The sequence below is a fragment of the Streptomyces sp. NPDC050528 genome (genome assembly GCF_044457795.1).
Classification (GTDB): domain Bacteria; phylum Actinomycetota; class Actinomycetes; order Streptomycetales; family Streptomycetaceae; genus Streptomyces.
Genome location: NZ_JBITHH010000014.1, coordinates 113774 through 227464 on the forward strand (window position 1 = coordinate 113774; position 113691 = coordinate 227464).

The following is a 113691-nucleotide window of genomic DNA, read 5'->3' on the forward strand; positions in this document are numbered from 1 at the left end:
CAAGGAGGTCGGCGAGCGCTACGGCCTCACCCCGCGCGCGCGGATCGTCTCCGCGGCCGTCTCCGGCTCCGAGCCGACCATCATGCTCACCGGGCCCGCGCCCGCCACCCGCAAGGCACTCGCCAAGGCCGGCCTGACCATCGACGACATCGACCTCGTGGAGATCAACGAGGCCTTCGCCGCCGTAGTCCTGCGCTTCGTACGGGACATGGGTCTGTCCCTGGACAAGGTCAACGTCAACGGCGGCGCCATCGCACTGGGCCACCCGCTCGGCGCCACCGGCGCGATCATCCTCGGCACGCTCGTCGACGAACTGGAGCGCCAGGACAAGCGCTACGGCCTCGCCACGCTGTGCGTGGGCGGCGGCATGGGCATCGCCACCATCGTCGAGCGCGTCTGAACACCCCAGCGGCAGCAGAGACTTCTACGGAGAACCCCTCATGACCGAGAGCACCACCATCCGCTGGGAACAGGACGACACCGGGATCGTCACCCTCGTCCTCGACGACCCGGACCAGTCCGCGAACACCATGAATGCGGCCTTCCGTGCCTCCCTCACCGCCATTGCCGACCGCCTGGAGGCAGAGCAGGACTCCATCCGCGGCATCATCTTCACCTCCGCCAAGAAGACCTTCTTCGCCGGCGGCGACCTGCGCGACCTCATCCGCGTCACCCCGGACACCGCCCAGGAGTTCTTCGACGGCGGCCTCGCCATCAAGCGGAACCTGCGCCGCATCGAGACCCTCGGCAAGCCCGTCGTCGCCGCGATCAACGGCGCGGCCCTGGGCGGCGGTTACGAGATCGCCCTCGCCTGCCACCACCGGGTCGCCCTCGACGCACCCGGCTCCAAGATCGGCTGCCCGGAGGTCACCCTCGGCCTCCTCCCCGGCGGCGGCGGAGTCGTCCGTACCGTACGGCTGTTGGGCATCGCCGACGCCCTGCTGAAGGTGCTCCTCCAGGGCACCCAGTACAGCCCGCGGCGCGCCCAGGAGAACGGCCTCGTCCACGAAGTGGCCACCACTCAGGACGAGTTGATCGCCAAGGCCCGCGCCTTCATCGACGCCAACCCGCAGTCGCAGCAGCCCTGGGACAAGCCCGGCTACCGCATCCCGGGCGGCACCCCGGCCAACCCCAAGTTCGCGGCCAACCTGCCCGCCTTCCCGGCGACCCTGCGCAAGCAGACCAACGGCGCGCCCTACCCGGCGCCGCGCAACATCCTCGCCGCCGCCGTCGAGGGCGCCCAGGTCGACTTCGAGACCGCCCAGGTCATCGAGACCCGCTACTTCGTCGAGCTGGCGGTCGGCCAGACCTCGAAGAACATGATCCAGGCGTTCTTCTTCGACCTCCAGGCCGTCAACTCCGGCGCCAACCGCCCCCAGGGCATCCCCTCGCGCCCGGTCCGCAAGGTCGCCGTCCTCGGCGCCGGGATGATGGGCGCCGGCATCGCGTACTCGTGCGCCCGCGCGGGCATCGACGTCGTCCTCAAGGACGTCACTCCGGAGGCGGCGGCCAAGGGCAAGGCCTACTCCGAGAAGCTCTGCGCCAAGGCCGTCTCCCGCGGCCGTACGACACAGGAGAAGGCGGACGCGCTGCTCGCCCGCATCACCCCCACCGCCGACCCGCAGCAACTCGCGGGCTGCGACGCGGTGATCGAGGCCGTCTTCGAGGACACCTCGCTCAAGCACAAGGTCTTCCAGGAGATCCAGCACATCGTCGAGCCCGACGCGCTGCTCTGCTCCAACACCTCCACCCTCCCGATCACCGCCCTCGCCGAAGGCGTGGAGCGTCAAGTCGACTTCATCGGGCTGCACTTCTTCTCGCCGGTCGACAAGATGCCCCTCGTCGAGATCATCAAGGGCGAGCGCACCGGCGACGAGGCGCTCGCGCGCGCCTTCGACCTGGTCCGGCAGATCAAGAAGACACCGATCGTCGTCAACGACTCGCGCGGCTTCTTCACCTCACGGGTGATCGGCCAGTTCATCAACGAGGGCGTCGCGATGGTCGGCGAGGGCATCGAACCCGCGTCCATCGAACAGGCGGCGGCGCAGGCCGGTTATCCGGCCAAGGTCCTCTCCCTGATGGACGAGTTGACGCTCACGCTCCCGCGCAAGATCCGCAACGAGTCCAAGCGGGCGGTGGAAGAGGCGGGCGGCACCTGGCCCGGCCACCCCGCCGAGGCCGTCATCGACCGCATGGTCGACGAGTTCGGCCGCACCGGGCGCAGCGGCGGCGCGGGCTTCTACGACTACGACGAGAACGGCAGGCGCGCCGGGCTGTGGCCGGGCCTGCGCGAGCACTTCACGCACACGGGCGCCGAGAGCCCCTCCGAGACCGTGCCCTTCGAGGACATGCAGGAACGCATGCTGTTCTCCGAGGCGCTCGACACGGTCAAGCTCCTGGAGGAGGGCGTGCTGACGTCCGTCGCGGACGCCAACATCGGGTCCATCTTCGGCATCGGCTTCCCCGGCTGGACCGGCGGTGTCCTCCAGTACATCAACGGCTACGAGGGCGGCCTGCCCGGCTTCGTAGCACGCGCGCGTGCGCTCGCCGAGCGCTACGGGGAGCGGTTCACGCCGCCCGCGCTGCTCGTGGAGAAGGCGGAGAAGGGGGAGCGCTTCAGCGACGCGCGCTGAGGCACGTGCCGCGAGTGGCTCACCGGTCCCGGTCCTCCGGCGACTCCTTGAGCCACTCGCGGAGTTCCTCGCGCAGCGACCGCTGAAAGGTCGTCAGGAGGGCCTGCACGACCAGGGGTTGCATGTGCGCGGACAGCGACTTCACGTCCTGCGCGGCCCGTTGGGAGACCTCCCCGCGGAACACCTGCGACAACTCGTGGGCCGCCGCCCGGGAGTGCTCGATCAGGATGTTCCGGGACGCGAGGATCGCCTCCTGGGACACCGGGACGTCGAGGAGTCGTACGCCGAGGCGCAGCAGCCCGGAGTCGACGCGGAAGGTGCCGTCGTCGAAGGCGATCACGTCCATCGCCACCAGCCGCTCGACGTCCTCCTCGTCGAGCGCCCTGCCCGCCCGCCGCTCCAACTCCGCGCGGTCCAGGGACTCCACGGCGTCCGGCGCCCACGACGCCACCACCGCGCGGTGGATCGCGAGGTCGCGCGCGCTGAGATCCGGCGGCAGTTGACCCAGGTAGCGCTCGATCGCGGCCAGCGTCATGCCCTGCTGCTGCAACTCCTCGATCAACGCGAGCCGCGACAGGTGCTCCTGCCCGTAGTGCCCGACCCGCCGCGCCCCGATCACCGGCGGCGGGAGCAGCCCCTTGGTGCTGTAGAACCGGACCGTGCGGACCGTGGTACCCGCCCGCGCGGCCAGTTCGTCGATCGTGAGCGTCGGCTGCTCGGCGGCGGTGTCGGTCTCGGCATCGGTCGTCATGTACAGCAGTATCGCTGTCTCACCAATACTGTGAAACCACCGGAAGGCCGTTGTCAGTGGTGCCGTCTACGGTGGTCGGCATGGGGGAGATCAAGTACGTCCGGGGTGACGCGACCGTTCCGTCGGTCAAGGGCGTCAAGGTGATCGGGCATGTCTGCAACGACTTGGGCGGCTGGGGAAAGGGCTTCGTGCTGGCGCTGTCACGCCGCTGGCCGGAACCGGAGAAGGCGTACCGGTCCTGGCACCGGGACCGCGCGGCCAACGACTTCGGCCTGGGCGCCGTCCGACTCGTCCAGGTCGAGCGCCAGGTGTGGGTGGCCAACATGATCGGCCAGCACGGGACACGCACGGGCAGCAAGGGCGTCCCCGTGCGCTACGAGGCGATCGACACGGCGCTGGGTCTGCTGGCCGAGCGCGCGGCCGAGCTCGGCGCGTCCGTCCACATGCCCCGCATCGGGTGCGGCCTCGCCGGCGGCAAGTGGTCACGGGTCGAACCGCTGATCACCGAGCGGCTGGTGCGGCGGGGGATCGCGGTGACGGTGTACGACCACGGGGACTGATCCTCCGGCCCAACTTGCCCCGGGCTGAAAGGAGTTGCAGAATCTTGCGCAACCGCAGGAAGGGCCGTGAGCCATGAGTCGTGACATCGACGTCCTCGTCCTGGGCGGCGCCGGAGTGGACACCATCGTCCACGTCCCCGAGCTACCGCTCCCGTACGCCGACAGCTACATGATCGACCCCGGCATCCGCACCCGCGCCGGCCAGACCGGCGACTTCGTGGCCCTCGGCCTGAGCGCGCTGGGCCTGCGCATCCACCACCTCGACATGCTCGGCGCCGACCCCGAGGGCGATCTGGTCCGCGCCCTGCACCACGACCACGGCATCCCGCTCACCGAGGTTCCGCAGCCCGCCGGCACCAAGCGCGCGGTCAACCTCGTGGGCCCCGACGGCCGACGCCTCTCCCTCTACGACGCGACCCGCGCCCACCCCGACGACCGCCTCCCGGAATCCGTCGTCCGCGCCCTCGCCACGAGGAGCCGCCACGCTCACGTCTCCATCACCCAGCCCTGCGCCCACGCCCTCCCGCTGCTGCGCGAGTCCGGCACGACGATCTCGACGGACCTGCACAACTGGGACGGCGTGAACCCGTACCAGGAGGAGTTCGCCCTCGCGGCCGACATCGTCTTCCTGTCCACCACCGCGTTGACCGGCGACCCCGGGCGCACGATGCGCGCCATCGCCGAGCGGGGCCGGGCCGAGCTGGTCGTCGCCACGGCGGGCGCGGAGGGCGCGTATCTGCTGGCCGACGACGAGGTGACCCACATCCCGCCGGTCACCCCGCCCGCCCCACTGGTCGACTCGAACGGCGCGGGCGACGCCTTCGCCGCCGCCTTCCTCTACGGCTGGCTCAACCGCGAAACCCCACAACGCGCCGCCCTCTACGGCGCAATCGCGGGCGCCCACGCGTGCACAGTGCCGTCGACGCAGACGGGAGCGATAAGCCGCAGCGAACTCCTCACAGGGGCAGCGACAGCGCCCCGTTAGGGGCGCGGGGAACTGCGCGACCAGCCACAACGGACCCGCAGCCCCCACACCACAGAACCCGGCAGACGCTTAGTGCACGTCGTTAGTAGCCGCGATCTTCTTCCAAGACTTCGGCTGCACCGGAGCCACAGAGGTCTTCGCGATGGCCGCACTCCGCGCAGCCGGAGCCGCAGGCTTGGTCGGCTGGAACAACCACGTGTCGAACAGCGCGCCCAACGACTTCCCCGACACCTGCTCGGCGTAAGCCCGGAAGTCCGCCACAGACGCGTTGCCGTAAGCGTGTTCCTGCGGCCACCCCTTCAGAACAGCGAAGAACGCATCGTCACCGATCTCGTTCCGCAGCGCCTGGATGGCCAACGCCCCCCGGTCGTAGACCGGAAGCTCGAACTGGTTCTCCGGACCGGGGTCGCCCGGCGCGATCGTCCAGAACGCGTCGTCCGCCGGGTGCGAGGCGTAGACGTAGTCGGCGAGTTGCTGCGTCGTGCCCTCGCCCTCGTGCTCGGACCAGAGCCACTGCGCGTAGCGCGCGAAGCCCTCGTTGATCCAGATGTCCTTCCAGCCCTTCAGGGACACGTCGTCGCCGTACCATTGGTGGGCCAACTCATGCACCACGACAGAGGTGTTGGCGCCGTTCGCGAACTGCTTCTGGCTGTAGTAGACGCGGGTCTGGGTCTCCAGCGCGTACCCGGTGGTCGTGTTGGGGACGTACCCGCCGGCCGTGCTGAAGGGATACGGACCGAAGTAGCCGCTCAACCAGTCGACGATCTCGCCGGTGCGCTCGACGCTCGCCCGCGCGGAGCCGTCGTTGTCGCCGAGGTCCTTGCTGTAGGCGTTGATGACGGGGACACCGCCGTCGGAGGTGCTGGTCGTGATGTCGAACTTGCCGAGGGCGAGCGTGGCCAGGTAGGTGGCCTGCGGCTTGTTCTGGCGCCAGTTGTAGCGGGTCCAGCCGAGCTGTGAACTCGTCGACTGGAGCGTGCCGTTGGAGATCGCCTGGGTGCCGTTCGGCACCGCCACCGACACGTCGTAGGTCGCCTTGTCGCTCGGGTGGTCGTTGCTCGGGAACCACCACCACGCGGACTCGGGCTCGTCCGCGGCGACCGCGCCGTCCGGGGTGCGGTGCCAGGTGTTGAAGCCGTACGCGCTCTTCGTGGACGGCACCCCGCTGTAGCGGACCACGACCGTGATCGGCGTGCCCTTCGGCAGCGGGGTCTTCGGGGTGACCTCCAATTCGTGCTGCCCGGAGGTCGCGAAGGTCGCCGCCGCGCCGTTGACCCGGATCTCGCTGACGTCGAGGAGGAAGTCCAGGTTGAACCGCGACAGGTCCTGCGTGGTCTTCGCGAGGATCGTCGCCGTACCCGCCAACTCGTCGGTGGCGGGCTGGTATTGGAGCCGCAGGTCGTAGTGCGAGACGTCGTATCCGCCGTTGCCGTAGTACGGGTAATAGGGGTCGCCGATGCCCGGAGCGCCGGGGGAGTAGCTTGCCGCTGACGCCGGGATCGCCAGCATGAGCGAGGCCGCCGCGAGTGCGCCCGGCGCGATGATTCTGCGGTGCACGAGAACTCCAAGTCGTAGGGCTCCACGAGTAGTTCGGAGAGCCGTGGGGGTCCACGAAGGTCGAAGAGCCGTAGGGGTCGGTCCACGAAGTCTGTACGGAGCCTATTCACCCCCTGTGGCCCCGCGCCTGTCCACGGCCCCTCCTGTCACACGATCGCCATTCGGCCGTCATGACCCCCGGGCGACCCCGAGTGCCTCTTCCAGCACGGGAGTTGACCGATGTACCGTCCGCGCATGCCGAAACGCACGCGCTTCACGATCTGGAGATCGCTCGCGACCGCGGGGATCGCCGCCCTCCTGGCCGCCTTCCTCACCCCGACAGCGGCCCAGAGCGCCCCGCAGGAGAGCCAACCCGTCTACTCCTACGCGAACGCCATCCGCGAGGCCGTCTGGGTGGACACCGGCCTCGACGGCGACGGCGACGGAAAGACCGACCGGGTCGCCGTCGACATCGTCCGGCCGAGCGAACCGGCCCGCCAGGGCCGCAAAGTCCCCGTCATCATGGACGCCAGCCCCTACTACTCCTGCTGCGGACGCGGCAACGAGAGCCAGCTGAAGACGTACGACGCGAGCGGCAACGTTGTCCAGATGCCGCTCTTCTACGACAACTACTTCGTGCCCCGCGGCTACGCCTTCGTCGGCGTCGACCTCGCCGGCACCAACCGCTCCGACGGCTGCGTCGACGTCGGCGGCCGCTCCGACATCCAGTCCGCGAAGGCCGTCGTCGACTGGCTCAACGGCCGCGCCAAGGCGTACACCACCCGCACCGGAACCGTTCGCACACAGGCGAGTTGGACCAACGGCAGGACCGGAATGATCGGCAAGAGCTGGGACGGCACCATAGCCAACGGCGTCGCCGCCACCGGCGTCAAAGGCCTGAAGACGATCGTCCCGATCAGCGCCATCTCCTCCTGGTACGACTACTACTTCGCCAAGGGCGCCCCGCTCTACGACTCCGGCCCCGACTGGCTCTCCGGCTACGTCGAGAGCTCCGACGCGCAGGCCAAGTGCGCCGCCGTCCAGCAGAAGATCGTCGACGGAGCGCCACGCACCGGCGACTGGACGCCGTTCTGGACCGAGCGCGACTACGTGAAGGACGCGAGCAAGGTCAAGGCCAGCGTGTTCCTCGTGCACGGCATGCAGGACCTCAACGTCCGCACCAAGAACTTCGGTCAGTGGTGGGACGCCCTCGCAAAGAACGGCGTCGAGCGCAAGATCTGGCTCTCCCAGACCGGCCACGTCGACCCCTTCGACTACCGCCGCGCGGACTTCGTGGACACCCTGCACCGCTGGTTCGACCACGAACTCCTCGGCTACGACAACGGAATCGACCACGCGCCGATGGCCGACATCGAGCGGACCCCGGACCACTGGACCACGGACGCCGTCTGGCCGCCGAGCGGCACCGCGACGACCACCCTCCACCCGGCGCAGGGCACCCAGGCCGGAGTCGGCACGCTCGGCCTCCGCACCGCCACGGGCACCGAGACGTTCACCGACAACCCGCAGGAGAGCGAGACCGATTGGGCCGCCGCGATCGACAAGTCGACGGCGGACAAGGCCAGTTTCGTCACCGGGCCCCTCACGAAGGACCTGCGCCTGTCGGGCTCCTCGAAGGTGACGATCACCGCGACGCCCACCACCTCAACGGCCCATCTGTCGGCCGTACTTGTGGACATCGGCCCCGACATCATCCGGGACTACGCCGACTCGGCCGAGGGCATCAGCACGCTCGCGAACCGCACCTGCTGGGGCGAGAGCACGGCGGGCGACAGCGCCTGCTTCCTGGCAACTCAGGCCAAGACGAAGGCAGTTGACTACAACGTCTTCAGCCGCGGCTGGGCCGACCTCGGCAACTACGCCTCCGCCACCAAGGGCGTACCGCTCACCCCGGGCAAGGCGTACACCATCACCCTCGACCTGGCGGCGACCGACCACGTCGTACCGGCGGGTCACCGCCTCGCCCTGATCGTCGCGGGCACGGACAAGGACCTCATCGATCCGCCGTCCACCACCCCGACCCTCACCCTGAACCTGTCCGGCACCGCGGCCCAACTCCCGTTGGTCGGCGGCGCGTCGGCGTTCGCGAAGGCCACGGCGGGCGGCAAGTCCGTGACGTCGGACGCCGAGAACCTCGACGGCGTACGGACACCGCGTTCCGTACAGCGGGTACCGGGCAACTGATCACCGACTCCTAGTGGGGGCGGCGGCGCGAACGGGCTCCGCCGCCCCCACACCGGCTACTGGCATCTCGTCCAGGGCGCCGTCCGAAGAACACGCTGCCCCGGAGCCTGGTGGCTCAGCCCCGCCCCGCCTCCACCAACCCCGCAGCCTCCCGCGCGCACCCCCACGCCACCGTGATCCCCGCCCCACCGTGACCGTAGTTGTGCACCAACACCCTTCCGCCCCGCAGTACTTCACGCTCCAGCCGTACCGTGGGCCGCGTCGGCCGCAGCCCCACCCGGTGTTCCAGCACGCGTGCCTCCGCGATCTCCGGCCGGATCGCCGCGCAGCGGGCGACGATCGCCTCGGCCACCGCCGGATCGGGCGTCGTCGACCAGGCGTCCTCCTCGGCCGTACCGCCCAGGATCAGCCCGCCGGGCTGCGGGAAGAAGTACGTGGACGTGTCCGCCGAATGGTCGACCGACGTCAGCCAGGTGGTGATCCCCGGGTTCTCCACGACGACCAACTGCCCGCGCACCGGCCGCACCGAGGGATCGGGCACGAGGTCCAGGGAGGCCAGCCCCGTGCAGTTGACCACGACGGGAGCCGGCACCTCGCTGAGGTCCTTCACCGACCGCTCCTCGACGGTCCCGCCCAGTTCCAGGAACCGCCCCCGCAGCCACGGCAGATGGGCCGGCATGTCGATCAGCGGCAACCGCGCCCACAGCCCGCCGCCCGCGTACTCCTCGGCCCGCGCCGCCCGCAGCCCCGGCACCCGGGCCGCCCACGACCCCAGCTCGTCCAGCCGGGTCTCACCCTGTACGCCCTCGACCATGCGTACGCCCGTCTCCTCGGGCCGCGCCGCCAACTCCTCGTACACGACGAGCGATTGGAGCGCCCACTCACCGACGAGCTCCTCCGGCTCGATCCGGTAGGGCCACCACAGCGCGCCCGCGACCGCCGAGGTCGTCAGCTCGACCGGCTCCCGCGTCCACACCCGCACCCGGGCACCGCGCTCCGCCAGCACGACCGCCGTCGTCAGCCCGATGACACCCCCGCCGACCACGATCACATCGCCACTCATGCCGCTCTCCATGCGCGGACGTTAGCGGAATATGTCATGCCGTGCTCACCTCCCCACCAGTCTGGGGATACTCACAGCATGTCTGCCGAATACGCGGCCTTCGGCCTGGCACCGGCGATGCGAGCCGGTGAAGTCCTCGCGGACGGCGGCTACCAGGTGCACCGGGACTTCGTCGACTTCATCGTCGACGGACGCCCGCTGTTGTTCCAGCTCACCGACCTGGACGCCGTCTCCCCGCTCGCCTCCGACGTCCCACCCGCGATCTTCACCGCCCAGGTCCGCAGCCTCCTCCTGGAGACGGACCCACCCCTGAAGGGCGGCCGCTACGTCATCTACGGCTGCCCCGAGTGCGAGGACCTGGCGTGCGGTGCCGTCACCGCCGTCATCCAGCGCGACGGCGCCGACTTCATCTGGCGCGACTTCGCCTGGCAGACCGACGACCACGCCGACCTGGAGCGCAACGGCTACCACGGCATAGGGCCCTTCCGCTTCGCCGGAGCCGAGTACCGCACGGCCCTCGACTCCCTCATCGACGGCACCGAGCCCCCGGTCGCCAAACGCCGGGTCCTGCTGATCGGCGCCCGCGTCGCGATCCTCGCCAAGCTCGCCGCCGCCCTGCGCGCCATCGGCATCGGCGCCGACATCACCGGCGACGCGACCCACGTCCCCGCCGACGAACTCCGCGGCTACGGCGCCGTAGCGTTCGGCCGGGCCGTCACGGAGGAGCAACGGGCCGCCGTACGGGCCGAGTTCGACCGCGCCGGGGTCGACGTGGCGTACGTCGACGGCCTCGCCCCCATCGTCCCCCTCCTCGTCGCCCAGATCGAACACGCCCTGGACCGCCGCCCCGCCGAACAGCACCGGCTGACCCGGCTGGTCGCGGCCGACGGCGAGGCGGGCATCGAGGTCACCTCCTCCTGCCGGGTGCGCCTCACCGCGTACCGACTCGACCGCCTCTACCGCAGCCACACCCGGGAACTCTTCGACGGCGTCCTGGAACCCGGGCTTCACCGCATCGCCCTGGACGCGAATGCGGTGAAGGGCGAGTCCTTCGTCGTGGCCCGGACGACCGGGAGCGTGCTGGTGGAGGCGATGGCACGGTGAAAACCGCGGCGCGGGCGGGGGAGGAGACCGATTAGGATCGGCGGTCTGATGACTGCCACTCTCGTCGCCAAGAATCTCGCCGCCGGACACGGCGACCGCGCCCTGTTCACCGGGCTCGACCTCGTCGTCGCCCCCGGCGATGTGATCGGTCTGGTCGGTGCCAACGGCGCCGGCAAGTCCACCCTGCTCAGGATGCTCGCCGGCCTGCTCGCCCCCGAGGAGGGCGAACTGCGCCTCTCCCCGCCGGCGGCGACCGTAGGCCATCTCCCGCAGGAGCCGGAGCGGCGCCCGGGCGAGAGCGTGCGCGCATTCCTCGCGCGCCGCACCGGCGTCGCCGAGGCCCAGCGGACCATGGACGAGGCCACGCAGGCGCTGGTCGACGGCGCGCCCGGCGCCGACGACGCGTACTCGGCGAGCCTGGAGCGCTGGCTCGACCTCGGCGGCGCGGACCTCGACGAACGGGCCGAGGAGATCGCCGACTCACTGGGCCTGGCGATCGACCTGGACCAGCCGATGACGTCCCTTTCCGGCGGCCAGGCGGCAAGAGCGGGCCTGGCTTCGCTGTTGCTCTCCCGCTACGACGTCTTCCTGCTCGACGAGCCCACCAACGACCTGGACCTCGACGGCCTGGAGCGCCTCGAACGCTTCGTCTCCGGCCTGCGCGCGGGCACGGTCGTCGTCTCGCACGACCGCGAGTTCCTCACCCGCACGGTCACCAAGGTCCTCGAACTCGACCTGGCCCAGAACCAGATCAACCTCTACGGCGGCGGCTACGAGGCGTACCTGGAGGAGCGGGACGTGGCGCGTCGGCACGCTCGCGACGACTTCGAGGAGTACGCCGACAAGCGCTCCGCGCTCCAGGACCGGGCGCAGATGCAGCGCGGCTGGATGGACAAGGGCGTCAAGAACGCCCGGCGCAAGGCGAACAACGACAACGACAAGATCGGCCGCAAGTTCCGCAGCGAGGCGAGCGAGAAGCAGGCGGCGAAGGCGCGGCAGACGCAGCGGATGATCGAACGCCTCGATGTCGTCGAGGAGCCCCGCAAGGAGTGGGAGCTGCGGATGGAGATCGCGTCCGCGCCGCGCTCGGGTGCGGTCGTCGCGACGCTCCGGGACGCGGAGGTACGGCGGGGCGACTTCAGCTTCGGCCCGGTGTCCCTGCAGATCGACTGGGCGGACCGGGTCGCGGTGACCGGTGCGAACGGGGCGGGTAAGTCGACGCTGCTCGGTGCGTTGCTCGGGCGTATCCCGTTGGACGCGGGGCATGCGGCGCTCGGCTCGGGTGTTCTGGTGGGCGAGGTCGACCAGGCCCGCCAGCTGTTCCACGGTACGGAGTCCCTGCTCGACGCGTTCTGTGCGGCGGTACCGGACACCGAGCCCGCCGAAGTCCGCACGTTGCTGGCCAAGTTCGGCCTCAAGGCGCACCACGTGATGCGTCCGGCCGGGACCCTGTCCCCGGGGGAGCGGACCCGTTCCGCTCTGGCGTTGCTCCAGGGGCGCGGGGTGAATCTCCTGGTCCTGGACGAGCCGACGAACCACCTGGACCTGCCCGCCATCGAGCAACTGGAGTCAGCGCTCGACGCGTACGAGGGCACGCTGCTGTTGGTGACCCATGATCGCCGGATGCTGGACGCGGTTCAGGTGACTCGGCGGTTGGAGGTGGCGGACGGGAAGGTGACGGAGCAGCGGTGAGTAGCGGTGAGGTTCAGGCCGTTCGTTCACTGCGGGGCGGTGGGGGCTGGTCGCGCAGTTCCCCGCGCCCCTTGAGGGCCGCGGCCTGCTCCACCCGGCTCCGGTGCTCCGCCCACCAACTCGCGTCGCCCGGCGCCATGTTGGTGCCCCCGGCGCGCTGACCCACCGCCCCGTCGATGAGTTCCCGTACGACGTCGGCGTGGCCTGCGTGGCGGGATGTCTCGTAGGTCATGTGGACGAGGGTGCGGTGGAGGGTCAGTTCGGCGCCCCCATCACCGGGCATGCGGCCGACCGCGTCGAGGGGCAGCACCTCGATCGTCGCGTCCGAGTGGGTACAGATCCGCCGGTAGTCGCCGACGATCTGCTCGCGCGTCTCGTCCGGCGTCGCCCACAGATCCGCGTTCGGCTCGGCGTCCCCGGCGATCCACAACGCCGGCCCGTCGACCGGCCGCCCGAACACCGTCCCGAAGTAGAACGCCTCGGCCCCGGCCAGATGCTTGACCAGCCCCAGCAGATTGGTACCGGTCGGCGTCATCGGCCGCCGGATGTCGTACTCCGACAGCCCGTCGAGCTTCCACAGCAGCGCGTCACGGGAGTCCTGCAGAAAGACACGCAGATCGGCTTTGAAGTCCGGTGGGATCATGCCCCCAGTCTGTCGACGAGATGATCGACGTCCACCCATTTTCGCCGCCGAACGCTACCCACCCAGGGGCGCGGGGAACTGCGCGACCAGCCCCCACCGACCCGCAGCTCCCCACAACCTGACCGTCAATCCCGTCAGCGCTTCCCCTTCTTCCCCGGGTCCAACAACCCCGCCTTCCGCAAGGCATCAGCCATCGCACTGTTCCCCGGCGGCGGAGCCGCCTGTCGCGATCCGCCACCCTGGCCCTGGCCACCCTGCCGCTGCTGCTGGCGCTGCTGAGGAGGACGTCCTCCACCCCGCTGCCCGCGCTGGGCACCCCCACCCTGCTGCCCCCGCTCCCCGCCGGAGGCCACCGCCTCGTCGTCCAGCCGCAGCGTCAACGAGATCCGCTTCCGGGGGATGTCGACGTCAAGAACCTTCACCTTGACGATGTCCCCCGGCTTCACCACATCCCGCGGGTCCTTGACGAACGTCTTGGACAGGGCGGAGACGTGGGCGAGACCGTCCTGGTGGACACCGACATCGATGAACGCCCCGAACGCGGCGACGTTCGTGACGACACCCTCCAGAACCATCCCGGGCGCGAGGTCGGAGATCTTCTCGACGCCGTCCTTGAACGTGGCCGTCTTGAACGCGGGCCTAGGGTCGCGCCCCGGCTTCTCCAGCTCCTTGAGGATGTCGGTCACGGTCGGCAGACCGAACGTCTCGTCCACGAACTCGGTCGGCTTCAGCGAGCGCAGCACCGACGTGTTGCCGATGAGCGAGGCGACCTCGCTGCCCGCCGTCTTCACCATGCGCCGTACGACCGGATATGCCTCCGGGTGCACGCTGGACGCGTCGAGCGGGTCGTCGCCGCCCCGGATGCGCAGGAAGCCCGCGCACTGCTCGTACGCCTTCGGGCCGAGCCGCGCCACGTTCTTCAGCTGGGTGCGCGACTTGAACGGGCCGTTGGCATCGCGGTGCGACACGATGTTCTCGGCGAGACCGGACGTGATGCCGGAGACGCGCGAAAGGAGCGGCGCGGAAGCCGTGTTGACGTCGACACCGACGCCGTTCACACAGTCCTCGACCACCGCGTCCAGCGAACGCGACAGCTTCACCTCGGACAGGTCGTGCTGGTACTGGCCGACGCCGATCGACTTGGGATCGATCTTCACCAACTCCGCGAGCGGGTCCTGGAGTCGGCGCGCGATGGAGACGGCGCCGCGCAACGACACGTCCATGTCGGGCAGTTCCTGCGAGGCGAACGCGGACGCCGAGTACACGGACGCGCCGGCCTCGGACACCATCACCTTCGTGAGGTTCAACTCCGGGTGCTTGGTGATGAGTTCACCGGCGAGCTTGTCGGTCTCGCGGGACGCCGTGCCGTTGCCGATCGCGATCAGCTCGACCGAGTGCTGCGCGGAGAGGCGGGCCAGCTTGGCGAGGGCGTCGTCCCACTTGTTGGCCGGGACGTGCGGGTAGATCACGTCCGTGGCGACGACCTTGCCGGTCGCGTCGACGACGGCCACCTTCACGCCCGTACGGAACCCGGGGTCCAGGCCCAGCGTCGCGCGCGTGCCGGCCGGGGCGGCGAGCAGCAGGTCGCGCAGGTTCGAGGCGAAGACGTTGACCGCCTCGTCCTCGGCGGCCGTACGCAGCCGCAGCCGCAGGTCGATGCCGAGGTGCACGAGGATGCGGGTGCGCCAGGCCCAACGGACCGTGTCCTGCAGCCACTTGTCGCCGGGGCGGCCCCGGTCGAAGACCTGGAAGCGGTGGGCGACCATCCCCTCGTAGGAGGAAGGCCCCTCGGTGTCCTCCTCGGGTTCCAGGACGAGATCGAGGACGTCCTCCTTCTCGCCGCGCAGCATCGCGAGGATGCGGTGCGAGGGCAGCGCGGTGAACGGCTCCGAGAAGTCGAAGTAGTCGGCGAACTTGGCGCCCGCCTCCTCCTTGCCGTCCCGCACCTTCGCGGCGAGCCGCCCGCGCCCCCACATCCGCTCACGCAATTCGCCGATCAGGTCGGCGTCCTCCGAGAACCGCTCGGTGAGGATCGCCCGGGCGCCGTCGAGGGCGGCCTGCGGATCGGCGACCCCCTTGTCGGCGTCGACGAACGCGGCGGCCGCGGCCAGCGGTTCCACGCTCGGGTCGCCCAACAGCCCCTCCGCGAGCGGCTCCAGACCGGCCTCGCGCGCGATCTGCGCCTTGGTGCGCCGCTTGGGCTTGAAGGGGAGGTAGATGTCCTCAAGGCGCGCCTTCGTCTCGGCGGCGCGGATCTGCGCCTCCAACTCCTCGGTGAGCTTGCCCTGTTCGCGCACCGATTCGAGGATCGCCGTCCGCCGCTCCTCCAGCTCCCGCAGATAGCGCAGCCGCTCTTCGAGCGTGCGCAGCTGCGCGTCGTCGAGCATCTCGGTCGCTTCCTTGCGGTAGCGGGCGATGAAGGGCACCGTCGAACCGCCGTCGAGCAGCTCGACGGCGGCCTTCACCTGCCGCTCCCGTACGCCGAGCTCCTCGGCGATCCTGCCTTCGATGGACCCTACGAGGGGTGTCGTCACGCCCGTACCGCCTTCTCCACTGAGGTTGCGCGGCAATTGTGGCAGGTGACACCGACAACCGGGGATCAGGGCGCTGTCCTGCGGGTCCGTGCCCAGGGCCTGCCCGGCGGACCATGCCGCGGACGCGGGGCGCGGCACACGCATCTGCGACGATCGGTCACCGCCGATTTCCTGCGGCCCGCTCCGCCGGACGGGCTCTAGCTCTTGCCCAGCAGATCCCGCGGAAACGCCCCGGCGGCGAGCGCGCGCCGCGCGAACCCGGTCGCCAGTTCGGTCAGACGTACGACCCCCTCGGCGCCCAGATGCGCGTACGGCGCCCGGTCCAGTCGGTCGGTCTCCGCCTCGATCCCGGCGCGCAGCGCGATCCCCGCCTCCGTCAACTCGCCGTCCCCGTCGAGCAGTCCGCGCTCACGCAGTCGCCCCGACGCGGCGTCCCACTCCTCCTGGTTCCACCCGCGCGTGCCGAACACCCACTTCGGGGTCATGCCCTTGCCGGTCGCGGTGTGGGTCACCACGGCCTCCAGGCCGTCGAGTTCGGCGGACATCAGCGCGGCCAGGTGACCGTCGCCCCGGTGCTCGCGCAGCAGCGTGGCCGCGTGGAAGTAGGCGAGGTGCGGCTCCTCGGGGAGCGGCAGGTCGGCGTGGGCCGCGTACAGGGGCCGGGCGGGGCGCGAGCACGCCTCGGCGGCCCGCAGCGCCAGCCGCGCGGCCTCCGCCATCTCCTCCGACGCGACGACGTCCTCGCCGAGCAGACGCCGCAGGGTCGCGTCGACTGCACGCGCGCGTGCGTGGAGGCACTGCTCCGGGGAGGCGGTCTCCCACACGGCGGGGACGTGCCGGGCCACGAGGTCGTACTTGTAGTTGTAGAACGTCGCCGTCACCGTGCCGGGCCCGACCGGCCCCATCGCCGCCGCCCGGACGGCGAAGTTGACGGCCCCGGGGTGTGTGACCCCGAGCGCCCCGAACTCCTTCCCCAGGTCGGGCGAGAAGTAGAGCGTGGCGTGCAGGGAGTTCAGCGCGTTGTGGCAGCGGCGCCCGGCACGGGGATCTGCGGCGGCAGTAGTCATGACGGCCACGTTACCGACTGGTCGGTACGACGCGAAAGTGTCGGCACGGCAGGGCAGGAGGGGTGGTGTCCTTGCCATTGCGGCCGTCACCCGGTGCGCACCTCGCCGAGAAGCTCCGCGCGGCCGGCCGCTTCACCCTGGCGTAGGCCCCGACGTGGTCCACGTGAAGCGCGCCACCCGCCGCTCCAGAAACGCGGCGACGCCCTCCGCCGTGTCGCCACTCCCGCGCGCCTGCTCCGCCCAGTAACCGTCCCTGTCCGTACGCCCGTTGGCGAACTCCTTCGCCGACGCCTGCGTCAACTGCGAGCGGGACACCAGCACCCGGGTGAACTCCGCGACCCGCTTGGCGAGTTCGCCCTCGGGCAGCAGCTCGTCGACGAACCCGGTGCGCAGCGCCCGTTCCGCGTCGATCAACTCGCCCGAGAACAGAAGGTACTTGGCGGTCCCCGGACCCACCAACGCCACCAACCGCCGTGTCGCGGACGCCGGATACACGATCCCGAGCTTCGCCGGCGTCACCCCGAACAGCGCGCCCTCCTCCGCGAACCGCAGATCACAGGCCGCCGCCAACTGCGCCCCGCCGCCCACACAATGACCCCGGATCGCCGCCAACGTCGGCTTCGGGAACGCCGCGAGCGCCTCCTCCGCGAGCACCGCCAGCCCCTGCGCCTCACTCGCCGATTCCCGGAGCGTCGAGATGTCGGCCCCGGCACAGAACGTCCCGCCCTCACCGGTCAGCACAAGGGCCCGCACGGCCGGATCGGCGGCCAGCGTGTCGAGCAGCGGGGGCAGCGCCCGCCACATCTCGGCGGTCATCGCGTTGCGCTTGCCGGGGTGGTGGACGACGACGGTGGCGACCGAGTCGGTGACGTCGTGCGACAGGCGGGGCTCCATGCGCCGGATGCTACGTACAACCCGAAGAGTTCGCGAAGTCGGCACGAGAGGAACAGAGGCGGTCCCACAGTCGATCGGGCGATGCAGAAACGCTCAGAAAGCGTCCGATAACTGCTGACTTCTGTTCAGTCGTCCGGGGTGGCGCGGCTCGTTGCCAACACTCGTGGGGTGGTGACAATCGAGCGCAAGGGTGGCGACCGGACGATGGAGAACCACGGGCGTGGGTCAGGCCCACGCCCAGAAGGCGGCAGGGACGATCCCCCGGATCCCGCCCCCGCCCCTGCCCCACCGGATCCGCTGCCGTACGAGGGAGTCTGGCGGTTCACCGCCTCCGCCGTCGACGCCTCCGTCCCGCAGGCGCGGCACGCCGTACGGGACCTGCTGTTCCGGCAGGGCGTGCCCCTCTCGGACGAACTGCTGCAGGGGCTGTTGCTGATCGTCTCCGAGCTGGTCACCAACGTGGTCCGGCACGCGGTGCTGCTGTCGCCGACCCTCGCCGTGGAGATCGCCGTCGGCGCCGAGTGGGTGCGGGTGTCCGTCGAGGACAACCACCCCTACCGCCCGACCGCCCTGGTGGCGGACCACGACGAGACCGGCGGCCGGGGACTGCTCCTGGTGCGCGAGGTGACCCGGGAGGCGGGCGGTGTCTGCGACGTCGAACACACGGCGAGCGGCGGCAAGGTGATCTGGGCCGCCCTGCCGCTCACCCCCGCGCAGGTGCCGTAGCGCCGCTCACCAGCCCGCGGACGGGCCCGTCAGCTCCCTGACCGCCGGGCGGGCCGCGTCCAGCACCGTCATGAACCAGGACGAGAAGGTGTCCTTCGCGTGCCGCTCCGCCAGCTCGGCGGGGTCCACGAACGCGGTCGTGCCCACCTCCTCGGGGTCCGGCCGCAGCGGCGACTGCACCATGCCGACGAAGAGGTGGTTGTACTCCTGCTCCACCAGGCCCGAGTCCGGGTCCGGGTGGTTGTAGCGCACCGTGCCCGCCTCGGCGAGCAGCGACGGGGAGACCCCCAGCTCCTCGAACGTCCGCCGGGCCGCCGCCGCGAAGGGCGCCTCGCCGGGGTAGGGGTGGCCGCAGCAGGTGTTGGACCACACACCGGGGGAGTGGTACTTGCCGAGCGCCCGCTGCTGGAGCAGCAGCCGGCCCTGCTCGTCGAAGAGGAAGACGGAGAAGGCGCGGTGCAGCTGCCCCGGCGGCTGATGGGCGGTGAGCTTCTCGGCGGTGCCGATCGTCACGCCGCTCTCGTCGACCAGTTCGAGCAAGATCGCGTCAGCGGTGCCGTTCGACGAGTTGTGCGTCGCGGTGGCAGGTGTGGTCGGCATACCCATCCTTCACATCGGTCCTCAGGGCCAAGTCTGCCGTACGAATCCGGCACTCCTGGCAGTTCATCGTGCCCGGCGCGGCGACGGGGGAACCGTCCGGGGGTGGGGTCGCGGGAGTGTGGACACACCTGTGCGCCGGACGGTTGCGTTCCGTCCGGCGCGGTCGTTTTTCCTCGGATTCGGTCGGCTTCCGTCAGCCTTCAGTGACAGAGCTTCGCCTCGTGCTCCGCGTGTCCGCGGGGCTCCAGCTGGAAGGTGCAGTGCTCCACGTCGAAGTGGTCACCGAGGCAGCCCTGGAGTTCGTGGAGCATCTTCTCGTTGCCGATGGCGTTCAGCACGTCCGTGCGGACGACCACGTGCGCGGAGAGCACCGGCATGCCCGAGGTGATCGTCCACGCGTGCAGATCGTGGACGTCCTCGACCCCGTCCAGGGCCAGGATGTGGGCGCGCACGTCCTGCATGTCGACGTCCTTGGGAGCCGACTCCAGCAGCACGTCCAGGGTCTCGCGCAGCAGCTTCAGGGTGCGCGGCACGATCATCAGGCCGATGGCGAGCGAGGCGATCGGGTCGGCCGCCTGCCAGCCCGTGGTCAGGATCACCACGGCCGAGATGATCACCGCGAGGGAGCCCAGCGCGTCCGCGGCCACCTCCAGGAACGCGCCCCGCACGTTCAGGCTCTCCTTCTGGCCGCGCACCAGCAGCGTGAGGGAGATCATGTTCGCGACCAGGCCGATCAGGCCGAACACGATGGTCAGCCCGCCCTCGGTGTCGGCGGGCGTGACGAACCGCTGGACCGCCTCGTACAGGACGTACCCGCCGACGCCGAGCAGCAGCAGACAGTTGGCGAGCGCGGCGAGGATCTCCGCGCGGGCCAGGCCGAAGGTGCGGTTGCCGGTCGCCGGCCGGTTCGCGAAGTGGATCGCGAGCAGCGCCATGCCCAGGCCCAGCGCGTCCGTCGCCATGTGGGCCGCGTCCGCGATGAGCGCGAGGGAGTCCGCGAGCACCCCGCCGACGACCTCGACCACCATCACGGTGATCGTGATCCCCAGCGCCACCCGCAGCCTGCCCTGGTACGCGGCCGCCGCCGTACCGGTGACGGGAGCGCCGTGAGAATGCCCGTGGTCGTGCCCTGCCCCCATGAAAGGCCGCCCTCCTGATCGCTGCTCCGGATCACAGTGAACTACGGGTGGGGGGTATCGGGCAACGCGGCACTGAACACCGTTGTCATGTGCCCTGACCTGCGCAAACAAAGCGCAGGTCAGGGCAGCCTAAGTTCACCCGGCGTGGTGCGACCGCCACCCTCGCCACGCCGACTCCACCATCTCCCGCACCCCACGCCGAGCCGACCATCCCAGCTCCACGGCGGCCCGTTCGGCGGAGGCGACCGCGCGCGGGGCATCACCGGGACGCCGTGCCTCGACGACGGCCGGCCGCCGGTCCCCGGTGACCTCGCCGATCACCGTGACCAGCTCCCGCACCGAAACCCCTTGCCCCCGGCCGATGTTGACCGTCAGGTCGCCGCCCGCACCGGCGTCGGACAGTCGCCGGGCCGCCGCCAGATGGGCCTCGGCGAGATCGGCGACATGGATGTAGTCGCGGATACAGGTGCCGTCCGGCGTCGGATAGTCGGCGCCGAAGATCCGCGGGGCCTCGTCGCGGGTGAGGCGGTCGAAGACCATGGGGACGATGTTGAAGACGCCCGTGTCGGCCAGCTCGGGGGTGGCCGCGCCCGCCACGTTGAAGTAGCGCAGACACACCGTGTCGACGCCGTGCGCCGCGCCCGCCGCCCGGACCAGCCACTCACCGGTGAGCTTGGTCGCGCCGTACGGGTTCACCGGCGCGCACGGGGTGTCCTCGGTGATCAGGTCGACGCCCGGGTCGCCGTAGACCGCCGCCGAGGACGAGAACACGAACCGCCGGACGCCGGCCTCGGCGACCGCGTCCAGGAGGGTCGCCAGGCCGCCGACGTTCTCGCGGTAGTAGTACGTCGGCCGCGCCACCGACTCGGCGACCTGCTTGCGCGCCGCGAGATGCACGACCCCCGTCACCGCGTACTCGGCGAACACCCGCTTGAGGAGGTCGCCGTCCGCGGAGGAGCCGTGGACGAGCGGGACGGTCGCAGGAAGGCGGGCGGGGTTTCCCGCCGAGAGGTCGTCCAGGGCGACGACGCGCTCTCCGGCGTCCGTCATCGCCCGTGCCGCATGGGCCCCGATGTATCCGGCTCCGCCGGTGATCAGCCAGGTCATGGGCATTCACCCTATGTCGATACGGAGAGGGCCTCCGCTATGTCCCGCGATGCCCGGTCTGGTGGGTGCGGTTTGTCGGCCGGGCCCCGAATCCCCGATGATGATCTCGGCGGAGGCGCTGGCAGACCGTGTTGATCAGGCCATGAACGGCCGGTGAACACGGGCTTGAGAGCATCCGATAGCCTCTGCCGACATGCCGCCCGGGTGCCACCCGTAGGGCGCCACCACCATGCACATGACCGGCGCCCGAGCGTCGGACCCAGGGAGTGAGTTCGGTTGCCGACCGCCATCCTCACCGGTCAGCCGGTCCCCGGATCGTCGATCGAGGGCGATCTGCGGTCGCTCGGCTTCGACGTCCGCACCGCCGCCGACACCACCGAGGCGGAGACGCTCCTCGCGGCGGTCCCCGGTGACCAGCGCGTCGCCGTCGTGGACGCCCGCTTCGTGGGTCACGAGCACGCGCTGCGCCTCGGCCTCACCGACCCCCGCTTCCCGCTCGCCGCGGTACCGGGCGCCGTCACCGCGCAGCCGGCCGGCCGCCAGGCCCTGACCCGCGCGGTGGCCCGCGAGCACTCGGCCGGGGGCGGCACGACCCTCCTCGACGACCTCGCCGACCGCGTCGTCACCGCCCTCGACGCCGACGGCTGCGACGTGCACCGCCCCGAGCTGGGCAGCCTCGTCGCCACGGTCCCCACCGACCCGCAGGCCCGCAACGAGGCACGCCAGGCCGTCGCCGCCGTCGACGACGAGGCCGTACGCCTGAAGTCGGCCGTGAAGTCCCGCGACGGCTTCTTCACCACCCACTTCATCAGCCCGTACTCCCGCTACATCGCGCGCTGGTGCGCCCGCCACGGCCTCACCCCGAACCAGGTCACCACCGCGTCCCTGCTCACCGCGCTCATCGCGGCGGGCAGCGCGGCCACCGGCACCCGCGCCGGCTACGTCGTCGCGGGCGTGCTGCTCCTCTGCTCCTTCGTCCTCGACTGCGTCGACGGACAGATCGCCCGCTACGCCCTGAAGTACTCGACGCTCGGCGCCTGGCTCGACGCCACCTTCGACCGCGCCAAGGAGTACGCCTACTACGCCGGCCTCGCGCTCGGAGCGGCCCGGAGCGGCGACGACGTATGGGCGCTCGCCCTCGGCGCGATGATCCTGCAGACCTGCCGGCACGTCGTGGACTTCTCCTTCAACGAGGCCAACCACGACGCCACCGCCAACACCAGCCCCACCGCCGCCCTCTCCGACAAGCTCGACAGCGTCGGCTGGACGGTCTGGCTGCGCCGGATGATAGTCCTGCCCATCGGCGAACGATGGGCGATGATCGCCGTCCTCACGGCCGCGACGACCCCCCGCATCACCTTCTACGTCCTCCTCGTCGGCTGCGCCTTCGCGGCGACGTACACGACGGCGGGCCGGGTGCTGCGCTCGCTGACCCGCAAGGCGAAGCGCACGGACCGGGCGGCGCAGGCGCTGGCGGATCTGGCGGACAACGGCCCGCTCGCGTCCTTCGTGGGCCGCGTGAACCCGGGCAGCCCCGACGCACCGCTCCTGATCGCACTCGCCGGCACGGCGGTCCTCGCCGTGTCCCTCTTCTCCGGCTTCGCCTGGGCCCCCGTGGCGGGCGCCTTCGTCTACGCCGTCACCGCCGGTCAGGCCTTGTCCCGCCCCCTCAAGGGCTCCCTCGACTGGCTCGTCCCCCCGGTCTTCCGCGCGGCCGAATACGGCACCGTCCTGATCCTCGCGGCCAAAGCGGAGGTGAACGGAGCGCTTCCGGCGGCTTTCGGCCTGGTGGCCGCCGTCGCCTACCATCACTACGACACGGTGTACCGCATCCGCGGCAACGCCGGGGCGCCCCCGGCCTGGCTGGTGCGTGCCATCGGGGGGCACGAAGGGCGGACGCTGCTCGTCACCGTTCTCGCCGCCGCGCTCACCGCGTCGCAGTTCACGGTCGCGCTCACGGTGCTCGCCGTGGCCGTGGCCCTGCTGGTGCTCGTCGAGAGCATCCGCTTCTGGGTGTCCGCAGGGGCGCCCGCCGTACACGATGAAGGAGAACCCGCATGATCGGCCTCGTGCTGGCGGCCGGCGCCGGACGGCGTCTGCGCCCCTACACCGACAGCCTTCCCAAGGCTCTGGTGCCGGTGGGGCCCGCGGGCATAGAGGGCGAACCGACGGTCCTGGACCTCACCCTCGGCAACTTCGCCGAGATCGGTCTGACCGAGGTCGCGATCATCGTCGGCTACCGCAAGGAGGCCGTGTACGAGCGCAAGGCGGCCCTTGAGGCGAAGTACGGCCTCAAGCTCACCCTCATCGACAACGACAAGGCCGAGGAGTGGAACAACGCCTACTCCCTGTGGTGCGGACGCGACGCCCTCAAGGACGGCGTGATCCTCGCCAACGGCGACACCGTCCACCCGGTCTCCGTCGAGCGCACGCTGCTGGCCGCGCGCGGCGACGGCAAGAAGATCATCCTCGCGCTGGACACCGTCAAGTCCCTTGCGGACGAGGAGATGAAGGTCGTCGTCGACCCCGCGATGGGCATGACGAAGATCACCAAGCTGATGGACCCGGCCGAGGCGACCGGTGAGTACATCGGCGTCACCCTCATCGAGGGCGACGCCACCGCCGACCTGGCCGACGCGCTCAAGACCGTGTGGGAGACCGACCCGCAGCAGTTCTACGAGCACGGCTACCAGGAGCTCGTGAACCGCGGCTTCCGGATCGACGTGGCCCCGATCGGCGACGTCAAGTGGGTCGAGATCGACAACCACGACGATCTGGCCAAGGGGCGGGAGATCGCGTGCCTGTACTGACCCGGCTGATTCCCTCGCCCGTCGTCGTGGACATCCGCCCGGGTGCCCTCGACGACCTGGGCTGCGTCCTCGCCGACCAGCGCATCTCGCACTCCGGCCGGCTCGCGGTCGCCGTGAGCGGCGGCTCGGGTGCCCGGCTGCGCGCGCGCCTGGAACCGAGCCTGCCCGGCGCCACCTGGTACGAGGTCGGCGGCGGCACCCTCGACGACGCGATCCGGCTGGCCGGCGACATGAAGGCCGGTCACTACGACGCGGTCGTGGGCCTCGGCGGCGGCAAGATCATCGACTGTGCCAAGTTCGCCGCGGCGCGCATCGGCCTGCCGCTGGTCGCCGTACCGACGAACCTCGCCCACGACGGCCTGTGCTCGCCGGTCGCGACGCTCGACAACGACGCGGGCCGCGGCTCCTACGGCGTGCCGAACCCGATCGCGGTCGTCATCGACCTGGACGTGATCCGCGAGGCACCGGTCCGCTTCGTGCGGGCGGGCATCGGGGACGCGATCTCCAACATCTCCGCGATCGCGGACTGGGAGCTCGCGAACCGCGTCAAGGGCGAGAAGATCGACGGTCTCGCCGCGGCCATGGCCCGCCAGGCGGGCGAGGCCGTGCTGCGGCACCCGGGCGGGGTCGGCGACAACGCCTTCCTCCAGGTGCTCGCCGAGGCGCTCGTCCTCAGCGGTATCGCGATGTCGGTGTCGGGCGACTCCCGCCCGTCCTCCGGCGCCTGCCACGAGATCAACCACGCCTTCGACCTGCTCTTCCCCAAACGCGCGGCCGCCCACGGCGAGCAGTGCGGACTGGGCGCGGCCTTCGCGATGTACCTGCGCGGAGCCCACGAGGAATCGGCCTACATGGCCGAGGTGCTGCGCCGGCACGGACTGCCGGTGCTGCCGGAGGAGATCGGGTTCACGGTGGCCGAGTTCGTCCGCGCCGTGGAGTTCGCCCCCGAGACCCGCCCCGGCCGCTACACCATCCTCGAACACCTCGACCTGAAAACCGACCAGATCAAGGACATCTACGCCGACTATGTCAAGGCCATCGGTAGCTGAACTCCGTCCCGTCGTCCACCCCGCAGGGGTGAAGGACCGGCGCAGCGGTGAGCACTGGATGGGACGCCTCTACATGCGTGAGGTGTCTCTGCGGGTCGACCGCTACCTGGTGAACACCAGGGTCTCGCCCAACCAGCTCACGTACCTGATGACCGTCTTCGGCGTCCTTGCCGCCCCGGCGCTGCTGGTGCCGGGGATCACGGGCGCCGTACTCGGCGTGGTGTGCGTCCAGATGTATCTGCTGCTGGACTGCGTCGACGGCGAGATCGCCCGCTGGCGCAAGCAGTACTCGCTGGCCGGGGTCTACCTCGACCGCGTCGGCGCCTATCTGACCGACGCCGCCGTGCTCGTGGGCTTCGGGCTGCGCGCCGCCGACCTGTTCGGCAGCGGCCGTATCGACTGGCTGTGGGCCTTCCTCGGGACGCTGGCCGCCCTCGGCGCGATCCTGATCAAGGCCGAGACCGACCTGGTCGGGGTGGCCCGGCACCAGACCGGCAAGGCACCGGTCCAGGAGTCCGCGGCCGAGATGCGGTCCTCCGGGATGGCGCTGGCCCGCCGGGCCGCCGCCGCCTTCAAGTTCCACCGGTTGATCCTCGGCATCGAGGCGTCCCTGCTCATCCTGGTCCTCGCGATCGTGGACCAGATGCGCGGCGACCTGTTCTGGTCGCGGCTCGGCGTCGCCGTACTCGCCGGCATCGCGCTGCTCCAGACCCTGCTGCACCTGGTGTCGATCCTCGCGTCGAGCAGGCTGAAGTGAGCGGCATGAAGGTCGGTGCGGTGATCATCACCATGGGCAACCGCCCCGACGAACTACGGGCGTTGCTCGACTCGGTCGCCAAGCAGGACGGCGACCGGGTCGAGGCGGTCGTCGTCGGCAACGGCTCACCGGTCCCGGACGTCCCCGAGGGCGTCCGGACCATAGAACTGCCCGAGAACCTCGGCATCCCCGGCGGCCGCAACATCGGCCTGGAGGCCTTCGGGCCCGCCGGTCGTGATGTCGACATAGTGATGTTCCTCGACGACGACGGGCTGCTCGCCCAGCACGACACCGCCGAGCTGTGCCGGCAGGCCTTCGCCGCCGACCCCCGGCTCGGCATCATCAGCTTCCGCATCGCCGACCCGGACACCGGCGTCACCCAGCGCCGTCACGTCCCGCGGCTGCGGGCCTCCGACCCGATGCGCTCCTCCCGGGTCACCACCTTCCTCGGCGGCGCCAACGCCGTCCGCACGAAGGTCTTCGCCGAGGTCGGCGCCCTGCCGGACGAGTTCTTCTACGCCCACGAGGAGACCGACCTCGCCTGGCGGGCCCTCGACGCCGGCTGGATGATCGACTACCGGTCCGACATGGTCCTGTACCACCCGACCACAGCGCCCTCGCGGCACGCGGTCTACCACCGCATGGTCGCCCGCAACCGCGTCTGGCTGGCCCGCCGCAACCTCCCCGCCCCCCTCGTCCCCGTCTACCTCGGGGTATGGCTGCTGCTCACCCTCCTGCGCCGCCCCTCACGCCCGGCGCTGCAGGCCTGGTTCGGCGGGTTCAAGGAGGGCTGGACCACTCCGTGCGGCCCGCGCAGGCCGATGCGGTGGCGTACGGTGTGGCGCCTGACCCGGCTGGGCCGTCCCCCGGTGATCTGACAAGCTCGGGGTGCGCGTCCCGCGCGCGGGACGCGCGGCCGACCCCTCGATACGTATCCGGCGGCGGATACGTGTCAGTTCCTGTAGCACAATTCCGTAAGACGAACGCAAGACAGTCGTAAGACGCATCCGAAAATGAAGGCATCCACCCTTGAGTGAGACAACGCATGACGGCGGAGTCGCGGTGAGCCCGCGTCCGTCGCCCGACGAAGGCCTCACGGCGGCGCAACTGTCCGCCAAGTACGGGCTGACGGTGAGCGGTGCCCGCCCCGGACTCGCCGAGTACGTCCGCCAGCTCTGGGGACGCCGGCACTTCATCCTCGCCTTCTCCCAGGCGAAGCTGACGGCCCAGTACAGCCAGGCGAAGCTCGGTCAGCTCTGGCAGGTGGCCACACCGCTGCTGAACGCGGCCGTGTACTTCTTCATCTTCGGCGTCATCCTGAAGGCCAGCCGGGGCATGTCCCGGGACGTGTACATCCCGTTCCTGGTCACGGGCGTCTTCGTGTTCACCTTCACTCAGAGCTCGATCATGGCGGGCGTCCGCGCGATCTCCGGCAACCTCGGCCTGGTGCGCGCGCTGCACTTCCCGCGCGCCTCGCTGCCGATCTCCTTCGCGCTCCAGCAGCTCCAGCAGCTGCTGTTCTCGATGCTCGTCCTGTTCATCATCGTCGTCGGCTTCGGCAGCTACCCGAGCCTGTCGTGGCTGCTGATCTTCCCGGTGCTGCTGCTGCAGTTCCTCTTCAACACCGGGCTCGCGCTGATCGTGGCGAGGATGGGCGCCAAGACCCCGGACCTCGCGCAGCTGATGCCGTTCATCCTGCGCACCTGGATGTACACGTCCGGCGTCATGTTCTCCATCAGCAACATCCTGGAGGGCCGCTCCGAGCTGTTCATCCGCATCCTTCAGGTGAACCCGGCGGCCATCTACATGGACCTGATGCGCTTCGCGCTCATCGACGGCTACGGCTCGTCGAACCTGCCGCCGCACGTCTGGGCCATCGCCGCCTTCTGGGCCGTGGTCCTGTTCGCCGGCGGTTTCGTGTACTTCTGGCAGGCGGAGGAGAGGTACGGCCGTGGCTGAGCAGAACGTCGAGCGGACCCCCCAGGATCTGGTCCCCACCGTCATCGCGGACGAGCTGCACATCGTCTACCGCGTGCACGGCGCCAAGACCGGCAAGGGCAGCGCCACCTCCGCCCTCAGCCGCATAGTCAAGCGCGGCGAGGAGCGCGGGGTGCGCAAGGTGCACGCCGTCAAGGGCGTCTCCTTCGTCGCCTACCGCGGCGAGGCCGTCGGCCTGATCGGCTCGAACGGCTCCGGCAAGTCGACCCTGCTGCGCGCCATCGCGGGCCTGCTCCCGGCGGAGAAGGGCCGGGTCTACACCAACGGCCAGCCCTCGCTGCTGGGCGTGAACGCGGCTCTGATGAACGACCTCACCGGCGAGCGCAACGTCATCCTCGGCGGGCTCGCCATGGGCATGTCCCGCGAGCAGGTCAGGGAGCGCTACCAGGAGATCGTCGACTTCTCCGGCATCAACGAGAAGGGCGACTTCATCACCCTTCCGATGCGCACCTATTCCTCCGGAATGGCGGCCCGGCTGCGCTTCTCCATCGCGGCGGCGAAGGACCACGACGTCCTGATGATCGACGAGGCGCTGGCCACCGGCGACCGCAAGTTCCAGGTCCGTTCCGAGGAACGCATCCGCGAACTGCGCAAGTCCGCGGGCACGGTGTTTCTCGTCAGTCACAACAACAAGTCGATCCGCGACACCTGCGACCGCGTGCTGTGGCTGGAACGCGGCGAACTCCGGATGGACGGCCCGACCGACGAGGTCCTCAAGGAGTACGAGAAGTTCACGGGCAAGTAGTCCACTCGCATACGGGCGCAAAAGCCCAGAACGCTTCACAGAGCCCCGCCGGAACTGCTCCGGCGGGGCTCCGCGTCTGCAAAGGAAACGTCAACTCGGCCTCGCCCAAGGAATCTTGACGCCAATCGGTGTGTTGTTGTGATGTGCAGGACACCCCGAGGAAGCTCGCTGCGTTGTACAACGTAAGCTGTACCGGTGCCGAATAGCGGCAAGTGGGGCGATAATGCGCGACACCCTTCTCCGGGTATCCGTGCGGACGACTGCGCGGCGTGTCCGAAATAGTGCGTATTGGGTCGGCAGTGTAGAACGGGAGATGTGACGGCAATGGCTACGGAAACTCCCCAGCTCACCGAAGCATGCGCCGTCCCCGCCGCTGGCAGTGAACGGTGACGGGAACCGGCCCCGCCGGCACCGGTGATCCGGAGCGCGGCACACTCGACAAGGCCGCGGCTGAGAACTTCCCCGTGGCGCCCTTTTTCCTGCCCAAGGCCTGGCGCACCGATCTCATGGCGGTGTACGGATTCGCCCGTCTCGTCGACGACATCGGCGACGGTGACCTGGCCCCCGGCGGCGCCGACGCCCGCCTGCTGGGCGTGTCGCCCACGGACGCCGAGGACCGCCTGCTCCTCCTCGACGCCTTCGAGGCCGACCTGCACCGCGTCTTCGACGGCACCCCGAGCCACCCCCTGCTGCGCCGCCTCCAGCCCACCGTCCACCGCCGCGCGCTGACCCCCGAGCCCTTCCTCGGCCTGATCGCCGCGAACCGCCAGGACCAGCTCGTCACGCGCTACGAGACCTACGACGATCTCCTCGCCTACTGCGAACTGTCCGCAAACCCGGTCGGCCGCCTGGTTCTCGGCGTCACCGGCACCGAGACCCCCGAGCGGGTCCGGCTCTCCGACGCGATCTGCACCGCACTTCAGATCGTCGAACATCTGCAGGACGTCGCCGAGGATCTCGGCCGCGACCGCATCTACCTGCCCGCCCAGGACATGAAGCGCTTTCACGTCCAGGAAGCGGATCTCGCCACGCCCTCCGCGGGCGCATCGGTGCGCGCACTGGTTGCATACGAAGCAGAACGCGCCCGCGATCTCCTGAATGAAGGCGCCCCCCTGGTGGGTAGCGTCCACGGCAGATTGAAGCTGTTGCTCGCGGGGTTCGTGGCGGGGGGAAGGGCGGCGCTCCGAGCGATCGTCGCCGCTGAATACGACGTACTTCCCGGCCCACCCAAACCCGGCAGGATCCAGTTGCTGCGTGAGGTGGGCGTGACTCTGCGAGGAGAGGGGTGATCCGCAGCGTGGAGTCTGCACCGCACATGTCCGCACCGGTACTCGCGGCCTACAGCTACTGCGAGGCCGTCACCGGGCAGCAGGCACGTAACTTCGCGTACGGCATCAGACTGCTGCCGACGCCCAAGCGCCGCGCGATGTCGGCGCTGTACGCGTTCTCCCGGCGCGTCGACGACATCGGCGACGGCACACTGCCGACCGACGTGAAGTCGGCCCGCCTGGAGGACACCCGGGCGCTGCTCACCCGGGTCCGCGACGGCAAGGTCGAGGAGGACGACACCGACCCGGTCGCGGTCGCCCTCGCGCACACGGCCGAGGCCTTCCCGGTCCCGCTCGACGGCCTGGACGAGCTCATCGACGGCGTCATCCTGGACGTCCGCGGCGAGACCTACGAGACCTGGGACGACCTGAAGGTCTACTGCCGGTGCGTCGCGGGTGCGATCGGCCGCCTCTCGCTCGGCGTGTTCGGCACCGAGCCGGGCGCCCGCGGCGTCGAGCGTGCCTCGGAGTACGCCGACACCCTGGGGCTCGCGCTCCAGCTCACCAACATCCTCAGGGACGTCCGCGAGGACGCCGAGAACGGCCGGACCTATCTGCCCGCCGACGACCTCGCCAAGTTCGGCTGCTCGGCCGGCTTCGACGGGCCGACCCCGCCGGCGGGCTCCGACTTCGCGGGTCTCGTGCACTTCGAGGTACGACGGGCCCGCACCCTCTTCGCCGAGGGCTACCGGCTGCTCCCCATGCTCGACCGCCGCAGCGGCGCCTGTGTCGCCGCCATGGCCGGCATCTACCGCCGCCTGCTGGACCGCATCGAGCGCGAGCCGGAGGCCGTCCTGCGCGGCCGCGTCTCCCTCCCCGGCCGCGAGAAGGCCTACGTCGCGGTGCGCGGCCTCTCCGGCCTGGACGCCCGCAACGTCACGCGGCGGACCCTCAGGAGGCGCACCTGATGGACAAAGTGGGCCAAGGCGATGTCACCGGAGGAAAACGGCAGGCAACCCTCCGGTGCGAAGCGGCGTCCCTGACTGCAACGGTCCGCCGTGGCTGGTTCGAGTGCCTCGGTGGGCGCGCAGGGGGGAGTGCACGATGAGCGACGGGACGCGGGCCGACGGGCTGCCCGCCGAGCCGGCGACGGGACCTGCCGGACGGCATGCCGTCGTGATCGGCGGCGGGCTCGCCGGCATCACCACCGCGCTCGCACTCGCCGACGCCGGAGTCCGCGTCACCCTGCTCGAAGGCCGCCCGCGCCTGGGCGGACTCGCCTTCTCCTTCCAGCGCGGCGACCTCACCGTGGACAACGGCCAGCACGTGTATCTGCGCTGCTGCACCGCCTACCGCTGGTTCCTCGACCGCATCGAGGGCGCGGCGCTGGCTCCCTTGCAGGATCGTCTCGACGTGCCCGTTCTCGACGTGAACCGCCCCGAGGGACGCCGGCTCGGCAGACTGCGGCGCGACGCGCTGCCCGTGCCGCTGCATCTGGGGCGCAGCCTCGCGACCTACCCGCATCTCTCGCTCGCCGAGCGCGCCAAAGTGGGCCGTGCCGCGCTCGCGCTCAAAGGGCTCGATCTCGCCGATCCGGCCCTGGACGCGCAGAACTTCGGCAGTTGGCTGACCGCGCACGGTCAGTCGGCGCGTGCCGTCGAGGCACTGTGGGACCTGGTCGGGGTCGCCACCCTCAACGCGGTCGCGGGCGACTCCTCGCTCGCCCTGGCCGCGATGGTGTTCAAGACCGGTCTGCTCTCCGACCCGGGCGCGGCCGACATCGGCTGGGCACACGTCCCGCTGGGCGAACTGCACGACCGGCTCGCCCGCAAGGCGCTCGACTCCGCGGGCGTGCGCACCGAAGTCCGTACACGCGTCACCTCCATCTCTACTGACGAAAACGGGCGTTGGACCGTTCAGGTTCCCGGCGAGACCCTCGATGCCGACGCCGTCGTGCTCGCCGTACCGCAGCGCGAGGCCCACGACCTGCTGCCCGACGGAGCCCTCGACGACCCCGGGCGCCTGCTCGCCATCGAGACCGCGCCGATCCTGAACGTCCATGTCGTCTACGACCGCAAGGTGCTCGCCCGGCCGTTCTTCGCGGCGCTGGGCACGCCGGTGCAGTGGGTGTTCGACCGGACCGACGCGTCCGGGCTGAAGGACGGCCAGTACCTGGCGCTGTCCCAGTCCGCCGTGCACGACGAGATCGACGCGCCCGTGGCCGAGCTGCGGGAGCGCTACCTCCCCGAGCTGGAGCGGCTGCTGCCCGGCGCGCGCGGCGCCGAGGTGAAGGACTTCTTCGTGACCAGGGAGCGCACGGCGACGTTCGCTCCCGCCCCCGGCGTCGGACGGCTGCGGCCCGGCGCCCGCACCAAGGCCCCCGGCCTGTACCTGGCCGGAGCGTGGACCGCCACAGGGTGGCCCGCGACCATGGAGAGTGCGGTCCGCAGCGGAGTGAGCGCGGCGGACGCCGCCCTCGCCGCCCTGGGCCGGCCCCGCCCCCGCCACCTCTTCGAGTTCGAGGAGGCGGCGTGATGCTCGACCAGCATGCGGCAGGCCCCCACACCTCCGGTACCGCGACAAGAGGAGAGACTGTGCCCACTGTGCCCCCGGCCGAGACGGCTGCCGACGCGGTGGACGTGTCCGCGCTCCTGGAGCGCGGCCGGACCCTTGCCACACCGGTACTGCGGGCGGCCGTCGACCGCCTGGCTCCCCCCATGGACACCGTCGCCGCCTACCACTTCGGCTGGATCGACGCCGAGGGCAACCCGGCGGCCGGCGACGGTGGCAAGGCCGTACGCCCCGCGCTCGCCGTGCTCTCCGCCGAGGTCACCGGCGCAGCGCCCGAGGCCGGCATCCCCGGCGCCGTGGCCGTCGAACTGGTCCACAACTTCTCGCTGCTGCACGACGACCTGATGGACGGCGACGAGCAGCGCCGCCACCGCGACACCGTCTGGAAGGTGCACGGCCCCGCCCAGGCCATCCTCGTCGGCGACGCCCTCTTCGCGCTGGCCAACGAGGTCCTGCTGGAGCTCGGCACCGTCGAGGCCGGCCGCGCCACCCGCCGCCTCACCAGCGCGACCCGCGCCCTCATCGACGGCCAGGCGCAGGACATCTCCTACGAGCACCGCGACCGCGTCAGCGTCGAGGAGTGCCTGGAGATGGAGGGCAACAAGACCGGCGCCCTGCTCGCCTGCGCCTCCTCCATCGGGGCCGTGCTCGGCGGCGCGGACGACCGCACCGCCGACGTCCTGGAGAAGTACGGCCACCACCTCGGCCTGGCGTTCCAGGCCGTCGACGACCTCCTCGGCATCTGGGGCGACCCGGAGGCCACCGGGAAGCAGACCTGGAGCGATCTGCGCCAGCGCAAGAAGTCCCTGCCCGTGGTGGCGGCGCTCGCGGCGGGCGGACCCGCCTCCGAGCGGCTCGGCGAGATCCTCGCCGCCGACGCCAAGAGCAGCGACTTCGAGAACTTCTCCGAGGAGGAGTTCGCGGCCCGCGCCGCGCTCATCGAGGAGGCCGGCGGCCGCGAGTGGACCGCCGAAGAGGCACGCCGTCAGCACACCATCGCCATCGAGGTCCTCGACGCCATCGACATGCCCGACCGGGTTCGGGCGCAGTTCACGGCGCTCGCCGACTTCGTCGTCGTACGAAAGAGATGATCACTATCGGTCGAATAGCCCTCGCGTAGTCGCCGGCCGGTGCTGCGAACGAACGAGTACCGGCCGACGGCGGACCCACAGCAGAGACATGCCACTGCACGAAGGGGAAGCCATGACAGCGACGACCGACGGAAGCACCGGGGCCATGCCTCCCCGTGTTGCCGCGGCCAGCGAAACCGACATCAACACCCCCGTGGCGGCCGGGGTGCACGACGCCGCCGCACACGCCGTACAACGCGCCACCGACTTCCTCCTCTCGCAGCAGGACGCCCAGGGCTGGTGGAAGGGCGACCTGGAGACGAACGTCACCATGGACGCCGAGGATCTGCTGCTCCGTCAGTTCCTGGGCATCCGCGACGAGTCGACGACCCAGGCCGCCGCACTCTTCATCCGCGGCGAGCAGCGCGAGGACGGCACCTGGGCCAGCTTCTACGGCGGACCCGGTGAACTCTCCACCACCATCGAGGCGTACGTCGCCCTCCGCCTGGCCGGAGACGCGCCGGACGCCCCGCACATGGCGAAGGCGTCCGCGTGGGTCCGCGAGCGGGGCGGGATCGCCGCGGCCCGGGTCTTCACCCGGATCTGGCTCGCGCTGTTCGGCTGGTGGAAGTGGGACGACCTGCCCGAACTCCCGCCGGAACTCCTGTACTTCCCGACCTGGGTACCGCTCAACATCTACGACTTCGGATGCTGGGCCCGGCAGACTATCGTGCCGCTCACCGTCGTCTCCGCGAAGAGGCCGGTACGCCCCGCGCCCTTCCCGCTCGACGAACTGCACACCGACCCGGCCAACCCGAACCCGGTCAAGCCCCTTGCCCCGGTGGCCAGTTGGGACGGCGCCTTCCAGCGGATCGACAAGGCGCTGCACCTCTACCGCAAGGTGGCCCCGCGCAAGCTGCGCGGAGCGGCCATGAAATCGGCGGCGCGCTGGATCATCGAGCGGCAGGAGAACGACGGCTGCTGGGGCGGCATCCAGCCGCCCGCCGTGTACTCGGTGATCGCCCTGCACCTGCTCGGCTACGACCTCGAACACCCCGTGATGCGCGCGGGACTTGAGTCGCTGGACCGGTTCGCGGTCTGGCGCGAGGACGGGGCCCGGATGATCGAGGCCTGCCAGTCCCCGGTGTGGGACACCTGCCTCGCGACCATCGCGCTCGCCGACGCGGGCGTGCCGGCCGACCACCCCCAACTGGTCAAGGCCGCCGACTGGATGCTCGGCGAGGAGATCGTCCGCCCCGGCGACTGGGCGGTCAAGCGCCCCCAACTGCCGCCCGGCGGCTGGGCGTTCGAGTTCCACAACGACAACTACCCCGACATCGACGACACCGCCGAGGTCGTGCTCGCGCTGCGCCGGGTCAGACATCACGACCCGGAACGGCTCGACCGGGCCGCCGGACGCGCGGTCCGCTGGAACCTCGGAATGCAGTCCAAGAACGGCGGTTGGGGCGCCTTCGACGTCGACAACACCAGCCCGTTCCCCAACCGGCTGCCGTTCTGCGACTTCGGCGAGGTCATCGACCCGCCGTCGGCGGACGTCACCGCGCACGTCGTCGAGATGCTCGCCGTCGAGGGCCTCGCCCACGACCCGCGCACCCGGCGCGGCATCGAGTGGCTGCTCGCCGAACAGGAGCCGGACGGCTCGTGGTTCGGCCGCTGGGGCGTCAACTACGTATACGGCACAGGGTCGGTGGTGCCCGCCCTCGCCGCCGCCGGGATCCCCGGCTCGCACCCGGCGATCCGGCGCGCGGTCACCTGGCTGGAGACCGTCCAGAACGACGACGGCGGCTGGGGTGAGGACCTGCGCTCCTACAAGTACGCCAAGGAATGGAGCGGCCGGGGCGCCTCCACCGCCTCGCAGACGGCCTGGGCGCTGATGGCCCTGCTCGCGGCGGGGGAGCGCGACTCCAAGGCCGTAGAACGCGGCATCGAGTGGCTCGCGGCGACCCAGCGGGAGGACGGGTCCTGGGACGAGCCCTACTTCACCGGCACGGGCTTCCCGTGGGACTTCTCCATCAACTACCACCTCTACCGGCAGGTCTTCCCGCTCACCGCGCTCGGGCGCTTCGTGCACGGAGAACCGTTCTCCCAGCCGACGTTCTCCCCGGCCAAGGGGGGCTGATGAGCACCCAGCCCGCCGGACCGCCGCTGCTGATCGCCTGCGCGCTCGGCATCGAGCACCTCGCCCTGCGCGCGGGCGACCGCTCCGGCGCCGGCGGGCCGGTCACCTTCCTCAGGACGGGGATGGGGCCCCAGGCGGCCGAGGAGGCCGTGACCCGGCGCCTCGCCGACCCGGCGCTGGACGGGGCCGCCGTACTGGCCACGGGCTTCTGCGCCGGACTCGCCCCCGGTATGCACCCCGGCGACCTCGTGGTCGCCGAGGAGACCAGACAGGCGCGCGGAACCGTTCCGTGCGTCGGTACCGAGCTGCTCGTCAAGGAACTCGCCCGGGCGCTGCCCGGACGTACCGTCCACACCGGCCCCCTGACCGGCTCCGATCACGTCGTCCGCGGTCAGGAACGGTCGGATCTGCTCGCGACCGGCGCAATCGCGGTCGACATGGAGTCGGCGGTCACGCTGCTGAGCGCCGTGCGTACGGGCGCGCGCCCGGTTGCGGCCGTACGGGTGGTCGTGGACGCTCCTGAACATGAACTCGTCCGGATCGGCACGGTGCGCGGTGGAATATCGGCTTTCCGCGTTCTTCGATCCGTTCTTCCCGCTTTTTTCGAATGGCACCGTTCTTTGCTGCTCCCCCGGAGGTGAGCCAGATGGCCATGCCGCTGCGCCAGACAATCAAGGTCGCTACATACTTGGCTGAACAGAAGCTCCGCAAGAGGGACAAGTTCCCCCTGATCGTGGAGCTGGAACCTCTCTTCGCATGCAACCTGAAGTGCGAGGGCTGCGGCAAGATCCAGCACCCTGCGGGCGTGCTCAAGCAGCGCATGCCGGTGGCGCAGGCCGTCGGGGCGGTGCTCGAATCCGGTGCGCCGATGGTGTCCATCGCGGGCGGCGAGCCCCTGATGCACCCTCAGATCGACGAGATCGTGCGGCAGTTGGTGGCGAAGAAGAAATACGTCTTCCTCTGCACCAACGCGATGCTGCTGCGCAAGAAGCTGGACAAGTTCACGCCCTCGCCGTACTTCGCCTTCGCGGTGCACATCGACGGGCTGCGTGAGCGGCACGACGAGTCCGTCGCGAAGGAGGGGGTGTTCGACGAGGCGGTGGAGGCGATGAAGGAGGCCAAGAAGCGCGGCTTCCGGGTCACCACCAACTCGACCTTCTTCAACACGGACACCCCGCAGACCATCATCGAGGTCCTGAACTTCCTCAACGACGACATCAAGGTCGACGAGATGATGATCTCGCCCGCCTACGCCTACGAGAAGGCGCCCGACCAGGAGCACTTCCTGGGCGTCGCGCAGACCCACGAGCTGTTCAAGAAGGCCTTCGCGGGCGGCAACCGGCGCAAGTGGCGGCTCAACCACTCCCCGCTCTTCCTGGACTTCCTGGAGGGCAAGGTCGACTTCCCGTGCACGGCCTGGGCGATCCCGAACTACTCGCTCTTCGGCTGGCAGCGCCCCTGCTACCTGATGAGCGACGGGTACGTGCCCACGTACCGGGAGCTGATCGAGGAGACCGACTGGGACAAGTACGGCCGCGGCAAGGACCCGCGCTGCGCCAACTGCATGGCGCACTGCGGCTACGAGCCCACCGCCGTCCTCGCCACCATGGGCTCCCTCAAGGAGTCGCTGCGGGCCATGCGCGAGACCGTCGCCGGAAACCGCGACTGACGCCATGACCGCCGTAGCCCTGGGCGTCCCCGAGATGCCGGTCCGGCCGATCGCCGCGCGACGTGTGTCGCGGCAGATCCAGGTCGGGCCGGTGGCGGTCGGGGGCGGGGCCCCCGTCTCGGTTCAGTCGATGACGACGACGCGTACGTCGGACATCGGCGCCACCCTCCAGCAGATCGCCGAACTCACCGCGTCCGGCTGCCAGATCGTCCGCGTCGCCTGCCCCACGCAGGACGACGCGGACGCGCTGGCGACCATCGCGCGCAAGTCGCAGATCCCGGTGATCGCGGACATCCACTTCCAGCCGAAGTATGTCTTCGCCGCAATTGAGGCCGGCTGCGCGGCAGTTCGCGTGAACCCGGGCAACATCAAGCAGTTCGACGACAAGGTCAAAGAGATCGCGCGGGCCGCGAAGGACCACGGCACGCCGATCCGGATCGGGGTCAACGCCGGTTCCCTGGACCGGCGGTTGCTCCAGAAGTACGGCAAGGCGACGCCCGAGGCGCTCGTCGAGTCGGCCCTGTGGGAGGCGTCCCTCTTCGAGGAGCACGGCTTCCGCGACATCAAGATCTCGGTGAAGCACAATGACCCCGTCATCATGGTCAACGCCTACCGGCAGCTGGCCGCGCAGAGCGACTACCCGCTGCACCTCGGGGTCACCGAGGCGGGACCCGCCTTCCAGGGCACGATCAAGTCGGCGGTCGCCTTCGGGGCGCTGCTCAGCGAGGGCATCGGCGACACGATCCGGGTGTCGCTGTCCGCCCCGCCGGTGGAGGAGGTCAAGGTCGGTCTCCAGATCCTGGAGTCGCTGAACCTCAAGCCCCGTCGGCTGGAGATCGTCTCCTGCCCGTCCTGCGGGCGCGCTCAGGTGGACGTCTACAAGCTCGCCGACGAGGTCACGGCGGGCCTGGAGGGCATGGAGGTGCCGCTGCGCGTCGCGGTGATGGGCTGCGTCGTCAACGGCCCCGGCGAGGCGCGAGAGGCGGACCTGGGGGTCGCCTCCGGCAACGGCAAGGGCCAGATCTTCGTCAAGGGCGAGGTCGTCAAGACCGTCCCCGAGTCGAAGATCGTGGAGACCCTCATCGAGGAGGCGATGAAGATCGCCGAACAGATGGAACAGGACGGCGTCGCGGCGGGGGAGCCGGCCGTCACCGTGAGCTGAACCAGCACGGACCGAAGGGGGCCCGACGTGACGATCCTGGAGAACATCCGGCAACCACGCGACCTGAAGGCGCTGTCCGAGGCGGAACTCGGCGAACTGTCCGAAGAAATCAGGGAGTTCCTGGTCCACGCGGTGGCCAGGACCGGCGGACACCTCGGGCCCAACCTGGGCGTGGTGGAACTGACCATCGCGCTCCACCGGGTCTTCGAGTCCCCAACTGACCGCATCCTGTGGGACACCGGCCATCAGAGCTACGTACACAAGATGCTGACGGGGCGTCAGGACTTCTCGAAGCTGCGCAGCAAGGGCGGTCTGTCCGGCTACCCCTCGCGCGAGGAGTCCGAGCACGACGTCATCGAGAACAGCCACGCCTCGACCGCGCTCGGCTGGGCCGACGGCCTCGCCAAGGCCCGCCAGGTGCAGGGGGAGAAGGGCCATGTCGTCGCGGTCATCGGCGACGGCGCGCTCACCGGCGGCATGGCCTGGGAGGCGCTGAACAACATCGCCGCCGCCAAGGACCGGCCGCTGATCATCGTGGTCAACGACAACGAGCGCTCGTACTCGCCCACGATCGGCGGCCTCGCCAACCACCTGGCCACCCTGCGCACGACCGACAGCTACGAGCAGGTCCTCGCCTGGGGCAAGAGCGTCCTGCTGCGCACCCCGGTCGTGGGCAACACCGTCTACGAGTCGCTGCACGGCGCGAAGAAGGGCTTCAAGGACGCGTTCGCCCCGCAGGGCATGTTCGAGGACCTGGGCCTCAAGTACGTCGGCCCGATCGACGGACACGACATCGGCGCCGTCGAGTCCGCGCTGCGCCGCGCGAAACGCTTCCACGGCCCGGTCCTCGTCCACTGCCTCACGGAGAAGGGCCGCGGCTACGAACCCGCCCTCGCCCACGAGGAGGACCACTTCCACACCGTCGGCGTGATGGACCCGCTCACCTGCGCACCCCTCGCCCCCTCCAACGGCCCGTCCTGGACCAGCGTGTTCGGCGACGAGATCCTGCGCATCGGTGAGGAACGGGACGACGTCGTGGCCATCACGGCGGCCATGCTGCACCCGGTGGGCCTCGGCAAGTTCGCCGCGAAGTTCCCGGACCGGGTGTGGGACGTCGGCATCGCCGAACAGCACGCGGCCGTATCGGCGGCGGGCCTCGCGACCGGCGGGCTGCATCCCGTCGTCGCCGTCTACGCCACCTTCCTCAACCGGGCCTTCGACCAGCTCCTGATGGACGTGGCGTTGCACCGCTGCGGGGTGACGTTCGTCCTGGACCGCGCCGGGGTGACCGGAGTTGACGGGGCGTCACACAATGGCATGTGGGACATGTCCATCCTCCAGGTGGTGCCGGGACTTCGCATCGCCGCCCCGCGTGACGCCGACCAACTCCGGGCCCAGCTACGGGAAGCGGTCGCCGTCGACGACGCGCCGACCCTGGTCCGGTTCCCGAAGGAGTCGGTCGGGCCGGAGATCCCGGCGATCGAACGGGTGGGCGGCCTCGACGTGCTGCACCGCGCTTCGGAGAGCCCCGAGGTGCTGCTCGTCGCGGTGGGCGTGATGGCGCCCGTCTGCCTCCAGGCCGCCGAACTCCTCGAAGCGCGCGGCATCAACTGCACGGTCGTGGACCCCCGTTGGGTCAAACCCGTCGACCCGGCGCTGCCCGGCCTCGCCGCGCAGCACAGGCTGGTGGCCGTCGTAGAGGACAACAGCCGTGCCTCCGGCGTCGGCGCCGCCGTGGCGCTGGCCCTCGGGGACGCCGAAGTCGACGTCCCCGTACGGCGGTTCGGCATCCCGGAGCAGTTCCTCGCGCACGCCAAGCGTGGGGAGGTGCTCGCCGACATCGGCCTCACACCCGTCGAGGTCGCCGGACGGATCAGCGCAAGCCTGGCGGTCAAGGACACGAACGCCGGCACAGCCAAGGAGAAACCCGAATGACCAAGGAGTTCGACCTCAACGCGCTGCTGGCCGAGCGCGGAGCCGAGCGCTACGAGCTGCACGCCAAGTACCTCAACCACCAGCTCCCGCGCATGCTGCACACCATCGGCTTCGACAAGGTCTACGAGCGGGGCGAGGGCGCCTACTTCTGGGACGCGGACGGCAACGACTACCTGGACATGCTCGCCGGGTTCGGGGTGATGGGCCTGGGCCGCCACCACCCCGTCGTCCGCAAGGCGGTGCACGACGTCCTCGACGCCCAGCTCGCCGACCTCACCCGCTTCGACTGCCAGCCGCTGCCCGGTCTGCTCGCCGAGCAACTCCTCACCCACAGCCCGCACTTGGACCGGGTGTTCTTCGGCAACAGCGGTACGGAGGCGGTCGAGACCGCGCTCAAGTTCGCCCGCTACGCCACCGGGAAGCCGCGTGTCCTGTACTGCGACCACGCCTTCCACGGCCTGACCACCGGCTCGCTCTCGGTCAACGGCGAGGACGGCTTCCGGGACGGCTTCGCCCCGCTGCTGCCGGACACGGCCGTACCGCTCGGCGATCTCGACGCCCTGGCACGGGAGTTGAAGAAGGGCGACGTCGCCGCGCTCGTCGTCGAGCCGATCCAGGGCAAGGGCGTCCATGAGGCACCGCCCGGCTATCTGCGGGCCGCGCAGGAACTCCTGCACCAGCACAAGGCGTTGCTCATCGCCGACGAGGTACAGACCGGCCTCGGCCGCACCGGCGACTTCTACGCCTACCAGCACGAGGAGGGCGTGGAGCCGGACCTGGTCTGCGTGGCCAAGGCGTTGTCCGGCGGGTATGTGCCGGTCGGCGCGACCCTCGGCAAGGACTGGATCTTCAAGAAGGTCTACTCGTCCATGGACCGGGTGCTGGTCCACTCGGCGAGCTTCGGGTCCAACGCCCAGGCCATGGCGGCCGGTCTCGTCGTCCTGTCGGTCATGGAGAACGAGCAGGTTGTCGCCAACGCCCGTGCCACCGGGGAGCAGTTGAAGAACCGGCTCGCCGCGCTGGTCGACAAGTACGAGCTGCTCGCCGACGTCCGCGGCCGGGGCCTGATGATCGGCATCGAGTTCGGGAAGCCCAAGTCGCTGAAGCTGCGCAGCCGTTGGACCATGCTGCAGGCCGCGCGCAAGGGGCTGTTCGCGCAGATGGTGGTCGTGCCGTTGTTGCAGCGGCACCGGATCCTCACCCAGGTCTCCGGCGACCACCTGGAGGTCATCAAGCTGATCCCGCCGCTGATCATCGGCGAGCGTGAGGTGGACCGGTTCGTGGACGCGTTCACCGCTGTGATGGACGATGCGCACAGTGGCGGCGGGCTGATGTGGGACTTCAGCAAGACGCTCGTGAAGCAGGCGGTGGCGAACCGGTAGGGGCTTTTGCCTCTGAGGCAAGAGATTTGCCTCGGGGGCAAGCCTGCGGCTGAATGGAGAGCATGAGCTCTCCCGAGACCTCGCCGGAACCGCAGGCCCAGCCGGAACCGTCGGCCGGGCCGGTCGAAGACCTGCCGGCCACCGTCGCACCCCAGCTCCGCGCCCTGCGCCGCCGCGCCTCCCTGACCCTGGAGGTCGCCGCCCGCTCGGCCGGGCTCTCGCCCGCCCATCTCTCCCGGCTGGAGACCGGGCAGCGCCAGCCCTCGCTGCCGATGCTGCTCGCGCTCGCCCGCATCTACGGTACGACAGTCTCGGATCTGCTCGGCGAGACGGTCACCGACCGGGAGGCCGTCGTCCGCGCCGCCGACATGGAACCCACCCGCGCGGGCGGCTGGACCTACTGGCAGGCGGGCGCCCCCGGCCGCGGGATGCAGTCCCTGCGCGTGCGCATTCCGCACGGCTCCCAGGGCGACATCGTGCGCGTGCACCCCGGCGAGGAGTGGCTGTACGTCCTCACGGGCCGGCTGCGGCTGCGCCTCGGCGACACCGCGCACATCCTCGCGCCGGGCGACAGCGCGCACTTCGACTCGCTGACCCCGCACCGCCTCGCCGCCGCCGACGAGGACGGCGTCGAGGTCCTGTTCGTCCACACCCTGCTGCAGAGCCCCACGGCCACCCTGTGCCTGGGCCCGATCACCGGAGAGACGCCATGAGCGGCAACAACATCGAGGACAAGTTCCCCCGCGCCCTGTGGGTGCGGCTCATCATCTACATCGCCGTCGGCCACCTCTTCGCGGCCTTCATCTACCTGCTGTTCTCCGTGGGCGCCAAGTAGCCCGCGACGGCGGCCTGTTGAGCCGGGTCGGTCGCTTCGGCCGCTTCGGCCGCTTCAGTCGAGCAGGCGCTCGCGCAGCCGCTCCCGGATCTCCGGGGTGATCCCCAGTCCCTGTTCCAGGTAGGCGTCCACACTGCCCCAGGTCTCCTCGACGGTGTCGAAGGCCGCCGTCAGATACTCGGCGCGGGCGTCGAAGAGGGGGCTGAGGAGTTCCATCACCTCGGGGGAGTAGGCAGAGACGGCGGAGCCGCTGCGGCGCACCTTGTAGCGGCGGTGCTTCGCGTTCGACTCCAGGTAGTCGGTCAGGATCGCCTCGCGCTCCACGCCCACGGCGAGCAGCGTCACGGCTATCGACAGGCCCGCGCGGTCCTTGCCCGCCGCGCAGTGCATCAGCGCGGGAACGCTGTCCTCCGCGAGCGAGTGCAGCACCTGGGAGTGCTCGGCGGTGCGCTCCGTGACGATCGTGCGGTACGAGGCGATCATCCGGTTCGCGCCCTTGTCGCCGCCGAGGATCTCGCGCAGCTGGTCCATCTCGCCGTCGCGGACCATCTTCCAGAACTCGGAGCCGTCCGCCGGGTCGCTCAGCGGCAGATTCACATTGCGCACGCCGGGCAGCTCGACGTCGGGACCCTCCAGCTTCTGGTCCGACGCGTTGCGGAAGTCGAAGATCGTGTGCAGGCCCAGCGAGGTGAGGAACGCGGCGTCCTCCTCGGTCGCGTGCGCGAGATGACCGCTGCGGAACAGCACCCCGTGCCGCACCCGCCGTCCGTCCACCGTCGGAAGTCCGCCCACGTCCCGGAAATTGCGCACTCCGGACAACTCCGGCTCGGTCGACGGAATCTGCTGCGTCACGAGGACTCCTCCCACTCGGCCCGACGGCGCGGCTCACCGGCGGGCACGTTCTCGACGATACGACATGGGTTCCACCGGCAATGAGTTGTCCACAGGCGTTGCCTCACAGCCCCCCTGCCGTTGATGATGTTGGCGCTTGAGCGGACTTGTTCGAATCTGTGAGGGACCTGATGCTGGAGATCGCCGAGAACGGCCGTACGTGGGTGCTGTCGGGCCCCACGAGCAGTTACGCCGTCCATCTCACCGAGGCCGACGAGCTGCTCCACCTGCACTGGGGCCCCGCGATCGCACTCGCCGACGCCGAGGAACTCGCCGCCCGCCCGCTGCCCGGCGGCTCCTCCTTCGAGTCCCCGCTCGACGGCCGGGAGGAGTACCCCGTCGAGGGCGGCCCCCGCTTCGCCCGCCCCGCCCTCTCCGTGCGGACGCCCGAGCGGCGCGGTACGGAGTGGACCTTCGAGCGGTACGACACCGAGGGCGACGAGCTGCGGCTGCGCTTCCGCGACACCGGACTGGCGATCACGCTGCACTACCGGATGCGCGGCGACGTCGTAGAGCGCTGGACGAGTCTCGACAACGGTGGGGCCGAGGCGCTGGAGCTGTTGCGCGCCGACTCCGCGACCTGGACGCTGCCCGAGCGGGAGGGGTGGCAGCTGTCGCAGTTGCACGGGCGGTGGGCCGCCGAGTCACGGCTGGTGCGTTCCGGTCTCACCTACGGTGAGAAGGTCATCGGCAGCCGGCGCGGCCACACCGGGCACCCGCATCTGCCCTGGGTGGCCCTCGACACCGACGCGACCGAGGAGCGCGGCGAGGTCTACGGCTGTGCCCTCGGCTGGTCGGGGTCCTGGCGGATCGCCGTGGCCCAACTCCCGGACGCGCGCGTGCAGATCACCGGCGGCGCCGGTTACGACGAATCCGGGCTGCTGCTCCTGGAGGCGGGGGAGTCCTTCACGACCCCCGTCTTCGCCGGGCTGTGGAGCGACGCCGGCTTCGGCGGCGCCAGCCGCACCTGGCACGCGTACCAGCGGGCGTACGTCATCCCGGACGCGGACCAGGACCGGCCGGTGCTCTACAACTCCTGGGAGGCCACCCAGTTCGACATCTCCGAGGAGCAGCAGGAGGTGCTCGCGCAGCGTGCGGCGGCGGCCGGTGTCGAGCTCTTCGTGGTCGACGACGGGTGGTTCGGGAAGCGCACCAGCGACCGTGCCGGACTCGGCGACTGGACCCCCAACCCGGACCGCTTCCCCGCAGGACTCAAGCCCCTCGCCGACCGCGTCCACGCGCTGGGCATGCAGTTCGGCATCTGGGTCGAGCCCGAGATGGTCAACCCGGACAGCGACCTGTACCGCGCCCACCCCGACTGGGTGCAGTACCAAGAGGGGCGAAAGCGGACGGAGTTCCGCAATCAGCTCGTACTGAACCTCGCCCGCGAGGACGTCCAGGAGTACCTCTGGGAGCAGCTCGACACGCTGCTCTCCAGCGCCCCGATCGACTACGTGAAGTGGGACTTCAACCGCTGTTTCACGGACGCCGGGTGGCCCGGTGACGCCTATCCGCAGCGCCTCTGGGTCGACCATGTGCGGGCGCTGTACGGCCTGTTGGACCGGTTGCGGGCGGCCCACCCGGGGGTGGCCTTCGAGTCCTGCTCGGGTGGCGGCGGCCGCATCGACCTCGGCATCCTGAGCCGCACGGACCAGGTGTGGACCTCGGACAACACCGACCCGCTGGACCGGCTCGCGATCCAGCACGGGTTCAGCCAGATCCACCCCGCGCGCGTGATGGCCGCCTGGGTCACCGACAGCCCGAACACTCAGCTCAACGACCGGGTCAGCAGCCTGCGTTTCCGGTTCGTGAGCGCCATGGCCGGAGTGCTCGGCGTCGGCGGCGACCTCTCGGAGTGGACCGAGGAGGAACTCGTCGAGGCCCGCCGCTGGGTCGACCTCTACAAGGAGATCCGCCCGCTCGTGCAGCACGGCGACCTCTACCGCCTGCGCCCGCCGAGCGGCGGCCTGAGCGCCGTGCAGTACGTGCGCGGCGACGAGACCGTCGTCCTCGCCCTGCTCCAGTCGCAGAACTACGGCGAGCCGCTGCCGGCGCTCCGGCTGCGCGGGCTCGACCCGACGGCGTCGTACGAATGCCTCGAAACGGGCGAAGTCCACCGGGGTGCCGTCCTGTTGCACCACGGACTGCGGACCGGGCTGCGCGGTGACCTTGATGCGACGGTTCTCCGTCTGCGTCGCATCTGATCCTTCTGTCCCAATTGCAGCCTTCGTTCCAACTCGCTCTGGAATAAAGGAACCTGATGATTGCGTACGTGAGCAGCGTCATATTCGTGACCGTGAGTCGTTCGTCATGTTCACGTAATTGGCATGCTTTTACAGGGGAATTGAGGGGTTGAGTCCCGGGGGAATTCACGGAGGGTGACTGTGAATTCCCACAGGGGATCGCAAGGAACGCAAATCCGTGGAACCTCCTGCTTGTCCCTTTGCGTCTTCCTCGCTTACGTTCGCCACCAATCCGGACGGACGCCCAGTCCTGCCGCCGACCGGACTTCGCATCCACTCACCCGTATGCGGCAGGAGCGGGGGACCCACAGGTAAGACGCCTGTTCCGGTCTCCGGAACGGGCTTGGGGTTTAGCCGCGACCAGCGCGCGGCCGGGCATCTCCAGCCCGCACCCGACAGCTCACCTCGCAGGCGCCGGAGAGGAATTCGTCATGCCCGCGAAGGGTAAGCACCGCCGCCCGAAGTCCCAGCGCTTCTCCCGCTCGATGGCCGTAGCCGGAACCGGCGGTGCCGCGCTCGCCCTTCCGCTCATGGGAGCCGCCGGCGCCCATGCCGCGACCCCGACTTCTGCTCCGGAAAAGGCGGTTCAGTCCGTTCCGGCGACCGAGAAGGCCGTCGCGGAGAAGGCGACCGTCAAGGCCTCCGGCGTGAAGACGTATTCGGTGCGGTCGGGCGACTGGCTCGCGAAGATCGCCGAGGAGCAGGACGTCACCGGCGGCTGGAAGAAGCTCTACCAGGACAACCGCGAGGCGATCGGCAGCGACCCGTCGCTGATCCACCCGGGCCTGAAGCTCTCCCTCGGTGAGAAGGCCGCGACGAGCGGGACGGGCGGGGCGGACACGGCCAAGTCCTCCAAGTCGTCCGGTACTTCGTCGTCCTCGTCGTCTTCCTCTTCGAAGAGCACGTCGGCCACGCAGAGCGACACGAGCACCAGCACTTCCACCGGCTACGCCCTCCCCGTGACCGGCGCGACCATCGGTACCGGCTACCACGTCGCCGGCAGCATGTGGTCCAGCGGCTACCACACGGGCGTCGACTTCGTCGTCCCGACCGGCACCACCGTCAAGGCGATAGCCGCGGGCACGGTCGTCTCGGCGGCCTACGACGGCGCGTACGGCAACGAGGTCGTCATCCGGCACGCGGACGGCGAGTACTCGCAGTACGCCCACATGTCGCAGCTCTCCGTCTCGGCCGGCCAGACCGTGACCGAGGGTCAGCAGATAGGCCTCTCCGGTGCGACCGGCAACGTGACCGGCCCGCACCTCCACTTCGAGATCCGGACCACGCCGTACTACGGCTCGGACGTGGACCCGGTCGCCTACCTCCGCTCGCACGGCGTCACCGTCGGCTGACATCGGGCCCCGACGCCCCTGCCCCACGCCATCGAAGGCCGGACCCAGATCCTTGGGTCCGGCCTTCGGGCATGGCAGTTCCGGGGTCAACGCCCCTGATCAGAGGCTTATTCCGACTTTGGACAACCCTTTACAAGTGGCTTATCTCACCGCCCGTCAACCCCTAAATACGATCGCGTAGGTCACAGGTGAGGGTGAATTATGGTTGCCGTGGCTAACGATTCGAAGAGTGACAACAGATCAGTGATCGGGTCGTACGTGGCGGTGGGGGACAGCTTCACCGAGGGCGTCGGCGACCCAGGGCCCGACGGGGCGATGGTCGGCTGGGCCGACCGGTTCGCGGTACTGCTCGCGGATCGGCGGCCCGAGGGCGACTTCGAGTACACCAACCTGGCCGTGCGCGGGAAACTGCTCGACCAGATCGTCGAGGACCAGCTCACCCGGGCCAAGGAGATCGGGCCCGACCTGGTCTCGCTGGCAGCGGGCGGCAACGACATCATCCGTCCGGGCACCGACCCCGACGAGGTCGCCGAGCGCTTCGAACGCGCGGTCGCCGACCTCACCGCCGCCGTCGGCACCGTCATGGTGACGACCGGCTTCGACACCCGCGGCGTGCCCGTGCTCAAGCATCTGCGCGGCAAGATCGCCACCTACAACGGACATGTGCGGGCCATCGCCGACCGCTACGGCTGCCCGGTGCTCGACCTGTGGTCCCTCAAGACGGTCCAGGACCGGCGGGCCTGGGACGGCGACCGGCTCCACCTCTCTCCCGAGGGGCACACGCGCGTGGCGCTCCGCGCCGGCCAGGTCCTCGGCATCGAGGTCCCGGCCGACCCGGACCAGCCCTGGCCCCCGCTGCCGCCGCGCGGCACGCTCGACGTCCGGCGCGACGACGTGCACTGGGCGCGCGAGTACCTGGTGCCGTGGATCGGGCGCAGGCTCCGGGGCGAGTCCTCCGGAGACCATGTCGAGGCCAAGGGCGCGCTGTCGCCGGACGACATCAAGATGCGGATCGAACGGGTCGCCTGAAGCGGGGTGAGTGCGTTACGGAGCCGCAGAGTCATGGGTGTGGCTGCCGCGCCGGGGGGTTCTACGTCGTCGTACGCCCCGGCGCGGTCACGGGCACCACGGTCTGCGAACTGAACCGACTGTCTACAGGGCCGAACCGAGTCTCTACGCAGGGACGGTTCAGGGCGCGGTCAACGCCGCCCGCTCCAGGCCGAGTTCCCGTGCCAGCGCCTCGTCGACCCACTCCAGGGCGCGCGCCCGCGACACCGCTCCCGCGTAGGCCGTCATCTGTACGGCGAGGCCGTCCAGGAGGGCCGTGAGGCGCAGGGCGGTGGTGGCCGGGTCCGGGCAGTGGAACTCGCCCGCGGTCACTCCCTCGGCGACGACCTCGGCGAGGGCCTGCTTCCACTGCCGGTCGAGATCGCGGGTGACGTCCAGGAGGGCGGGTTCGCGCAGGGCCGCCGCCCAGCCCTCGATCCACAGCCGCCAGCCCTTGGCCTGCCCGGTCGGCGCGTACCACCGCACCGCCGCCCGCAGCCGCCGCAGCGCGGTCGTACGGCGGCCGAGCAGCTTGCGCAGATGCGCCAGGTCGTCCTCGGCGGCGAAGGCGAACGCGGCGGCGACCAGTTTCTCCTTGGTCGCGAAGTGATAGAGCACCAGCGCGTTGCTCACCCCGAGCGCCGAGGCGACGTCGGCGATCCTGACCGCCGCCACGCCCCGCGCCTCGATCTGCTCCACGGCGGCCCGCAGCAACTCGGCCCGCCGCTCCGCCACGCTCAACCGCACTCTCGCCACGTGATCACCCTAATCCGTTGCCCCAGGGGTGTTGTCCCGTACGTCAGCGGTATCAGTCGGTCACCGGTACCAGCACGTCACCGGTACCAGCCGAATCGTTCCGCGATGACCGGCAGCCGGTCCGCGACGATGGCGTGCGCGGCGGCGCGCGGTGTCGTGCCGTCGGCCTCCGCGCGGGCCAGCATCAGATCGATCAGGGCGCGCATGGAACGCCGGGTGTGCGCGAAGGCCTCGTCCGCGTCCGCGCCGATGTCGCCGAACAGGGTCCACCACCACCAGGCGTTCGTCCCGGAGTTCACGACCACGTCGGGCAGAACGGTGACCCCGCGCGCGGAGAGCAGTTCCTCCGCCTCGGGCAGGACGGGCATGTTGGCCGCCTCGACGATCCAACGGGCCGTGATTCCCCGCTGGTTCGTGGTGTCGATCGCGTACGACACCGCCGCCGGAACCAGCACCTCCGCCTCGACGGACAGCCAGTCCTCGCCGGGGAGTTCGAGATCACCGGGGCGCAGCACGGAGCGGTCCACGGTGCCGTACGCGTCCCGGGCCGCGAGCAGCGCGTCGACGTCCAGTCCGCCCGGGTTCGCGATCGTGCCCTTGATGTCGGCGACGGCGACAAGCGACAGCCCCGCGCGCGTGAGGAACCGCGCCGTGGCCCCGCCCATCGTGCCCAGCCCCTGCACGGCGACCCGCGTCCCCGCGTACGGCACGCCCGCCCGATCCAGCGCCGCGAGCACCGACTCGGCGACCCCGCAGCCGCCGACCAGCTCGTCGAGCCCGATGCCGTCCACCTCGACCGCGAAGGCGTCCGCGAGCCGCCGCCGCGCCTCCGTCTCGTCGTCGAGCAGCGGATACACGGCCTGGATCGACGACACGAGCCCCGCCTCCGCGGCGGCCCGGTCGACCAGGTCCTGGGTGAGCCCGAGGTCCTCACCCGTCGTCCAGAAGCTCTCGACGTACGGCCGCATGGCACGCAGATAGCGCACGAGGACGTCGTACGACGCCGGGTCCTGGGGGTCGCAGTCGATGCCGCCCTTGGCGCCGCCCAGGGGGATGTACCGGCCCTCCGGGTCGTAGTGCAGCGCTTCTTTCATGGTCATGCCCCGGGCCAGCCCCGTCACCTCGTCGAGCGTGCAGCCCGGCCGCATCCGCAGGCCACCGCTGGACACCCCGCGCACCAGCCGGTCGACGACCAGGAAACCCCGGCGGCCGGTGACGTGGTCGGTCCAGGTGAGCGACATCAAGGGGGCGGTCATGGGGCTCCTCGGGGCGCCGGCCGGCCGGCAGGACGAGTACGGAACAGGGAGTACCGGACAGCGGATACTGAACGGTGAGTCAGTATCGGAAGCGGTGTCGCGTCCTGTCAACGGACGGGCGGGTTCCGTGCCGCACGGTCGACCTCCGGCGCGGAACTTTGGTCTTTCCTGGGAAACCGGCCCCGGAGGCGCCGACGCGGCGGCGTTGTCAGAGGTGTCGACCATAATGGAAAGCCTGACCGACCCGACCTGGAGGCATCGTGACCGGATTCCGTACGCTGAGCTCCGGGCTCCGCGCGCTGCAGCCCGCTGCCTTCGGCGCGGAGCCGAGCGGCGAGCGCCTGGCGCGCATCCGCAGATCGCCCCACTTCAAGGACGGCGTGTTCCAGAACCCCGGGGGCAGGACGAACACCGGGCCCTCCGGCGGCACGATGCGCGCGATGGGCAAGTCCTACCTCGACAAGGAGGAGCGCGCCCGCCGCGCCCCCGACGGCACCCTGCCGGTGCACGCCACCACCCTCGCCGACCTGGCCAGGCCCGCCGCGACCGGCCTGCGGCTGACCTGGATGGGCCACTCCAGCGTGCTGGCGGAGATCGACGGCCACCGGGTCCTCTTCGACCCGGTCTGGGGCGAGCGCTGCTCCCCGTTCCCGTTCGCCGGACCCAAGCGGCTGCACCCGGTGCCCCTGCCGATCGCCGCGCTCGGCCCGGTCGACGTCGTGGTCATCTCGCACGACCACTACGACCACCTGGACATGCCCACGATCAAGGCGCTGGCCGACACGGACACCCTGTTCGCCGTGCCGCTGGGCGTCGGCGCGCACCTGGAGCACTGGGGTGTGTCCCCCGACCGGCTGCGCGAGCTGGACTGGCACGAGGAGACCAAGGTCGGCGGCCTCACGTTGACCGCGACTCCGGCCCGGCACTTCTGCGGGCGCGGGCTGCGCAACACCCAGCACACGCTCTGGGCCTCGTGGGTGGTCGCCGGTGACGAGCACCGGATCTACCACAGCGGCGACACAGGCTACTTCGAGGGCTTCAAGGACATCGGTGCCGCGCACGGCCCGTTCGACGCGACGATGATCCAGATCGGCGCGTACAGCGAGTTCTGGCCCGACATCCACATGACGCCCGAGGAGGGCATGCGCGCCCACCTCGACCTCCAGGGCGGGCAGCCGCACGGGGTGCTGCTGCCGATCCACTGGGGCACCTTCAATCTGGCGATGCACCCGTGGGCCGAGCCCGGCGAGTGGACCGTGGACGCGGCGGAGGCGGTGGGCCAGGCCGTGGCCACACCGACGCCGGGCGAGCCGTTCGAACCGGGCGGCGAGCTGACGACGGGCCCGTGGTGGCGGCCCTTCGGGGGGACGATCGCCCACCCCTGGCGGACCCCGAAGCCGGTGGAGACGGAACCGAAGCCGACGACCGCTCCGGCGGAGCTGGACCTCGCGAACGAGCGCTGACCGACACGCTGTGTGATGTTCAGGGGTGTGGCTGAGGGCGGCCGGGCTCCCGGAAAACCACCCCTGCGGCTCGGCCGAGGGTGGGTGAGAGATGAAAGTCAGGGGCCGGAGGGTATCGAACCCTCCGGCCCCCGACGCCTGTTCGTGACCGGTTCCGATCAGGCGCGATCGATTTATTGTCCTTCTTCGGCGTGCGGTCGAGGGGGTTATCGGTCTGTCGTACGAAGCCTCATACCAGAGCGGGACGCTCCCCGTGGGACTTTGTCAACTGCCCACCGCACCTGACGTATTGACGACTACTGTCAGTGTCCGTCGGGCGACGCGGGGCCGAATTCTTCGGCTCTCTCGACCGGCACCGTGATGGCGTATGCCCGATTCGCGCACCCCGCGCGAACGAACCGGCCCGACGCACCAGTACGAGGACGCCGATGTCTCAACTCCGTGCACCGGCCGCACGCGCAGACCGCCGTGAAGGCGGCCGGCACGGGCGACCGGCCGCCCGACCCGTGCCCGCACTGCCCGAGACGCACATACGCCCCCAGCTCCTGCGTCTCGCCGTGCTGCCGCCCATCGCGGTCGCGCTGAGCGCCAGCGCGGCCGTCCTGTTCACCGTCCGCTCCACCGGAGCGCGGACCAGCCTCACCCTCTGGGGCGTGCTCGCCGGAGCCACCTCGGTGACGCTCGCGGGCATCCTGATCGCCGCCGTCGCCGCGGGCCGCGCCGCGAGTTCCGTCAGCGACCGCATTGGCGCCCTGCGCCGCAGCAGCGCACGCGGCGAGGCCGATCTGCGCGACCTGGTCGAGGCGCTGCGCCGCGGCGAGGGCCCGCCCGCACGCAAGCCGCGCGCCAAGCCCCCGGGGGACGCCGACGACTTCGACCTGCTCGCCGCCGACCTGGCACACGCGCACGACGGCGCCGTCACCGCCGTCGTCGCGGCGTCCCAGCTCTCCAGCCAGGCGGGCAGTGAACAGAAGGTCGAGGTCTTCGTCAACCTCGCCCGGCGCCTGCAGTCCCTCGTGCACCGGGAGATCTCCATCCTCGACGAGCTGGAGAACGAGATCGAGGACCCCGACCTGCTCAAGGGCCTCTTCCACGTCGACCACCTCGCCACCCGCATCCGCCGCCACGCCGAGAATCTCGCCGTCCTCGGCGGCGCCGTCTCCCGCAGACAGTGGAGCAACCCGGTCTCCATGACCGAGGTCCTGCGCTCCGCCATCGCCGAGGTCGAGCAGTACTCCCGCGTCAAACTCGTGCCGCCGATCGACGGCACCCTGCGCGGCCACGCCGTCGCCGACGTGATCCACCTGCTGGCCGAACTCGTCGAGAACGCCACGGTGTTCTCCGCCCCGCACACCCAAGTGCTGCTCCGCGTCAACCTCGTCACCTCGGGCCTCGCCGTCGAGGTCGAGGACCGCGGACTCGGCATGCCCGCCGGCGAACAGAGCCGGATGAACGCCCTGCTCACCGACCCCGACCAGGTCAACGTCGCCAGCCTCCTCGCCGACGGCCGCATCGGCCTGTTCGTGGTCTCCCAACTGGCCCGCCGCCACGGCATCCACGTCCGCCTGCAGACCAACATCTACGGCGGGATGCAGGCCGTACTCGTCGTGCCACAGGCCCTGTTGGGCTCGGCGCCGGGCGCCCACGGGGCCGTAGGACAGCCGCAGGACACCTTGGGCGGGGGGCAACCGCTCGTGCCGCCGCAGCAGGCTCCGCAGGGGCGGGGTGGGAGCGAGGGGGGGCAACTCGCCGTAGGACAGGGGGCGTCGGGGCGGCACCAGCGCGGGGCGGGGGCGCCGGGGCGGCATCAACGGCGGGACTCCGCAGCGCCCGTCGCGAACGGCAGTGGGCCGGTGCCGCTGCCCGTGCGGGGTGCCCATGCGGAGCGGGCCAACCCCTTGGAGGCGGTGCCCGGGATCAGGGCCGACGAACGGGGGACCGTGGCGGAGAACGTGACCGGACCGCCCGTGCCGCGCGGCGGAGCGGTGCGCGGCACCATGGGCAAGCCGCCCCAACTGCCCCGGCGCCGCGCCCAGGAGCACATCGCACCCCAGCTCCGCGACGGCCCCGCTCCCCGCCAGGACTCCGAGGACCCCGCAGGCCACGACCCGGGTCTGATGGCGGCCTTCCAACGGGGGATCGGCCTCGCGGAGGCGCAGCAGCACATGGAGGCGGCCGAAGCCGCGGCGCCGGCGGATGGCGCCGAGGCCGCGTCACCGCACCTGGAGTCGGATCACACCGAGGCGGCCCCCACGGGGTTCGTGTCCACCGGTGAGGTCTACACCGGCGAGGTCCACACGGGCGGGGCTTACCTGAGCGGGGCCGACACCAACGGCGTCCACACCGGCGGTCTCTACGTGAACGCCCTCCACGCGGAACCGTCCGCACCGGAACCGTCCCCCGTAGAGCCGTCTTCCCTGGAGCAACCGCATGTCTCGGCAACGCACATGGGCTCCGGCTACATGGACACCGCACTGCACCGCTACACCGCTCAGCCCACGGCACCGGACACCACCCTCGCCCCCCGCCTGGACGCGGCGCCCATATCCGAGGCGCACGCGCATGTGCCCGGTCATGACCACGACCTCACCGCCCGGCACGACGGGAGCGCATCAGCCGGATGACCACGCACGCCCCCACCCCCACTGTCACCCCCACCAGCGCTCCCGCAGACCTTCGTACCCCAAGGAGTCGATCCACCATGGCGAGCGATGCGCCGACCGGCCAGGTATCCGATCTCGACTGGCTGATGAGCGGCCTCGTGCAGCGCGTGCCGCACACCACCAGCGCGGTCCTGCTCTCCTGCGACGGGCTTGTGAAGTCGGTTCACGGGCTCGACCCCGACAGCGCCGACCACATGGCGGCCCTGGCCTCCGGGCTGTACTCCCTCGGCCGGAGCGCGGGCGTCCGCTTCGGTGACGGTGGAGACGTCCGGCAGGTCGTCGTCGAACTCGACTCGACGCTGCTCTTCGTCACCACGGCCGGATCCGGCACCTGTCTCGCCGTACTCGCGGGCCGCGAGGCGGACGCGGCCGTCCTCGGCTACGAGATGGCGATGCTGGTCAAGAGCGTCCGCCCCTACCTCGTGACCGCGCCCCGGCAGCATGCCGTCGATTCCCCTGCGATGAGGCCTTGAGCGTGGCGACGGCCGGCGACGGGCCTTGGTTGGACGACGCGGCCGGACGTCTTGTGCGCCCCTTCACGGTCAGCAACGGCCGGACCCGGCCCTCCGTCGCGCTCGACCTCCTGTCGCAGGTGATGGCCACCGGAGCCACCCCCCTCGGCTACCTCGGACCCGAACACGCGCAGGCACTCGACCTGTGCCGCGCTCCCGTCTCGGTCGCCGAGGTCGCCGCCCACCTGAAGCTGCCGGCGGTGGTCACCAAGGTGCTGCTGTCGGACCTCGTCGACTGCGGGGCGCTGACCACCAAGCCACCCGAGTTCCACCACAACCCCACTGACCGGTCTCTTCTGGAGGCAGTGCTCGATGGACTACGACGACAGCTCTGACTACGAGAGCGGCCACGACCCCTTCCCCACCGCCCTGAAGATCCTGGTGGCGGGCGGCTTCGGCGTCGGCAAGACGACCTTCGTCGGCGCGGTGAGCGAGATCGCGCCGCTCAGCACGGAGGAGCTGCTCACCACGGTCAGTGCCGCGACCGACGATCTCGAAGGCATCGAGAACAAGGTCGAGACGACCGTGGCGATGGACTTCGGCCGGATCACCCTCGACCCGGAACACGTGCTCTATCTGTTCGGTACGCCCGGACAGGAGCGGTTCTGGTTCATGTGGGACGAGCTGTCCGAGGGCGCGCTCGGCGCGGTGATCCTCGCCGACACACGACGGCTGGAGGAGTGCTTCGCGGCCGTCGACTTCTTCGAGCAGCGCGGCCTCGGCTTCATCGTCGCGATCAACGAATTCGACGGCTCCTACCGCTACGACCCCGAGGAGGTGCGTGCCGCCATCGATCTCGACCCCGGGATCCCGGTCGTCCGCTGCGACGCCCGGATCTCCAGTTCCGGCGTCCAGACCCTGCTGACCCTCGTCCGCCACCTCATCGCCCACGCCCCGGCGCACGCGCCGAGCCACGGTGCCCACATGTGATTCCCGCACACCGCCACGGAGTTCCTCTATGCCATACGTCCACCTGGACGGAGTTCGCCCATGAGCTACGACCCGCCGCGTCCGGCCGGTCGGCTGCTGCTCACGCCCGAGGACAAGGAGGCCCCTCAACGGCGGCGCCGGCTACGCGGGTTGGGCCTGGGGTCGCACCCCGACCCGGCGCTCGACGCCTTCGCGGACCATCTCGCCGACCTGACCGGCGCGCCGTACGCCATGGTCAACTTCATCGACGAGAACCGGCAGTTCTTCGCCGGCCTGCACACTCCGGGCGGGGTCGGACTGCCCCGGCCCGTCACGGGAGGGGAGCACGCCAAGCCCGAGGTGGGACGGCAGTTGGCGCGTGATTATGGGTTCTGCCCCCATGTGGTGGTCAGACGTAAGGCGTTGGTGTTGGAGGACGTCTGCGACTATCCGCGGTTCGCGGGCAATCCGGTCGTCGACGAGTTCGGGATCCGTTCGTATCTGGGGGCGCCGCTGATCGACTCCACGGGGATGGTGCTGGGCACGGTGTGTGTCGTCGACACGGAGCCCCGGCCGTGGGGGAAGCCGGGCCTGGAGACGATCAAGTCGACGGCGGCGGAGCTGGTGGCCCGCCTCGAACTGCTCGGCGGGGGATAGCCGACCGGTCGTATAGTTGTCGTATGGGTAGGACCAGTGACGCAGGAGAGAAGATCCTCGCCGCCGGGCGGTCGCTCTTCGAGGCGCGCGGCTACTCGGCGCTGGGCGTGGCCGAGATCTGCAAGGCGGCCGGGGTGCCGAAGGGCAGCTTCTACTACTTCTACGCCTCGAAGGAGGCCCTCGCGCTGGCCGTCGTCGACGAACACTGGGCGGACCAGCGGCGGGAGTGGACACGCATCCTGAGCGGAGGCGGCGGCAACCCTCAACCCCTGGACCGGCTACGGCAGTTGTTCGAGGAGACGGAGGCCGGGCAGCACGCCGTGCAGCAGGGCTGCGGCACCGTGCTGGGCTGTCTGTTCGGCAACCTCAGCCTGGAGATGAGCAACCAGACCGAGGCCGTTCGCGCGCGGCTCCAGGAGATCTTCGACGCCCAGGTCGAGATGGTCGCCGGGGTCATCGGCGAGGCCCGCGACCGGGGGCAGGTCACCGTCAACGACCCCCGGGAGGCGGCGCGTTCCGTCGTCGCACAGCTGGAGGGCCAGGTGCTGTTCGCGAAGCTCTACAACAACACCGGGCGCATGAGCCCCCTTTGGGCCAACTGCCTGGCCCTGCTCGGGGCCCGTACCGCCTGATCAACGACCGGCGGTCCGTACGTCCCGGGCGGGCGCGGAGAGTCGTAGCGCCACCGCTCGACGGCGCGGGAAGCCGGTCCGCAGGACGGCGGCCGTGATGGCCGCGGCGAGGACCACCGCGGCGGCCAGGAGGAGGGCCGGGCGGTAGCCGTCGTGCAGGAGCGGGGCCACGGCGAGGGGGCCGAGGATCTGGCCGACGGAGTAGCCGGCGGTCAACAGGGCGACGGAGCGCGGGAATTGCAGCTCCGCCCCGGTTGCCAGGGCCAGCGTGCTGACCCCGATGAAGGTCGCGCCGAACAGCACCGCCGAGACCAGGGCCGCCGCCACCCCGCCGACCAGCGCGGGCAGCGCGATGCCGACCGCCTGGATCACCAGCGCCACGCAGAGCAGCCCGGGCCGCGACCAACGGCGCCCGAGCCGCGCCCAGAGGGCGGAGGACGGTACGGCGGCCAGGCCCACGAGCACCCATGCGCCGCTGCCGATCCAGCCCGGGGAGCTCTGCCCGATCGCGGCGACCAGGAAGGTCCCGGCGACGATGTAACCGACGCCCTCCAGGGTGTAGCTGACGAACAGCGCGCCGAACCAAGGGTCAACCACCTTGTCGGGGGCGCCGGTTGAGGGTGCGGGCGGGATCTCGGGCCGTAGATTCCACGCGGCCGCCGCGAGTGCTGCGGCGAGCGCGGCCGAGGACCACCACGCGACCTGCCAGTCCGCGACGGAGCGCAGGGCGAGGACCAGCAGGCCGGAGAGCGCGATGCCCGCGCCCACGCCGCCGAAGCCCCAACCGGGCAGGTGCGGAGGGTGGTTGCGCAGGTGACCGAGGAGCGAGTTGACGGCGACCACGAAGATCAGCGCGCTTGCCAGCCCTGCCAGCAGGCGGAGGGCGATCCATGCCGTCGTGCTGTGGGTGGCGGGCATCGCGGCCAGCGTGCCGATCAGCAGGGCGAGGGAGGCGCGCAGGACCGCGCGGGAGCGGACCAGGGCGGGGAGGAGGGTGCCCGCTAGGGCGCCGAGGAGGTAGCCGACGTAGTTGGCGGTGGCCAGGTGGGCGCCCGCTGCGATGGAGAGTCCCGCCTGCGTGTGCATCAGCGGGAGGATCGGGGTGTAGACGAAGCGGCCGACGCCCATGCCCGCCGCGAGGGCGGCGGCGACCCGCACGACGTGGGTCCAGGGGGACGGGAGGGAGCCCTCCGCCCGGGGTGCGGGGACCGGGGCGTAGGGGCTCATGGGGGTGAAATCCCTTGCGGGCAGGGTGAGTTACTCCGCATGGCCCGGGTCGTTCGGGTGCGGTTCCAGCGGGGTGACGGCGAAGGTCATCCACGCGTGCAGGGGCAGCGTGCCGAGCACCTTCGCGTGGAGTTCCTCCTCGTCGGCGGCGCGCCAGACGCCGATGCTGCGCAGCTCGCCGACCGGGCGCCACAGTCGGCCCAGATGGCCGGTCGCGGCCAGTTCGCGGGAGCGGACGGCCTCGGCGGCGCGGCGCCGGTCGACCTCCTCCTGGGGGGCGCCCTCGGGGATCGTGGTGGTGATCTCGACCAGGAACTCTCGCAGCATGATCTCGCTCCGTTCGGGCCCGCACGGCGGGGTGCCGGGTCTCTGTGCCTTCATCGTGGCCCGTGACCGGCCCGCGCGCCACGACAGGCTCGCTCCCTGCTGAGAGGCCCGGCCTCCCAGCCCGCGTAGCATGACGGACGTGGAGCTGCGCCAACTGAGGTACTTCGTCGCCGTCGCCGAGGAGCTGAACTTCGGCCGGGCCGCCGACCGCCTCCTGATCGCCGGTCCCTCCCTCTCCCAGCAGATCAAGGCCCTCGAACGCGACCTGGGCGTACGGCTCTTCGACCGCGACCGCCGCTCGGTCTCCCTCACCCCGGCCGGGGCCGCCCTGCTCCCGCACACCCGGGCCCTGCTGGAACGCGCCGACGACCTCCAACGCCGGGCCGGCCGGCTCGCGGGCTCGGAGGCGGTCCGGCTCGGTTACGTCAACTGGCTTCCCGCCGACCTGACTTCGCGCACCGCCGGGGTCGCCCAGGTGCATGTCGACGCGTGGGTCGCGCCCTCGCACACGCAGGCGGCCCGGGTCGCGGACGGCAGCCTGGACCTCGCGGTGTGCTGGGTACGGGACGAGGACCTGAAGCGGCACGGGCTGCGGGCCCGGCTGCTCGGCGCGGACCGGCTGTACGCGGTGTCCCCGGGCACCGACACCGGTGACGTGTGGGCCCGGGACACCACCGTGCTCCTCGACGACGACACCAATTCCTGGTCGTCGTGGAATGTCTACGCCGAGCAGCTCGCGCAGGACACCGGGGCGCAGGTCGTGCCCATCTCCGACGGTGGGATCACCGGCCCGGCGTTCTTCGACCACGTCCGCCGCAGCCGCCGCCCGGTCGTCAACTCGCCCAAGGGGCAGACCACTTCACTCCCGTCCGACCTGGTGCGCCGCGAGATCGTCGGGCCGAGCGTCCACTGGACCTGGTCGCTGGTGTGGCGCGAGGGCGAGACGCGGACCGGGGTGCTCGCGGCCGTGGACGCGCTCTGCGAAGGCGTCGGGGTCGGCGACCTCGGGCTCCACGCTTCCGATGCCTGGCTGCCCGAGGGCGACCCGCACCGCTGACGTGCACTGGGAGGACAGGCCTCCCAGCAGCGAGGATTCCGGTCCTGGGAAAACCCTGTCTGACCTTTGCTTTCCCCGCTCCCGGACGCATACCTTCACGAATAGGCGACCGGTCGGCTAGTAGAAATCGACCGGGACCGCCTCATCCACTGCTTCCACTTCGGAGAAGGTCGTCATGAGCTCTCAGACCCAGAAGGTCGCGATCGTCACCGGTGCCTCGCAGGGCATCGGAGCCGGCGTCGTCGAGGCCTACCGCAAGCTCGGTTACGCCGTCGTCGCCACCTCGCGCACCATCGCCCCGGCCGACGACGCGGACGTGCTGACCGTCCAGGGCGACATCGCGGACCCGGCGACCGCCGAGCGGGTCGTCGCCGCCGCGATCGAGCGGTTCGGCCGCGTCGACACGCTGGTCAACAACGCGGGCGTGTTCGTCGCCAAGCCGTTCACCGACTACACGGACGACGACTACGCGACCGTGCTCGGCATCAACCTGACCGGGTTCTTCCGGATCACCCAACTGGCCATCGGGCACATGCTCGCCCAGGGCGGCGGCCACATCGTCAACGTCACCACCAGCCTGGTCGACAACGCCGACGCCCGCGTCCCCTCCGCCCTGGCCTCGCTGACCAAGGGCGGGCTGCAGTCCGCGACCAAGTCCCTCGCCATCGAGTACGCCACGCGCGGCATCCGCGCCAACGCCGTGTCGCCGGGCACCATCCGCACCCCGATGCACCCGGAGGAGACCCACGCGGGCCTCGCCGCGCTGCACCCGGTGGGCCGGATGGGCGAGGTGAGCGACATCGTCGACGCCGTGGTGTTCTTGGAGAACGCCCCCTTCGTCACCGGCGAGATCCTGCATGTCGACGGCGGTATGAGCGCCGGTCACTGAGAAAGGTCGACGGAGATGAACAGCTCGAACGACGACGAACTCGTCCTGCGCGGTGTCCTGGACCCCTGGAAGGCGGCCGTGGACGCGCATGAACCGGAGGAGGTGGCCCGGCTCTTCACCGAGGACGCGATCTTCCAGGGGCTGCACCCCTACAGCGTCGGCCGGCAGGGAATCGCCGAGTACTACGACTCCCAACCCCTGGGAATGAAGGCCGAGTTCGAGATCGTCGAGACCCGGCGATACGCCGAGGACCTCGTACTCGGTTATCTGGACACGGAGTTCACGTTCACGGACCGGTCGCCGGTCGACGTGAAGCTCGCGGTGCTGGTGAAGCGCGGAGCGGAGGGATGGTCCATCGCCCACTACCAGGTGTCACGGCTCTGACAGCTGTGAAGCAAAGCTGCGGCACGGCTTAAGAAAACCTCGATGGACCCGGGCGCCCCGGTGGGGCAGATTGCTAGCGGAATCCACCCCACCCCCGGAACGGGCTCGTTCGGCGTGCCCGCGCCCGGGACCTCACCCTCAGGAGCCGTTGCGTTGAAGGCGCTGGTCAAGGACAAGGCGGAGCCCGGGCTGTGGCTCGCGGACGTGCCGGAGCCCGCCGTCGGAACCGGCGACGTACTGATCAAGGTCCTGCGGACCGGGATCTGCGGCACCGATCTGCACATCCGGAACTGGGACGGCTGGGCGCGGCAGACGATCCGTACGCCGCTGGTGCTCGGCCACGAGTTCGTGGGTGAGGTCGTGGAGACGGGCCGGGACGTCGCCGACATCGCCGTCGGTGAACTGGTCAGCGGCGAGGGCCACTTGGTGTGCGGCAAGTGCCGCAACTGTCTCGCCGGGCGCCGTCACCTGTGCCGGGCCACGGTCGGGCTCGGCGTCGGACGGGACGGGGCGTTCGCGGAGTACGTCGCGTTGCCGGCCGCCAATGTGTGGGTGCACCGCGTCCCCGTCGACCTCGATGTCGCCGCGATCTTCGACCCGTTCGGCAACGCCGTGCACACCGCGTTGTCCTTCCCGCTCGTCGGCGAGGACGTGTTGATCACCGGTGCGGGCCCCATTGGCTTGATGGCGGCGGCAGTTGCCCGGCACGCCGGTGCGCGGAACGTCGTAGTGACCGATGTGAGCGAGGAACGGCTCGCCCTGGCCCGCAAGATCGGCGTGAGTCTGGCGTTGAACGTGACGGAGGCTCAGATCGCCGACGGTCAGCGGGAGTTGGGACTCCGTGAGGGCTTCGACATCGGCCTGGAGATGTCAGGGCGCCCCGAGGCCATGCGCGACATGATCGCCAACATGACGCACGGCGGCCGTATCGCCATGCTGGGCCTGCCCGCCGAGGAGTTCCCGGTCGACTGGTCCCGCGTCGTCACCTCGATGCTCACCATCAAGGGCATCTACGGCCGTGAGATGTTCGAGACGTGGTACGCGATGTCGGTCCTGTTGGAGGGCGGTCTGGACCTCGCGCCGGTGATCACCGGCCGGTACGGGCACCGTGACTTCGAGGCGGCGTTCGCGGACGCGGCGAGCGGCAAGGGCGGCAAGGTCATCCTGGACTGGACCGTGTAATTCCCTGCCGGCCCCTGCCGGCCCGCGTATCTCCCTGCTGAGCCGCGTAACTCCCTTTCGGCGAAGGAACTTTAGGAGCTTTCCCCATGTTCGACTCCGTGCGCGACGACCTCCGCACCACCCTCGACGAGATCCGCGCCGCCGGGCTCCACAAGCCCGAGCGCGTGATCGGCTCGCCGCAGTCCGCGACGGTGAACGTCACCGCGGGCGGCCGTCCCGGCGAGGTCCTCAACTTCTGCGCCAACAACTACCTCGGCCTCGCCGACCACCCCGAGGTCGTCGCCGCGGCCCACGCCGCCCTCGACCGATGGGGCTACGGCATGGCGTCCGTACGCTTCATCTGCGGCACGCAGGAGGTCCACAAGGAGCTGGAGGCACGCCTCTCCACGTTCCTCGGCCAGGAGGACACGATCCTCTACTCCTCCTGCTTCGACGCCAACGGCGGTGTCTTCGAAACCCTGTTGGGCCCGGAGGACGCGGTCATCTCCGACGCCCTCAACCACGCCTCGATCATCGACGGCATCCGTCTCTCCAAGGCCCGCCGGCTGCGGTACGCGAACCGTGACATGGCCGATCTGGAAGGGCAGTTGAAGGAGGCGTCGGGTGCGCGCAGGAAGCTGATCGTCACCGACGGCGTCTTCTCCATGGACGGTTACGTCGCCCCGCTGCGCGACATCTGCGACCTCGCCGACCGTTACGGCGCGATGGTCATGGTCGACGACTCCCATGCCGTCGGTTTCGTCGGCCCCGGCGGCCGGGGCACCCCCGAACTGCACGGCGTCATGGACCGCGTCGACATCATCACCGGCACGCTCGGCAAGGCCCTGGGCGGCGCCTCCGGCGGTTACGTCGCCGCCCGCGCGGAGATCGTGGCGCTCCTTCGCCAGCGCTCCCGACCGTACCTGTTCTCGAACACCCTGGCTCCGGTGATCGCCGCGGCCTCCCTCAAGGTGCTCGACCTGCTGGAGTCCGCGGACGACCTGCGGGTCCAACTCGCCGAGAACACCGCCTTGTTCCGCCGCCGGATGACCGAGGAGGGCTTCGACATCCTTCCCGGTGACCATGCGATCGCCCCCGTGATGATCGGCGACGCGGCGGTGGCCGGACGGATGGCGGAGCTGCTGCTGGAGCGGGGCGTGTACGTGATCGGCTTCTCGTATCCGGTGGTGCCGCAGGGTGCGGCCCGGATTCGGGTCCAGCTGTCCGCCGCGCACTCTACGGAGGATGTGGATCGGGCGGTGGAGGCGTTTGTCGCTGCGCGGGCTGAGCTGGAGGGGTGAGGGGCGGTTGATGGTGAGGGCGGAGCCGGTGGGCCGAACTGGAGGGCCTGATTCGGTCGACCCGGACCCGGCCTCGGCCCCTAGACCCCGCCCCGCACCCAAGACCGCCCCGCGTTCGTCCGCACCCTCGGACATATTGCGATAATCGGTCCCATGATCGAAGCGCGGCGGCTCCATATTCTCCGTGCGGTGGCCGACCACCGCACCGTGACGGCGGCGGCCGCCGCGTTGTATCTCACGCCGTCGGCGGTCTCGCAGCAGTTGGCCGCGCTGGAGCAGGAGACCGGGCATCGGCTGGTCGAGCGGGGTGCGAAGGGGGTACGGCTGACGCCGGCCGGTGAGATCCTGCTCAGCCATACCAATGTGGTCCTGGCCCAGCTGGAGCGGGCCGAGGCGGAGCTCGCCGCGTACGGTTCGGGCGCGGCCGGCACGGTCACCGTCGCCGCGTTCGCGACCGGTATCGCACAGGTCGTAGCACCCGCGGTGACCCGTCTCTCACGCCTCGCGCCCGGTATCCGTATCCGCGTCCAGGACGCCGAGGGCGACGCCAGCCTGCCGATGGTGCTGGACCGGCAGGTGGACGTCGCGGTCGCCGTCGAGTATCGCGGGGCGCCGCCCGCCGACGACCCGCGTCTGATCCATGTCCCGCTCTACGCCGAGCCGTTCGACGCGGTCGTCCCGGTCACCCACCGCCTCGCCGACGCCGACGAGGTCCCCCTCGCCGACCTGGCCAAGGACCCCTGGATCGGCCCCTACCCCGGCAACCCCTGCCACGAGGTCGTCGTCCTGGCCTGCGAGAACGCGGGTTTCCAGCCCCGTCTGGAACACTCCTCCGACGACTTCCGCGCCGTGGTCGCCCTCGCCTCGGCCGACGCGGGCGTGGCCCTCGTCCCGCGCTCGGCCCTGCGCGGCATGGACCTGACGGGCGTCGTGGTCCGCCCCGTCGACGGAGTGGCCCCGACCCGCCGCGTCTTCGCCGCCGTCCGACGCGGCACGGAGGAACACCCGCTGATCCGTCCGGTCCTGGACGCCCTGGAAGAAGTGGCCCGGACGTAACCTCGTCGTCTCATATTCGGGATACCGTCCCGGATGTGAGATCAGAAGAAACAGTGGCGACCCTCGACCCGGTGGACGTCCGACTCGGCGTCCGGCTCGCCGAGCTGCGTGCCCAACACGGCTGGTCCCTGGGGGAGTTGGCGGAGCGGAGCGGGGTGAGCCGTTCGACCCTGTCCCGTGCCGAACGCGCCGAGATCAGCCCCACCGCCTCCCTCCTCAACCGCCTGTGCGGCGTCTACGGCCGCACCATGTCCCAGCTCCTCAGCGAGGTGGAGGCCGAGCCCGCCCTCCTGGTCCGCGCCGCCGAGCAACCGGTGTGGGAGGACCGCACCTCCGGTTTCGTACGACGATCCGTGTCGCCCCCGCACACCGGCCTGCGCGGCGAACTCGTCGAGGGCCGGCTCCGCGCGGGCGCCGACCTCGCCTACGACCGGCCGCCCGTGCCCGGCCTGGAACAGCACATCTGGGTCCTGGAGGGCGCCCTCGACGTGACGGCCCAGGACGTCGAGCACCATCTCGACGCCGGTGACTGTCTGCGGTTGCGGGTGTGGGGGCCGACGCGGTTCCGGTGCGCGGGTCCTGACGACGTGCGTTACGTCTTGGCGGTGGTGTTGCCGTGAACACGGATGTGACGGTGACTGTGCGGGTCCTGGACGTGCCTCAACTGCTCGCCGCCGTCGATGAGTTGGCCGACCTGCTGACCGACACCGTGGACGACGGCGCCTCGATCGGCTTCCTCGCACCGCTCGGCCGGGCCGCGGCCGTCGACTGGTGGCGGGAGCGTGCCGACGGTGTCGCCGCCGGGCAGCTCGCCGTGTGGGCGGCGCTGAGCGGCGACCGGGTCGTCGGCACGGTGAGCCTGGCCTTCCCCGACAAACCCAACAGCCGCCACCGCGCCGAACTGGTCAAGCTGATGGTCCACCGGGAGGCCAGGGGGCAGGGCCTCGGCCGTCGGCTCCTCACCGTCGCCGAGGACGCGGCCGTCGCCGCCGGCATCACCCTCCTCCACCTCGACACCGAGACCGACAGTCCCGCCGAGCACCTGTACCGCTCGACCGGCTGGACCCGGGCCGGCGTGATCCCGGACTACGCGGCGAGCCCGGCCGGAGTGCTGCGGCCTACGACGCTCTACTACAAGCGCGTGGGGGAGGGCGGCGGGGCAGCGGGTGCCGGTGCGAGTGCGAGTACGGGGGTGAGCGTGGGCGTGGGCGTGGGGGCGGGGGCGGATGTGAGGACGGGCGGCGAGGCGGACTTGGGGGCAGGCACTCCCACCAGGTGATTGTCAGTGGCAGCCGCTATCTTGCGAGTCATGCCGGATGCTGAAGACGTACGCCGTATCGCCCTCTCCCTCCCGGACACGACGGAGAAGGTCGCCTGGAACATGCCCACGTTCCGGGTCGCCGGGAAGATGTTCGTCACCGTGCCCGAGGAGGAGACCTCCATCGCGGTGCGCTGCCCCAAGGAGGAGCGCGACGAACTGGTCCTGGCCGAACCGGAGAAGTTCTGGATCGCCGACCACGAGGCGGGCTTCGCCTGGGTCCGGGCCCGCCTCGCCGCGCTGGACAGCGAGGAGGAGCTCCGTGACATCCTCGCCGACTCCTGGCGCCAGGCGGCCCCGCCCCGACTCCTCGACACCTACCCCGAGTTGGGCCTCCCGGCCGGGTCCGGGGACTGAAATTCCCTCGGGCGTTGTCAGTGGTGCGTGGCATCATCCGACAGCGGGAGTGGGAGCCGGGACGGAGGGGGATCCGGCTCCCACAGCAACGATTTCGAGTGGGATGTCATGAACACCGGCGGGGCGCTTCGGGGGCGGCGGTCGGAGGAGGGAGCGGAGGGGGATGACTACCGGGATGCCGTCGGATCCGGCGCGGGAGGGGACCGGGCGCGGGGCGGAGTTGGAGCCGGTCGGGTCGGAGTCGGTCGGATCCACACCGGTGGGATCGAAATCGGTCGGATCGAAATCGGGATCGGCCGGGGCGGTCGGCGGAGCCGAGGGTGACGGCGATGACATCGTTGCCGGAGAAGTGGCCCGAGGAGGTGCCGGCGCGGTTGCGAGGCCGGTGAAGCGTGGCCGTGGGGGTGGCGAACGGCCCGTCTGGTCACGGGACTTCGCGCTGTTCTTCGTGGCCCGCGCCGTCGCCCGCCTCGGCGACACCATGCTGCCGGTCGCCCTCGCCGCCGGTCTCCTGGAACACGGGTACGGCGCGGGCGCGGTCGGCCTCGCCATGGCCTCAACGGCCGCCGCGTTCGCGGGTCTTGTCGTCTTCGGCGGCGTGATCGCGGACCGGTTCAGCACCCGCAAACTGATGATCGGCGCCGACCTGGTGCGCCTGGGCACCCAGTCCCTCGCCGCCGCACTCTTCTTCACCGGCCATGTCGTGCTCTGGGAGATCTGCGCGATCGGCTTCGTCAACGGCGTTGCCGGCGCGGTGTTCCAGCCCGGCGTGGCGAGCACGGTGCCGAGACTCGCCTCCGACATCCAGGGCGCGAACGGCGCGATACGCATCGCCGAGTCCGCCGCCCAACTCGCGGGCCCGGCCGTCGCGGGTCTCCTCGTCGGATTCACCTCGCCCGGCGGCGTGTTCGCGGCCCACGCCGCCACCTACGCGGTCAGCGCCCTCTGCCTCCTGCTGCTCCGGCTGCCCCCGCTCGCGCCCGGCAGCCGCGAACCCGGGCACGGCTCGGGCGCCTTCAAGGCCGATCTGGTCGAGGGCTGGCGGGAGTTCAGAGCACGCACCTGGCTCTGGGGAGTCATCGCCGTCTGGTGCCTCTACATGATCGCCGTCTGGGGCCCGACCGTCCCCCTCGTGGCGACCCAGGTCGTACAACAGCACGGCCCGCGCGCCTACGGCCTGATCAACTCCGCCCTCGGCGCGGGCACCGTCCTGGGCGGACTCCTCGCCCTGCGGCTGCGCCCCCGCCGTATGCTCCGGGCCGGGGCGATCGCCCTCTTCGCCTTCGCCGGTTTCCCGGCGACGGTCGGGGCGGGGCTCGGCGTACCGGCCATGGCGGCCGGCGCCGCCGTCGCCGGGGTGGGGATGTCCTTCTGGGGCGTGATGTGGGCGACCACCGTCCAGACCCAGGTCCCCCCGGACGTCCTCAACCGCATCCACGCGTACGACGTGGCGGGCTCCCTCGCGATGATGCCCGTCGGCCAGGCTCTGGCGGGCCCCGCCGCCGCGGCACTCGGCACCGACCAGGTGCTCCTCGTCTCGGCCGCGACGAGCTTCATGGTGCCGACCGCTCTGCTCCTGGTACCGGCCATACGCGGGTTGATACGCGCCGACGCGATACCGGCGGCCCTGAGTACCCCGGGTGCTCCGAGCGACGCGGCGATACGTGAACGGGCCTGCCCGCAGGAGAGTTGACGGCGACTACTACGGCTGCCGGTGTCGGGCGTTGTCGTAGGCCCGGGCCCTCAGCCCTGCACCGCCACCCGGCCGTCGCCTGCTCCTCGTACAAAGCCGCCGATCCGTTCGCGCAGCGTCCGCGCGTCGAGGCCGTGGGCGGCCAGGTGCTCGGCGATGGTGCCGTAGCGCCGGAGTTCGGCGCATCCGACGCCCAGGCCGAGCACACGGTGGGGGACGTCGGCGAGCGCGTCATTCGCGGCCGTTGTCGAGGTGCCCGCCAGATACGGCTCGACGAGGACGACGTCCGTCCCGGCCTGCCGTGTGGCGGCGCGCAGCGCGTCCGCGTCGAAGGGGCGGACGGTCGTGGCGTACAGGACGGTGACGTCGAGGCCCTCCGTCGCGGCGAGTACGGTGTCGAGCATCGGCCCGACGGCGACGACCACACCGGAGCGGCCCTCTCGGACGGTGAGGAAGCGCGCGCCGTCGACCGGGAGTGCCTCGGCGTTCGCCTGGACGGACAGCCGTACGTAGACCTTGTCGTCGCCCGCGGCGACCGCGTGCCGTAGCAGGGTCTCGGCCTCGTCCGGGTGGCCCGGGACGTGCACGGTCCAGCCGTCCAGGGTGTCGAGGAGGGCCACATCGCCCGGAGCCATGTGCGTGAACCCGCCGGCGGGCCAGTCGAAGGAGGCCGCGGCGCTCACCAGGACCGCGCCGACGTCCTGGTGCCCGAGGTCCAACTTGACCTGCTCGAAGGGCCGCTCGACGAGGAAGCTCGCGAAGGTGTGCACAACCGGCCGCATCCCGGTCAGGGCGAGTCCCGCGCCCGCTCCGATGAGGAGCTGCTCGCGGATGCCGACGTTGATCACCCGCTCTGGATGCCGGAGTTGGGCGTCCGCGAAGCCGTCCTTGCCGATCTCGGCGAGGACGACCGCGACCCGCGGGTCCTCGTCGAGCAGCCGGGAGACGACCGGGGCGAAACGGTCACGCATGGTGTCCATGGAGAGCCTTTCTCGGTGTGATGGTGATGGTGACGGTGATGGGGAGGGGCGATCAGGCGGACTTCGGCTCCACCCGGGCCACGACCACATGCGGTCGGCCGGGGTGCGGCGCGGTGAACGCGGCGTACAGCGCTTCGTGGTCACGGCCGTCGACCGTCACCGCGGACCAGCCCGCGGCCTCGAAGCGGGCGGCGATACCGCCGGGCCGGGCGTGGCTCGCGGAGGAGTTGTCGATGACGACGGTGTGCAGGCGTTCCAGTCCGGCGGGCCCGGCGAAGGCGATGGCCTCGTGGTTGCTGCCCTCGTCCAGCTCGGCGTCCCCGACCAGCACCCAGACGCGCGGCTCGGTACGCCCCTGGGCGCGCAGCCCCAGTGCCGTCCCGACGGCGATCGGCAGCCCGTGCCCCAGCGACCCGCTGCCGATCTCGGCGCCGGGCACCAGGACCCGGTCGGGATGGTGGCCGAGCGGCGAGTCGTAGGAGCCGAAGTCGGGGAGCCACTCCACCGGTACGAATCCCTTGGCGGCCAGCACGGCGTAGTACGCCATCGGCCCGTGCCCCTTGGACAGCAGGAACCGGTCCCGCTCCGGGTCGTCCAGCCGCTCCGGGGTGACCCTCAGCACCCGGTCGTAGAGGACCCACAGCGCGTCCAGCGTCGAGGTCGCCGCCGGACCGTGCTTCTCGTCGCCGGTCATCACCCCCATGAGCTGGGGCAGGTCGTCGTGCGTGTACGGGCGGCTGTGTCGCGTGGTTGTCGTCGTCATGCGGACGATCGTGCAACCTCAACCAAACTTCAGGTCAAGCGGCACGGGCGGAGCCGTCCGGAAGCCCAGCGGGCCGAGGGCTGAGCCGGCCGAGGGCCGAGCCCTGGCCCCGAATAAAGGCGTGCGCGATCACCGACGTGAGTGCGGTATTGTTTCCATGCGCGTTCAACCAGGGGAAACCCCAGGTCAGACGGGCAGCGGGACGTGGCGCAGCTTGGTAGCGCACTTGACTGGGGGTCAAGGGGTCGCAGGTTCAAATCCTGTCGTCCCGACTCGACAGAGTCGCAGATGAGGGGCGGTTCCGGAGGAATCCGGAACCGCCCCTCGATCGTTTCCGGGGACCGGTCGGCCTTGAGCATGTGGCTTCCCCGTGTGCCGGGGCCGGCTGTGCGGCCGGTCCCGGCACCGGGACGGTCACGGCTTGCGCGCGACCGCTCCGTACATCGCGATGTCCTCGTCGCGGATGTTCTGCTCGCCCGTGCCGTCCGGATGCCACTTGTGGACCTGGACGATGCCGGGTTCGACCAGCTCAAGACCGTCGAAGAACTCGTGGGCCTCGTCGATGGTGCGCAGCCGCATCGGCATGTCGCGGGCCGCGTACTCGCGGGCGACGCGGCCCACCTCCTGCGGCGCGAACTCGGCGGTGCCGATCGACATCGCGAGGTAACTGCCGGAGGGGAGCGGCTCGAGCAGGCGCCGTACGACGCCCACCGCGTCGTCCGCGTCGAGCATGAAGTGCACGATGGCGATCACCGTCAGCGCCACCGGCCGGGAGAGGTCCAGGGTCTCGCGCAGCTCCGGCGCGTCGAGGATCGTGGCCGGGTCACGGAAGTCGGCCTCGATGTACGACGTCCTGCCCTCGGCCGTGCTGGAGAGCAGACCCTGGGAGAGGGTGAGGACGATGGGGTCGTTGTCGACGTAGACCACCCGTGACTCGGGAGCCACCTGCTGGGCGATCTCGTGCAGGTTCGGGGAGGTGGGGATGCCGGTGCCGACGTCCAGGAACTGGCGTACGCCCGCTTCCTCGGCGAGCCAGCGCACGGCCCGGTTCATCCAGTCCCGGTTGGCGACCATGTGGATCGGGAGCGCGGGCCACTCCCGGGACATGGCGTCGCCCGCCTCCTTGTCGGCGGGGTAGTAGTCCTTCCCGCCCATGATGTAGTCGTAGATCCGCGCGGAGTGCGCGTGCTCGGTGTCGATGCGGTCGGCCGGCCATCCGTTGTCGGGCAACGCCGTGTCTCCCATGCGAGTCGTGGAGTTTCGGGATCAACGCTCAGTAAAACAAGGGGTGTTCAGAGGAGGAAGTCGGCGTCCCCCGCCTTCACGCCCGTGACGAAGCTCGTCATTTCGCGGGGGGTGAAAACCAGCGCCGGGCCGTCGGGGTCGGTCGACTGACGTACGGCGACGCGTCCGTCGGCGAGCTTCTTCACTTCCACGCAGGCGCCCCCCGCGTCGTCGCTCCACGGCTTGGTCCAGCCGCGTGCGCCCAGGTTCCGGGACGGTATGCCGTTGCGTATGGGGTGGTGCACGTCAGAGCTCCTTGCGAATCGCACCGAGGAGGGCCTCGGTCTTGCGGGCGGGTGCCGCCTGGGCACCCAGCCGGTCCAGGGCCTCGCGATACACCACGACGTCGTCGCCCTTGTCCAGATAGACAGCGCCCACCAGGCCGTTGAGATAGACGACGTCGGGCAGTTCGGCCGCCCGGAACCGGAAGAGGTGGAACGCACCGGCTCGCATGGCCGGGTGCGGGCCGTTGGCGAACGGCATGATCTGCAGCGTCACATGGGGCAGCCGGTTGACCTCGATCAAGTGGTCGACCTGGGCGCGCATCACCGCGGCACCCCCGACCGGCCACCGCAGCACCGTCTCGTCCATCACGACCCACACGCGCGGCGGCGCCTCGCGGGTCAGCAGTTCCTGGCGGCGCATGCGCAGGGCGACCCGGCGCTCCGTGGCCTCGGTGGGGGCGTGCGGGTTGCCCGCGCCGAGCAGGGCCCGTGCGTACTCCTCGGTCTGCAGCAGCCCGTGGACGAACTCGTTCTCGTAGGCGCGTACTTGGAGCGCCGCCTGCTCCAGGCTCAGATACGCGGCGAACCAGTCCGGCATGACGTCGCGGTACGTGTGCCACCAGCCGCGCTTGCTGGCCTCGCGGACCGACTTCAGGAAGGTGTCGATCTCCTGACGGTCCGTCACCCCATAGACCTGCAGCAGCTTTTCCGCGTCCGCCAGGCGCAGCCGGGCCACCTTGGCGGCCTCCATCCGGCGGATCGTGGAGTGGCTGACCCCGATGGCGTCGCCCGCCTGCTCGTACGTGAGTCCCGCCCGCGTCCGCAGTTCCTCCAGCTGGCGGCCGAGGATCATGCGCAGGACGGAGGGGACTCCGCCCCAGTCGGTCTCTGCGGTCACGGTCTACCTCCCTTGCGCCTCCAGCTCCGGGCGGCAGTCTGGCAGGGTTTCGCTCTTCGCCGACTCTTTCGATCACTTCCTGGCGGAAGCAGCATGCACTTCGCGAGATGCAATTTTCAACTTGCCGGTTGCGATGGGTTGTTGGCAGGTGTCACAGTAAGCACGTCGTCACAGCTCGTCGAAGAGCGAGACGGCGCAGCCCAGTTGGGGGAAAAGGGTTGCGACCTGCGTCGGCCCGGCCGGGTCGCCATCCGCGCCTCGTGCGCGGCCGGCCGGTGCGACACCGGCACCGCCCAGGGTGCGAAGGCACACGAAAGGCGTACGGCGATGGTTCCGCCCTCTTTCCCCCAGCCGTTGGACCGACCTCCCGGAGGCGGGCGTCCTGGCCGACTCCCTGGGCCCCGAGGCCCCGGCCGGCTCGTCTCCGGGAACCAACTCTCGCGCCACAGCCATCTGTTCGGCCTGCCGGCGACCCCGGCGTCAGTCGGTCTGGCGCGCAGAACCGTCGAGGAACTGCTCATCGCGTGGGGCGTCCGCGAAGTCGTCCTGGACAACGCTGTCGTCGTGACCTCCGAACTCGTCACCAACGCGCTCACCCACTCCGCGAGTGACTGGATCGTCTGTGAGGTGCGGATCACCGACGGATCCGTCCGGATCGAGGTCGAGGACCAGAACCGCGGTCCCACGCTCCCGGTACCCGGTCGGCCCGGCCCCGACGACCAGGGCGGGCGCGGTCTCCTGCTCGTCACGGAGCTCAGCAGCGACTGGGGAACGGCGGACGTCCCGCACCGGTCCGGTCGCATCGTCTGGGCCGAACTGGCCATGGACGCCGACGAACCCGCCCCGCCCTGACGCCCGCCTGGCCGGCCCCGGCTCCCCGCCCGGCCCAACCCCCACTCGGCCGAAGGGTCCCCCCATGTACCGATCACGCAGCCACGACCCGATCCCGTCCTCCTCCGAGCCGTCGGCTCACGACTTCGCCCCGTCCCCGCATCCCGCCGAGCCGCCATCGCACGACCGCATCCGGTCCGGACGCCTGGTGATCCCCGCGCCGTTACGCGCGAGCCTCGGATACGACGCCGTGGGCATGCCCCGGGAACACGGGGAACGCATCCTGGACCATCTGCAGCGTGTCGGCTGCGTCTTCGCCGACGCCCGGCGCTGGTGGTGGATCGTGCCGGCCGGTTCACACCTCGGCGTCATCTGGCCGCCGTCCATCAGCTACGCGATCGGCGCCCAGGTGGCCGACCCCTCCTGGACCAGCACCCGCCCGAAACCGGGCCTGGAGCATCCCCGTCTGATCCATTCCCCCGAGACCGGACAGCCCTACACGCCGCCGATACCCCTGTACTTCCTCACCTGCCGCGTCGCCGGCAGCACTCCGCTCTGGTCACTGGACGCGCCGAACTGACCAGCCGCGACAGGAACCGGTGTCGGGGAGTCGGACGGCGAGCGCGGTGAGGGTGCCGTCGTAGGGCACCCGTTTCCGCCGCGCCGCGCCCCGAGGCCGGCCGAGTGAAGCAGGGCTTGAAGCAGGGCTTTCCGGTGGGGTGAAGCGGGACTTGCTTCCTCGTTCACGGGTCGGTCGGCACAGTGGGGTCTATCCCACCACTTGCCCGTCCTGCCCAGGAGTCGTCATGCCCAAGCAGCCCGCCGCGTCGGCAGCCCTGCTCGTTCTGAGTGCCGTTCTGTGCGCGGTGGCCACCGGGTGCGGCGGCGGGAGGGCGGCCACAGAGCCCGCGGCGACAACCCGGGCCAAGGGCGACTCCTCCGCTGCCGCCGCCGACTCGGCGGCTTCGGGCGGGAGTTCAGGGAACGCCTGGACGCTGACCGCACCGGCGTCCGTAGCCGGTCTGGCGCGGTTCCAGCCGTCCGCCGCCAAGGTCGCGAAGCTGACCCAGGCACTCGACCGGACCGCCGAGGAACTCGGCATCACCGGCAGCACGGTCGAGGCGGTCTACGACGATCCCGGCCAGGGCGGCTACCTCGTCTTCGCCGGCTTCAACGGCTCCGGATACGACCCGTCGGCGCTGAAGCGGATGGCCCAGGTGCCGGCCACCCGCGAGGACGGGACCGACGACCGGATCACCCAGGACTGGCAGCCGACCGCAGCGGGCGACCACGGCGGACAGGCCGGGTGCCAGGAGACCATGGTCCAGTCCGGCGGCCTGGCGGTCCTGTCCTCGTCCTGCCTGTGGCTGACCCCGACCACGTTCGGCCTGGTCACGTACTACCCGAACCCCAGCAGCGACCACTTTCTGACCAACACCCCGGCCGGCGTGGTCGCCCCGCTGATGCGGAAGGTCAGGGACGCCGTCGAACAGCCCGCAGGCTCGTGATGAACTGTCCTCGGCCGACCGACCGCCGCCGAGGGAGCGCAGATGGACGTGGACCCCAGGCGGCTCGTGGTGCTGCACACCGTGCACCAAGCCGGCGGGATCGCCGCCGCCGCACGCCTGCTCGGCATCAGCGCCTCGGCCGTCTCCCAGACGGTACGCCGACTGGAGCAGGAGACCGGGGTCCCCCTGCTGGACCGGGCCGACGGCCGGGCCGAACTCACCCGCACCGGCCTGGCACTCGCCGCGTACGGCGGCCGGATCGCCGATGAACTGTCCGCCGCCGAGCGGGAGTTGACCGGTACGGGCCCGGCGGACATCGAGGGCCCGGTGGTGATCGGATCGGTGCTGGCCGTCCTCACCACCCTGGTCGCCCGCGTGACCGCGTCGCTCGTCGAGCACCATCCGGGCCTGCGGCCGGAGTTGCGCGAGACGTCCGCCCCGGACGGCCTGAGGGCGCTGCGCCAGGGTGCCCTGGACGTGCTCCTGATCACCGGCGATCAGGAGCACCGGCCGGACCCGCCGCCGGGCTGCGGTCTGAAGGTCCTCGCGCAGGAGCAGTACCGGGTCGGTGTGCCCGCCGCCTGGGGCGAGCCCCCGACCGAGGCGGCCGAACTGGCGGCCGTGCCCTGGATCGGGGCTCCGGAGGGGAGCGCGCGGGCCTGGGCCCACGCCCGGCTGGTCACCGAACTCGGGCTGCCGGACCGGCCGACCGCCCACCGGGCGACCAACTGGTCCGCGGCGGCGGCGATGGTGCGCGCCGGTCTCGGCGCGGTCGTGCTGCCCAGCTCGGTCGCCTCGCGCACCCCCGGGCTGACCCTGCTCCCGCTGCCGGTACCGGGCACGTTCGAGACCCTGGTCCTGCACCGCCTGACCGCCCCCGGCCGGATCGCCGCACCGGTGGCCGCCGTACTGACCCGCCTGGCGGAGGTGACCCTCGACGTGGCCGAGGAACTGTCGCGGGCCGGGCTGCTGGAGCGCGAACCCGTGGTCAGAACGGTCCTCGTCTGACCACAGGGGCGCCCCTTGATCGTGCTTGAGGACCGGTGACGGGAGAGCGCCGGCCCTCACTCACACCTGCGGTCTACGCCCCTTCTCCTGCCGGGGGAAGGCCTGGTCCGCGCCGGGCAGGGTGGGGGCCGGCAACGTCGCCACCTCCTCCTTCGCCTTTCTCAGCTGCTCCGCCGTGTCCTGCGGCAGCCTCGGTGGGCGCGGGCGGGCGTCGCGGAAGCGGAACGCGGAGGTGAGGTCGCCGAAGGTGTCCCGGCGCCAGTCGCTGATGTTCGGCTCCTCCACCCCCGTCCAGCGCTCCAGGAACTGGAGGACCGAGGTGTGGTCGAAGGTCTCACTGGCCACCCAACCCCCCACCGTCCAGGGCGAGATGAGAATCGCCGGGACACGGAACCCGGCACCGATCGGCAGCCCGCCGACGTACTCCCTCGCCGTGCCCGCGGGCGCGGTCGGCGGCACGACGTGGTCGAACAGGCCGTCGTTCTCGTCGTAGTTGAGGATGAAGGCCGTCTTCTTCCACAACTTCGGGTTCGAGGCCACGGCTTCGATCTTCGACGCGACCCACTCCGCGCCCGCCGCCGGCAGATAGTCCGGGTGCTCGGACGTCAGGCTCGTCGGGATGATCCAAGACACCGCCGGGAGACGGTCGTTGCGGGCGTCGTCCTCGAACGTGCCCGCGGGCATGGGGCGCACGGCGCGCTCGTACAGGTCCGAGCCCGGCTCGGCGTCCGCGAACGCCTGGAACTGCACGAGGACGTTGCAGCCGAACGCGTCGTCCGCCTCGTGGTACGACTTCCAGCTGATCCCGGCCGCCTGGAGCCGTTCCGCGTACGTCGTCCAGCGGAACGGCGTCGGCGGCACCGTGTTGCTGGTGACGGGGCCGCCCTGCGTACCGCCCGGGTCGATGGTGCCCGTCATCCACATCATCCGGTTGGGCCAGGTCGGGCCGAGCACCGAGCAGTGGTACGCGTCGCAGATGGTGAAGGCGTCGGCGAGGGCGAACTGGAAGGGGATGTCCCGCCGGTCGTAATAGCCCATCACATAGGGGCCGTTGACGCCGTCGGCGGCACGGTGGGCCGGCAGCCAGTTGTCCATCCTGCCGTTGTTCCAGGCGGAGTGCTGCACGTCCCAGGCATGGCTGGTGGACGGGATGGCCTGCGCGCTGGAGGTGTGGGTGTCGAGGTGGAAGGGGAGCAGATACCCCTTCGGGTTCACCGTGTCCGGCTGGTAGAACACGGACCTGCCGGAGTCGAGCCTGAGCGCGTCCGGGTCGGCGAAGCCGCGCACACCGGACAGTGTGCCGAAGTAGTGGTCGAACGACCGGTTTTCCTGCATCAGCAGGACGACGTGCTCGATGTCGTCGAGCGAACCCTTCACCGGCCCGGCCGCGACGGCCTGTTGGATGCTCGGCGGGAGGACGGAGAGTGCCGCGGCGCCGCCCAGCGCGCCAGCGGCCGAACCCAGGAGTCTACGGCGCGTTAACTCGGCCATGAATGCCCCTTCTTGAGGATGCGTCAGTTCGCGGCGGGGAATTTTCTGTGCCACTTCTGTGAGCCGCGCCTCGGCAGTGAGCCGTGGCGGTCGCGGTGGCAGACCCGGTCCGCGTGATCATCCTCCTTGGCCGGCAAGCGAGTTGGCAGAGGACCTGTGGTGAACAAGTGCTCAAAGCTCGGGCAGGGGTTGGCCAAGCCGTGACCGGTGTTGCGTGGCCGTTGCTCCGCTGTTGCCGGAGCTTGGTGCGGGGTCGGAGCGGTAATACGGGGCGACCTCCCCGTAAACGGAGGTCCAACCACCTCTTTGCGGACATAAACGCGACGGGGGCCCGTGCGCGCGATATCGACCGCACGAGCCGCCACCCTCCCGTACAGCAGTGATCACGCAGCGCGACAATTTATTACGTACGGCTGACTCTCCGAATCCCTCAAGTCCTCGCCAAGAAAAACTCACGCATCGTCCATTGGTGAGGTCTTTGCATTACATAAACAATCGTCGGACATATTTAAGTTAGTCAAGCTTCACTTGAACGTCACCGATCCGTACGGTGGTGAAGCGTTACGGAACGTGTTGCGCTCCGAGGAGAGGTAATGACGTATCGTCGTGCAATCCTGCTCTGCGCCGGTCGCGGTACCCGGGCCCGGGACATAACCGAAGGGCAGCCGAAGTGTTTGATCCGGATCAACGGGGAGACGCTGATCTCCCGGTTACTGAACCAACTCGCTCGGAACGGCGTGACCGATGTTCATGTCATCGTCGGCCATGAAGCCGACAAAATAGCCCGAGAAGTCGGTGACCGTGCGACTCTGCATTACTACCCGGACTTCGAACGCACCAATAACCTCTGGACACTCGCGACCCACGCCCATCTGCTGCGCGACCACGAATGCGCCGTGCTGTTCGGCGATGTCATCGTGTCCGATCAGGCCGTGGCGGATCTCTGGGACGGGCTGTCCGGAATCAATCTGCTCGTCGACCTCTCCACGCGGCTGACCGGAACCATGCGGGTGCGCCGAGCGGTCGACGGAGGTGTGGACATGGGAAACCACATCGCGCCGGCCGACGCGGACGGGAACTATGTCGGATTCCTGAGCGCGACGAGTACGGCGGCTGCTCTGCTTGCCGATGCCATCGTCGTGGAAATGGCCGCCGGCCGAGGCGCGGACGCCTACTTCACATCGGTCATGGCTGATGTCAGTAAGGCCGTCCCGGTCTCCTTCGTTGATGTCAAGAGCGACGAATGGGCCGAGATAGACGACGGGGACGACTATCTGCTCGCGAAGGAACGTTTCGAGTAGCAGGACTGCACCGAGGAAAGGGAGAGGGCGACCATGTGTGGTGTGGCGGGCGTTTTCCAGACCGACGGACGGAATTTCGAGCACACCGACCTGCTCAAGATGATGACGGACTGTCTGGTCCATCGCGGGCCCGACGAGAGCGGCTTACACATCGACGGACCGATCGGGTTGGGGTTTCAGCGGCTGAGCGTCATCGACGTACCGCACGGACACCAGCCGATGACGGACGAGCACAGCGGAGTGTCCCTCGTCTTCAACGGCGAGATCTACAACTATCGCGAGCTGCGCACCCGGCTGGAAGGACTCGGCCGGCGCTTTCGCACCACGAGCGACACCGAGTCCATCCTCCAGGGATATCTGCAATGGGGCGAGCGGGTCGTGGACGAACTCGTGGGAATGTTCGCGTTCGGGATCCATGATCCGCGCTCCGGAACGCTGACCCTCGCGCGGGACCGCCTGGGTATCAAACCGCTCTACTGGGCACAGGTCGGCTCACAGTTCCTGTTCGGCTCGGAGATGAAGTCCATCTTCGCGCACCCCGATTTCCGCCGGACGCCCAGCCTGGACGGGATATCGAGCTATCTGACCTTTCGGCAGCCCGTCTGGGGCGTCAGTTATTTCGAGGGCATCGAAAAGGTCCTGCCCGGTCACGTGCTCACCGTCAAGGGCAGCGAGATCAAGGTCCGTCAGTACTGGAGTCTTCCGGTCCCGGACATCGACGGGTCCACGTCCGAGGCGGACTGGCTGGACCGCGCCGACCACCTGCTGGAGCAGTCGATCCGCCGGTGCATGGTGTCCGAAGTGCCTCTGGGCGCCTACCTCAGCGGCGGTCTCGACTCCAGCCTGATCGTGGCCATGATGGCCAGGATGAGCGACCGTCCCATCAAGACGTTCTCGGTGGGGTACGGCGACGGCGCGTACGACGAAGGCCGGTTCGCCGAGGCCGTCGCCAGGGAGGTCGGCGCCGAGCATCAGCATCTCGTCGTCGGTCACGAGGACTACCGCAAGGGTCTGGTACCGCTCATCCGGCACCGGGACGCACCGCTGAGCATTCCGCAGGAAATCGCCGTCCTGGAGCTGTCCAAGCTCATGAAACACGACGTCACCGTGGCCCTTTCCGGCGACGGCGCGGACGAACTCTTCGGCGGTTATGGACGCGTCATGCGATCACCGTTGGACTGGAAGAAAATCAGCACCCTGCGGAAAATACTTCCCGCCGACACGGTCGACCGGATAGTATCCGGACGCGGTCCGAGTCAGACCTCCGTACTGGCGAATCTCGATGTGCGGAGCCACCTCGATCATTTCTACCGCGTCTACAACTGGGTGCCGTTCGAGGAGAAGAACGAACTCTTCACCGCGGAATCCCGTGCGATTCTCAACAGTGACCGGGCGACTCGGGATCCTTTCGAGATGTCCTTCGGCCGTACGCGAAAGGGCAACCCCTACGACTCGGTGCTGCATGCTTTCCAGCATCTGCACATCGGTGCGATTCTCGACAAGGTCGACACCATCGGCATGGCGGCCAGTCTCGAAGGGCGGGTTCCCTTCGTGGACGCCGAGTTGATCGAGACGTTCGTCCGGATGCCGGTCAAGTACAAGATGCGCTGGAACAGCCGCTGGTCCCAGTTCCGGTCCGTCGCCACACCCGCCTTCGCCGCGTCCGAAAGCCTGGACACGACGAAGACCCTGCTGCGGAAGCTCGCCGAGCGCTACCTGCCCCGCGAACTGACCCAGCGCAAGAAAATGGGATTTCCGACACCGCTGGACGACTGGATGCGGGCCGGAATGCTCGACGAGGCCAAGGACATCCTCCTCGACCCGATCGCGACCCGGCGCGGGATATTCGATCCGCGCCGCATGGAACAGTTCCTGTCGAATCCACAGCACCTGGATCACGACTTCTACGGAAAGAAGATCTGGATGTACATGAACGTCGAACTCTGGCTGCAGAACGTGGTGGACGCATGACCCAGCAGAACACCCAGGCCAAGATCGCCGAGCCGACCAAACCCGCCGAGCCAACTCAACAGGCCGAACCAGCCGGCCAAGCCAACCCGACGATCCTCTCCTTATTGGCGGACTGGGCGAACCTCTGCACCATCGCCGGCGTCGTGAGCGGCCTGCTCGGCATCTACTTCGCCGCACAGGGCCGGCTTCAATTGTCCGCCGCGATGGGGGTGATCGCCGTCATCCTGGACTGCTTCGACGGCCCCATCGCCCGCAGCACCAAGAACCGGCCCGCCCACATGTCCGTGCTGGGACTCCAGCTGGACTCCTTGGCGGACGCGATCTGCAGCGGAGTCGGACCGGCCGTACTGGTCCTCGCGGTGGGAAACTGGAATTCCTTCCTGCTGATCCCGGCCGCCCTCATCGTCGTCGCCGGCGTCACACGGCTCGCCTATTTCAACGTCTACGGACTCTCCGGCGGGAAATTCTCGGGGATGCCCATCTTCTACAACCCGGTGGTGGTCGCCCTCGTGCTGCTCGTGCTCTGGGCAGTGGCACCGGGAACAGCCGTAAGGGGCGCAGCAGCAGCCGGATTCGCCGTCGCGATTCTGAATGTCGCGCCTTTCACGGTGCCCAAACTCCGCGGGCGCTATCTCAAGGGATTCCTGGTCCTCTGCTTCGCGCTGACCGCCGTCCTGTTCGGCTACGCGGCCCAGGGCATCGGATCATGACCCAGGTGGCGACGGACGTCGCGCTCCGCACCCTGGAACAACTCGCCGCGCACAGCTTCGACTTCGCCACAGGAGTGCCCTGCTCCCTCCTGAACGGGCTGTTCCGGCATCTCGAATCCCCGGACACCACACGGGAGTTGGGCCTCACCTACGTCCCCGCGCCGCGTGAGGACACCGCCGTCGGCATCGCGGTGGGCGCCCGGCTCGGCGGCCGGAACCCGGTCGTCCTGATGCAGAACTCCGGACTCGGCTACAGCCTGAACTCCTTCACCTCGCTCACCCAGATCTACGGCATCAACCCACTGGTGCTGATGAGTTGGCGCGGCTTCGACCACACCGACGCCGTCGAGCACGACATCATCGGCCGCGAACTGCTCCGTGTCCTGGACGCCGTAGGAATCGGGCATGTGGTCCTGGACCCGGAGGATCCCGCCCGCGCGATCGACGCGGCGGTGGACCTCCACGACGACGGCGGCCGCGCGGTGGCCGTCCTGATCACCTCGGGGGTCTGATGCAGTACGAGGACATGTTCCGCTCGGTGTTGACGGCGTTCCCCACCGCCGCGGTGATCTCGACCTGCGGGCACATCTCGCGCGACCTGTTCAACTACCAGGACCGCGAAGGGAATTTCTATCTCGTCGGCTCCATGGGGATGGCCGCTCCCGTCGGGGTCGGAGTCGCCCTGGCCGATCCCGGCCGGCCGGTCGTCGTCCTCGACGGTGACGGCTCGCTGGCGATGAACACCGGCGGCATGCTGAGCGTCGGGGCGACCGGCGCCCGACTGCTGCACGTCGCGCTCGACAACGGTGTCCACGGCAGCACCGGCGGCCAGCGCACGGTGCCGTTCGAGGATCCCGTCGCCGCCGCCCTCGCCTTCGGCTATCGCCGGGCCCTGTCCGTGGACACACCGGACGTCGACTGGGCGTCGATCGACGCCTTCCCCGCCTTCGTCCACGCGAAGGTCCGGCCGCGCGACGTGCCCGTCGGCCGCCGCGTCGTGCACACCCCCGACGAGCTGCGTGAGCGCTTCACCCGCTTCCTGTCGGCCAGGTAGCCACAGCGCGTCAAGCAGCCGCTGCTCGTCACCCAGCACAGCTCGGTCACCCAGCCACCGCCGGTCGAGAAAACACCGCCCGGTGACGTGATCACCCCTCGGCCGGGCGACCACCGCCCGGTCACGCCATCACCGCAAGGAGAACCTCCATGGCACCCGTAAAAACCCTGCGCGCCCTGCTGCACGACGCCGACCTCGCCAAGGCGGCCGGCGCCCACAACCCGCTGACCGCCCAACTCGTCGAACAGGCGGGCTTCGACGTGGTCTGGGCGAGCGGGCTGGAGATCGCCGCCTCGCTCGGCGTCCCCGACGCCAACATCCTCAGCATGAACGAATGCCTCGCCGTGGCCCGGGCGATGGTCGAGAAGGTGTCCGTCCCGGTCCTCGCGGACTGCGACTCCGGATTCGGCGGCATCGGCAACGTCGTCCACATGGTGCGCAGTTACGAGGCCGCCGGGGTCCAGGGCGTCTGCATCGAGGACAAGACCTTCCCCAAGCTCAACAGTTTCGTCGCCGGCAACCAGGCCCTCGTCCCCATCGAGGACTTCGCCGGCAAGATCGCCGCCGCGGTGGCGACACGTGTCAACGAGGACTTCGTCGTCATCGCCCGCATCGAGGCGTTCATCTCCGGCTACGGCCTCGACGAGGCGCTGCGCCGGGCCGAGGCCTATGAACTCGCGGGCGCGGACGCCCTGTTGATCCATTCCAAGCTGAAGACACCGAACGAGATCTACTCGTTCTGTGCCGCGTACGACGGTGATCTGCCGATCGTGGTCGTCCCGACGACGTACAACAGTGTGACGATGGAGGAGCTGAGGGCCGGCGGAGCCTCGCTCGCGATCTACGCCAACCAGGGCCTGCGCGGCGCCATCACGTCGATTCGGCAGATATTCGGCTCCATCCTCGCCGAGGGCACGGCGGCGCCCGTGGAGAACCAACTCGCCCCGCTGGGCGATGTGTTCGGCTATCAGGACGTGGCCGCGCTGCTGTCGGCCGAGGACCGGTTCGAGTCGATCGGGCAGGGCGTGGCCAAGCAGATCCTGAACGGCGCCGGGGAAGAGCGGAGGAACGCCGATGTCGTTGAGCGTTGATGTGCGAGCCGCTCGCATCCACGTGGGCGCACACCTCGTCGGTGGCCAACACGTCCAGGGCGACGCCCTGTTGGAGAAAGTGAACCCCGCCCGCCCGGGCACCTCCTTAGGCAGGATTCCCGTCGCGGACGGGGGAGTTGTCGACAGCGCCGTCAGGACGGCGCACGAACAGCTCGCCGCGTGGCGGAGGTTGGGCTCCATCGCCCGCGCGGACCTGGTCCACCGCCTGGCCGGCCTGATGGAGCGGGACCGTACCGAACTGGCCCTGCTGATCAGAGAGGAGCACGGCAAGACCCGGGCGGAGGCGGACTCGGAGGTCGCCCGGTCGATCGAGATCGTCCGGTTCGCGGCCGGTCTTGGCCGACGGCTCGGCGGGCGGACGCTGCCCTCCGACAGCCCGGACACCTGGAGCTCCACCACACGCCACCCGATCGGCGTCGTCGGGCTCATCACGCCGTGGAACTTTCCGCTGGCCATCCCGGTGTGGAAGCTCGCCCCGGCCCTGGTCGCCGGCTGCACGGTGGTGCTGAAGCCGTCACCGCTGGCCCCGTTCACCGCACAGCGGCTGGTAACTCTGGCCCACGAGGCGGGAATTCCGGCCGGCGCGGTCAACCTCGTGCACGGCGACGGCACGACCGGTGCCGCCCTCGTCGAACACCCGTTGGTCAAAGGGGTGTCCTTCACCGGAAGCGTCGACGTCGGCCGCCGGGTCCAGGCGGCGGCCGCCGCCTCGTTCACCAGGACCCAGCTCGAAATGGGCGGCAAGAACGCGGCCGTCGTCCTCGCGGACGCCGACCTGGAGAAGGCGGTCGACGCCGTCGCGTACGGCGCCTTCGGCCAGGCCGGTCAACGCTGTTCCGCGACCAGCCGGGCCATCGTCCAGGAGGACGTCTTCGACGAGTTCGTCGCCCGCCTGGCGGCCCGGGCCGGCGCGCTGCGGGTGGGCCCACCGGACGACCCGAGGACCGATCTCGGCCCGCTGATCGACGGCGCCAGCCTCGAACGCTGCCTCGACGCCGTCTCCACGGCCGTACGCGACGGCGCCCAACTCGTCACCGGGGGAGCCGCGGTGGTCTCCGACGGCGGCGGCTACTTCATGGCCCCGACGGTGCTCACCGGAATCGCCGCGGACGCACCGCTGGCCAACACCGAGGTGTTCGGCCCGATCCTGGTCGTCCTGCGCTGCCGTGACTTCGACGAGGCGATGGCGATCAACAACTCCGTCCGGTACGGCATGTCGGCCACCTTGTTCACGGCCCGTCTGCCGCTGATCGCCCGGTTCCTCGCCGAGGCCGAAGCCGGCATGCTGCACGTCAACCGCCCGGGCGTCGGCGCCTTTCCCCACATGCCGCACATCGGGACCAAGGAGTCCCAGGTCGGCCCGGCGGAGTGTGCCGACGACGCGATCGAGTTCTTCACCGAACTCAGAACGGCGACGATCGGCGTCGGCTGACCACTCCGCCGGACCTTGCCGCTCAGCGCCTGCGGCCGGTGCCGTACTGGAAGTACGTCTCGCTCTCCCGCACTTCCAGATCGATGCCGAACTCACCTGCGGCGGCGGCGAGTTCGGCGGCCGGATAGAAGTTCTTGACGATGGTCGCGCTCTCCCCGCTGTTGAGCCGGCGCGTCATGGTCTGCCCCGCCGCGCCGTCCACATGCGGTTCGGTGGTCGCGAGCGGCAGGTCGTCGACGAAGAACAGCCGGCCGCCGGGCCGCAGCCAACGTCCCAGCGAACGGAAGAAAGGACGGAGTCGCTCGCGCGGGACATGCGAGATCCAGAACGTGAAGACGATCGTGTCGAACCGCTCGTCGGTCTCCCAGGTGAACAGGTCCGCGATCTCGGTCCGGACCTGTTCCTCCTTGGCCGCCGGATTGTGCGCGAGCATCTCGGCGGAACCGTCGACCAGCAGGAGGTTTTGGGCGCGCGGGGCGAGGTGGACGCTCCACGTGCCCGTGCCGGGGGCGAGTTCGAGCACGTCGTCGCCGAGATCGATCGCGTGCAGAACGGAACGCACGAGTTCCGCCTCACGGAACCAGACCTCGTTCGCGGCCTCGCCCTTGTCGAACGTTCCTCGCCGTAGCCACCAGTCGTCGTATTCCCCCGCACGACTTGAGTAGTACGCCAACTGCTCGGACAACTGCTCCTCGGTGACGGGCTGGAACTCTTCCTCGGCCGACCGACCGGACTGCGTCGTCATGCGGTGTTTCACCTCTCGGTTAGTGCCGTCAACTCGCCCAGAACTCACGATACGAACTCCAGGAGAATCGAGAATGTGCGGTACTGTCGGGCTTTTCACAGGATGCGCGGCTGCCGCATTCTGCCCAATCAGCCAGTTAACACGCAATCAGGCGCGGACCGACGACGCGTCGGCGAAACTTGACGATTCATTGGCCGAACTCCCGGACTACCGCACCCCGTTCGCGAACTGGGACCGCCGCGCCTCCGTACGCTCCAGTCCACGCCGGACCCTTTCCGACGACACCGGCGATCTCTTCCCCGCGGATCTGATACCGGTCGCGAAGCACGAACTCGTCAACGGCCTCCGCCCCGAACTGTTCCGCGAGCTGCTCACCCAACAGCTCTACCGCTACCTCCACTTCACCTCGAAACTGGAGTTCATGGTGGTCAACTACGTCGTCCTCGGTATCTCGCAGGGCGACATACAGGTGCCGATCCCGGATCAAATGCGCTTCGACGCCCTGAAGATCTACTGCGACGAGGCCTATCACGGCTATTTCTCCGTCGACCTGATGCGACAAGTGCAGGAACGCACGGGCATCGAGCCCAGAATCGACGAAGTGCCCTACTTCCTGCGCCGGTTGGCGGCACTCAAGGAGAAGCACGATCCGGCCAAGTCCGGCTTCATCGACCTGCTGTTCACCATCGTCTCGGAAACCCTCATCACCGCTTCACTGACCGAGATATCGAAATCCCGCGAGGTCTCGGGAGCCGTGGTCGACACCTTGCACGACCACGCGGTGGACGAGGGCCGGCACCACGCCTACTTCGCCTCTTACCTGACCTACCTATGGGCCTCCCTGAACCGCACGGAACGCGCCTTCGCCGCACGGCTCTTCCCCGAACTCATCGACGTCTTCCTCCGTCCCGACGTACCGTCCATCGGAACCGAACTCGGCGGATACGGACTCCGGCGCGACGAGGTGCGCCAGGTGCTCGCCGAGACCTTCAGCGAGCGGACCCAGGCCGAATACAACCGCGCGACCGCCTCGAAACTCCTCGGATACCTCCGGGAGATCGAGGCGTTCGACGAGCCCGGCGCCCGGTACGAGGCTCAGAGCCGCGGCCTGCTGCCCGGCTGACGCTCCGTCAATTGACCGATGGTGGAGGCGACTTCACCGGTCCACCCGAGCAGCCGCAGGTCCGAGTGACGGCGACCCACGAGCTGGAGCCCGAGGGGCAACTCCCCGACGCCTCGCGGCAAGGGGATCGTCACACACGGCAGACCGAAGTGACTCCAGGGCAGACTCATCACCGGACTGCCGGTGGACGACAGGCCGAGCGGCGCCACATCGGTCGCGGCCGGCGCCACGACAAGGTCGACGCCCTCCTGCTCCATCCTGGCGTCGAACGCGGCGCGCTGGTCGGCCAGTTCATCGACGGCGGTCGCGTACGCGCGCTCCGAAATACCGAGGCCCCGGCGAATCACCTCCACGGTCCCCGCGCCAAGAATGTCGGCATGCCTACGGAAACGGTCCTCATGGGCCCGGGCGAACTCGGCATCGAAGACGACCGACTGGGTCCTGGTGAGAACGGCTATATCGGCCGCGAGGTCCGAGTCCACGATGTCGAGGCCGGAGTCGGCGAGTTCACGCACCGTGGTGCCGAACACCTCGTTCGTCGTTTCGGTGGCGAGCGCCAGATACTCGCGCGCGGGGACCGCGACGACCGGATTCCGGCCAACCGGCTGCTCTTCCCCGAAGAACACCGAAGCGCCGAGCGCAAGGCCGGAAACTGACGTGGCGAAGAGCCCGAACGAGTCGTAACTCTTGGCGCACGGAATGACACCGTCCAAAGGGACGCTGCCCTGGGTCGCCTTGAAACCCGCGACACCGCAGTAGGACGCCGGCCGTATCACCGAGCCGATCGTCTGCGTTCCCGTCGCCAGGGTTACGGCCCCGGTCGCCACGGCTGCGGCGGAACCGCTGCTGGAGCCGCCCGGTGTGCGCCGTAGATCGTGCGGATTGCGGGTCGTGGGCGGATGCACGCAGGCGAACTCCGCGGTCTTCGTTTTTCCTACGACCGTCGCGCCGGACTGCCGCAGCAGCGTGACCGTCGATGCCTCGGGGCCCGCGAATTCGGCCGGGTCGAGCGCCGAACCGCCTCTAGTGGGAAGGCCATCGACGGCGAAAATGTCCTTGACGCCCAGAGTGGCCCCGCGCAACGGCCCGGAATTCTCTACGGGTATCCCGGCCAGCCGTGATTCCCTGTCCGGTTCCTCTTCGAACGCCTCGACCGCGGTATCCGTTTCGGCGATTCTTCGCAGAGAGGTCCGGATGTTCTGGGCCACCTGCGCGTGTGGCCCGGTTTCAGAAACGAGTTCACGACCGAACACCATATCCATGGCCCGATCCTATTCGTTTCTCTTCGCTGTTCAAGGGCGCGATCAGGGGCCGCACTTGGCGTCGGAACACGAACAGTGCCACGGGGGCCAGCACGAGACTGACGGCGGCGACGACAGCCAGGATGCTCCGGGGGTCCCAACTGCCGCCCGCCGTGGCCAGGATGACTCCGGCCAGCGGTGCCGAAGCCAGGATCATGGAGGAGAACACCCCGAGTGTGGCGCCGAGTTGCTCCGCCGGGATCACCCGGATCCGCCAGGTGCGCATCCAGATCGTGAACACGGTCACGCCGGCGCTCCAGCAGCCGTAGCCGATGCCCATGACCACGACGTCGCCGGCGAGGATCATGCACAGGGCGCCGGTCGCGAGGAGGAGGGCGACGGGCCAGAGGAAGATGTCGACCTCTCGTCTCTTGGCGATCGGGGCGGTCAGCAGGGCGGCGAGGAAGCTGACCACGGTCGCTGTCGCCGCCAACAGGCCTACGGTGGGCTCGGATTGGCCGAGGTCTCCGATGATGATCGCGGGCAGCGAGGCCAGGACCAGGCTCGCGGTGAGGTTGACGCCGAGGGTGACCGCGATCAGGGAGAGGATCGGGCGGCTGCCGAAGACCGTCGAGAATCCGGTGCGCAGTCGTCGTAGGAGTTTCTCGCCGCCTGTTTCGACCACCACTCGGTCCAGGGCGTGGAAGCACAGGCCCGTCCACACCCCGGCGACCAGGAAGATCGCGGCGATGACGGTCAGCCCGGCGTCGACCGGCAGGACGCCGAGCAGCATGCCGCCGAGGGCGGGGCCCGCGACCGTCACGAGTTGCTGTGCGGCCTGGAATCTCGCCTGGGTCTGGGGGTAGCGGTCCCGGGCGACCTGGCGGCCGAGGATGCTCTCGACCGCGATCGTGGAGTGGCCGTTGAGCAGCGTGGCCGCGCCACCGGCGACCACCAGCAACGGCAGCGAACCGGTGACGGCGGCCAGCGCGAGCATCGCGACCCGGGCGAGGTCGACCACCACGAGCTGCTGCCGGGCGCGGAAGCGGTCGACGTAGGCGCCTGAGACCGGCATCGACAGGATGCGCGGCAGCCACTGCACCAGGAACGCGATGCCGGATGACGTGACTTGTTGGGTCGCGCCGTAGACCGCGATCGGGACGAAGAACGTGACCGTCTGGTCGCCGAGGATCGCCAGTGCGCGGGCGGCGATGAAGCCGAGGATCGTCGTGTCGCGGTGCAAGGCAGGGGTGGCCGTCGTCATCGGTCGGCCTCTGTCGACGGTTCCCGGATGATCAGGGCCGAACTCAGTGCGGCTACGGCGGAGTTGAGGTCACGGACGACGTCTGCCTGAGCGGCGCCCACCGAGACGAACGACGCCATCGCGGACGTACTCGATGTGGACCGTTCCAACACGTCACCCGGACTGATCTTCGACTCGAACAGCCTTATCGATGCGGGGAGTTCGACCTTGCCGAGCGACTCGACGACACCCGGGCGCGGGGGCACGAGTGCGTATCCGGTCTGGCGGACGGGCTCGGGGGGAAGTGCTCGGTGGCGTGGGTTGCCGAGGTAGGCGCGGGCGAACCACTCGATGGGGTCGACGTCGAAGCCGTACTCCAGTTGATCGCGGATCTTGGCTCCGCCGACCCGGCATCCGACCTCGTTGAACACGAAGCCGTCCGGCGAGCCGAAGATCTCCGCGTGGAACAGTGCGGTCTCCTCGATGCCGAGGGCCTTGATCGCGCGAACTGTCATGTCCTGCAAGGCCGGTAGCCGGGGATCGTCGGCGTCGAGGAACGTGCTGAGACAGACCGCGCCCTGGGCGATCTCCAGGCAGGAGGTGGTCTGTTCGGACGGCCAGCAGATCTTCACGTCACCGGCGTCGACGATTCCGTCGATGTGGAACAGCGCGTGGGAGACAAAGGATTCGGCCATGAGGTGGGCCGGCGCGTCTCCGACGGAGAGTGGATTGCGGGTGAGGAAAGTGTCCAGATCTGTTTGGTTCTCCAGGACGGTCACGCCCACCGAGGCGGCGCCCAGCCTGGGTTTCACCACGAGGGGGAAACCGAGTTCGCGGACCGCGAGAAGTAGTTCGGTGACATCGTCGACGGCCCGGTATCCGGTGATCCTTACACCGGATTCGGCCAGCGCTCCTTTCATGCGTATTTTGTCGCGGAACAATAACGCCTCTGCCTCGGACTGACCGGGAACGGCCCACGCGTCTCGGAGTCGGCCGGCCCGGAGGAGATCGAACTCCGACATGGCCAGCAGTTTGCCGAAGGAATGCTCGCTGTGCAGTTGGTGTGCGAGGTATTCCGGCAGGGCCGAGTCGGCGTAATCGTCGACGACTTGGGTGTGCGCGAATCCGGCCAGTTCGCTCTTTCGGGCGGTCTCGTCGGCGGACACCGAGTCACCGCTGGTGATCAGATACAGCTCGTCCGACGGGTGGGCCCACTGCCGGTAATCGACGCGCGCGAGCTTGAACCTGTTGAGAATGAGTACCTTCACGATTGCGGCGCTCCTCGGGCGTGTGCAAAAGGACGGATTGTTCTCCACGGCTCAGACGTATTCGGCGTCGCCCTCGATCGGCTTCCAGCCGAACCGCAGCGCCTCGGCCGCGGTCGTCGCGTTCTTGAGCGCGTCCTCGGCGTTCGGGCCGGTGGCGATGACATGCGCGATCCGGTCTCGGTTGGAGCCGTGCGAGCGGTACACGTCGCCGATCCGGTTCTTGATGTGCACCTCGGTGACCCCGGTGCCGTGCCGGGCGTCCTCGATTCCGTCGATCGACGTCAACTCGCCGGTGTCCGGCATCGCGACGAAGCGGATCGCGGCGGCCGGTGCGGCGGGGGCGGCCGTCTCGGGGCGGGGCCTGCCGACGACCGCGGCCATGTGCCGTGCCGTCAGGTCGACGCCGGTGGCGAGCCGGACCAGCTCCGGCACCCGGTCGCCGCCGACCCGGGGGTTGACCTCGATCAACCGCGGAATCCACTGCTCCCGGTCGGCGAACTTCACCTCGACATGCGCCGGCCCCCAGTCGAGACCGACGGCCCTGAGCCCGCGTTCGGCGGTCTCGACGACCAGTTGTGCCACGCGCGGTTCGACGGCGGCCGGAAACCGATGGGCCAGTTCGACGAAGTACGGCAGCGGTCCGCTCGTCTTCGCGGTGATGCCCAGGCCGCGGCCGTCGAAGGCCTCCACCGAGTACTCCGGGCCGGCCAGGTACTCCTCGACCACCACCGTCGGGTCCATGTCGACGCCGAGGTAGCTGTCGGTACCGAGGATGTGTTCGGTGATACGTGTCACCTCCGATGCGTTGTCGCACCGCCGGACGAAGACGCTGCCCGTCAGTCCGACGGGTTTGACGACGACCGGAAAGCCCATCTTCTCGGCCGCGGATAATGCGTCGGCCACGTCGTGTACGAGTTCGTAACGCGGGTTCAGACCGGGCGCGGAGTCGCAGGCGGAGCGAATGCCCGCTTTGGAGCGGCACCGGTGCACGGCTTCCGGCACCGGGCCCGGAAGATTCAACGCGACGGCGGCTTCCGCGGCGACCGCGACGAAGTACTCGTATACGGAAGTCACCCCGGCGAGGTCATCTCCCGCGATACCGCGCGCCGCTTCGGCGATCGCGGTGGCGGACGAGGTGTCGCACCCGACAATGCTCGTCCCGATGTCCTGGTAGTCGTCGAGCAGGAACTGGTCGAGTTTCTCCGGCCGGTCGACCAGGACGACCGTCCGGTATCCCCAGTTCGCCAGGCTCCGCGCGGCATCTTGCCCCGCACCTGTTCGGGGCGACTCGACCAGACACACAGTTTTCCGCACAGCGGATCTCCTCCCGAGCACAAACGGCGACCTTCGCGTCACCGTACCCAGGAAAGATTGGACGAACACCGCGGTATTCCTTGTTGTACGCGAGGTATGACCAGCGGCCCGGGAGAGTTGACGTTGTTTCACATACCCTTGGTTGACAAGGATTTACATTCCTTTTCTTGGCCGTTGTCTGGTCGGGTGCGGGTTGAAATCGCGGAGATCCGTGGCTATCGCGACATCGGTGGCCTATGAAATGGCTGAGTCCGCGCGCAGGCCCCGCAGCAGTACGTCCAGGAGCGAGTCCACCGACTCGATGGTCAGGTCGGAACGGCGGGCGGTCGCCCAGTACATGAGGGAGCCGATGATCGCGTCCGCGACCGCGCCGAAGTCCGCGTCCGGACGCACCTCTCCGGCCTCGGCCGCCACCCGGAGGCGGTCGATGAACCCCGTCCGCTGCACCTGGGTGAAGCGCTCGTAGAGCCGCTCGGCGGTGGCCGGGTCCTCGCTCGCCGCGGAGGTGACCGCCCGGATCCGGTCGACCCTGGTCGGGTCGACGAAGTCGCGGGCGAGGGCGTGCGCCCAGTTCCGGACGTCCTCGTCCACCGATCCGGCGTGGGCCGGCGGGGAGAGATGGAAGGGCTGCGCCTCCTCCATCACCGCGTCCGCGACGACCATGCCCTTCGAGGGCCACCAGCGGTAGATGGTGTCCTTGCCCACCCCCGCGCGCGCCGCGATCCCGCCGATCGACAACTTCTCGTAGCCCTGCTCGCCGATGAGCTCGCGGGTCGCGGCGAGGATGGCGAGCCGCGAGGCCTCGCTCCGTTTGCGGCCCGGCGTGGGACGGGCATCGTCGCTGGTCAAGGGGTGTTTGCTGGGCTGGCTCACCCGCCGAGTATAGGGCGCGCGCTTTGCCCCTGACGTGAACCGGGCCTACAATTCGATACGAGTCGACTCGAATCGAAATGCACCTACCGACACTCGAATCAGGAGACAGGGCCATGACTGTTCTCAGCACCCCCTTCAATCGCGACACCACCGCCGACGAAGTGCTCGGCGGGGTGGACCTCGGCGGTCGGCGGGCCGTGATCACCGGCGGCTCCTCCGGCGTCGGCGTGGAGACCGCACGGGCACTGGCGCGCGCCGGCGCCGAGGTGACCCTGGCCGTGCGCGACACCGCGAAGGGTGCCAGGGTCGCCGCCGACATCACCGCGGACACCGGCAATCAGGCGGTACGGGTCGCGCCGCTGGAGCTCACCGACCTGGACTCGGTGCGTGCCTTCGCCGCCGCCTGGCAGGGCCCGCTGCACATCCTCGTCAACAACGCCGGCATCATGGCGCTCCCGGAGCTGCGGCTCACGCGAGAGGGCTGGGAGACGCAGTTCGCCACGAACCACCTGGGCCACTTCGCCCTGGCGACCGGACTGCACCCCGCGCTCGCCGCCGAGGGTGCCCGGATCGCCTCGGTCAGCTCCACCGCGCACCTGTACTCACCGGTCGTCTTCGACGACATCAACTACGCGAACCGGCCCTACGTCCCGCTGGAGGCCTACGGTCAGTCCAAGACCGCGATCGTGCTGTTCGCCGTAGAAGCGGGCCGGCGCTGGGCGGCGGACGGCATCACCGCCAACGCCGTGATGCCCGGCGGCATCCGAACTCCCTTGCAGCAGCACGCATTTGGCGACGACATGTCCGACGAGGCACGGACCGTCTACGACACCTACCCGTGGCGAACGGCCGCGCAGGGCGCCGCCACTTCAGCACTGGTGGCCGGCTCACCGCTGGTCGAGGGTGTCACCGGGCGCTACTTCCAGAACAGCGCCGAGGCCCCGGTCATCGACCCGAAGGAACTGGAGACGGACCTGGAGCCGGTGGGTGTCGCCGAGTACGCGCTCGACCCGGCCGCCGCCGAGCGCCTGTGGGAGCTGTCCACCGCCGCGGTCTCCGGCTGAGGGCCGATCACAGGGTGACGGTCTTGTACTCCACGTACTGCGTGAGCCCAACTGCCCCGTATTCACGGCCGATTCCGCTGGCCTTGTAGCCGCCGAAGGGTCCGTCGAAGGCGATGGGAGCGCCGTTCACGGTGACCGTGCCGGTGCGCAGACGGCGGGCGACGGCGAGTGCGCGGGCCTGGTCGGCGGACCACACGCCGCCCGAGAGGCCGTACTCCGAGTCGTTCGCGATCCGCACCGCGTCGTCCTCGTCCTCGTAGGGGATGACGACGAGAACCGGGCCGAAGATCTCCTCCCGCGCGATCCGCATCGAGTTGTCCACGTCGGCGAAGACGGTCGGGGTGACGTAGTTGCCGCCTTCGAGGCCGGGCGGAACCTCGGGGCCGCCGGTGACGAGGCGGGCGCCTTCCTTGATGCCGAGTTCGATGTAGTCGCGGACGCGCTGCTGCTGGTCGGGGCGGACCATCGGGCCGATGAACGTGTCGGGGTCGTTCGGGTCCCCGACCTTGAGCGACTCGACGAGGGTCTTGAGGGCGGTGACGACCTCGTCGTAGCGACTGAGCGGCGCGAGGACGCGGGTCTGCGCGATGCACGCCTCGCCGTTGTTCAGTAGGGACGCGAACTTCAGCCCCTGTACGGCGAGTTGGACATCGGCGTCGTCCAGGATGACGGCGGCCGACTTGCCGCCCAACTCCAGGCTGACGCGCTTGAGTTGCTCGCCCGCGATGGACGCGATCCTCCGCCCGGCGCCGGTTGAGCCGGTGAACGCGACCTTGGCCACGTCGGGGTGCGACACCAGGTACTCGCTGGTCTCACGGTCGGCGGGCAGGACGCTGATCACGCCCTCGGGCAGACCGGTCTGCTCCAGCAGTTCGGCGAGGAACCCCATGCTCAGCGAGTTCTCCGGGGACACCTTGAGGACGACCGTGTTGCCGGCCAGCAGGGCGGGGATGACCTTGGCCAGGGCGGCGGAGAAGGGGGAGTTCCACGGAATGACGGCCGCCACGACACCGATGGGCTCGCGGCGCAGCACGCTCCGCGTGGGGGAGTCGGGGTCGGACGGCGTCAGCGTCTCCTCCCAGCCGAACTCCTCGGCGGCCTTGAGGTAGGCGCCCGCCTGGCGGCCGAGCCCCGGTTGCCCGGCCAGCGTGAACCAGCCGGCCGAACCGTTCTCCGCGGAGATGAGCGCGGCGATCTTCTCGGCGTCGGCCTCGCGCAGCGCGTTGAGCCGCCGGACGACGGCGATGCGATCGGCGGGTGCGGTACGCGGCCACGGGCCCTCGTCGAAGGCGGCGCGGGCCGCGGCCACGGCCCGGTCCACGTCGGCGGGGAGGGCCTGCGCGGCACGGCCGATCACCGTGCGGTCGTGCGGCGAGCGGATGTCGAGCAGGTCGGGACTGCTGGGTGCGGTCCACGAACCCGCGATGAAGAGTCGGTCGTAGGTGATCATTTGCTCTCTCCCGAGGGGGTGAGGGGTGAACGGACCAGCGGTGATCGAGCCAGGCGTGATCGGGCCAAGGGGCGGCCGTCTCAGTAACTGTCACTTCAATGTAGCATTTGTGCGTTGGAGGGCCACTCGGGTGAGGTGATATGTAGGTCAGGTTCCACATCGCGGGCTATGCTTCGCCATGTGAGAGCCGACGCCGTACGCAACCTCGAAGCCGTCCTGACGACCGGAGCGCGCATGCTCGCCGCCGATCCGGGCGCGAGCATCGCCGCCATCGCCGCCGAGGCCGGTGTCGACCGGCGCACCGTTTATCGGCGGTTCGCGTCCCGTGAGGAGTTGCTGGCGGCGATCTACGAGGCGCGCGTCGAGGCCATCGAGCGGGCCGTCGAGGACGCCAGGCTGCGCGAGGCTCCCGTCGCCGTGGCGCTGCACCGATACGTCGAAGGGATCATCGGCGTCAATCGCAAGTGGCCCGTCGAACTCACCCGGATGAAGGCCGACGAGACGATCCACGGGCGGCGAGACGCCGTGATCCGCGAGGTCGACCTCTTCCTGGAACGGGCCACCGGCGAGGGGCTGCTGCGCGCCGACACCCCCGCCGCATGGGCGAGTTCACTGCTGCCGCAGCTCATGCACCTGGCCTCGCAGCAACTGCCCGAACTCACCGATGCCCAGGCCGCCGACATGGTCGTCGACACCTTTCTACGGGGGCTAGGCGGCCGGTGACGTCGGCGGTGCGGGCCGACCCGAATCCTTGACCCCCGTTCTGCCCTCCGTGATGCTGTGTTGCGGCTCGCGCGAAGCGTGCCGTAATGAGCAACGTTCTGCTCAGGTCCCGTACCAGCGGAGGAGTGGCCATGACGCATCAGGTCCGTGCTGTCGTCGCGCGAGGCAAGGGTGCCCCTGTCAGCCTGGAGACGATCGTCGTCCCCGATCCCGGGCCGGGCGAGGCGCTGGTGAAGGTCGAGGCGTGCGGGGTCTGCCACACCGATCTGCACTACCGCGAGGGCGGTATCAACGACGAGTTCCCGTTCCTGCTCGGCCATGAGGCCGCGGGCGTCGTGGAGTCGGTGGGGGAGGGCGTCACCGAGGTCGCGCCCGGCGACTTCGTGATCCTCAACTGGCGTGCCGTGTGCGGGAATTGCCGGGCCTGTCGGCGCGGACGGCCGCAGTACTGCTTCAACACCCACAACGCGAAGCAGAGGATGACCCTGCTGGACGGCACCGAACTCTCCCCGGCGCTCGGTATCGGCGCCTTCGCCGAGAAGACGCTCGTCGCGGCGGGCCAGTGCACCAAGGTCGACCGGGCCGCGTCGGCTGCCGCCGCCGGGCTGTTGGGCTGTGGCGTGATGGCCGGGATCGGCGCGGCCATCAACACCGGCAACGTCGGACGCGGTGACAGCGTCGCCGTCATCGGCTGCGGTGGCGTCGGCGACGCGGCGATCGCCGGGGCGCGGCTCGCGGGTGCGGCGCGGATCATCGCCGTGGACATCGACGACCGCAAGCTGGAGAAGGCCCGCTCGCTGGGCGCCACGCACACGGTGAACTCCAAGGCCGCCGACCCCGTCGAGGCCATCCGCGAACTGACCGGCGGCTTCGGCGCCGACGTCGTCATCGAGGCGGTCGGCCGCCCGGAGACGTACAAGCAGGCGTTCTACGGCCGTGATCTCGCCGGCACGGTCGTCCTCGTCGGTGTGCCCACCCCGGAGATGAAGCTGGAACTGCCGCTCCTGGACGTCTTCGGACGCGGCGGTTCACTCAAGTCGTCGTGGTACGGCGACTGTCTCCCCTCCCGTGACTTCCCCCTGCTGATCGACCTCTATCTCCAAGGGCGGCTGGATCTCGACGCGTTCGTCACGGAGACCATCGCGCTGGAGGACGTGGAGAAGGCCTTCGAGCGGATGCACGGCGGTGATGTGCTGCGTTCGGTGGTGGTGCTGTGACGGTCCTGGTGTTGCTGATGGCGCGAGATGTTGCGTGAAAAGCAACACCAGGTAAGCGATTCGCGTGGCCTCTGAATGCCTTGACAACGGTTTGGGGCCGCCCTCAAACTGACGTTGCGCTTACCGCAATCCGTTTCGCTATACGCACCGAGGTGTCATGATGATTCCCGCGTGCCTTCTCGTGGATCTGCCGCGAGGCGAGGCCTACCGGCTCGACATCGATCCGCCGGTTTCGGTGTTCCACACCGACGACGGCGAGGTCTTCGCCATCGACGACACGTGCACCCACCAGGACGCCTCGCTCGCGGACGGCTGGCTGGAGGGCTGCGAGGTGGAATGCCCGCTGCATGCTTCGAAGTTCGACCTGCGGACGGGTGCCGTGGACGCTCCGCCGGCCAAACGCCCGGTGCGTACGCACGAGGTTCTGGTCCAGGACGGCATGATCTACGTCGTGCCGTCCACGGACGCCCCGAACCTGCCGCCCTGCGTCGCGGCCCGGCTCGCCTCGGGCCCCGCGTGAGGACCGTCGCCGTGGTGGGCGCCTCGCTGGCCGGGCTGTCGGCGGCGCGCTCGCTGCGGAAACAGGGCTACGACGGACGGCTCGTCGTCATCGGCGACGAAGCCCATCGCCCCTACGACAGACCGCCGTTGTCCAAGGAGTTCCTCGCCGGGACCGTCGTCGAGGACGATCTTCTGCTGGAGACGGACGACGAGGACCTGCGCGCGGAGTGGCTGCTCGGTGTCCGCGCAGTCGGGCTCCAAGTCGACGGCGCGGAGCGGGTGTTGCTCCTCGACGACGGGCGGGAGGTGCGGGCCGACGGAGTCGTCGTCGCGACCGGCGCGGCGGCGCGGAACCTCCCCGGCACGGACGGCCTGGCCGGTGTGCACACCCTGCGCACTCTGGACGACGCCCGTGCTCTGCGCGACGAACTCGCCCTGGGCGGACGGCTGGTGGTGATCGGCGGCGGCTTCATCGGCGCAGAGGTCGCCTCCACGGCGTACGCCCTCGGACTCGACGTGACGGTGATCGAGGCGGCACCGACCCCCCTCGCCGGACCCCTCGGCGAGACCATGGGCGGGATCGTCTCCGCCCTCCACGAGGCCCACGGCGTACGGCTGTTGTGCGGAGTCGGGGTCAAAGGCCTGAGCGGTGAGGCTCGCGTCGACGCCGTGCTGCTGGAGGACGGGCGAACCGTCCCCGCCGACATGGTCGTTGTCGGTGTCGGTGCCCGCCCCTGCGTCGAGTGGCTGGAGGGTTCGGGGGTCGAGCTCGACAACGGCGTCAAGTGCGGTGCCGACGGCCGGACCAGCCTCGCCGGCGTGGTCGCCGTAGGAGACTGTGCCAACTGGTATGACCCGCGGGCGGGTTCGCATCGGCGGGTCGAGCACTGGACCGGGGCGCGGGAGCGGCCCGAGGTGGCCGTGGGGGCGTTGTTGTCGTGGGGCGCCGTGGAAGCGGGGGCGCCTCGGCCGCCGTACTTCTGGTCGGACCAATACGGCGTGAAGATCCAGTTCGCCGGTCACTCCGCCGGTGCCGACAGTGTGACCGTCGAGGAAGGCACCCCGGGCGAGCGCAGTTTCCTCGCCGTCTACCGGTGTGCCGGGCAGCCGGTCGCCGTGCTCGCGATGAACCAGCCGCGGCTGTTCATGCGGTGGCGCAAACAGCTTGCCGCGACGGCGAGTTGAGCCGTCATCCCCTCGCCCACCTACGCCGTCCGGAGTCGCTCTTCCCGGCGCGTGCATCGACCGACCCACGACGTTCTCGGAGGAGCGCACTGTGACCTCGACCAGCCTGCCGGACAGCCTGATCGCCACCCTGCCCGGCTCCTCCTACACGGACCCGGGCATCTTCGCCCAGGAACAGGAACGCATCTTCGAGACGATGTGGTTCTGCGCCGTGCGCTCCGCCGACCTGGCCAAGCCCGGCGCCTTCAAGACCGTCGACATCGGCCGCGAGAGCATCCTGATCACGCGCGCACGCGACAACTCGATACGCGCCTACTTCAACGTCTGCCGGCACCGGGGCGCCAAGCTCTGCACCGAGGAGACCGGCGAGGTCAAACGCGCCTTCCAATGCCCGTACCACGCCTGGACGTACGACCTGAACGGCAAGCTCGTCGCGGCGCCCAACCTCACGAAGATGCCCGACGTCGGCCGTACCGAGTTCGGGCTCGTGAGCGTCGCGGTGCGTGAATGGCTCGGCTATGTCTGGGTCAACCTGGCGGAGAATCCACCGTCGTTCGACGAGGACGTCATCAGCGAGGTCGTCACCCGGCTCGGCGACGTCGAGCTGCTGGAGCACTACGACATCGACCACCTCTCGGTGGGCAGACGCATCGTCTACGACGTCAGGGCCAACTGGAAGCTCATCATCGAGAACTTCATGGAGTGCTACCACTGCGCCACGATCCACCCCGAACTCACCGAGGTACTACCGGAGTTCGCCGACGGCTACGCCGCGCAGTACTACGTCGGCCACGGCGCCGAGTTCGGTGAGGAGGTCCAGGGATTCACCGTCGACGGGTCGGCGGGGCTCGACCGCATCCCCGGGGTCAGCGAGGACCAGGACCGCCGCTACTACGCGATCACCATCAAGCCGCAGGTGTTCATCAACCTCGTCCCCGACCATGTGATCTTCCACCGGATGTACCCGGTGGCCGTGGACCGCACGATCGTCGAGTGCGACTGGCTCTATCTCCCGCACGTCGTCGAGAGCGGCAAGGACGTCAGCCGGTCCGTGGAACTCTTCGACCGGGTCAACCGGCAGGACTTCGAGGCATGCGAGCGCACGCAGCCCGGGATGAGCTCCCGGATGTACGCCAAGGGCGGGGTGCTGGTGCCCAGCGAACACCACATCGGAGCGTTCCACGACTGGGTGAACGAGCGTCTGGGGATCAGTCAGGGGTGACTCCGCAACCCGGGACCTGGGGCCCAACAGGGTTGAGAACAGGGTGACTTAACCCAGGTACCCCATACGGTGACTGATCTCCTCGGCGCCCTTCACCAGCACGGGCGCGAGTTCGTGCAGCCGCTCCTCGGTGAACCGGTACGCCGGTCCCGAGGCGCTCACCGCCGCGATGACCTCGCCGTCGCGGTTGCGCACCGGCGCCGCTACGGCGTGCAGCCCGACCTCCAACTCCTCCAGCGTCCAGGCGTATCCGCGCTCCCGGGCCTCGGCGAGGTTCTTCTCCAGCTTCGACTTCGAGGTGATGGTGTGCGGGGTCACCTTCTTCAGGCCGGCCTCCGCCAACAGCGCGGTGCGCTCCTTGGCGGGCAGGTGGGCCAGCAGGGCCTTGCCGCTGGAGGTCGCGTGCAACGGGGTGAGTTCTCCCACCCAGTTGTGCGCGGTGACGGCGCCCGGCCCGCGCACCTCGTACAGGTTGATCGCGAACTGCTCCTGCATGACGGCGATGTTGACGGTCTCGCCGATCTCCTCGGCGAGCCGCTCGCAGACCGGGCGGCCCTGCTGCGTGATGTCGATACGGCCGGTGACCGCGCCGGCGAGACGCACGATCCCGAAGCCGAGCCGGTACTTGCCCCGCTCGCCCGCCTGCTCCACCAGCCCGCGCGCCTCCAGCGCCCCGAGCAGCCGGAACGCCGTCGACTTGTGAACGTCGATCTCGCCGGCCACCTCACTGACACCGGCCTCGCCACGCTGGGCCAGGATCTCCAGCACGCTGATGGCACGGTCCACGGACTGCACTCCGCCGGACTGCGAACCTGTCGTTTCAGTATCTGGACTGTAGTTGCTCACAGCGAAACTATACGCGCAGTGCGGTACAACGTGTTTACGGCCGGGACTTGGATCAGGCTCTTTTGCCTGGTAGAGGGCGATGTGTCGGTCAGGCCTCGCCGGTGGCGAGTGCGGCCAGTTCGCGGTCGACGGCGTCCTGGTGGGCCCGGGCGTCCTCGCGGGCCTTCCTCGGGCTCCAGCGGCCGGCCATCACGAACACGAAGGGCAGGAACAGGACTTGCCCGCCCACGCAGATCCACCACCAGGTGCGCCATTCCCCGGGACCGTCCTTCGCGGCCTTCTGCACCTTCGGCCCGTACTCCTTGAGCACCTTCAGCTGCGGCTGCGCCTTCTGTACGACGGCCAGGTCGGCGGCGCCGACCTCCTTCACCGCTTGTGCGGCCAGGGCGGGAGGCGTGGTGGTCGGCGTGTACTTGCCCAGTTCGGCGAAGAGTTGGGGATGCGCGTCGACGATGGCCAGGGCTGGGGCGGCCTGCTTCGTCGCGACCGCCACCTCGGCGCCGTGCTCGACGAGCGGGGTGACGGAGGTGACGAGCACCGGGATGAACGCCGCCGACACCGCGACCACGATCCGTACCGTCCAGCCCCAGACCGCGAGGCCCGCGGCGGTCGCGGCCGGATTCCGCTTCTCCACGGTCTCGGTGAAGCTCGCCATCCACGGCGCGTAGGCGACCCCGCTGAACACACCGATCGCGACGAACAGCCAGGCGAACGTGTAGTAACCGGTCGTCGCATGAGTGGCCAGGGAGGCGAAGATCCCGGTCGCGACGATGGCGCCGATCCCTCCGACGATCATGAAGGGCTTGCGCACCAGCAGCCGGTCCGAGAGCAGTCCCGCCACGATCAGCGAGAGGGCGTTCGCGGCCCAGTACCAGTTGGCCAGGCCGTTCGTGCGCTGCTCGCTGTAGCCGAAGGTGGTCGAGAAGTAGACGACGAAGTTGCCGACCGCCGCGTAGTAGAGGAGCAGGAACACCGCGATCGCGAAGGCGGAGCCGAGGATGTCCAGGCGCAGCATCTGCCGCCACTCACCGCGCCGTACGGCCTCCGTGTCCAGTCCCTTGGCGCGGGCCTCGACCAGGGCCCGGTCGCGCAGGCTCACCATGATCTGGTCACGCAGTCCCGGTGACAGCTCGCGCAGGGCGAACAGGGTCACGACGAACACGACCAGCCCGGCGGCCCCGGAGTAGCGCAGCTCGTCCTGCCAGCTCGCGGTGTCGAGCGTGCTGCTGGTCACCGAGGTGACGACGAGACTGCCGATCACCGGACCCATCGTCCAGTAGCCCATCGCCGTGGCACGGCCCAGCTGCGGTGAGAAGTCCCGGATCAGCGCCGGGGTCGCGACCAGCACGATGCCCTCGATGAAGCTCACGACGGCGAACAGCACCAAGTAGGTCGTCTTGTCACCGGAGTTGGGCAACCCGAAGAAGACCAGAAGCGCGGCGACCAGCAGCCCGTAGACCACGAGATTCGCCCGCCCCCACCGGTCCGCGAGCCCGGCCACGAGCGAGGCGAAGGCCCCGACCGCGTTGCCGATGACCGAGACCCACACGAAGTAGCGGTAGGTCATGTCGAAGTGCGTGATGATCGACGTCGCCACCGCGTACTGGATGTAGAGCATGTAGTACAGGACGACGGTCGTGACCACCACGATCGCCAGATACGACATGCGCCGCCCGGTGGCCGGATACGCCGCCAGGTCACGGCGGTACAGCCGGGCGAACGAGCCGCGAACACCGGCGCCGGGCGCGTCGGCACCCGGGCCTCGCGTGTCGAATGGTGCGGAGGCGGAGGGCATACGACTCCCTTTGGAACGGCCGGGGACGGAGTGGGCGGCGGGAGGTGGGGGCTCCTTCCGTTCGAGCGGAGGCTAGTACCGACTAGTCGGTATGACTAGATGCGCGACACGACTTCACATGCGGGCCCTTGCTCGGGTTCACAGGCGGGTCCTTGTTCGGGTTCCCGTGCGAGTCCTTGCTAGGGCCGGTCGGTCACCGGCGACGCACGCCGACCCGACCGACCCGACCGACCCGACCGCCTCACATCCGGCTCACGTCCGGGGGAGCGATGCGCCTCGGGAGGACGGCAGTTGGCCGACCGCCTGCCGCCAGGCTGCTTCCACGGCGGTGCGGGCGTGCGCGGTGGCCTCGGCGATGTCGCCCGTGAGGTGGACGGGTTCGCCGAGGTGGACGTGGAGGTCCGGGCGGCGCAGCGGCGCGGTGACGACACCGGCGAGCTGCTTCATCCGCCCGCCGGAGACGATCCGCCGGGCACCGGCATGCCCGAGCGGGACGACGGGCGCGCCGGTGGTGAGCGCGAGGCGGGCCAGACCGGTGCGGAAGACGCCGGGCCCGAGGTCCGCGGAGTCCCGGCGGCGGGGGAGCCCGCCCTCGGGGTAGATCACCACGACCCGGCCGACGGCGAGGGCCTCGGCCGCCAGATCCAGCGCCGCCGCCGCGCTACGGCTGCCCCGGTGGACCGGGATGTGCCCCTCGCGGGTGAGCCGTCGGCCGAGGAGGGGGACCTTCCACAGCCCCGCGGTCGCGAGGACGACCGGCTCGACGCCCAGCCGGTGCAGCGCGGCCAGGACGAGACCGGGATCAGCGAGGGCGGTGTGGTTGGGCGCGACGATGCTGCCGGGTGCGACGGCGCGGGCCGACCCGGTGGTCACGGTCAGGCGGCCGAGGAGGGGGACGACGGTACGGGCGAAGGTGCTGAGCACGTGCTGCTGACTCTCTGATCTGCCGGTGGAACCCGGTGTGCGGACGATCTGTATCGTCACGCGGCCGGGTGTCCGTGGGCATGAGTACGCGTACTCACGCTGATGGTCCCGGTCACCGACGTGCGCTGCGCCGACTGTGGGGCACGGCGAGGTGGAAGGTGACGTCATCCAACTGGGCTGATTCTTGGGCGAGTTGGAGACATCTACTGACGGTCACTCAGGTTTGGTGCATGCCTGGCGGGCGGGGGATGATCCGGTCACTGCCTCGTGAGCGGGAGTCCGAGAACTCCGTGGTCGTGTCCGACGATCACCTCGGAACCTACGGCGGCCAGGCAGGTGACGGCGACCTCCAGGGATATCTGCCGTACCGCACCGCTCGCCGGGTCCCACACCCGCAGGCCGCGACCCCGCTTGCTGCCGACGACCAGGACGGTGCGCCCGTCGTGCAGCGTGGTCGCCGCCATGACCGGAACACCGGCGGTGCCTGTCGCGGGAGCCAAACCCTCGCCGACCGGGATGCCGGCGGCAACGTCCCACAACATCACCACGCCGCGATCGTCGCCGGTGGCCAACAGGGCTGCGTCGGGTGTCGGCACGGCCGCGACAGCCGCCACCCGGTGTCCGGCATCGCTGAGCGCGCGGTCCTTCAACTGCACGGCCACGCCCGGGTCCCAGGGGTCGTCGACCGCCGGATCCCACATGTGAACGCCGCACTGGGTGTCCGCCGCCGCGATCAGCGTGTGGCCGCCGGGGAGGAGGACGGGGACGGCGGCGATCGACCGGATCGGACGACCGGAGGGGTTGAGCCGCCCGACGGGTTCACCCGTGGCGGGATCCCGCAACCGGACCGCGCCCCGGGAGGTGGCGGTGACGAGCAGGGTCCGACCGTCGGCGAGGGACGCGGTACACATCCCGGTCACTTCGCCGAGCCAGTTGGCGACGGGCTCGCGAACGGGCTGCCCGGTGACGGCGTCCCACAGGGCGATCGTCCCGCTGTCGCCTCCGCTCGCCAGGAGAACCCGGCCGTCGGCAAGGGGCAACGTCGTCAACGCGCGGACCCGGTCGGGATGTCCCGACAGCGGCCCGAGGACGAGCCGACCGTCGGCCGCGTCCCACAGACACACCACACCCTTGTCCCCAACTCCCGCGCAGGCACCGGCCACTAGCGTCTTCCCGCCGGGGAGGAAGACGGCCGTCAGCGCGTCGAGGCCGTTGGACGAAACCAGCGCGGAGTCGGAGAACGCGGATGCGGATGGGGAGAGCGCGGATGCGGAGAACACTCTTGTACGGCCCCAGGGCGTGCCGTCGGTCGCGAGCAGAACGTTGCCCTCCTGCCGGAGAACGGCGGTTGCACCAGTTGCCGCTCCACTTGCCGCTTCCCCTGGTCGTTCGACCGCCGTCGGCTGAGTCGTCGTAGTTGCGCTGTCGGTGCCCGTCGATGTTCGTGCGGGACGGCTCAGGGGACTGGCACCGTCCGGACTCGCCACCAGGCCGTCGGCGATCGTCCAGGTCTGTTCGCAGTTCCAGCAGCGGAAGTCGCCGGTGAGCAAGGTGAGTTGGCGGGCCCGTTCGGCGCCGACCCAGTGTGGGGTGCCCTTGGCCGCGACCATACCGGCGACCAGGCACAGGACGGCCGGTCCCGGTGTTTCGACGGGCACCCCGGCCGCCGCGACGTCACGCGCCACCCGCAGGAAGGGCGCCCACTCCTGCCCCAGCGTCTCCTCCCGCAAGGCGTCGGCGACCTCGCCCCAGGGGTGCCGCCCCTCACGGGTGCGGTCCGGATCGGGCAACTCGGGAGCCGCGAACGGCGGATGCACCGGGTCCACGAAGAACTCTTCGATCTCGGTGTCGTATTCGCACCCGGGACACACCAACTGCAGGTAGCTTTCCCCGGGTTCAAGATCCCACAGCGCCGCGCCGATGTGGTGACCGGCGAAGGCGACGCAGCTCAGGGCGAGTTGGAAGCAGACCTTCGCGGGAGCGCCGGCGGTGAGGAAGCTTCGGGCGGCCGCCTGCTCGGCCAGCCGGAGCGCGGCACCGAACCCCGCCTGGAGATCAGCCGGGACGGGAGGCCTGTCCTCCGCGGTCACGATGATTCCCGCATCCACCCAGAAATCCACGGACTGTTCCGGGGGCAACTCCGCCGCCGCCTCGACGAGATACGGCAGAACCGCGTAGGCGCTGTCGAAGACGGTTCCGTCGTCCAGCAGGTCGCCGGCCATGTCCGTCCAGGTCTGCCGCCATTCAACGTCCGCGCCGGTGACGGCCGTTGAGGCCATCTCCTCCAGGAGCGCTTGCACCTCCTCGGCCGTCACACCGTCAAGGTCACGCCAACGAGGGCTGTTCAGGGGCAGCTTCGGAATCATGGAGCGAGTCTCGCAATCAGCGGTGACCAGGAGAGGAAAAAGAGGGAAAAGAGAGGAAGCGGTGGATGCGACCCGGCGGACGGGGCGACGCGCGGACGGGGCGACTCGCGGTCGCGTGTTGGGCGTCGGGCGTCGGGCGTCGGCACGTCACGCCCTGGCACGCGGCAACTCGTCGACCTGATCGGCGACAGCCGCAGGCGCCCGGGGCGCGAGCCGCTCCAGCAGTGGCAGCGCGGTGGTCCAGTCGTCGAGGACCATGACCTGTGCGGCGAGCCCGCGGGCGCGGGGCGGATCGGACAGCTCTGCGAGTGCGGCCAGTGCGCGGGCGCGGGTCGCGCGGTAGGCGATCGTGCGGGCGAGGGCTTCGGCGCGGTCGGGATCGCCGTACCGGGCCAGTTCCCGGACTACGGCGACCAGCGCCTCGCCCTCCGCCCAGCGGTCGGTGATCGAGCGGGCCACGGTCTCGGCGCGGTCCGGATCGCCGTGCCGGGCCAGCTCCCGGACCACGTCGACCAGTGCCCTGGCCTGTGCCCGGCGGTCGGTGATCCCCTGCGCGAGGGCCTCGGCGCGGGCCGTGTCGCCGGAGCGGGCCACCTGCCCGACGATCTCGGCCTGCCGCCCCGCACGTCTCTCGGGGATCAGCCGGTCGGTGAGCGCCATGGCCCGCTCGACCTGCCCGTGCCGAGCCAGCAGAAGGGTCAGGGAGCTCAGCAACAGGTCGTGATCGAAGCCGGCGGTCGTGTCGAGCAGTGCCTCCGCCCGGTCCGCCAGGGCGAGGGCCATGTCCTGGGTGGCGGTCTCGGCGACCGTGTCCAGCACATGGGCCATGTCCTGAGTGCCGAGCGGGGATTGGGGCAACGGCAGGTAGGTGATGAGTGCGTCCGGGTCTCCTTGCCCGGCCCCGTCATGGTCGACGGGTTCGTCGTCCTCCGGCGGATGCTCATCTCTCCCGGTTCTCCCGGTTCTCCCGGCGCCGACCGGTCGGCGCAGCAGGGCATCGAGCCGGTCCAGGTCTCCCTGCCGGGCCTCCCGCGCCAACACCGTTGCCAGCGGCCCGGGTTGGGCCCACGGGCTCGACTTGTGGGACCGTGCCCAGTCCTCGACCCGGTCGGCGAGCAGGGCGGCCCGGACCTGGTCGCCGGTGGCGTCGGCCACCTCCATGAGGAGGGCGAGTACCCCTCCTGTCACGTCGAACCCGGCGGCACTCGCCTCGGCGTCGGCGCGATCGGCGAATTCGAGTGCGTCGCGGGCGTCACCGTCGTCCGCCGTCGCCTTCGCCAACAAGGCCCAGGCTGCGCCCCAGTTGTGGGGGTAGCGGATGCTCTCCGCCACGGCGACGGCCCTGTCACGTTCGCCGGCCCGGGCCCACGCCGGTACGAGGGCGACCAGTGCCTGGTCCCGCAGTTGGCGTACGGGGATCGACTCGGCCAACTCCTGCGCGTCACGCAGATCTTGGGCTCCGGCCGAGGCTTTCACGAGAGCCAGGAGTTCCTCACTCCGCTTGACTTCGTCGCCGATCGTATACGTCAGCTCAGCCGCACGAGCGAGGTGGCCAGTGCGGGCGAGCGCCTGCCGGAACCAATCGGTGGAGACACAGGAGTCCGGGTCCGTTCCCAGCGACAGCCGGAGCACGGCCATGAGACAGGGCTCGAACCCCCTTTGCGCGAGGCCGACTTGCACGTGGTTCTCCGGCGCCAGACCCCGACGTCGCTCCCATTCCCGACTCCGGAAAAGCTCTTCCCCCCACAGGGCCAGCCTCTTCGACATGCCCGCATCCCTCCCTCGGTGCAGCAAGCACCCGGAGCCCGGTGTCCGGCCCAGTACGTAAAAGAAGAGCACGACCGTGGTCAGTGGGGTGCGGCGCGGGTCACAGCTCCGGGAATCACCACATCCCGACGGGACCTTCAGGTTGCGTGCCACGCAACCTGGTGCGTATAGCGGTACTCGTATTAGCATGCCTCGCGTATCTACGGCGCGAGCGAGACGAGAGATCATGGCTCCCCTGCAATACGACTTCGTCATCGTCGGCGGTGGATCCGCCGGCAGCGCACTGGCGAACCGGCTCTCCGCGGACCCGGCCAACCAGGTGCTCGTCCTGGAGGCCGGCCGGCCCGACTACCCGTGGGACGTCTTCATCCACATGCCGGCCGCGCTGACCTATCCCATCGGCAGCCGGTTCTACGACTGGAAGTACGAGTCGGAACCCGAGCCGCACATGGGCGGCCGGCGCGTCTACCACGCCCGCGGCAAGGTGCTGGGCGGTTCCAGCAGTATCAACGGCATGATCTTCCAGCGCGGCAACCCCATGGACTACGAGCGCTGGGCCGCCGACGCGGGCATGGAGAACTGGGACTACGCGCACTGCCTGCCGTACTTCCGGCGGATGGAGAACTGTCTCGCGGCCGAACCCGACGACGAGTTCCGTGGCCACGACGGACCGCTCGTCCTCGAACGCGGGCCCGCCTCCAACCCGTTGTTCGGCGCGTTCCTCAAGGCCGTTCAGGAAGCGGGGTATCCGCGCACCGGCGACGTCAACGGCTACCAGCAGGAGGGTTTCGCGCCCTTCGACCGCAACGTCAGCCGGGGCCGCCGACTCTCCGCCTCCAAGGCCTACTTGAAGCCTGTGCGCAAGCGGCCGAACCTCACCGTCACCACCCGCGCGATGGTCACCCGCGTCCTCTTCGAGGGCAAGAAGGCCGTCGGTGTCGAGTACCGGCACCGCGGCAAGGTCCAGCAGGTACGCGCCCGTGAGGTCATCCTGTGCGGCGGCGCGATCAACTCCCCCCAGTTGCTTCAGCTTTCGGGTGTCGGCAACGCGGAGGAGCTGACCGCCCTCGGTATCGACGTCGTCCACGATCTGCCGGGCGTCGGCGAGAACATGCAGGACCACCTGGAGGTGTACATCCAGTACGCCTGCAAGCAACCCGTCTCCATGCAGCCGTACATGGCGAAGTGGCGCGCGCCCTTCATCGGGCTGCAGTGGCTCTTCCGCAAGGGGCCCGCCGCGACCAATCACTTCGAGGCCGGTGGCTTCGCCCGCAGCAATGAGGACGTCGACTATCCCAACCTGATGTTCCACTTCCTGCCGATCGCGGTCCGCTACGACGGCTCGTCGCCGGCCGGCGGTCACGGGTACCAGGTGCACGTCGGGCCGATGTACTCCGACGCGATCGGCTCGGTGAAGATCAAGAGCAAGGATCCGCTGGAGCACCCGGCGCTGCGCTTCAACTACCTGTCCACGGAACAGGATCGGCGTGAGTGGGTCGAGTCGATCCGGGTCGCGCGGAAACTGCTCAACCAGCCTGCGCTCGCCCCGTACAACGACGGGGAGATCTCGCCCGGGCCGTCCGTGGAGAGTGACGAGGAGATCCTCGCGTGGGTGGCGAAGGAGGGGGAGACGGCGCTGCATCCGTCCTGTACCTGCAAGATGGGCACGGATGAGATGGCTGTCGTCGACCCCGGCAGTATGCGGGTGCACGGGGTGGAGGGGCTGCGGGTCGTCGACGCGTCGGTGATGCCGTACGTGACCAACGGGAACATCTACGCGCCGGTGATGATGATCGCGGAGAAGGCGGCGGACCTGATCCTGGGCAAGGAGCCGCTGGCTCCGTCCTCGGCGGTGTACTACCGGCACCGTGACGCCCAGAAGCAGGCCGGGTAGGCGTTGAGAGGGTGAGGGGGCCGCGCCGCGTTCCGGGTGCGGCCCCCGAGCCGTATACGGCGCACTCTCACCGGAACACGACTGTCCGGTTCCCGTACACCATCACCCTGCTCTCGCTGTGCCACTTCACCGCGTGCGCCAGCACCTGCGCCTCCACGTCCCGCCCCACCGTCACCAGCTCCTCCGGGTCGAGCGAGTGGTCGACCCGGACCACGTCCTGGTCGATGATCTGGCCCTCGTCCAGTTCCGGCGTCACATAGTGCGCCGTGGCGCCCACGAGCTTCACCCCTCGGTCGTACGCCTGCTGGTAGGGGCGGGCGCCCTTGAAGCTGGGCAGGAAGGAGTGGTGGATGTTGATGGCGTGGCCCTCCAGCTGCTTGCAGAGGTCGTCGGAGAGGATCTGCATGTAGCGGGCCAGCACGACCAGGTCGATGTCCAAGTCCCGTACAAGCTCCAGGAGTTGGGCCTCCGCGTCCGCCTTCGTGTCCCTGGTGACCGGGATGTGGTGGAAGGGGATGCCGTATGTCTCCGCGAGGCCCTCGAAGTCCCGGTGGTTGGAGACGATCGCCGGGATCTCGATGTTGAGGGCGCCGGTGCGCCTGCGGAAGAGCAGGTCGTTCAGGCAGTGGCCGAACTTGGAGACCATGATCAGGGTCCGGGTGGGGGTGGCGGCGTCCCGGAGGGTCCAGGAGATGCGATACGCCTCGGCGACCGGGCCGAATCGGTAACGCAGTGTTTTCAGGTCGGCGTTTGGATCGGAAACGTCGAAGTGGACCCTCATGAAGAAGCGACCCTTGAGCCGATCATCGAATTGCTGGCTCTCCAGGATGTTGCCGGAGTTCCGGACGAGAAAGCCGCTCACGGCATGGACCAGTCCGGCGCTGTCCGGACACGAGAGGGTGAGGACGAATTCGCGGCCGGGGTGCGGTCGAGGGGACATGAGCGGCCTCCGTCGGTGCGTATTGTACAACAAGGTGAGCGATACGCAACATGGTTGAGCCGGGCGCCGCTCGCGGTCAAGAGGCGGCCGGGTGTTGGGTCACATGGCGAAATCGTCATCCGCCAAACCCTTGACGTATGTCTGCACATTCGCCAGGGTGTTCCACCACAAGCAATACGGTGCACGATGCGCAACGGAATTCGCTCGAAGGGCTCCACACGTGGCAGACCTGTATGTGGACGGAGAATGGCGCGATGCCGTGGCCGGCGGTCACCGTGACATCCGCTGTCCCGCCGACGGCACGCTCACCGCGACCGTGTCCGAGGCAACGCGTCCCGACACCGAGGCCGCGATCGCGGCGGCCCGCCGCGCCTTCGACGAAGGGCCCTGGCCGCGCACCCCCGAGCGGGAGCGCGGGGCGCTGTTGCTGCGGACCGCCGACCTCATCGAGCGCGACGCCAAGGAGTTCGCCCGCGCCGAGTCGTTGGACACCGGCAAGCGGCTGGTGGAGAGCGAGTACGACATCGCCGACGTCGTCTCCTGTTTCCGCTACTACGGCGGGATCGGCGGCACCGATGCCGGGCGGGTCATCGACACCGGGCGCGACGACGCCGTAAGTCGGGTCGTCTACGAGCCCGTTGGGGTGTGCGGGCTGATCACGCCTTGGAACTATCCGCTCCTGCAAGCCAGTTGGAAGGTCGCTCCGGCTCTTCTCGCGGGGAACACGGTCGTCCTCAAGCCGAGTGAGCTGACGCCCTCCACCTCCATCCTGCTGATGAAGGCGCTGGAGGAGGCCGGGCTTCCCGCCGGTGCCGCCAACCTCGTGCTCGGCGCCGGGCCCGAGGCGGGCGCGCCGCTCTCCGAGGATCCCGCCGTCGACATGGTCTCCTTCACCGGGGGCCTGGAGACCGGCAAGCGCATCATGGCCACCGCCGCCGCGACCGTGAAGAAGGTCGCGCTGGAGCTGGGCGGCAAGAACCCCAACGTCATCTTCGCCGACGCCGACTTCGAGACGGCCGTGGACTTCGCGCTCACGGCCGTCTTCCTGCACTCCGGTCAAGTCTGTTCGGCCGGCGCCCGGTTGATCGTCGAGGACTCGCTGCACGACCGGTTCGTGGACGAAGTCGTGCGGCGGGCACGGCAGATCAGGCTCGGCGGGCCCTTCGATCCCGAGGCCGAGACCGGGGCGCTGATCTCCGCGCAGCATCTTGAGAAGGTCGAGGCGTACGTCGCGGCGGGCATCGCCGAGGGCGCCGTGCTGCGGTGCGGTGGTGAGCGGCCCTCCGAACTCGCCCTCGCCGACGGGCACTTCTACCCGCCGACCGTCCTCGACGCGTGCACGCAGGACATGCGGGTGGTGCACGAGGAGTCCTTCGGACCGGTCCTGACCGTGGAGCGCTTCACCGACGAGGACGACGCCGTACGCATCGCCAACGACACCGAGTACGGACTCGCCGGCGCCGTCTGGACCCAGGACGCGGGGAAGGCCCAGCGGGTCGCCCGGCGGCTGCGGCACGGCACGGTGTGGATCAACGACTACCACCCCTATGTGCCGCAAGCGGAATGGGGTGGCTTCGGACACTCGGGCGTGGGCCGGGAGCTGGGACCGACCGGCCTGGACGAGTACCGAGAGCCCAAGCACATCTGGCAGAACATCCAACCCCGGCCGCAGCACTGGTTCCGCGGCTGAACGCCGAAAAGAGGTCGATCGTGACCCCAGCACAGACCGAGGTGCCGCAGCGGCGCGGCACTCCCCAGGACTCGGCCCCCACCCCGGTCATATCCGTGCGCAAGCTGTGGAAGGTGTTCGGGCCGAAGGCAGAGCAAGTACCCGACTCCGAGGAACTGTGCGGGCTCACACGCCGTGAGCTGATGGACCGCACCGGCTGCACCGCCGCCGTACGCGACGTCAACTTCGAGGTCTCGCCCGGCGAGGTCTTCGTCGTCATGGGGCTGTCCGGCTCCGGGAAGTCCACCCTGGTGCGATGTCTGACCCGGCTGATCGAACCCACCGCCGGGGAGATCGTCTTCGAGGGCGAGGACATCCGGGACGCGGACGCCAAGCGGCTGCGCGAGCTGCGGCGCCGTAAATTCTCCATGGTCTTCCAGCACTTCGGACTGCTGCCGCACCGCAGGGTCGTCGACAACGTGTCGTTCGGCCTGGAGATCCGCGGCATGAGCAAGGCCGAGCGCACCAAACGGGCCCTGGAAGTCGTCGAGTTGGTCGGACTCTCGGGGTACGAGAACTCCTACCCCGACCAGCTCTCCGGCGGTATGCAGCAACGCGTCGGCCTGGCAAGGGCGTTGGCCGGTGACCCGGACGTGCTCCTCTTCGACGAACCGTTCTCCGCGCTCGACCCGCTGATCCGCCGTGACATGCAGAACGAGGTCATCCGGCTGCACCACGAGGTCGGCAAGACCATGGTGTTCATCACCCACGACCTGTCCGAGGCCCTCAAGCTGGGCGACCGTATCCTCATCATGCGCGACGGCAAGATGGTGCAGTGCGGGACGGGCGACGAGCTGGTCGGCGCCCCCGCCGACGACTACGTACGGGAATTCGTGAAGGACGTGCCGCGCGGCGACGTCCTCACCCTGCGCTGGATCATGCGGCCCGCCGTGGACGAAGACCCCCTGGACGGACCGGAGTTGGGCCCGGACGTCGTCGTACGCGAGGCCACCCGCGCCGTACTCGCGGCCGACAAGCCCGTCAAGGTCGTCGAGAACGGCAAGCTGCTCGGCATCGTCGGCGACGAGGAGATCCTCGCGGTCGTCGCCGGGCGGGAAGGCGACGCGTGATGACCGTCGCCGTGGAGAAACCGGAGCCCGCACAGCAAGTCGCGGACGCCGCACCGGAGTTGAAGAACCCGCGACGCAAGGTCACCCGGCCCATGATGGTCGGCGCGATCGTCGTCGTCTGGTTGGTGCTGTTCGCCGTGCTGCGCGGAAAGCAGACGCTGACGCTCGCGGCGGCCGATCTCACCGGTCTGCACCGGTGGTTCAACGACCTCAACGACTCGGTCGGCGCCAACCGCAACTCCAACCCGCTCTTCCTCTACTTCTTCAACGAGATCCGGCTGGTCATCGACAACCTGGTGACCTTCGTCCAGGACCTGATCTCGCAGCCGAGCGGCGACCGCCCGCTGCCGGAGATCGGCTGGCTCGGTGTCGTCGGCATCGCCGGCTTCGTCTCCTGGGCCGTGGGCAACTGGCGGGTCGCGCTCCTCGCCATGGCCGGCTTCGCCTTCTTCGGGCTCCAGGGGCTGTGGCAGGAGAGCATGGACACCCTGGCGCTGACCCTCTCCGCGGTCCTCGTGGCGCTGGTGTTCGCGATCCCGCTGGGGGTGTGGGCGGGGCTGTCGGACCGGTTCAACCGGATCATCACGCCGTTCCTGGACTTCATGCAGACGATGCCGACCTTCGTCTACCTGGCCCCGCTGACCCTGATCTTCCTCATCGGCCCGGCCTCCGCCGTGATCGCCACGGTGATCTACGCGGCCCCGCCCGCGATCCGTATCACCGCGCACGGCATCCGCTCCGTACCGGAGACCACCGTGGAAGCGGCCGACTCCATGGGGTCGACGCGCTGGCAGTCACTCGTCAAAGTGCTGCTGCCCATGGCCAAGCGGACCGTGGTCATGG

103 protein-coding genes, 1 tRNA gene, 1 pseudogene and 1 riboswitch (2 of these 106 only partly in view) are annotated in these 113691 nt (G+C 69.8%); of the genes and pseudogenes, 71 read left to right on the top strand and 34 right to left on the bottom strand.

Features of this window, described 5'->3' with window-relative positions; all coding sequences use genetic code 11:
• Both ACIBK4_RS39715 and ACIBK4_RS39720 read left to right on the top strand, forming a co-directional pair.
• A protein-coding gene (locus ACIBK4_RS39715) for an acetyl-CoA C-acetyltransferase (protein WP_399003135.1) crosses the window boundary here: on the top strand, positions 1-400 show its final stretch. It extends 815 nt beyond the left edge of the window; the window shows 400 of its 1215 coding nt (coding positions 816-1215); the start codon falls outside the window, past its left edge; it ends in the stop codon at positions 398-400.
• Positions 401-440: 40 nt separating this feature from the next.
• Positions 441-2633, top strand: a complete 2193-nt coding sequence (locus tag ACIBK4_RS39720; protein WP_399003137.1) for a 3-hydroxyacyl-CoA dehydrogenase NAD-binding domain-containing protein — start codon at positions 441-443, stop codon at positions 2631-2633.
• A gap of 19 nt (positions 2634-2652) precedes the next feature.
• Here ACIBK4_RS39720 and ACIBK4_RS39725 read toward each other — a convergent pair whose 3' ends face one another.
• A complete protein-coding gene (locus ACIBK4_RS39725; protein ID WP_399003139.1) occupies positions 2653-3384 on the bottom strand; it encodes a MerR family transcriptional regulator in 732 nt (243 codons plus the stop codon).
• A gap of 80 nt (positions 3385-3464) precedes the next feature.
• Here ACIBK4_RS39725 and ACIBK4_RS39730 point away from each other — a divergent pair, with 80 nt between their 5' ends.
• Positions 3465-3944, top strand: a complete 480-nt coding sequence (locus ACIBK4_RS39730; protein WP_399003141.1) for a macro domain-containing protein — start codon at positions 3465-3467, stop codon at positions 3942-3944.
• A gap of 73 nt (positions 3945-4017) precedes the next feature.
• Positions 4018-4929, top strand: a complete 912-nt coding sequence (locus tag ACIBK4_RS39735; protein ID WP_399003143.1) for an adenosine kinase — start codon at positions 4018-4020, stop codon at positions 4927-4929.
• 69 nt (positions 4930-4998) lie between these two features.
• Here ACIBK4_RS39735 and ACIBK4_RS39740 read toward each other — a convergent pair whose 3' ends face one another.
• Entirely contained in the window at positions 4999-6486 is a 1488-nt protein-coding gene (locus ACIBK4_RS39740; protein ID WP_399003145.1) for a M1 family metallopeptidase, read from the bottom strand.
• 234 nt (positions 6487-6720) lie between these two features.
• Here ACIBK4_RS39740 and ACIBK4_RS39745 point away from each other — a divergent pair, with 234 nt between their 5' ends.
• Positions 6721-8670: a Xaa-Pro dipeptidyl-peptidase gene (locus ACIBK4_RS39745; RefSeq protein ID WP_399003147.1), complete on the top strand. Its 1950-nt coding sequence runs from the start codon at positions 6721-6723 to the stop codon at positions 8668-8670.
• Positions 8671-8785: 115 nt separating this feature from the next.
• Here the strand turns inward: ACIBK4_RS39745 and ACIBK4_RS39750 are convergent, their stop codons facing one another.
• On the bottom strand, positions 8786-9733 hold the full coding sequence (locus ACIBK4_RS39750; protein WP_399003149.1) for an FAD-dependent oxidoreductase: 948 nt from the start codon (positions 9731-9733) through the stop codon (positions 8786-8788).
• Between the two features lie 78 nt (positions 9734-9811).
• Between ACIBK4_RS39750 and ACIBK4_RS39755 the strand changes: the two genes are divergently transcribed.
• Both ACIBK4_RS39755 and ACIBK4_RS39760 read left to right on the top strand, forming a co-directional pair.
• Complete coding sequence (locus tag ACIBK4_RS39755; RefSeq protein ID WP_399003151.1) at positions 9812-10837, top strand: oxidoreductase; 1026 nt, start codon at positions 9812-9814, stop codon at positions 10835-10837.
• A gap of 48 nt (positions 10838-10885) precedes the next feature.
• On the top strand, positions 10886-12529 hold the full coding sequence (locus tag ACIBK4_RS39760) for an ABC-F family ATP-binding cassette domain-containing protein (RefSeq protein ID WP_399003153.1): 1644 nt from the start codon (positions 10886-10888) through the stop codon (positions 12527-12529).
• A 13-nt stretch (positions 12530-12542) separates the two neighbouring features.
• Here the strand turns inward: ACIBK4_RS39760 and ACIBK4_RS39765 are convergent, their stop codons facing one another.
• The 4 genes from ACIBK4_RS39765 to ACIBK4_RS39780 all read right to left on the bottom strand — a co-directional run bounded on the left by ACIBK4_RS39765 (position 12543) and on the right by ACIBK4_RS39780 (position 17667).
• The gene (locus ACIBK4_RS39765; RefSeq protein WP_399003154.1) at positions 12543-13172 is read right to left on the bottom strand and encodes a DinB family protein; all 630 of its coding nucleotides are present in this window, start codon (positions 13170-13172) and stop codon (positions 12543-12545) included.
• Between the two features lie 134 nt (positions 13173-13306).
• Positions 13307-15706 (bottom strand): Tex family protein, encoded by a 2400-nt coding sequence (locus ACIBK4_RS39770; protein WP_399003156.1) that lies wholly within the window; start codon positions 15704-15706, stop codon positions 13307-13309.
• A 197-nt stretch (positions 15707-15903) separates the two neighbouring features.
• A complete protein-coding gene (locus tag ACIBK4_RS39775; protein ID WP_399003158.1) occupies positions 15904-16773 on the bottom strand; it encodes a hypothetical protein in 870 nt (289 codons plus the stop codon).
• A 132-nt stretch (positions 16774-16905) separates the two neighbouring features.
• Entirely contained in the window at positions 16906-17667 is a 762-nt protein-coding gene (locus tag ACIBK4_RS39780) for an enoyl-CoA hydratase/isomerase family protein (protein WP_399003160.1), read from the bottom strand.
• A gap of 204 nt (positions 17668-17871) precedes the next feature.
• On the opposite strand from ACIBK4_RS39780, the gene ACIBK4_RS39785 reads away from it, so the two are divergent.
• Positions 17872-18393, top strand: coding sequence for an ATP-binding protein (locus tag ACIBK4_RS39785; protein WP_366430212.1), 522 nt, complete (start codon positions 17872-17874; stop codon positions 18391-18393).
• 6 nt (positions 18394-18399) lie between these two features.
• On the opposite strand, the gene idi is transcribed toward ACIBK4_RS39785, so the two are convergent.
• The 3 genes from idi to galE all read right to left on the bottom strand — a co-directional run bounded on the left by idi (position 18400) and on the right by galE (position 21239).
• Positions 18400-18993 (bottom strand): isopentenyl-diphosphate Delta-isomerase, encoded by a 594-nt coding sequence (gene idi, locus ACIBK4_RS39790; protein ID WP_366430067.1) that lies wholly within the window; start codon positions 18991-18993, stop codon positions 18400-18402.
• Between the two features lie 200 nt (positions 18994-19193).
• Positions 19194-20132, bottom strand: a complete 939-nt coding sequence (locus ACIBK4_RS39795; RefSeq protein WP_399003162.1) for a cation diffusion facilitator family transporter — start codon at positions 20130-20132, stop codon at positions 19194-19196.
• 135 nt (positions 20133-20267) lie between these two features.
• Positions 20268-21239, bottom strand: a complete 972-nt coding sequence (gene galE, locus ACIBK4_RS39800) for a UDP-glucose 4-epimerase GalE (protein WP_399003164.1) — start codon at positions 21237-21239, stop codon at positions 20268-20270.
• Between the two features lie 276 nt (positions 21240-21515).
• Between galE and ACIBK4_RS39805 the strand changes: the two genes are divergently transcribed.
• The 20 genes from ACIBK4_RS39805 (at position 21516) to ACIBK4_RS39900 (ending at position 42630) form a co-directional block, all read left to right on the top strand.
• A complete protein-coding gene (locus ACIBK4_RS39805; RefSeq protein WP_399003166.1) occupies positions 21516-23300 on the top strand; it encodes a DUF5941 domain-containing protein in 1785 nt (594 codons plus the stop codon).
• Complete coding sequence (locus ACIBK4_RS39810) at positions 23297-24049, top strand: sugar phosphate nucleotidyltransferase (RefSeq protein ID WP_399003168.1); 753 nt, start codon at positions 23297-23299, stop codon at positions 24047-24049. Before ACIBK4_RS39805 ends, ACIBK4_RS39810 begins: the two co-directional genes overlap by 4 nt.
• Positions 24037-25098: an iron-containing alcohol dehydrogenase family protein gene (locus ACIBK4_RS39815; RefSeq protein ID WP_399003170.1), complete on the top strand. Its 1062-nt coding sequence runs from the start codon at positions 24037-24039 to the stop codon at positions 25096-25098. Before ACIBK4_RS39810 ends, ACIBK4_RS39815 begins: the two co-directional genes overlap by 13 nt.
• Entirely contained in the window at positions 25076-25855 is a 780-nt protein-coding gene (locus ACIBK4_RS39820; protein WP_366430073.1) for a CDP-alcohol phosphatidyltransferase family protein, read from the top strand. The genes ACIBK4_RS39815 and ACIBK4_RS39820 overlap by 23 nt, the downstream gene beginning before the upstream one ends.
• 5 nt (positions 25856-25860) lie before the next feature.
• Complete coding sequence (locus ACIBK4_RS39825) at positions 25861-26733, top strand: glycosyltransferase family 2 protein (protein ID WP_399003410.1); 873 nt, start codon at positions 25861-25863, stop codon at positions 26731-26733.
• 151 nt (positions 26734-26884) lie between these two features.
• Positions 26885-27814, top strand: coding sequence for an ABC transporter permease (locus ACIBK4_RS39830; protein ID WP_366430074.1), 930 nt, complete (start codon positions 26885-26887; stop codon positions 27812-27814).
• Positions 27807-28598, top strand: coding sequence for an ABC transporter ATP-binding protein (locus ACIBK4_RS39835; protein ID WP_328676206.1), 792 nt, complete (start codon positions 27807-27809; stop codon positions 28596-28598). The genes ACIBK4_RS39830 and ACIBK4_RS39835 overlap by 8 nt, the downstream gene beginning before the upstream one ends.
• Before the next feature lie 386 nt (positions 28599-28984).
• Entirely contained in the window at positions 28985-29887 is a 903-nt protein-coding gene (hpnC, locus tag ACIBK4_RS39840) for a squalene synthase HpnC (RefSeq protein WP_399003173.1), read from the top strand.
• Complete coding sequence (gene hpnD, locus ACIBK4_RS39845) at positions 29884-30834, top strand: presqualene diphosphate synthase HpnD (RefSeq protein ID WP_399003176.1); 951 nt, start codon at positions 29884-29886, stop codon at positions 30832-30834. The genes hpnC and hpnD overlap by 4 nt, the downstream gene beginning before the upstream one ends.
• Positions 30834-30974 carry a DUF6380 family protein gene (locus tag ACIBK4_RS39850; protein ID WP_366430078.1) on the top strand — a complete coding sequence of 47 codons (141 nt, stop codon included), beginning with the start codon at positions 30834-30836 and terminating at the stop codon, positions 30972-30974. The genes hpnD and ACIBK4_RS39850 overlap by 1 nt, the downstream gene beginning before the upstream one ends.
• On the top strand, positions 30971-32401 hold the full coding sequence (gene hpnE, locus ACIBK4_RS39855; RefSeq protein ID WP_399003178.1) for a hydroxysqualene dehydroxylase HpnE: 1431 nt from the start codon (positions 30971-30973) through the stop codon (positions 32399-32401). The genes ACIBK4_RS39850 and hpnE overlap by 4 nt, the downstream gene beginning before the upstream one ends.
• A complete protein-coding gene (locus ACIBK4_RS39860) occupies positions 32401-33528 on the top strand; it encodes a polyprenyl synthetase family protein (RefSeq protein ID WP_366430080.1) in 1128 nt (375 codons plus the stop codon). The genes hpnE and ACIBK4_RS39860 overlap by 1 nt, the downstream gene beginning before the upstream one ends.
• A gap of 112 nt (positions 33529-33640) precedes the next feature.
• Positions 33641-35647 (top strand): squalene--hopene cyclase, encoded by a 2007-nt coding sequence (gene shc, locus ACIBK4_RS39865; protein ID WP_399003181.1) that lies wholly within the window; start codon positions 33641-33643, stop codon positions 35645-35647.
• Positions 35647-36288 carry a 1-hydroxy-2-methyl-2-butenyl 4-diphosphate reductase gene (locus ACIBK4_RS39870; RefSeq protein ID WP_366430082.1) on the top strand — a complete coding sequence of 214 codons (642 nt, stop codon included), beginning with the start codon at positions 35647-35649 and terminating at the stop codon, positions 36286-36288. The genes shc and ACIBK4_RS39870 overlap by 1 nt, the downstream gene beginning before the upstream one ends.
• Before the next feature lie 5 nt (positions 36289-36293).
• Complete coding sequence (gene hpnH, locus ACIBK4_RS39875; RefSeq protein ID WP_043671446.1) at positions 36294-37316, top strand: adenosyl-hopene transferase HpnH; 1023 nt, start codon at positions 36294-36296, stop codon at positions 37314-37316.
• Between the two features lie 4 nt (positions 37317-37320).
• On the top strand, positions 37321-38478 hold the full coding sequence (ispG, locus tag ACIBK4_RS39880) for a flavodoxin-dependent (E)-4-hydroxy-3-methylbut-2-enyl-diphosphate synthase (protein ID WP_399003184.1): 1158 nt from the start codon (positions 37321-37323) through the stop codon (positions 38476-38478).
• Between the two features lie 27 nt (positions 38479-38505).
• Positions 38506-40413, top strand: a complete 1908-nt coding sequence (dxs, locus tag ACIBK4_RS39885) for a 1-deoxy-D-xylulose-5-phosphate synthase (protein WP_399003186.1) — start codon at positions 38506-38508, stop codon at positions 40411-40413.
• Entirely contained in the window at positions 40410-41795 is a 1386-nt protein-coding gene (locus ACIBK4_RS39890) for an aspartate aminotransferase family protein (protein ID WP_399003188.1), read from the top strand. The genes dxs and ACIBK4_RS39890 overlap by 4 nt, the downstream gene beginning before the upstream one ends.
• Before the next feature lie 62 nt (positions 41796-41857).
• On the top strand, positions 41858-42508 hold the full coding sequence (locus ACIBK4_RS39895) for a helix-turn-helix domain-containing protein (RefSeq protein ID WP_399003190.1): 651 nt from the start codon (positions 41858-41860) through the stop codon (positions 42506-42508).
• Positions 42505-42630: a DUF6126 family protein gene (locus ACIBK4_RS39900; protein WP_043671431.1), complete on the top strand. Its 126-nt coding sequence runs from the start codon at positions 42505-42507 to the stop codon at positions 42628-42630. The genes ACIBK4_RS39895 and ACIBK4_RS39900 overlap by 4 nt, the downstream gene beginning before the upstream one ends.
• A gap of 54 nt (positions 42631-42684) precedes the next feature.
• Here the strand turns inward: ACIBK4_RS39900 and ACIBK4_RS39905 are convergent, their stop codons facing one another.
• Positions 42685-43482 (bottom strand): tyrosine-protein phosphatase, encoded by a 798-nt coding sequence (locus ACIBK4_RS39905; RefSeq protein ID WP_399003192.1) that lies wholly within the window; start codon positions 43480-43482, stop codon positions 42685-42687.
• Positions 43483-43652: 170 nt separating this feature from the next.
• Here ACIBK4_RS39905 and ACIBK4_RS39910 point away from each other — a divergent pair, with 170 nt between their 5' ends.
• The 3 genes from ACIBK4_RS39910 to ACIBK4_RS39920 all read left to right on the top strand — a co-directional run bounded on the left by ACIBK4_RS39910 (position 43653) and on the right by ACIBK4_RS39920 (position 48145).
• On the top strand, positions 43653-45725 hold the full coding sequence (locus tag ACIBK4_RS39910) for an alpha-galactosidase (RefSeq protein WP_399003412.1): 2073 nt from the start codon (positions 43653-43655) through the stop codon (positions 45723-45725).
• Between the two features lie 303 nt (positions 45726-46028).
• Positions 46029-46191, top strand: a riboswitch (cyclic di-AMP (ydaO/yuaA leader).
• Positions 46192-46195: 4 nt separating this feature from the next.
• Complete coding sequence (locus tag ACIBK4_RS39915) at positions 46196-47116, top strand: peptidoglycan DD-metalloendopeptidase family protein (RefSeq protein ID WP_399003194.1); 921 nt, start codon at positions 46196-46198, stop codon at positions 47114-47116.
• A 243-nt stretch (positions 47117-47359) separates the two neighbouring features.
• A complete protein-coding gene (locus tag ACIBK4_RS39920; RefSeq protein WP_399003414.1) occupies positions 47360-48145 on the top strand; it encodes an SGNH/GDSL hydrolase family protein in 786 nt (261 codons plus the stop codon).
• Positions 48146-48304: 159 nt separating this feature from the next.
• Here the strand turns inward: ACIBK4_RS39920 and ACIBK4_RS39925 are convergent, their stop codons facing one another.
• Together ACIBK4_RS39925 and ACIBK4_RS39930 are read right to left on the bottom strand one after the other, a co-directional pair.
• Positions 48305-48919: a TetR/AcrR family transcriptional regulator gene (locus ACIBK4_RS39925; RefSeq protein WP_366430090.1), complete on the bottom strand. Its 615-nt coding sequence runs from the start codon at positions 48917-48919 to the stop codon at positions 48305-48307.
• 77 nt (positions 48920-48996) lie between these two features.
• Positions 48997-50175 carry a Glu/Leu/Phe/Val dehydrogenase dimerization domain-containing protein gene (locus ACIBK4_RS39930; RefSeq protein WP_399003197.1) on the bottom strand — a complete coding sequence of 393 codons (1179 nt, stop codon included), beginning with the start codon at positions 50173-50175 and terminating at the stop codon, positions 48997-48999.
• Between the two features lie 260 nt (positions 50176-50435).
• Between ACIBK4_RS39930 and ACIBK4_RS39935 the strand changes: the two genes are divergently transcribed.
• The 7 genes from ACIBK4_RS39935 (at position 50436) to ACIBK4_RS39965 (ending at position 57011) form a co-directional block, all read left to right on the top strand.
• The gene (locus ACIBK4_RS39935) at positions 50436-51638 is read left to right on the top strand and encodes an MBL fold metallo-hydrolase (protein ID WP_399003199.1); all 1203 of its coding nucleotides are present in this window, start codon (positions 50436-50438) and stop codon (positions 51636-51638) included.
• 428 nt (positions 51639-52066) lie between these two features.
• The gene (locus ACIBK4_RS39940; RefSeq protein WP_399003201.1) at positions 52067-54262 is read left to right on the top strand and encodes an ATP-binding protein; all 2196 of its coding nucleotides are present in this window, start codon (positions 52067-52069) and stop codon (positions 54260-54262) included.
• Between the two features lie 77 nt (positions 54263-54339).
• Positions 54340-54774 carry a roadblock/LC7 domain-containing protein gene (locus tag ACIBK4_RS39945; protein ID WP_366430094.1) on the top strand — a complete coding sequence of 145 codons (435 nt, stop codon included), beginning with the start codon at positions 54340-54342 and terminating at the stop codon, positions 54772-54774.
• 2 nt (positions 54775-54776) lie between these two features.
• Positions 54777-55148 carry a DUF742 domain-containing protein gene (locus ACIBK4_RS39950; RefSeq protein ID WP_019062160.1) on the top strand — a complete coding sequence of 124 codons (372 nt, stop codon included), beginning with the start codon at positions 54777-54779 and terminating at the stop codon, positions 55146-55148.
• Positions 55126-55743: an ATP/GTP-binding protein gene (locus tag ACIBK4_RS39955; RefSeq protein WP_033281764.1), complete on the top strand. Its 618-nt coding sequence runs from the start codon at positions 55126-55128 to the stop codon at positions 55741-55743. Before ACIBK4_RS39950 ends, ACIBK4_RS39955 begins: the two co-directional genes overlap by 23 nt.
• Before the next feature lie 60 nt (positions 55744-55803).
• Positions 55804-56379, top strand: a complete 576-nt coding sequence (locus ACIBK4_RS39960) for a GAF domain-containing protein (protein WP_033281765.1) — start codon at positions 55804-55806, stop codon at positions 56377-56379.
• 23 nt (positions 56380-56402) lie between these two features.
• Complete coding sequence (locus tag ACIBK4_RS39965) at positions 56403-57011, top strand: TetR/AcrR family transcriptional regulator (protein ID WP_399003204.1); 609 nt, start codon at positions 56403-56405, stop codon at positions 57009-57011.
• Here ACIBK4_RS39965 and ACIBK4_RS39970 read toward each other — a convergent pair whose 3' ends face one another.
• Complete coding sequence (locus tag ACIBK4_RS39970; protein WP_399003206.1) at positions 57012-58238, bottom strand: YbfB/YjiJ family MFS transporter; 1227 nt, start codon at positions 58236-58238, stop codon at positions 57012-57014.
• A 30-nt stretch (positions 58239-58268) separates the two neighbouring features.
• A complete protein-coding gene (locus ACIBK4_RS39975; RefSeq protein WP_399003416.1) occupies positions 58269-58562 on the bottom strand; it encodes a muconolactone Delta-isomerase family protein in 294 nt (97 codons plus the stop codon).
• A 133-nt stretch (positions 58563-58695) separates the two neighbouring features.
• On the opposite strand from ACIBK4_RS39975, the gene ACIBK4_RS39980 reads away from it, so the two are divergent.
• The 10 genes and pseudogenes from ACIBK4_RS39980 (at position 58696) to ACIBK4_RS40025 (ending at position 67781) form a co-directional block, all read left to right on the top strand.
• Positions 58696-59622 (top strand): LysR family transcriptional regulator, encoded by a 927-nt coding sequence (locus tag ACIBK4_RS39980; RefSeq protein WP_399003208.1) that lies wholly within the window; start codon positions 58696-58698, stop codon positions 59620-59622.
• A gap of 175 nt (positions 59623-59797) precedes the next feature.
• On the top strand, positions 59798-60511 hold the full coding sequence (locus ACIBK4_RS39985; RefSeq protein WP_399003210.1) for an SDR family NAD(P)-dependent oxidoreductase: 714 nt from the start codon (positions 59798-59800) through the stop codon (positions 60509-60511).
• Positions 60512-60526: 15 nt separating this feature from the next.
• Positions 60527-60895: a YybH family protein gene (locus ACIBK4_RS39990; RefSeq protein ID WP_399003211.1), complete on the top strand. Its 369-nt coding sequence runs from the start codon at positions 60527-60529 to the stop codon at positions 60893-60895.
• A gap of 153 nt (positions 60896-61048) precedes the next feature.
• A complete protein-coding gene (tdh, locus tag ACIBK4_RS39995; RefSeq protein WP_399003213.1) occupies positions 61049-62077 on the top strand; it encodes an L-threonine 3-dehydrogenase in 1029 nt (342 codons plus the stop codon).
• An 86-nt stretch (positions 62078-62163) separates the two neighbouring features.
• On the top strand, positions 62164-63357 hold the full coding sequence (locus ACIBK4_RS40000; protein WP_399003215.1) for a glycine C-acetyltransferase: 1194 nt from the start codon (positions 62164-62166) through the stop codon (positions 63355-63357).
• 153 nt (positions 63358-63510) lie between these two features.
• Entirely contained in the window at positions 63511-64413 is a 903-nt protein-coding gene (locus tag ACIBK4_RS40005; protein WP_399003217.1) for a LysR family transcriptional regulator, read from the top strand.
• 35 nt (positions 64414-64448) lie between these two features.
• Positions 64449-65033: a helix-turn-helix domain-containing protein gene (locus tag ACIBK4_RS40010; RefSeq protein WP_399003219.1), complete on the top strand. Its 585-nt coding sequence runs from the start codon at positions 64449-64451 to the stop codon at positions 65031-65033.
• Between the two features lie 14 nt (positions 65034-65047).
• Positions 65048-65560: pseudogene (locus ACIBK4_RS40015) on the top strand (GNAT family N-acetyltransferase); the annotation flags it as partial.
• A 162-nt stretch (positions 65561-65722) separates the two neighbouring features.
• A complete protein-coding gene (locus tag ACIBK4_RS40020; protein ID WP_399003221.1) occupies positions 65723-66088 on the top strand; it encodes an MmcQ/YjbR family DNA-binding protein in 366 nt (121 codons plus the stop codon).
• Positions 66089-66473: 385 nt separating this feature from the next.
• On the top strand, positions 66474-67781 hold the full coding sequence (locus tag ACIBK4_RS40025; RefSeq protein ID WP_399003223.1) for an MFS transporter: 1308 nt from the start codon (positions 66474-66476) through the stop codon (positions 67779-67781).
• 50 nt (positions 67782-67831) lie between these two features.
• Here ACIBK4_RS40025 and ACIBK4_RS40030 read toward each other — a convergent pair whose 3' ends face one another.
• Entirely contained in the window at positions 67832-68761 is a 930-nt protein-coding gene (locus ACIBK4_RS40030; RefSeq protein ID WP_399003225.1) for a transketolase family protein, read from the bottom strand.
• Between the two features lie 52 nt (positions 68762-68813).
• Positions 68814-69524 (bottom strand): transketolase, encoded by a 711-nt coding sequence (locus ACIBK4_RS40035; RefSeq protein WP_399003227.1) that lies wholly within the window; start codon positions 69522-69524, stop codon positions 68814-68816.
• Between the two features lie 198 nt (positions 69525-69722).
• Between ACIBK4_RS40035 and ACIBK4_RS40040 the strand changes: the two genes are divergently transcribed.
• A tRNA-Pro gene (locus ACIBK4_RS40040) sits at positions 69723-69796 on the top strand.
• A gap of 142 nt (positions 69797-69938) precedes the next feature.
• On the opposite strand, the gene ACIBK4_RS40045 is transcribed toward ACIBK4_RS40040, so the two are convergent.
• From ACIBK4_RS40045 to ACIBK4_RS40055, 3 genes are all read right to left on the bottom strand, one after another.
• On the bottom strand, positions 69939-70754 hold the full coding sequence (locus ACIBK4_RS40045) for an SAM-dependent methyltransferase (protein WP_399003229.1): 816 nt from the start codon (positions 70752-70754) through the stop codon (positions 69939-69941).
• A gap of 62 nt (positions 70755-70816) precedes the next feature.
• Entirely contained in the window at positions 70817-71053 is a 237-nt protein-coding gene (locus tag ACIBK4_RS40050; RefSeq protein ID WP_033279182.1) for a DUF397 domain-containing protein, read from the bottom strand.
• A 1-nt stretch (position 71054) separates the two neighbouring features.
• The gene (locus tag ACIBK4_RS40055) at positions 71055-71930 is read right to left on the bottom strand and encodes a helix-turn-helix domain-containing protein (RefSeq protein ID WP_399003232.1); all 876 of its coding nucleotides are present in this window, start codon (positions 71928-71930) and stop codon (positions 71055-71057) included.
• 327 nt (positions 71931-72257) lie between these two features.
• On the opposite strand from ACIBK4_RS40055, the gene ACIBK4_RS40060 reads away from it, so the two are divergent.
• The 4 genes from ACIBK4_RS40060 (at position 72258) to ACIBK4_RS40075 (ending at position 75277) form a co-directional block, all read left to right on the top strand.
• Positions 72258-72782, top strand: a complete 525-nt coding sequence (locus ACIBK4_RS40060; protein WP_399003234.1) for an ATP-binding protein — start codon at positions 72258-72260, stop codon at positions 72780-72782.
• A 64-nt stretch (positions 72783-72846) separates the two neighbouring features.
• Positions 72847-73341, top strand: coding sequence for a hypothetical protein (locus ACIBK4_RS40065; protein WP_399003236.1), 495 nt, complete (start codon positions 72847-72849; stop codon positions 73339-73341).
• 226 nt (positions 73342-73567) lie between these two features.
• A complete protein-coding gene (locus ACIBK4_RS40070; RefSeq protein ID WP_399003238.1) occupies positions 73568-74269 on the top strand; it encodes a hypothetical protein in 702 nt (233 codons plus the stop codon).
• Positions 74270-74311: 42 nt separating this feature from the next.
• Positions 74312-75277 (top strand): LysR family transcriptional regulator, encoded by a 966-nt coding sequence (locus ACIBK4_RS40075; protein ID WP_399003240.1) that lies wholly within the window; start codon positions 74312-74314, stop codon positions 75275-75277.
• 60 nt (positions 75278-75337) lie between these two features.
• Here the strand turns inward: ACIBK4_RS40075 and ACIBK4_RS40080 are convergent, their stop codons facing one another.
• Complete coding sequence (locus tag ACIBK4_RS40080) at positions 75338-76768, bottom strand: alkaline phosphatase family protein (protein ID WP_399003243.1); 1431 nt, start codon at positions 76766-76768, stop codon at positions 75338-75340.
• Between the two features lie 593 nt (positions 76769-77361).
• On the opposite strand from ACIBK4_RS40080, the gene ACIBK4_RS40085 reads away from it, so the two are divergent.
• The 7 genes from ACIBK4_RS40085 to ACIBK4_RS40115 all read left to right on the top strand — a co-directional run bounded on the left by ACIBK4_RS40085 (position 77362) and on the right by ACIBK4_RS40115 (position 84348).
• The gene (locus tag ACIBK4_RS40085) at positions 77362-78069 is read left to right on the top strand and encodes an NTP transferase domain-containing protein (protein WP_399003245.1); all 708 of its coding nucleotides are present in this window, start codon (positions 77362-77364) and stop codon (positions 78067-78069) included.
• Between the two features lie 42 nt (positions 78070-78111).
• Positions 78112-80040, top strand: a complete 1929-nt coding sequence (gene asnB / locus ACIBK4_RS40090) for an asparagine synthase (glutamine-hydrolyzing) (RefSeq protein WP_399003247.1) — start codon at positions 78112-78114, stop codon at positions 80038-80040.
• Positions 80037-80750 (top strand): CDP-alcohol phosphatidyltransferase family protein, encoded by a 714-nt coding sequence (locus tag ACIBK4_RS40095; protein WP_399003249.1) that lies wholly within the window; start codon positions 80037-80039, stop codon positions 80748-80750. The genes asnB and ACIBK4_RS40095 overlap by 4 nt, the downstream gene beginning before the upstream one ends.
• Complete coding sequence (locus ACIBK4_RS40100; RefSeq protein WP_399003251.1) at positions 80747-81262, top strand: thiamine pyrophosphate-binding protein; 516 nt, start codon at positions 80747-80749, stop codon at positions 81260-81262. Before ACIBK4_RS40095 ends, ACIBK4_RS40100 begins: the two co-directional genes overlap by 4 nt.
• On the top strand, positions 81262-81804 hold the full coding sequence (locus ACIBK4_RS40105) for a thiamine pyrophosphate-dependent enzyme (RefSeq protein ID WP_399003253.1): 543 nt from the start codon (positions 81262-81264) through the stop codon (positions 81802-81804). The genes ACIBK4_RS40100 and ACIBK4_RS40105 overlap by 1 nt, the downstream gene beginning before the upstream one ends.
• Positions 81805-81953: 149 nt before the next feature.
• Complete coding sequence (locus ACIBK4_RS40110; RefSeq protein ID WP_399003255.1) at positions 81954-82895, top strand: isocitrate lyase/phosphoenolpyruvate mutase family protein; 942 nt, start codon at positions 81954-81956, stop codon at positions 82893-82895.
• The gene (locus ACIBK4_RS40115; protein WP_399003257.1) at positions 82879-84348 is read left to right on the top strand and encodes an aldehyde dehydrogenase family protein; all 1470 of its coding nucleotides are present in this window, start codon (positions 82879-82881) and stop codon (positions 84346-84348) included. Before ACIBK4_RS40110 ends, ACIBK4_RS40115 begins: the two co-directional genes overlap by 17 nt.
• Before the next feature lie 22 nt (positions 84349-84370).
• On the opposite strand, the gene ACIBK4_RS40120 is transcribed toward ACIBK4_RS40115, so the two are convergent.
• The gene (locus ACIBK4_RS40120) at positions 84371-85093 is read right to left on the bottom strand and encodes a class I SAM-dependent methyltransferase (RefSeq protein WP_399003259.1); all 723 of its coding nucleotides are present in this window, start codon (positions 85091-85093) and stop codon (positions 84371-84373) included.
• A 190-nt stretch (positions 85094-85283) separates the two neighbouring features.
• Here ACIBK4_RS40120 and ACIBK4_RS40125 point away from each other — a divergent pair, with 190 nt between their 5' ends.
• Positions 85284-86216, top strand: a complete 933-nt coding sequence (locus tag ACIBK4_RS40125; protein ID WP_399003261.1) for a diiron oxygenase — start codon at positions 85284-85286, stop codon at positions 86214-86216.
• Here ACIBK4_RS40125 and ACIBK4_RS40130 read toward each other — a convergent pair.
• From ACIBK4_RS40130 to ACIBK4_RS40150, 5 genes are all read right to left on the bottom strand, one after another.
• Positions 86189-87478, bottom strand: a complete 1290-nt coding sequence (locus ACIBK4_RS40130; protein ID WP_399003263.1) for an amidase family protein — start codon at positions 87476-87478, stop codon at positions 86189-86191. The genes ACIBK4_RS40125 and ACIBK4_RS40130 overlap by 28 nt on opposite strands.
• Positions 87456-88721, bottom strand: coding sequence for an MFS transporter (locus tag ACIBK4_RS40135; RefSeq protein ID WP_399003265.1), 1266 nt, complete (start codon positions 88719-88721; stop codon positions 87456-87458). Before ACIBK4_RS40135 ends, ACIBK4_RS40130 begins: the two co-directional genes overlap by 23 nt.
• The gene (locus ACIBK4_RS40140; RefSeq protein ID WP_399003267.1) at positions 88718-89968 is read right to left on the bottom strand and encodes an acetyl-CoA carboxylase biotin carboxylase subunit family protein; all 1251 of its coding nucleotides are present in this window, start codon (positions 89966-89968) and stop codon (positions 88718-88720) included. Before ACIBK4_RS40140 ends, ACIBK4_RS40135 begins: the two co-directional genes overlap by 4 nt.
• 51 nt (positions 89969-90019) lie before the next feature.
• Positions 90020-91282, bottom strand: a complete 1263-nt coding sequence (locus tag ACIBK4_RS40145; protein ID WP_399003269.1) for an ATP-grasp domain-containing protein — start codon at positions 91280-91282, stop codon at positions 90020-90022.
• A 234-nt stretch (positions 91283-91516) separates the two neighbouring features.
• Positions 91517-92155 (bottom strand): TetR/AcrR family transcriptional regulator, encoded by a 639-nt coding sequence (locus tag ACIBK4_RS40150; protein ID WP_399003271.1) that lies wholly within the window; start codon positions 92153-92155, stop codon positions 91517-91519.
• Between the two features lie 113 nt (positions 92156-92268).
• Here ACIBK4_RS40150 and ACIBK4_RS40155 point away from each other — a divergent pair, with 113 nt between their 5' ends.
• Complete coding sequence (locus ACIBK4_RS40155) at positions 92269-93219, top strand: SDR family NAD(P)-dependent oxidoreductase (protein ID WP_399003273.1); 951 nt, start codon at positions 92269-92271, stop codon at positions 93217-93219.
• Between the two features lie 7 nt (positions 93220-93226).
• Here the strand turns inward: ACIBK4_RS40155 and ACIBK4_RS40160 are convergent, their stop codons facing one another.
• On the bottom strand, positions 93227-94669 hold the full coding sequence (locus ACIBK4_RS40160; RefSeq protein ID WP_399003275.1) for an aldehyde dehydrogenase: 1443 nt from the start codon (positions 94667-94669) through the stop codon (positions 93227-93229).
• Between the two features lie 234 nt (positions 94670-94903).
• Between ACIBK4_RS40160 and ACIBK4_RS40165 the strand changes: the two genes are divergently transcribed.
• The 5 genes from ACIBK4_RS40165 (at position 94904) to ACIBK4_RS40185 (ending at position 99517) form a co-directional block, all read left to right on the top strand.
• On the top strand, positions 94904-95392 hold the full coding sequence (locus ACIBK4_RS40165) for a TetR/AcrR family transcriptional regulator (protein ID WP_399003418.1): 489 nt from the start codon (positions 94904-94906) through the stop codon (positions 95390-95392).
• A 131-nt stretch (positions 95393-95523) separates the two neighbouring features.
• The gene (locus tag ACIBK4_RS40170) at positions 95524-96609 is read left to right on the top strand and encodes an S-(hydroxymethyl)mycothiol dehydrogenase (RefSeq protein ID WP_399003277.1); all 1086 of its coding nucleotides are present in this window, start codon (positions 95524-95526) and stop codon (positions 96607-96609) included.
• A 157-nt stretch (positions 96610-96766) separates the two neighbouring features.
• Positions 96767-97129, top strand: coding sequence for a bifunctional 3-phenylpropionate/cinnamic acid dioxygenase ferredoxin subunit (locus ACIBK4_RS40175; protein WP_019062088.1), 363 nt, complete (start codon positions 96767-96769; stop codon positions 97127-97129).
• Positions 97126-98295 carry an NAD(P)/FAD-dependent oxidoreductase gene (locus ACIBK4_RS40180; protein WP_399003279.1) on the top strand — a complete coding sequence of 390 codons (1170 nt, stop codon included), beginning with the start codon at positions 97126-97128 and terminating at the stop codon, positions 98293-98295. Before ACIBK4_RS40175 ends, ACIBK4_RS40180 begins: the two co-directional genes overlap by 4 nt.
• A 91-nt stretch (positions 98296-98386) precedes the next feature.
• Positions 98387-99517 carry an aromatic ring-hydroxylating dioxygenase subunit alpha gene (locus ACIBK4_RS40185; RefSeq protein WP_399003281.1) on the top strand — a complete coding sequence of 377 codons (1131 nt, stop codon included), beginning with the start codon at positions 98387-98389 and terminating at the stop codon, positions 99515-99517.
• A gap of 48 nt (positions 99518-99565) precedes the next feature.
• On the opposite strand, the gene ACIBK4_RS40190 is transcribed toward ACIBK4_RS40185, so the two are convergent.
• The 5 genes from ACIBK4_RS40190 to ACIBK4_RS40210 all read right to left on the bottom strand — a co-directional run bounded on the left by ACIBK4_RS40190 (position 99566) and on the right by ACIBK4_RS40210 (position 107086).
• A complete protein-coding gene (locus ACIBK4_RS40190) occupies positions 99566-100312 on the bottom strand; it encodes an IclR family transcriptional regulator (RefSeq protein ID WP_399003420.1) in 747 nt (248 codons plus the stop codon).
• Between the two features lie 139 nt (positions 100313-100451).
• Entirely contained in the window at positions 100452-102158 is a 1707-nt protein-coding gene (locus ACIBK4_RS40195) for an MFS transporter (protein ID WP_399003283.1), read from the bottom strand.
• A 252-nt stretch (positions 102159-102410) separates the two neighbouring features.
• Positions 102411-103082 carry a lysophospholipid acyltransferase family protein gene (locus ACIBK4_RS40200; RefSeq protein WP_399003422.1) on the bottom strand — a complete coding sequence of 224 codons (672 nt, stop codon included), beginning with the start codon at positions 103080-103082 and terminating at the stop codon, positions 102411-102413.
• Positions 103083-103339: 257 nt separating this feature from the next.
• Complete coding sequence (locus ACIBK4_RS40205) at positions 103340-105397, bottom strand: WD40 repeat domain-containing protein (RefSeq protein ID WP_399003285.1); 2058 nt, start codon at positions 105395-105397, stop codon at positions 103340-103342.
• Positions 105398-105595: 198 nt separating this feature from the next.
• Complete coding sequence (locus ACIBK4_RS40210) at positions 105596-107086, bottom strand: hypothetical protein (RefSeq protein ID WP_399003287.1); 1491 nt, start codon at positions 107084-107086, stop codon at positions 105596-105598.
• Between the two features lie 355 nt (positions 107087-107441).
• Between ACIBK4_RS40210 and betA the strand changes: the two genes are divergently transcribed.
• Positions 107442-109109: a choline dehydrogenase gene (betA, locus tag ACIBK4_RS40215; RefSeq protein WP_399003289.1), complete on the top strand. Its 1668-nt coding sequence runs from the start codon at positions 107442-107444 to the stop codon at positions 109107-109109.
• A 67-nt stretch (positions 109110-109176) separates the two neighbouring features.
• Here the strand turns inward: betA and purU are convergent, their stop codons facing one another.
• A complete protein-coding gene (gene purU / locus ACIBK4_RS40220; RefSeq protein ID WP_399003291.1) occupies positions 109177-110049 on the bottom strand; it encodes a formyltetrahydrofolate deformylase in 873 nt (290 codons plus the stop codon).
• A 220-nt stretch (positions 110050-110269) separates the two neighbouring features.
• Here purU and ACIBK4_RS40225 point away from each other — a divergent pair, with 220 nt between their 5' ends.
• The 3 genes in view from ACIBK4_RS40225 to ACIBK4_RS40235 are tightly spaced (at most 20 nt apart) and all read left to right on the top strand, a layout consistent with a single transcriptional unit that may run on beyond the window.
• Entirely contained in the window at positions 110270-111739 is a 1470-nt protein-coding gene (locus ACIBK4_RS40225) for an aldehyde dehydrogenase family protein (protein ID WP_366430139.1), read from the top strand.
• A gap of 20 nt (positions 111740-111759) precedes the next feature.
• Positions 111760-112848, top strand: coding sequence for a glycine betaine/L-proline ABC transporter ATP-binding protein (locus ACIBK4_RS40230; protein WP_366430140.1), 1089 nt, complete (start codon positions 111760-111762; stop codon positions 112846-112848).
• Positions 112848-113691 carry the start of an ABC transporter permease gene (locus ACIBK4_RS40235; RefSeq protein WP_399003294.1) on the top strand. Its footprint extends 1163 nt past the window's final position, so only the first 844 of its 2007 coding nucleotides appear in the window; it begins with the start codon at positions 112848-112850; its stop codon lies beyond the right edge, outside the window. The genes ACIBK4_RS40230 and ACIBK4_RS40235 overlap by 1 nt, the downstream gene beginning before the upstream one ends.

What these genes read in the sequence shown, in the direction of transcription:
- ACIBK4_RS39720 (WP_399003137.1), top strand. Translation starts at nt 441, where the DNA reads ATGACCGAGAGCACCACCATCCGCTGGGAACAGGACGACACCGGGATC.
- ACIBK4_RS39725 (WP_399003139.1), bottom strand. Translation starts at nt 3,384, where the DNA reads ATGACGACCGATGCCGAGACCGACACCGCCGCCGAGCAGCCGACGCTC.
- ACIBK4_RS39730 (WP_399003141.1), top strand. Translation starts at nt 3,465, where the DNA reads ATGGGGGAGATCAAGTACGTCCGGGGTGACGCGACCGTTCCGTCGGTC.
- ACIBK4_RS39735 (WP_399003143.1), top strand. Translation starts at nt 4,018, where the DNA reads ATGAGTCGTGACATCGACGTCCTCGTCCTGGGCGGCGCCGGAGTGGAC.
- ACIBK4_RS39745 (WP_399003147.1), top strand. Translation starts at nt 6,721, where the DNA reads ATGCCGAAACGCACGCGCTTCACGATCTGGAGATCGCTCGCGACCGCG.
- ACIBK4_RS39750 (WP_399003149.1), bottom strand. Translation starts at nt 9,733, where the DNA reads ATGAGTGGCGATGTGATCGTGGTCGGCGGGGGTGTCATCGGGCTGACG.
- ACIBK4_RS39755 (WP_399003151.1), top strand. Translation starts at nt 9,812, where the DNA reads ATGTCTGCCGAATACGCGGCCTTCGGCCTGGCACCGGCGATGCGAGCC.
- ACIBK4_RS39760 (WP_399003153.1), top strand. Translation starts at nt 10,886, where the DNA reads ATGACTGCCACTCTCGTCGCCAAGAATCTCGCCGCCGGACACGGCGAC.
- ACIBK4_RS39765 (WP_399003154.1), bottom strand. Translation starts at nt 13,172, where the DNA reads ATGATCCCACCGGACTTCAAAGCCGATCTGCGTGTCTTTCTGCAGGAC.
- ACIBK4_RS39775 (WP_399003158.1), bottom strand. Translation starts at nt 16,773, where the DNA reads ATGACTACTGCCGCCGCAGATCCCCGTGCCGGGCGCCGCTGCCACAAC.
- ACIBK4_RS39780 (WP_399003160.1), bottom strand. Translation starts at nt 17,667, where the DNA reads ATGGAGCCCCGCCTGTCGCACGACGTCACCGACTCGGTCGCCACCGTC.
- ACIBK4_RS39785 (WP_366430212.1), top strand. Translation starts at nt 17,872, where the DNA reads ATGGAGAACCACGGGCGTGGGTCAGGCCCACGCCCAGAAGGCGGCAGG.
- idi (WP_366430067.1), bottom strand. Translation starts at nt 18,993, where the DNA reads ATGCCGACCACACCTGCCACCGCGACGCACAACTCGTCGAACGGCACC.
- ACIBK4_RS39795 (WP_399003162.1), bottom strand. Translation starts at nt 20,132, where the DNA reads ATGGGGGCAGGGCACGACCACGGGCATTCTCACGGCGCTCCCGTCACC.
- galE (WP_399003164.1), bottom strand. Translation starts at nt 21,239, where the DNA reads ATGACCTGGCTGATCACCGGCGGAGCCGGATACATCGGGGCCCATGCG.
- ACIBK4_RS39810 (WP_399003168.1), top strand. Translation starts at nt 23,297, where the DNA reads ATGATCGGCCTCGTGCTGGCGGCCGGCGCCGGACGGCGTCTGCGCCCC.
- ACIBK4_RS39820 (WP_366430073.1), top strand. Translation starts at nt 25,076, where the DNA reads ATGTCAAGGCCATCGGTAGCTGAACTCCGTCCCGTCGTCCACCCCGCA.
- ACIBK4_RS39825 (WP_399003410.1), top strand. Translation starts at nt 25,861, where the DNA reads ATGAAGGTCGGTGCGGTGATCATCACCATGGGCAACCGCCCCGACGAA.
- ACIBK4_RS39850 (WP_366430078.1), top strand. Translation starts at nt 30,834, where the DNA reads ATGGACAAAGTGGGCCAAGGCGATGTCACCGGAGGAAAACGGCAGGCA.
- hpnE (WP_399003178.1), top strand. Translation starts at nt 30,971, where the DNA reads ATGAGCGACGGGACGCGGGCCGACGGGCTGCCCGCCGAGCCGGCGACG.
- ACIBK4_RS39860 (WP_366430080.1), top strand. Translation starts at nt 32,401, where the DNA reads ATGCTCGACCAGCATGCGGCAGGCCCCCACACCTCCGGTACCGCGACA.
- shc (WP_399003181.1), top strand. Translation starts at nt 33,641, where the DNA reads ATGACAGCGACGACCGACGGAAGCACCGGGGCCATGCCTCCCCGTGTT.
- ACIBK4_RS39870 (WP_366430082.1), top strand. Translation starts at nt 35,647, where the DNA reads ATGAGCACCCAGCCCGCCGGACCGCCGCTGCTGATCGCCTGCGCGCTC.
- hpnH (WP_043671446.1), top strand. Translation starts at nt 36,294, where the DNA reads ATGGCCATGCCGCTGCGCCAGACAATCAAGGTCGCTACATACTTGGCT.
- ispG (WP_399003184.1), top strand. Translation starts at nt 37,321, where the DNA reads ATGACCGCCGTAGCCCTGGGCGTCCCCGAGATGCCGGTCCGGCCGATC.
- ACIBK4_RS39890 (WP_399003188.1), top strand. Translation starts at nt 40,410, where the DNA reads ATGACCAAGGAGTTCGACCTCAACGCGCTGCTGGCCGAGCGCGGAGCC.
- ACIBK4_RS39895 (WP_399003190.1), top strand. Translation starts at nt 41,858, where the DNA reads ATGAGCTCTCCCGAGACCTCGCCGGAACCGCAGGCCCAGCCGGAACCG.
- ACIBK4_RS39900 (WP_043671431.1), top strand. Translation starts at nt 42,505, where the DNA reads ATGAGCGGCAACAACATCGAGGACAAGTTCCCCCGCGCCCTGTGGGTG.
- ACIBK4_RS39910 (WP_399003412.1), top strand. Translation starts at nt 43,653, where the DNA reads ATGCTGGAGATCGCCGAGAACGGCCGTACGTGGGTGCTGTCGGGCCCC.
- ACIBK4_RS39915 (WP_399003194.1), top strand. Translation starts at nt 46,196, where the DNA reads ATGCCCGCGAAGGGTAAGCACCGCCGCCCGAAGTCCCAGCGCTTCTCC.
- ACIBK4_RS39930 (WP_399003197.1), bottom strand. Translation starts at nt 50,175, where the DNA reads ATGACCGCCCCCTTGATGTCGCTCACCTGGACCGACCACGTCACCGGC.
- ACIBK4_RS39940 (WP_399003201.1), top strand. Translation starts at nt 52,067, where the DNA reads ATGTCTCAACTCCGTGCACCGGCCGCACGCGCAGACCGCCGTGAAGGC.
- ACIBK4_RS39945 (WP_366430094.1), top strand. Translation starts at nt 54,340, where the DNA reads ATGGCGAGCGATGCGCCGACCGGCCAGGTATCCGATCTCGACTGGCTG.
- ACIBK4_RS39955 (WP_033281764.1), top strand. Translation starts at nt 55,126, where the DNA reads ATGGACTACGACGACAGCTCTGACTACGAGAGCGGCCACGACCCCTTC.
- ACIBK4_RS39960 (WP_033281765.1), top strand. Translation starts at nt 55,804, where the DNA reads ATGAGCTACGACCCGCCGCGTCCGGCCGGTCGGCTGCTGCTCACGCCC.
- ACIBK4_RS39965 (WP_399003204.1), top strand. Translation starts at nt 56,403, where the DNA reads ATGGGTAGGACCAGTGACGCAGGAGAGAAGATCCTCGCCGCCGGGCGG.
- ACIBK4_RS39970 (WP_399003206.1), bottom strand. Translation starts at nt 58,238, where the DNA reads ATGAGCCCCTACGCCCCGGTCCCCGCACCCCGGGCGGAGGGCTCCCTC.
- ACIBK4_RS39980 (WP_399003208.1), top strand. Translation starts at nt 58,696, where the DNA reads ATGACGGACGTGGAGCTGCGCCAACTGAGGTACTTCGTCGCCGTCGCC.
- ACIBK4_RS39985 (WP_399003210.1), top strand. Translation starts at nt 59,798, where the DNA reads ATGAGCTCTCAGACCCAGAAGGTCGCGATCGTCACCGGTGCCTCGCAG.
- ACIBK4_RS39990 (WP_399003211.1), top strand. Translation starts at nt 60,527, where the DNA reads ATGAACAGCTCGAACGACGACGAACTCGTCCTGCGCGGTGTCCTGGAC.
- ACIBK4_RS40000 (WP_399003215.1), top strand. Translation starts at nt 62,164, where the DNA reads ATGTTCGACTCCGTGCGCGACGACCTCCGCACCACCCTCGACGAGATC.
- ACIBK4_RS40005 (WP_399003217.1), top strand. Translation starts at nt 63,511, where the DNA reads ATGATCGAAGCGCGGCGGCTCCATATTCTCCGTGCGGTGGCCGACCAC.
- ACIBK4_RS40020 (WP_399003221.1), top strand. Translation starts at nt 65,723, where the DNA reads ATGCCGGATGCTGAAGACGTACGCCGTATCGCCCTCTCCCTCCCGGAC.
- ACIBK4_RS40030 (WP_399003225.1), bottom strand. Translation starts at nt 68,761, where the DNA reads ATGGACACCATGCGTGACCGTTTCGCCCCGGTCGTCTCCCGGCTGCTC.
- ACIBK4_RS40035 (WP_399003227.1), bottom strand. Translation starts at nt 69,524, where the DNA reads ATGACGACGACAACCACGCGACACAGCCGCCCGTACACGCACGACGAC.
- ACIBK4_RS40060 (WP_399003234.1), top strand. Translation starts at nt 72,258, where the DNA reads ATGGTTCCGCCCTCTTTCCCCCAGCCGTTGGACCGACCTCCCGGAGGC.
- ACIBK4_RS40065 (WP_399003236.1), top strand. Translation starts at nt 72,847, where the DNA reads ATGTACCGATCACGCAGCCACGACCCGATCCCGTCCTCCTCCGAGCCG.
- ACIBK4_RS40070 (WP_399003238.1), top strand. Translation starts at nt 73,568, where the DNA reads ATGCCCAAGCAGCCCGCCGCGTCGGCAGCCCTGCTCGTTCTGAGTGCC.
- ACIBK4_RS40075 (WP_399003240.1), top strand. Translation starts at nt 74,312, where the DNA reads ATGGACGTGGACCCCAGGCGGCTCGTGGTGCTGCACACCGTGCACCAA.
- ACIBK4_RS40080 (WP_399003243.1), bottom strand. Translation starts at nt 76,768, where the DNA reads ATGGCCGAGTTAACGCGCCGTAGACTCCTGGGTTCGGCCGCTGGCGCG.
- ACIBK4_RS40085 (WP_399003245.1), top strand. Translation starts at nt 77,362, where the DNA reads ATGACGTATCGTCGTGCAATCCTGCTCTGCGCCGGTCGCGGTACCCGG.
- ACIBK4_RS40095 (WP_399003249.1), top strand. Translation starts at nt 80,037, where the DNA reads ATGACCCAGCAGAACACCCAGGCCAAGATCGCCGAGCCGACCAAACCC.
- ACIBK4_RS40100 (WP_399003251.1), top strand. Translation starts at nt 80,747, where the DNA reads ATGACCCAGGTGGCGACGGACGTCGCGCTCCGCACCCTGGAACAACTC.
- ACIBK4_RS40105 (WP_399003253.1), top strand. Translation starts at nt 81,262, where the DNA reads ATGCAGTACGAGGACATGTTCCGCTCGGTGTTGACGGCGTTCCCCACC.
- ACIBK4_RS40110 (WP_399003255.1), top strand. Translation starts at nt 81,954, where the DNA reads ATGGCACCCGTAAAAACCCTGCGCGCCCTGCTGCACGACGCCGACCTC.
- ACIBK4_RS40115 (WP_399003257.1), top strand. Translation starts at nt 82,879, where the DNA reads ATGTCGTTGAGCGTTGATGTGCGAGCCGCTCGCATCCACGTGGGCGCA.
- ACIBK4_RS40120 (WP_399003259.1), bottom strand. Translation starts at nt 85,093, where the DNA reads ATGACGACGCAGTCCGGTCGGTCGGCCGAGGAAGAGTTCCAGCCCGTC.
- ACIBK4_RS40130 (WP_399003263.1), bottom strand. Translation starts at nt 87,478, where the DNA reads ATGGATATGGTGTTCGGTCGTGAACTCGTTTCTGAAACCGGGCCACAC.
- ACIBK4_RS40135 (WP_399003265.1), bottom strand. Translation starts at nt 88,721, where the DNA reads ATGACGACGGCCACCCCTGCCTTGCACCGCGACACGACGATCCTCGGC.
- ACIBK4_RS40155 (WP_399003273.1), top strand. Translation starts at nt 92,269, where the DNA reads ATGACTGTTCTCAGCACCCCCTTCAATCGCGACACCACCGCCGACGAA.
- ACIBK4_RS40160 (WP_399003275.1), bottom strand. Translation starts at nt 94,669, where the DNA reads ATGATCACCTACGACCGACTCTTCATCGCGGGTTCGTGGACCGCACCC.
- ACIBK4_RS40165 (WP_399003418.1), top strand. Translation starts at nt 94,904, where the DNA reads ATGCTCGCCGCCGATCCGGGCGCGAGCATCGCCGCCATCGCCGCCGAG.
- ACIBK4_RS40170 (WP_399003277.1), top strand. Translation starts at nt 95,524, where the DNA reads ATGACGCATCAGGTCCGTGCTGTCGTCGCGCGAGGCAAGGGTGCCCCT.
- ACIBK4_RS40175 (WP_019062088.1), top strand. Translation starts at nt 96,767, where the DNA reads ATGATGATTCCCGCGTGCCTTCTCGTGGATCTGCCGCGAGGCGAGGCC.
- ACIBK4_RS40195 (WP_399003283.1), bottom strand. Translation starts at nt 102,158, where the DNA reads ATGCCCTCCGCCTCCGCACCATTCGACACGCGAGGCCCGGGTGCCGAC.
- ACIBK4_RS40210 (WP_399003287.1), bottom strand. Translation starts at nt 107,086, where the DNA reads ATGGCCGTGCTCCGGCTGTCGCTGGGAACGGACCCGGACTCCTGTGTC.
- betA (WP_399003289.1), top strand. Translation starts at nt 107,442, where the DNA reads ATGGCTCCCCTGCAATACGACTTCGTCATCGTCGGCGGTGGATCCGCC.
- purU (WP_399003291.1), bottom strand. Translation starts at nt 110,049, where the DNA reads ATGTCCCCTCGACCGCACCCCGGCCGCGAATTCGTCCTCACCCTCTCG.